This is a genomic window from Anaerobacillus sp. 63XJN7_4_ISO-PGPR-S23-413, from assembly GCF_056173725.1.
Window position 1 is genome coordinate 2,587,187 of sequence record NZ_CM149688.1, and the last position, 115,343, is coordinate 2,702,529.

A 115,343-nucleotide genomic window follows, 5' to 3' on the forward strand; every position below is an offset into this window, starting at 1 on the left:
ATCTCAATTGTTAGAAGGTATATTAGCTTATATGATAACCCCCCAAAATTTTCAGCTATTCTATTGGATATCCAACAACTTTCATTAACTTACTGTTAACAAAAAACACCCTTCTCCTTTGGAAGGGTGTTACAGATAACACTTATTTCGCTTTAAGTATTTCCTCATTTTTCTTTCCTAACTTCATTTCCAATTCTTCTCTCAGAAGCGCCATTCCTTCTGGACTAAGAACAATGTTTCCATTTCCAAATGTTTGATTTTCGTCTAATATCTCTCCAGTAACCATACATGCCATATCTGCCTGATACTTTTGTAAGACCACCCTGTTTTCACTTGTGAAGATTTCAATTGGATCTTTCACGTTAATATCTAAAGTTCGTCGGAGTTCTTTTGGAATGACAATTCGGCCTAGTTCATCAATTTTTCTAACAACACCAGTACTCTTCATTCTCATTCCTCCCTTTCGTTTTAGCGAACAAGCGATGGTTTCTTTAATCATAATACCACCGATCGTATTATGCAATACATATTGTGCCAAAATTCTGCAAATTTACATTTTATTTTATCATTTGGTAGATTTCTCGTGTATTGAAAAAGAAAATCAGTGAACAGAAACAGAATTTCAACATACCCTACTGCTCTTATTGAAAGTTATTTAAAATGAGACCTATTCTTCCGCTCCACCTTATCGTTAACTTAAAACGTTATTTTGAAATACTCCCTTTCACTGACCTTCACACTTCATGCGTATTAAATAGTTGCAAAAATCATAGTTTAGAGGGTAAACTAATAATGTTTAGAGGGTAAACTAGTGGAGGAATGGTAAATGAATAAGAAGTTATGTGAAGCCGTTGAGCTTTTCGAAGAAGTAATCATGTATGGAACAGAACGAATTATTCGTTCTTTTGAGCATCAACTATTTGAAGAATATTCTTCAGAGCAGCTTCAGATGCTTCAAATTATTTCTAAATCAGGTCGTATTTCACCTGGGAAGCTCGCTTCTTTACAAGGCGTTCACAAAAGCGCTATTTCAAACCGTTATAAAAAACTTGAGATGAAAGGACTTGTGGTCACAGTTGATTCCGAAGAGGACCTAAGAGGGAAATCGATTACGCTTACTGAAAAAGGAAATGACGTAGTCGACTTATTTGATAAAGTGATCTATGAACATGTCGAGAATATTGTTTTAAACGATTTTCATGAAGAGGAAATCGACGAATTCCTTCGTATTTTCCGCAAGTTAAGTTCAATTTTAAAAGCAGAAGGAGATGCAAAATGAGACAAATTTTAAAATTCAAATGGCCAATTGCCATTGCACTTATTGCTCTAACAGCCGTACTATTTGTTTTATCCCCTAACCTTACGAAACAAGCTGAAGATGCTGGAACCTTTCAATTACCTGAAAATGCAGATTCAAAAATAGCCGCAGACATTCTTGAGGAAGCTGGTGCGGGCGATGAAACCATTTCACTTGTCTTTACCTTCGATGAACCAGTAAATGAGGACTCTAAAGAAAAAGTTTCTTCAATTGCAAAAGAAATTGCTGAAGAAGGTTCACTCATAAAAGAAGTACTTGATCCATTTGAAAGTGAAGAGATGTCTGATCAACTTGTTTCAGATGACGAACAAACCATTCTTCTTCCCATTACAGTCGATGGAACAGACGATGAAGTGAATGAACTCGCCAATCATATTCGTCAGGATCTAATTCCAGACAATACGACCGCTTACCTTACAGGTGAATCCATTATTAATCACGATGTGAATGAAAGTGCTCAAAAAGGACTTGAACGTACTGAAATCATTACTGTTGTGTTGATTTTCGTTCTACTATTGGCCGTTTTTCGTTCGATTACAACCCCTTTCATTCCTTTACTTGCAGTAGGGGTTACGTATCTCTTAAGTCAATCAATCGTAGCCTTTTTAATTGATTGGATCGGCTTTCCTGTATCCAACTATACTCAGATTTTTCTCGTTGCCGTCCTGTTCGGGATTGGAACAGACTATTGTATCCTCCTCTTAAGCAGGTATAAAGAAGAATTAACTGAAGGGCATTCTGTAGAAGATGCGATTGTGAATACGTACAAAACAGCAGGCCGTACCTTATTAATTAGTGGATTAGCTGTATTCATCGGTTTCGCAGCGATTGGCTTTGCAGACTTCCCGATATTTAAATCAGCTGTTGGGGTTGCTGTAGGAATCGCGATTCTTATGCTCGTCCTCTTTACGCTTGTGCCATTCTTTATGGCCTTATTAAAAGATAAGTTGTTCTGGCCTTCAAAGAAATCAGCGTCCCACAAAGATAGTAAACTGTGGACTTCGTTCGGTCGTTTCTCTATTAACAAGCCCATTTGGTCTATGCTCGTTGTCGCTGTTATTATGGTTCCACTACTTTTCACTTACGACGATCAACTGTCGTTTAATACAGTAAACGAGATTGGTAGTGACTATGAATCTGTTAAAGGACTAGATGCAATTGAGGAAGGGTTCGGCCAAGGTGATTCACTTCCGGTTAAAGTGATCATTCAGCAGGATCAAGATATTGTTACAGAAGATTATCTTCCTTATATCGAAACAATTAGTAAAGAAATTGAGAAAAATGATAACGTTGATTCCGTTAGGTCCATTACAAGACCAGCAGGAGATGTGATTGATGATCTTTATGTTGATTCACAACTTGCACAAGTTGGGGATGGGCTCAACGAAGCAACGAATGGCATCGATGATGTTCAAAACGGCCTAACCGAAGTTCAAAATGGATTGGATAGTATTAGTAACCAAATTCCTTCTAGCAGTAATGCTGGTGGACTTGAAGAAGCCGTAAATGGACTGGGGCAAATTAACGATCAACTTGGCTCTATTTCCGCAGGGCTTCAACAATCGCAAAATGTTGCTGCTGCTTCCGAACAGCTTGGGCAGGTGCAACAACAGCTCGGACAAATCCAACAGGGCCTCGCTGGCGCCTCTTCGGATCTACAAGGTCAGGCTGGTCAGGCGTCTGAGCTAAGCGGTGGCATTACTGAACTATCTAAAGGTGTGGGTTCATCCATTGATGGTCTTGATGAAATAAAAAACGGCTTACAAGATGCTGCAGACATCGTGACCGATATGGGTAATTCGAAAGCTCTTCGGGATACAGGTGTATTTATTCCAGATGGAACCCTTGAAGACGAAGAATTTGAGCCTGCCATCGATCGCTATGCCTTCGATGAACAAAAGGCGGTAACACTTGAAGTTATTTTAAAGAAAGATCCTTATTCTACGGAAGCTATTGATACTGTAAGAGAAATTAAAGAAACAGTATCACGAACGATTGACGGTACGCCGCTTGAAGATGCAACTGTCGCTTATAACGGCGTAGCAAGTATTAACAGTGACCTATCTGACATTTCAACAAGTGATTTTACTAGAACAGTCATTATCATGCTTGTCGGTTTGTTTATTATTCTAACAATCCTTTTCCGCTCCATGATCATGCCACTTGTTATGATTGGTTCGCTGTTACTCACATACTTTACGTCAATGGCGATATCGGAGTTAATCTTTATTAACCTACTAGGCTATGATGGCATCACATGGGCAGTTCCATTCTTTGGATTTGTAATGTTAATTGCACTAGGTGTCGACTACTCCATCTTCCTACTCGACCGTTTTAACGAAGAAGCTTCCATTGGGATTAGGGAAGCAATGCATCGCTCTATGGCAAAAATGGGTACGGTAGTCATCACGGCCGCTATTATCCTAGCCGGTACATTCGGGGCCATGATGCCTTCAGGCGTTCTTAGCTTAATGCAAATTGCGACCATTGTCATTACTGGCTTACTTCTTTACGGTCTAATCGTTCTACCACTTCTAATTCCTGCTGTTGTTGTCTCATTCGGTAAAGGAATTTGGTGGCCTTTTAAACCTAAAAAATAATCATTTACATTTTCATCGATCGAAAAGGCTCAGAGCGTATCGCTCTGAGCCTTTTTAAATAGAAGCAACATTGTGTATCACTACTTAATCTACATAACACCCTATTCCAATTCCGTAATATTCAAAATATAGTCTCTCAAAAATAGAAATCATCCTATAAAAACAGCTATTATAACTCATGCCTTCGACTGTCCACACTGTCGCTAGTACGGCATGACAATATCCCCACAAAAACAATCGCTCTAGATTCAGGTTCAGTTCATTTGTTAAAATTTCTATCCGCTTTTTCGTTACTTCATAAACCCCTTTATCAGGAAGACGATTTAAAAGAAATTGGATCAAATCATACTCTACTTCACCGATTAATCCCTTTGGATCAATCGCAACCCAATCTCCCTGTTCTGAAGCCAGTACATTATAATGATGAAAGTCTCCATGAAGCAACTTATACTGAGCGATTGTTTTATTCAGCTTAGCAAAAATGCTTAGTGCATTTACGAGCAAATGTTGGGAAAGCGGACCGTATCCTTTCTCATTACGATTGACCGTATCTCGAAGCTCTTCTTCCCTTGCTCTCGTCGTTTGAATTCGAGTGTTTCTTGGAGCAGGAAAGGATAGCCTTCTAACAACTTGCGCTGCTAAATAACAGGCTGTTTCGTCATCCTCTATTTCAGCTAACGTATATCCAGGTGACAATTTCTCTAAAATGATAATTCCCTTTTCTATTTCATAGTCAAGGACATTCACTATCCCCTGATGTTTAAATAAACGTAGTGATTCTAGCTCATTAAGAAAGTCAGCTCCTGGTATACAAATTTTCACCACTATTTCTTTTCCGTTCCTAAGCTTAGCAGGGGCAACATAATTAATAGAGAGACGGTAAGGTTTTTCCATTTTCATTGACCATTTCCGTTCACAATAATGGATGATTCCAGGTAACTCCTGTAGCCATGCTTCTCCTTCTTCCTTAAAATAAAGACGAACCGATTGCACAAACTGCTTTTGAAACTTCACCTTGCACCTCCTATTCTTCACAATGATTCTAGTAAAGAAATAAAGTGAGATAAGCGATCAAAACGCCAATAAAGCCACACATCAAACTATATGGGATGTTTTTTAAGACGATTTTATATGGATTCATTTTTAATCCAACTGAAGTGAGTGTAACAATAAGCCCATAAGGAGCCGAAGGAACGGTAGCAATCGCGCTACTTGCAAGCAGGAGCGTTAACGTCACAGAAGGAAAAGTGTTTAATAATAGTTCACTTACCCCACCAAAGATTCCCATTGTTGCAATGGGATGGACACCTAATAGTGTCATGATAAGAAAAGTTGCCTGAATGAAAAGCATGATAAAAACTTGATGCCCTTCTAATGCCACAAGAGGGTCCTGTAAATACCGTAAGTACGGAGAACCATTTAACGTTTCTGTAAAAAAAGAGAGTGTTAGTAGTAAGACAATAAAATTATGTAAATGATTGGTTTGTCTTTTCCAAGTTGGCCAGCCAATTTTAAGGAAGCTTCTTTTTCGTTTCAGGAGTACCGCCCAAATGTAAGCAAACGGGAACAGAGCGATCGTTACAGCAAACAAAAAGTTAAACTGAACAACATTGGTTAAAAATACAACAACGACTAAGAACAGTACAAGCGCCAGAATAAATTGAATTAACTTCTTCCGACTCCCTCTTCTCAAATTCGTAGAAGCCCCAGTTTCTTCAACGACTTCGTTTCGAAAGATGATTTTTCCAATACTCGAATCGATCGCAAAACCAAGAAAAGCAATAAGTAACATCCATGGTAATACTTCTAAATAATTGGCATTCGTAATGAAAATCGAAGTAGCTAACAATATTTCTAACGGACTCCATAACAGAGCAAGTGAGTATCCTCTCAAAGTAGACCTTGCTATAAAGCTATTTCTAACGTTTGTGTTAGCATTCTTCAACTGTTTTTTTAATAGGTCTTGAGAAATGGTAGCGGACGATAGATTTAAAAATGCAGCGAGAGAAACCATAGTCGCTTCTCCACGCACATATAATTCTCCCATCCCTTTCACATTGCCACCAAGTAACGTTTGTAGTAGCTTATTATATCTCCCCGCTTTAACAACGGTATTCATCCATGGAAGCATCGATATAAGAAAAAGCAATCCTATATTCCCCGCAAAAAAGGAGGGGATTTTTGTGATAGACTCATTGCTAGATAAGTAGAAAACTGCCCCCGCGGATAGAAGGATGATGCCAAGTATTTTAAATACACGATCGGCTTCCTTAAAATTAATGACAATCATTACAATTGCAAACAAGCCAATTACGGTATAAAGGGAAGAATTAGACCAGAAAAGGTAAATCACATCCAATAGAAAAACAAATAAATAAAATACATACAAATACTGAGTAAAATTACGGTTCCACATGATATTCTCCTATCCAATAGCGAACGGCAAAAGGTTAAGTTCGTCTACTTCCCTGTTGTTTGGTTGCTGTTCTTATCCTATCGATAACAGCTGGAATTTTCAAGAATTTAGAAGGTTTCAACCGCTAAGAGTTTTATGTCTCATCATTTACATCTCCATTTGAGAGAGATTTACACTCACTCTCTTTCAAGCACTCTTAGCAAAAAAAAGTACCGCCCGATTTAACGGACGGTACAAAAGGGGGAAAATTATGTTAGTTTGAATTTACCCCTTCTCCAAATACCTAAACCTCTTTTTTAAAAAATCCTTACTATTATTTTTTTCGTTCGAAGTTAGCCTGTTTAATGAACTCCTGTGTTTCAGGGTGCTTAAGCATGAGCAATAACTCTTTTTCACCAACAAAACGTAACTGATCAATTTCCTTATCAAGCGGACTAAGATCCTGTTCATCCCCCCTCGTACTCATAGTGAAACATGGTGGTAACCTGGTTGTGATAGCCAATTTTATTTTGAACCTCAGCTGGAAATTCAAATGTGATCGATTCATCAAACTTTTTCATCAGCTTGTATTTTATTGATCCCGTTTCCTCTAGCAATTCTCTTCTAATCGAAGCTTCAACGTCTCTATCCTCGTCTTCTACTCCACCTTTAACGAAATCCCACGTTTCACCCTGAGACTCTTGTCCCGCTTTGGTATTCAGCTTTGTTTTATGAACGATCAAAAAACGGTGCTTATACGTTACGATAGCCCCCACAGCCTGTCTTGTTCTCATAACCACATCACTCCAAGCTAGTTTGTCGCATATTCACTCTCATCTGGCCTATGACCATTCTTTAACTCTCGCATTGTGAAACCAAAATCCATTTGAAGATGAGGGTAATCTTTGAAGCTACTCCAATCGCCTCCCCATTCAAAACCAAGGTCTTTCGCCATAGCAACAACCTCCATCCAATCTGACTTCCCGTTGCCATTATCGTCTCGCTCCATATCCCAAACGACGTCACCATCATCTAACTTTAATGCAAAATCAATTGCTAGTCCGTAGTTATGATAGGAACCGCCGCCCGCTACGTTCGTCACCACCTGGCCCCCAGTAGAACGTCCCTTTTCATAAAGAGCATCCTGTTCTTCTTTCGTTCGATGCCCAGCAGTTATCACAATTTCTATTCCAGCTTCAGCAGCTCGATTCATCAACGCCTTTTTTGCTTCATTAACCTTTGGGTGAAGATCAGTTGGTAAGGGCACATCCTTCTTTATGAATTGTCTTTCAAGATCATCACTTATATAGATACAAAAGATACCGACTCCTATTATAAAAAGGAAGGTTATAAGTTTTTTCGATCGTCGTTTCATAACAAAACCTCCCACATTACTAATCTTGTCATTTGATCATAACATAGCAATCTGACATAGGTTAATACGGACGTTCGCTTCATGAAGCGACTTGTCTGTAATACCTGCGCCACAAGGAAGATTTTCTTTAACAAGCTGTTTTGCTAAAGAAATAATGGTTTGGAAGCTGCTCAACTTTTTTCCTTCTTCACATTTTTTTGGGTTTTCGATCCATTCGATAAACAAATGTCCTCTTCTGCTCTTCATCATTTTTTAGGCCTGTTTGCTTACGTTAATTTTTGGTAAACTTTAGTAGTGTATAATAATGGAAGGAGCGAGGATATGAACCGAATTATGGTAATGGGATCTTCCGGCGGGGCGGGTAAATCCACCTTCGCCCGTCGGCTTGGTGAAATTCTAGATCTGAAAGTTTTTCATCTTGATACCCTTTTCTGGAAGCCCAATTGGGTGGAAACTAGTCTTGACGAATTCCGTGATACCCAGGAAAAGATTGCTATGACTGAAAAATGGATCATGGAAGGGAATTATAGCAATTCTTACGATATTCGGGTTGCACGAGCTGATACGATTATTTACTTAGATGTTCCGAGATTGCTTTGCATTTACAGGGTGCTAAAACGATGGGTCACTCATATCGGTCAAACTCGTCCTGATATGGGCAATGGGTGTAAAGAGAAAGTGGATTGGTCTTTTTTAACTTTCATTTGGACGACCTATTATCCTCGTAAAGAGAAAATGAGAAGTAGATTCGAACAATTAGAACAAACTTCCCCCGATAAATCCATAATACATTTAAAAAACAAAGCAGATATCGCTAATTTTCTTCATGAACTTCATTCAAAGCATACAATTTTGTCATAAGCCATGATAAGATAAGGTGCAGTATGTTTGAATTGGAAGTTTCCTGTTCAAAATGAATATAGAAAGACTATTGAAGCACATGGAGGCATTATGCTAACTTTTGAAGAAAAATTAGAAATTATTGAATCATCTTTTCCTGAACTGACACGAAAAGACGTTTCTCTTGGACGTGTGAATTTTCACTATGAAGAAGCGGTTATTGATAAGAAAAATGTTGTTTATCATCTTCACCCTAATGGCAACGGCTATGTATTTGGTGACCTTATTGAAGGGTATCCATTAGATGAAAGAGGAATGGTTAATATCCGTGATTTCTCAAGCAACGAGCTTCGTAAAATCATAGGCGAATCCATTCAATCACTTTCTGTTCTTCCTGGTTCAGATATTGAGATCCAAGTTTGGGTAAACGATGAAGATCAAACTCTGGAATTAATGTATGAGCCTGAGCTCGAACTATGGAATGTTTATGCTGGAGATATCCTTGATGGTACATTCCCTTCTCGTAACGAAGCGATCCAATATCTTGATGAAGAAGGATTTACTAGAAAGTAAACCTTAAGCGCCTGCCACCTTTTAAAGGTGGCAGGCTTTTCCTATTATCAATCTATCGGTTTATAAAACCCCGTGGATTTCCCTGTAAACCCACACGCTTCATAAAAAAGGTGTGCAGACTTCCTTTCATCCCGATTCCCACTATTTAAGACGATGGTTGAGGCACCCTTTTCACGAGCTAGATTTTCTGCTTCCAAAAGCAGAGTCTTCCCAACTCCCTGCTGCCGGTAATCTTTTGCCGTTACCATTGTAATAATTCTTGCAACAAGAATATTAGCAACATAAGATCGTTCATAATGCATTCCAAGCAGTCCAATCAAAGACTCCTGTTTTTCACTTACAAGCGTGACGTACAAAGGATCTGACAAAATTGGTTTTAGACGCTCCGTCACTTCGCAGACAGAGGTCTCATACCCCATTTCTGAAAGCAAATAAGTAAGCCATTCCTCATCACCTTTTCTAGCCCTTCTAATGTTCATCGTGCTTTCTCTCCTCGTAAGTCTTCATAATGATATCTTTTTGAAACCTGTTTTTGTGAAAATAATAATAAAAGCGGCACAATTAAAATAAGTAAGCTCACTACCCCTATCCATCCCAAACCGTCCCATAGGATACCAACGCCCGAACTACCTGCTGCTACTCCGGCATAGTAACTAATCAAATAAAAACTAGATGCCCCACTCTTATGATGCTCTGCCGTCTTTGCAACAGAAGCTGATGCCATCGAATGAGAAATAAAAAACCCTGCACAAATAACGCAAAGCCCAATCATTACCACAATCAGTTCTTGATATAGTGTAATGGCAACTCCTAACGTTAATAATAAGAGGCCCGTTACCATCGTGCGCCGTAAGCCAATACGAGATGAAATTCGTCCTGCAATTGGTGGTGAAACTACTCCGAGAATATACGCAAAATAAGCAAGGGAGATCCATTTTAACGAAAGAGAAAATGGATCTTGTTTAAGGAAGAAAGGCAAATATGTCCACACGCCCGTAAAGATCACTTGAATGAGAAAGCCAAGCGTAAATAGCGATAAGAGCCGACGATCTCTTAAATGTACAAACATTCCTTTCATATCCTTTATAACACTGCTATTCCCCCCCTTAAAAAAGCGAGAGGGCGGCAGGAGCCAATAAAAGCAAATGATCGCTATAATAGCAAACCCTGCAAGGATGATAAAACTTACTTGCCAACTATATAAGTCAGTCAAATATCCTGTTGCGACTCGTCCACTAAGTCCCCCCATTGCATTGCTCGCAATAAAAATGCTCGTAGCAAGTCCTACGTTACTTGGAGCTACTTCATCTGCAAGATAAGCCATCGCCGATGCCGGTATACCTGCAAGAAAGAATCCCTCAATACACCGAATAATAAGCAGAAGAAGGAATGAATTCATAAACGGCATTATTAGTAATGAACTAAGGACAAAAAGGAGCGATATTTTCATCACTACTGTTCGCCCATAGCGGTCTGAAACAAAGCCAAGTATAAGAAGTCCTGGTATCATCGTGATGACGGGCATGGACATAAGTAAGCTTGACGTTGTTGCCGTTAAATGAAATTCACTCACAAATATTGGAAGCAACGGTTGAAAAGCATAAAGTGCCGAAAAGACTAATAATGCTCCACATCCAAGACTAACCGCCGCTCGCCAGAAACCCGCATCTTTTGATGTATATGGCTGATTGTTATTTAGAACAACTGACACTTGATCATCACCTTCAATTTTCTATCTTACTTTTATTTTAACTGATTGGGAATTTGAGTGAGATCAATTCCCCACACCACTGGCATATAAAAATAAATCGCCAGTGTAATAATGACGACAGATGTTAGGTTTAGCCAGAAACCTGCTCTCGCCATATCTGGGATTTTTAAATAGCCTGACCCGAATACAACGGCGTTCGGAGGGGTTGCAACCGGAAGCATAAAAGCACAGCTTGACGCAATTCCTGCCCCAATCATTAGAGCATAAGGATGAACTCCGATCGCGGATGATAGAGACGCCATGATTGGAAACATCATTGTCGCCGTCGCCGTATTTGATGTAATCTCCGTTAAGAAAATAACAAGCGATGTGACAAGTAGTAAAATGACGAACAGATGGATGCCTTCAAGAACCGTTAATTGCTCCCCAATCCAATTCGCAAGTCCTGATTCCTGAAAGCCAGAAGCAATGGCGAGTCCGGCTCCAAATAATAGAAGAATTCCCCATGGTAATCCTTTTGCTGTATCCCAATCTAAAAGAAAGGCACCTTTTTTCGAAGGGGCAGGTATAAGAAAAAGTAATAGCGCTGCAGTCATCGCGATGACAGTGTCATTTATATTCGGATTAAGCTCACTTAAAACAAAGGAACGGCTAATCCAGGCAACCGCAGTGAAAGAAAAAACTACCATAATGACCTTTTCTTCCATAGACATTTTCCCAAGATCCGCTTTCTCCTTATTAATCACCTCTTTCCCGCCTGGCAGCTCTTTAACATTCATCGGAAATGCCATTTTCACAAGGTAATACCAGCAGCCAAATAAAAGAAGAACAGTTAAAGGTACGCCAAACATCATCCAGCGGGCAAATGAAATCTCGATGCCATATAGCTCATTGACCACCGCTGCAAAGATGGTATTAGGAGGTGTTCCAATCAATGTTGCTAAACCACCAATTGAGGCACTGTACGCGATGCCAAGCATAATGGCTTTTCCAAAATTAAATTGCGGAATCCCTTCTTGCTTCATATCAAGCTGCTCGGATACTTGATAAATCACCGCCAGCCCAATTGGCACCATCATCATAGCCGTTGCCGTGTTTGAGATCCACATTGATAAAAAGCCTGTTGCAATCATAAAGCCAAGTACAATTCTCTCTGTACTTGTTCCTATTGCTGATATAATGAAAAGAGCAATTCGTTTATGTAAATGCCACTTCTGCATTGTAAGCGCGATCAAAAAACCACCCATAAAGAGAAAAATGGTGTTATCGCCATAAGCTGATGCTGTTAAATCACCTTTTAGTCCGCCCGTTAGTGGAAATAAAATTAATGGTAAAAGAGACGTCGCCGGTATCGGAATGGCTTCTGTAATCCACCACGTTGCAATCCACGCCGTACTTGCTAAGATGGCCAAACCTGCTTCTGAAAGACCATTTGGATTAAAAAACAACATTATGCTAAGAAAAAGGACCGGTCCGAGGATCAACCCCGTCAGTTTCCTTTTATCATAAGCAGGATCTGGTCCAGATGCATAACCTGGATTTTTTTGAGAACTTTTTGAAGGGATTTCCGGCGTGTGTGAAGAAGCGAATGTTAAGAGATCTTTTGCTCGATCATGTTCTTTCCATAATTGGTTCCAAAGGTGTTGTTCCATAGTCATACCTCCTATCGTTCATTAAACTATAGTGTAGAATTCGCTCGCCACATCTGTCAATAAATTCACAATTTTGGTACTTTATTACTCTCTTTCAAGAAAGGACTTTTGATTCGTTTTTCCATTTCCATACAAGTAATTCATTTCAACCCCCTTAAATTTCCATTTGGGGCGAAAATTATAAGTTGATGATATGTTTTTTATAATTCAAAATAAATAAACTCAATGATTAAATGTAAGTATAGATACACAATCCACAACAAGTTGCTCAAAATCGATCCAGGGGGTATATGATGAGAAAGATACAACAGACTACTATTAATTCGGTTGTGAAATACGGACAAACAAAGCTTCCAAAATCAGCTAATACAGAATGTCCAGAATGCGGAAGCGATGCTTCATTTCAACTGAAGTTCGATTATCAAATTAATCAGGCTGTGTTCTCCACGCTTTCTCGCTGCTCTATTTGTAAAGAAGCTGTGCTTTTCATACTCATTAAAACGTCCCATAATGATCGCGGAGAAGAAGTTGAGCTATTCGTGCATCAAACCTCTTTTACACGAGAGCCGCTCGGCAGACTGACTAGCACAGCTAGATTACCCGATGACCTTGAGCGTGTTTATCGCTCAGCAGTGAATGTACATAACATGAAGGATTGGACCGCAACGGCTGTAATGGCTAATCGTGTTCTTGAGAGCATTACAGGTAGTTTTCTATCTGAAAATGAGCTAGGACAGCCACTTTCTAAACAGCTAGAAACACTTGCTAAACAGATTGATTTAGAAGAACCAATTGTAAAACTAGGACACCTACTAGGCAAAGGTAGTAATTTAAATAACCTCCTTTGTCTTGAGAAAGCTACAAGCGAAGAAACGGCCAACTTAATTATCGACTTACTAGATTCACTTATTGAATACTTGTACATTCTTCCTCAACGAATTGTGCATCTTCAAAAACAAATCGAAGGATAATAAAAAAAAGCAGGTAGCTCAAATTGAGCTACCTGCTTTTTAAATGCTCATATCAAATTTTAATGGCTCTATAATATTTGTTGGGGTTTAAGAAAATGAAGCACAAAAATACACGCAAGCTCCTATATCTTTTACACTTGAATTGACGAGAAACAAGAAAAAGATTGGAGTTGCGTGTACGTGCATTTTAACATGAATTTACCCGGATTAGAAGAAGTGATGGTATCGAAAATGGAAGCCATTAATGGCCAGTATCATGTTCATATTGAAGTGCCAAAGAAGGCGCACCAGTGCCCCCAATGTGAAGAATGGACTGTACGTGTTCATGATTATCGGACTCAGAAAGTACAACACCTTAAAGTATTTGAGCGAACGGCTTTTTTGTTTTATCGCAAGCGCCGTTATGTGTGTGCTTGTGGGAAACGATTCGCTGAAAGGAATTCGATCGTCAATCGCTATCAGCGTCACTCAAAGGAATGGAATCAGGCCCTGGGATTACGCGTGGTACAGGGGAAGAATTTCAAGGATACCGCAGCCCAATTTCGTACGTCGCATTCAACTGCGATAAGGCGGTTTGATGAAGTCGCCGCACCAACGCTTCAAGAAGTGAGTGATCTTCCTCGTGTCATCGCTATTGATGAATATAAAGGAGATACCGATGAAGGAAAATATCAAGTTGTCATTGCGGATGGAGATACAAAGCAGCCTTTGGATATCCTTCCTAATCGCTCCATTGAGACCGTAAAGGACTATCTTCGCAAGAAGGGGTCGCGAGTTGAAGTGGTGATCATGGACATGAGCTATGCCTTCAAGTCAGCTGTTCAAAAGGCACTAGGAAAGCCAATCATCGTGGCTGATCGCTTTCATTTTTGTCGCTACATCTATTGGGCATTAGAGCGTGTACGAAGAAGAGTTCAACAGAATTTCCATGATTATGACCGTAAAAAGTGCAAGCGAATGAAGCATGTTTTTTACAAGCGATATGAGGAGTTGAGTGAGAAACAAAAGTGGTATCTGGACCGTTACCTTGGATTATCCGAGGAATTACGAAAGGCTTACGAGTTAAAAGAAGCGTTTCGAAGCTGGTTTGAGGAAGCGAAACGAATCGGTCAAGAGAATCCTAACCAAGTTAAACAGTCTCTGTATAATTACTACAAAACGGTTGAAGCAGCGAATATGAAGGAGTTCAGACAAGCCGTTCAAACACTTAAGAACTGGCAACCAGAAGTCCTGAATAGTTTTGCCTTGAACTATAATAATGGTTTTATCGAGGGTTTAAACAATCAAACGAAGGTCATTAAGCGAAATGCCTTTGGTTTTAAGCGATATGACCGCTTACGAAGAAAGATCCTTTTACATCATCAGTACAAAAAAATTCGTCATTTTCAACTAGGATAAGGAGTAGGAGATGAATCTCCTACCCCAACATTTGATTTAGAACCATTTTAATTCAAGATTCTGTTTACTATCACTTTAGCCCTTTTTCGAAATAGAGGGATAGTTGATGAAAATCGCAATAATTCCTGCAATAGCAATGAGGATTGGATAAATTGAATACGGTAGTAGAGCGAGTGGCGAAATCGACGCAAGACCTGCTACTGCAAGCACCTGTGCCCCATATGGGAGCATGCCCTGTATACTACCTGAGAAAATATCAAGAATACTAGCAGACTTTCGTGGGTCTACCCCATATTCTTCGGAAATGTTTTTCGCAAGTGGCCCCCCCATTATGATCGAAATGGTGTTGTTAGCTGTTGATAAATCAAGCACGCTTGCGAGACCGGCGATACCAAACTCTGCTCCTCTACGAGAAGTTACTTTGCTCAGGATTTTGTCCAATACGTATTGTATTCCTCCGTTATGCTTAATGACTTCAATCATCCCTCCGATGACGAGTGCAATCATGGCAAGGTCTTCCATCCCTTTTATGCCCTCTGTAACCGTGGAGATCAGTCCACTCATTCCAAATGTTCCGTTATATAAACCTACAATCCCAGCAAATAAGGTACCACTTACAAGTACAATAAGAACATTAACACCAGCGATCGCTGCGATCAGTACACCTAAATAAGGGATAATTGTAACGAAATCAAATGCGTGATCTCCTCCAACCGTTGCTTGCTCTCCCATCGTTAAAGCACCATAAATAATGGCTGTTACGATAGCAGCTGGCAAGACTATAAAAAAGTTTACTTTGAATTTATCTTTCATTTGCGTATTTTGTGTGCGTACTGCCGCAATCGTAGTATCTGAAATCATAGAAAGATTGTCACCAAACATTGCCCCACCTATGACCGCTGATAAAGCCAGTGCCGGGGCAACTCCGGTTTGCTCTGCAATTCCAATTCCAATGGGAGCAAGTGCTACAATCGTTCCCATCGATGTACCCATCGAAATAGAAATAAAACAGCCAATGACAAACAAACCTACGATTAAAAGATTAGCCGGTAGAATTGATATACCTAAATTAACAATCGAATCTACTGCTCCAATTTTTTCAGCTGTTCCGGCAAACGCCCCAGCCAGTAAAAAGACCAAAATCATTAATATGATATTCGTATTACCTGCTCCACGACAAAACACTTCCACTTTTTTCATAAAGCTTTCTTTTCGATTCATCGAAAGAGCTACGCCCGCCGCAACTAGAGAAGCGAGAATAACAGGCATACTATAAAAGTCCTTTGTTATGATAGCTGTACCAATAAAAAGCACAATAAATATTCCAAGGGGAAGTAAAGCCAGGCCGTTCCCCTTTATTTCTTTCTCCATTATTCATGTCTCCTTCATCTTTTATTCTGTCTCAATAAAAAAAGCCCACTTCAAGAGAAGAAGGCTTTTGCACTTATCTCTCAAGATTTCTCTTGCTGGAAGCAGCACCTTTCTGATGATCAGAGGTTGCTGAAGCTTCTTTGGGCCAGGTCCCTCCACTTCTCTTAATAAGAAATATACAATTATTAATGAGCGCATGCTTCATTTTACTTTTTCATAACGAGCTTTACTTTATCACGCATTATTCTGATGAGTCAACTTTGATTAACTGCATCAAAATAAACTCCTCATCCTTTAAGGAGTTTACCTGATTAACTAGTCTGGTTCAAGCTTTGTATGACTACCAATTTTTGCAATAGATCAATCTTTATTTTCCTAAAAACCACTCAATATCCTTCATAATCGATTCCGGTTTTTCTTCTGGTAGAAGGTGACCGGTTTTTTCATAGATGATCAGTTTAGCATTTGGGAGATCCTTACTGAGACGCTTCCCAATTTTCAACGGCACAACTCTGTCATTTTCTCCCCATATTAGTAGGCTAGGTGTATGAATTTGATTTAGTTCAACTTCTGACAAATCTCCTTCGCGATCTCGAATCATCCTAACTAATGACCGAAAGATACCCTCATTGAAGAAAGGTTGGATATATCCATCCATCATTTCTTCATCGATAAGGGAAGGATCATAAACACAATTAAGCAAATTTCCTCTAACACCTTTTCGATAAAGCCACCTTTTCAAGTATACCGAGAAAAAAGGTAAGTACGATGTATACACTAGACTCTGTTTAGCCTTTTCAAGATATCCTGAACTGCACAGTAAAATATTCTTACTAACGAGATCATCTTTCATAGCCGAGACTCTCATTGCTACTTGCCCACCCATAGAATGGCCGATCATAACAGTATGATCAATTGAAAGCCTTTCTAAAAGTTCAACCACCACTTCCGCATAATTATGATAAGAGTGGACAAAACGATTAGACTTTTCACTTTTTCCGAACGGAGGAAGATCAATGGCAACAACAGTATATGCCTTTGTTAATAATGGTATCAATCTTCTGAAGCTGAAGCTCGACGATAGAAAACCGTGAAGAAGCGTTAATACTGGCCGATCGACGGCTGTGTCATTTCTATAGTATTCATAGTGAATATCAATTCCTTTGATCTTTTCCGTATTTTGTTTAAGATTTTGAGCTAATAGCATCTTTCATCTCACTCCGGATTTTGAATTCATCTGATCTGATTCACCCTTCGTTTCTAACCAGACAGGATGGTCTCACTTATTCAGGTTTGACTTTATACTTATTTTACCCCAATCCTGAAATGAAAAACTTTTTTTACATCTGAGAGGATACTCCATTTTTTTCATTCTAACTCTACGTGCACAAGGTCCAGCAGCTTTATCGTTGTCCTTTTTTCATTATGGTCAATAATACGCAGTTCTTTCGTAAGTGGATCTACATAGTGCACATATCCAAAGAGAGTTTTCGTTTCTCCCCCACTAAAGTGTTGAAAACAAAGCGAGTTGTGATTGGCCATTGCTTCACATATTGTTTCATTCATTTCCGCCATTCTTTGTTCATCAAGTACCGGCTTTTCACTTTTTTTCTCTTCGGTTTTCCAATCTCTTAGCTCTTTCACATGCTCAGGTAACATCATTGACGTCCATTTTATATTTCCGCGATCACGAATCACGCTTCTTCCCCCTTCTATGCTTTATGACCACCCACAAGTTTACTTCTATGCAGTGCCGTACCGGCCTTTGTGTATGAAACGGCACGAAGCAGCGCATCTGAGCCATATTTCTCACGGATCGAATCCATCACATATCCGAGATCCCGCTGCTTTGGGCGTGACGCGTTAAATAAGTCCAACTGCACTTCTTCATCATTGCAAATATTTGAAAGGGTAATGGAAATCTTACGAACCGTTTTTCTTTCAAAGAACTCCTCAAATAACTGAAGACATACATTGTATATTTCGAGCGTAATAGCAGTCGGGCTGTGGATACTCCTTGAACGGTGAAAGCCACCCCCGCCTTCTTCTTTACTATAACCAATCCCAAGGCTAATCGTACGCCCTGCCTTCCGGGCTTTTCTCGCACGTCTTGCAACTTCTTCACTCATCTCAAGAATGACGTGTTGAATGTCTTTTTCGTCATGGTAATCTCGCAACAAAATTTGGCTTTTCCCATAGCTAATCTGTCCCTGCATAATCGGCGCACCCATTTCAGAAAGATCGATGCCCCACGCATGATGATAGAGCTGATTTCCCATAATACCGAATTTTTCTTCTAGTAGATGTAGCGGGTAATGCGCAAGCTGCTTTACATTCATAATCCCCATTCGATTTAACGTTCGCTCGACACGCGATCCGATACCCCACATTTGACTTAGCGGGGAAAGCGGCCAGAGTTTTTTAGGAATATCTTCATAAGTCCATTCTGCAATCCCTTTTTCTTTCGCTTCCAGATCGAGACAAAGCTTTGCCATTAAAAGATTTGGGCCAATCCCTATGGCACATGGTAATCCGAATGTCTCTCTTATTTCATTTCTGATCTTGTGAGCTACTTCAAATTTGTTCCCCCAAAGTCGTTCTGTCCCATCAACCTGCAAAAACGATTCATCAACGCTATACGTATGGATACATTCTGATGGTACATAACGATGAAAAAGCCTCGTTATTTCCATTGATTGTTTTAAATATAAAGACATTCTCGCATTAACGATATGAATGTTTTTATTATTTGGAATTTCAAATAGTCTGCTCCCTGTTCGTATTCCAAATTCCTTTTTTAGTGCCGGAGACGCTGCTAGCACAACACTTCCCTGTCGCTCGGTATCACCAACAACCGCGAGATAGCATGTAAGTGGATCAAGCCCCATCTCTACTGCTGAACAACTTGCATAAAAACTTTTCATATCAATACATAGGATTGTTTTCTTTGGAAATTTAGAATAATCCATTTGTATCCCCCCTTCTCCTAATCAAAAAGAACGTTTGTTCCCTTTATATATACCCGTATTTTAACCGAATATACGTTCTCTTTACAATAAGCACTTTCTTCCAATCATAAAACGATTCACTTAGCATCACCCTTTTTTCTAAAGTAACGAAAAGTACCGGAAGAAGAGTAACAATGAACTTAACGATATTCACTCGAAAGTTAGTCATCAGAGCACATACGTATTGGAGATCCTACACTTGTTCCATTAACAGATAGGGAAGTAGAAATACTCGCGCATCAATCTCTAAACGCACAGAAAAAGAACCAGGATATGCCGTTTCATATGGTCATTAACGCCCTTATTTATTAGCACACCACCTCCTGAGTCTAAAGAACCAATACCTTTTTTTAAATAACAGGTATATCTCCCTATAACTCTATCCAAAAGGATAGGTCTTAAATATCAAAATAGTTTAAATAGTTTGAATACTAAATCTTTTATGGTAATGTTAGCTCATCTTAATCACGAGGGGGATATAGAATGGGAAAGAAAAAAAATTTACTTTCAATCGGGTTATCAGTGGGGCTCGTTAGTACCATGCTCGCACCATCCTCAACATTTGCAGCAGCAGATACGAATATGAATAAAGAAACAGGAACACCTTCTTTTGTTTCAGGAAAACTAACAAAAGTAAGCTCTCAAAATGCCAATCAAGTACTATTTGATTACTTGAACGAACAGAAAAACCTGTACAAGTTTAGTGGATCTTCCGCTAAGGATTCCTTTAAAATCCTATCAAAAGAAAAGGACGATCTTGGTTTTACGGTTTTTCGATTACAACAACTTCATGAAGGAACACCTGTTTATGGTTCAACTCAAACGGCTCATGTTGATGAAAGTGGTATTTTAACAGCCGTATCAGGTACAGTTATTCCAGACCTTGGGTCGAAGAAAGAGCTTAAAAAAACAACAAAATTCAAGAAACAGGACGCCGTTAAAAAAGCAGAAGAAGATCTCGGTTTTTCACCAGCCTATGAACAAAAACCCGAATCCAACCTTGTCGTCTATACTGAAGGAGAGTCTGCAACGTATGCTTACCATGTGACCTTGAACTTCCTCTCGCCTGAACCGGGTAACTGGCAATACATAATTGATGCAACAAGTGGTGAAGTTCTAACAAGCTTCAACGCTCTACACGAAGCAAAAAAAGAAGGAGTCGGCAAGCCAGGTGGTGGTGACAATGTTACCGGAACAATTAAGACGGCAAGTGGAACTGGTGTACTTGGTGATCAAAAAACGTTCAATACGCTACTTTCCTCTTCAACTTATTACTTGAAAGACACTACGCGAGGTGGCGGAATCTTAACATATGATGCGGCAAATCGCACAAAACTGCCAGGCTCTTTATGGGCAGATTCAGATAACTCCTTTAACGCAAGCTATGACGCGGCTGCAGTCGACGCTCACTACTATGCAGGAGCGACGTATGATTATTATAAAGATGTCTTCAACCGAGATAGTTATGACGGAAACGGTTCACCACTAAAGTCCACCGTACATTACGGACGCAACTACAATAATGCGTTCTGGAACGGAAGCCAGATGGTCTATGGTGATGGAGATGGCTCAACTTTTGTATCCCTTTCAGGTGGTGAAGATGTTGTTGCTCATGAATTGACACACGCTGTCACTGATACAACAGCTGACTTAATTTATCAAAATGAATCAGGAGCACTGAATGAATCCATGTCTGATGTATTCGGAACGCTTGTAGAATACTACGACAGCAATAACCCTGACTGGTTAATCGGAGAAGATATTTATACACCAGGTACATCCGGGGATGCTCTTCGTTCAATGTCAGACCCATCCCAATTCGGAGACCCTGATCATTACTCTGTCCGCTATACTGGTTCTCAAGATAATGGCGGCGTTCATATCAACAGCGGCATCATGAACAAAGCAGCTTATCTGCTGAGTGAAGGCGGTACATTCTATGGGGTAACCGTATCAGGAATTGGAAAAGACAAACTCGGCGCTATTTACTACCGCACCCTTACGCAATACTTAACCGCTTCTTCAAACTTTAGTCAGATGAGATCAGCAGCAGTACAAGCTGCCACTGATCTTTATGGAAGCGGAAGCTCAGAAGTTCAATCTGTAAAACAGGCTTTTAATGCAGTTGGAGTTCAATAGAAAGAAGTTAGGCAGGCAGCCAATGGCTACCTGTCTTTTCGTTATGTCAGGGTTTTATAAGTATTCAAACGGGTAAAAGGGTGCTAGACCTTAAAAGGAGGAAGGACAAATGGGAATTTTCAAAGAGGATACGCTTAAGCATGAACATGTTCTCATTACCGGAGCCACGGGTGGTATTGGATATGAAACCGCAAAGGCCGCCGTAAAAGCCGGTGCTACGATTACGATAACCGGAAGAAATAAAGATAAATTAACTCAGCTGAAGCAGGAGTGCGAAGAGTTAGTAACGGAAGCAACGGTTGCTGTTCTTCCTGCTGATTTAAACAATGAGAAAGATCGTTCTACTCTTATCGAAAGTGCTATTAAATATAACGGAAGCATCACAGGGTTAGTTAACTCAGCAGGAATTGGCGGCGGCGATACGCTTGATCAATTAGAAGAAGAAGATCTTCGCAAAGTAATGGAGCTAAATTATACCTCGACTGTTTTACTGACTCAACTTGTGTATAAGCGAATGCGTGAGGATAAGAAGAAAGGGGCGATTGTAAACCTCTCTTCTCTCTCAGGTCTTAGAGGAACTTTTGGTAACACGGCCTATAGCGCTTCAAAGTTTGCTATAACTGGCTTCACGCAGTCGTTTGCCCACGAGGCTATCCGTGATGGAATTAGAGTTAACGCAGTATGTCCCGGCTTCGTTGATACAGAAATGGGCCGAAACAGTATTGCTTCTAAAGGGGAGAGACAGAATAAAAGCTTTGAGGAAGAATTAAAGGCTGTAGAAGCAGCAATGCCATCTGGAAGAATTACGCAGCCTGAAGAAGTCGCCAATAGCATCATTTACCTTCTCTCAAATGCGTCAGAAAACATTATTGGCGAATCGCTCAAAATTTCAGGTGGAAGCGTTATGCGCTAGGTGCTTTGGAGAAATTACCTACAAATCAAAAATGACTCATGCTTGAAGAAAGCATGAGTCATTTTTGATTGGAGCATTCACAAAGCCATTAAGTAATACTCGCGTAGATACAAGTATCTGTTATCTGTGTTCCGTCGATCGACATATCTTCGTTTTTGAGAGTTCCTTCGAAATCATAGTCCAATCGTTCTGGAATCGCACGACTTCGCTCGTTTTCTCGATCGCATCTAATCTCGACCCTTCTGCACTTCAAGTCCTGATGCGCATATTCAGTAAGTTTCTGAACGGCCTCAGTCATATAGCCATGACCACTTTGCTTAGTAGCCACCCAATACCCAATTTCAAGCTTTGGAACATCCCATTCAATGTTATGAAACCCAGTGGATCCAACAAACTCATTTGTTTCTTTCAAAAACACCAGGAACCTTAAACTTTCACGCTTTAGGAATTTAATATGCGCCTCTCGTGTATTAATCTCTGTATCCTCAGGAGTCGGCGTTTCTCTAGCAAAGCCAAGCCAGGGCCTCAGTTCACTTATAGAAGATTGAATGGCTTGATTAACTATTTTACCATCCCCGTATTCAGGCATTCTTAACATTAATCGTTCTGTTTCAAGTACTGTTTCAATTTCCATTAAGATTGGATTCATTTCTATCCCTCCGACGTAAGTAAAGACATTCCCTCAAAAAAGAAGGAAATTTACAAATAAGCTGGAACAAGCGATTAACTTTTCACCTTCAACTAGAATTTGAACCGCCAATCAAGGAGATTAGCGGTTCAAATGAGAGCAGAATAATGGAAATTGAGCTAACTATACTACTTTAGGATTTTTCCCAAAACGGTTTTCTTCCACATCACTATCTAAGCAAGTGAAGACCAGAATGACAATACTACCAATTAGAGGAATAAGTCCAATGAGCACCCACCAACCGCTTCTTCCAGTGTCATGCAATCTACGCACAGTTACAGCTAGCGAAGGTAAAATAATGAACAATGAATAAATACTTGTCAAAAATGGGGAAATATCAGCTAGAGACTCTACTATCGTTAAGACAATAGAAAAAATAACATTAAAAAGAGTAAACATCCAATATTCTTTACGCCTTGCTCTTCCTTGGAAATTCACATAATTCTTTAATACTTTCAAATACCAGTTCATACTGCTTCTCCTTTAGCGAATAAGTTTAGTAGATTAGTACCTTTTTCATACAAAACAGTATAACATAAAGGCTAACAATATTAGGTAAACAAATCAATAATTGGATATAAAATCTGCTAATTAACTTCTCTTCTCAAAATACTCATTCTAACCCGGTCGACATACTTTCCTTCTCTATACCGATCCTCGCGCAATATCCCTTCTTCAACAAAGCCACACTGCTTGTAAGACTTAATTGCTTTATCATTATCCACTTCTACTCTTAGCCAGATCTTATTTAAACTAAGCTCCGTAAACCCTAAATGAAGCATAGCTTTTAAGGCGCTCATCCCATAGCCTTTCCCCCAATAGCGTTTATCACCTATGGCAATACCTAGCTCTGCATGACCGTTTAACTGATCAATATTCTTTAAGTCTACCCAGCCAATATGTTGACCTTCACCAGTTACAATAGCTCTTTGCTCATACCCGTTCTTTCGAGTGATGCACATTTGAATCCAGTTCATTGTTTCTTCTCGTGTAAAAGGAGGATATTTCGCCGGCATATTCAGATGCTTCGTTACGTCTCGATCCAGGCACCATTGATAGCGATCTTCCACATCTAATAGAGATAGTTCTCTAATCGTAACAAAAGGTAAGGTTTTTGTTTTCATATTCTGCTCTCCTACTTGATCGATTTTAGTGGTGCATTTCTCCCGTTGCAGAAACTTTAATCTTTACTCCCAATAACAAGCCTGAAGGTAGGGAAAACAAGTTACCATTGGCTCGGCTGGACCATACTTTATGAAGAACCAAAGAATGAAGTAATAAGACAGCATTACCCGATTCTTTTTAGAGACCCCTTTTACCTCCTCAGATTATCTTCACTCTGTGTGAAGTTTTTTTCTATCTCCTTCACAACCGATTGATAATAAGAGACTTCATGTGGCACAAAATGAAGTTTATTGATTTTTTCATTCACGTTTATTCTCTCTTCATCGTCATTCAAGCAAAATCCTTTTACATCCACTTCATCCCGCTCTCCCAACCAAAGGTCATAAAATTGATCAAAATCAGCTTGTACGATTCCAGAAACTTCTTCTTTTTGAAGTTTAAACTTCTCCAATGGCTGATTACACTCATAGAGGAAGATATTCGCGATTTCATTATCAAAAAAGTGGTCTTTTTTAATCGAAGCTTTTATGACCTTTAGTGGGGTCAATTCATTATAGGAAACACCAATTCCGAGCTCTTCCTCGACTTCCCTCACTCCGTCTTCAACAGACTCATCAGCCATTAAGTGACCAGCCGCTGTGATGTCATACAGCCCTGGAAAATCCTTTTTCCGATCACTTCGAAGCTGAAAGTAAATCTTTCTAACACCATTTTCGATCCGCACAAACCAGCATTGAAAAACCTCATGCCAGTAACCTTCTCTATGTACCTCTTCTCGAGATGCGTTGCCGATCGCTTCTCTATTCTCATTAAATATCCTCACTAGTTCACTTTTCATTTTACACCCTCGCTTTTTATCTTTAGCTGGATAGATAAACTTCTATTCCAGTAAAATCCTCTTCCTTATTTTAGCATTATTACTATTGACTACAATTATTATTTCATCAACGTTTCCATTCACATATCTAATAAGCTAGATTATTCCGAAACTTCTCTACTGTATTAATCGTATAAATGGAGGAGGGGGTGATGATTAGTATGAATCAATTATTTTTTTCGGATAACTTTTTTTCGGCAGGAAGAACAGACATCTACAATAGCGATCGCGAGACGGTAGGGGCACTTAACCTTAGAAGCGCGTTCTCTTCTAAAGTCGAAATAGAAGACGTCAATGGAGACGTTACTATGGAGGGAGCCTTTACGTTTTTCGCTAACAAATGGATAGTTAGAAGAAAAAATGGCGATGAACTCGGTTACGTGAAAATGTCTTTTACTTTTCTATCAAAGAAATTCCATTATTTCAAAGACGGTAAGAAATTCACTATAACGTCACCTGCATTTTCAAAAGCATACAGCATAACCGATGACTCCAATCGTGAGATAGCTACTTTTCAAAGAACAAATAGCTATTTTGAATCAGCGAATTATGAACTTAAGAATATGTCAAGTAACCTTTTAGCAGAAGAGTTGATTTCAATTATTATGGGCGTGAACGCCTTTCAAAAAAATGTTAGTGCAGCCGGAGCAGCTACTTAGCCAATAGGAAGTAAAGAAAGGGGAAATCACGATAGTCAGCTAAAATCCAAATAATCATCACTGTAGCAGGCATATTGTTTCTCTCTACGAAAGAAAGAGTGGCTCTTTCTAATGAAAACACCACTAGTGCCTATATTTTCATCATACTCGATCCACTTAACCTTAGGCAGGGGCAAATGAACGAACGGCTTCTAGAAAAGAAAACCTAAAAAAGAAGAGCACTTTAAAAGCGCTCTTCAAACAACTCATTATTTTTGATCAAAAAACTTACCCGCCACTTTTTCAACCACGCCTGGAGCAGTATGATAAAGTTTTGCTCCTACGTTCATCCAGCCTGGGAGATTGACTTCTCGTCGACCTTTTTCAATAGCTGCTATGATTTCCTTTGATACCTTCTCTGAAGATAACATCATTTTTTCAACATTTTTAATATAAGTCCCACTACTATCGGCTGTCTCAAAAAAGCTTGTATTAATTGGACCTGGGTTAACTGTAGTAACAAAGATGTTATGTTCCTTCATTTCCATTCTTAAACTATTCGAAAAGCCAAGCACAGCATGCTTGGAAGCAGAATAACCGGAGGATTTTGGAGTAGCAAGTTTACCTGCCTGTGATGCTACGTTAACAATGTGTCCCTGTCTTTTTGCAATCATCCGAGGCAGCACATGAGATGTAAAGCGCATCAGTCCCAATACGTTCACATCAAACATTGCTTCAATATCTTTCATATCTGCATCTACAAAAGCATCGAATTTCCCAAATCCCGCATTATTAATTAATACATCTATAGGTGGCATTTCCTTCAGCAAAGAAGGCAATAGTTGATCAACCCGCTTACGGTCACCTACATCCAGGCTCCATACAGCTGGAGGGTATGCTCCACTTTCTTCGATTTGCTTCTTAACGTCCATTAATTTATCTTCGGAACGAGCAACGAGGATGAGTTTAGCGCCTTTTCTAGCTAAATCAACAGCCAGCTGTCGTCCTATACCGCTTGACGCTCCGGTGATCAAGATTACTTTGTTTTTTAATTTCTTCATTAGTTCCTCCTCTTACAGCTTATACCGATAATAAGTTTGTTCTTTATCCTTTATTTTGACGATGACATTTTCCGACTCTAAATAATCTAAGTGACCAATTGTCTCTGAAAGTGTCAGGCCCACTTGCTTCTTATAAACACCTGGAAATAATTCCTTACATACTTCGAAAGCAGTTAGCGGCTGTTTTTGCAAGAGCAACGCTACTTTATCAGAGCGTTCTTCTTGCTTCCTTAGGCGCTCCTTAATTAAATCATCCGGATTTAAAATAGGCTCTCCATGTCCCGTATATACATATTGCAAATGAGCATCTAACGTTTTCCGATAAGAATTACGCTGCTGAATGAGTGGTTTTGGACGCTCTGTTCCTTTTACATAGGGCGGTTCAAGAAGCGGATTAGATGAGATTTTCTTAATAAGATGATCGCCAGCGATCATCGTTCCTGTTTCCTTATGCCATAGAGAAATATGACTTTGTGCATGACCAGGAGTTTCCATGACCGTCCATTCTGAACATCCAGGGACGCCATCCCCTTCTGATAGATGGATATCGCACTTCGCTCGATCTGTAAAAGCAAGATAATCACGCGTGTCGCGAGCATGATCAAAATACTGATCAGCCACGCCCGCTTCTCGATAGATACTTGTCATAAATGTATCATTTTCTTTCAAAAAAGAATCGCTCATTTGAAGCCAGCGATCATTTTTCCAATGTCCAAGCACGCGTACTCCTCTTTCCATCATACCCCCAACCAGTCCAATGTGATCTGGATGATGATGAGTTAGTACTACTTGTTCAATATCCTCGAACGCATAACCATTATTTACCAACTGCTCATTGAGTTCTCGCTGTGCCTCAGGTGTTCGCGGACCTGTATCTACAAGCGTCAGCACATCTCCTTTTATTAAAAAACAATTAACAGGGCCAACTGCAAATGGTGTTGGTACCGTCATTGAAAGAACGTCAGCTTTCGTTATATTCAAATTACCCGCCACCTCTACTTTTCTTTCGTTGCATGAACTAACTCTATTCTACCGCTCTTCCCTCTATTTGTCATTATAGCAAGATAATTAAATTTGAATTTTCCGACAATAACTATTGACAATTATCCCTGTTCGTTGCATACTATGTAAAATTAGATTGAACGTATTGGCTTTGAACGGGACTAGTAAAAGACTAGATAAGTGTCAGAGAGAGGAATTCACCGGCTGAAAAATTCCTTCACTTCGCCTACTTTGAACCTGCCCCGGAGCCTGCTGTGAAAACACAGCCGCTTCCCACGTTACAGGGTACTTGAGGATATCGCTATGATATCAAATGAAGGTGGTACCACGGATAACGCCCATTCGTCCTTTAAATAAAGACGAATGGGCGTTTTTATATGGAAGGATGAGTAAGATGAAGAAACACACCATCGCATTCATAGGTGCCGGATCGATCACAGAAGCCATCATCGAAGGTATGATCAAAGAAAAATTTATTCATGCAAATCAAATTGTTGTGATGAACCGCTCAAACTTGGATCGCCTTGAAGAACTTAAAGACAAATACAATGTGCAAACTACACAGAACATAGAGCAGCTATTAAAGAACAATAAAGTAATCATCCTCGCCATGAAGCCTGCTGACGCAGAAACTGCCTTAAAAAATATTCAACCATATATTAATGAGAGCCATCTTATTATCTCTGTACTCGCCGGAATCACAACCTCTTATGTTGAGGAGGCTATTGGAACGTGCACACCTATCGTTCGAGCTATGCCTAACACATCAGCTATGATTGGATTATCCGCAACAGCGATTTCTCCAGGTCATTTCGCTAAGAAAGAGGACCTGTTATTTGCAGAAAACTTATTCCTTACAATCGGAAGTGTTGTACAGGTTACAGAAGATAAAATGAACGCTGTAACAGGGTTATCTGGTAGTGGCCCAGCTTATTTTTACTATATGGTTGAATGCATGGAAAAAGCTGCGATTCAAAATGGCCTAGACCCGGATACAGCACGCGAGCTGCTGCTTCAAACAATGAATGGAGCCGCAAACATGCTCCGTCGCACTAATCAATCTCCAACTTTATTAAGAGAAAAAATTACAAGTTCAGGAGGAACAACACAAGCTGGAATAACTTCTTTAAAGGAATATCAATTCGAAAGAGCAATATTGTCTTGTATTACGGACGCAACTAAAAAAGCAGAAGAGCTAGGAAAAGCGTTTGAGAAACAAAAATAACTAGCTTAACTAACCCGGACATTCGTACAATGTCCGGGCAAACAAAAATAGAGCGCCATTTTAATTACTTTAAAAGCCCCCTTTTTCTATTTAAACACTCTTCTTCTGAACAACTTCACACCTCTTTTTCAAGTGATATAAAGCCTCTTCACTGTCGAGTCCATTTGCAATAATTTTCATTGGCCCAAAATGAGTTGTTAACCGTCCCATACTTAATATACTTTTAGCATTTAATCGTCTTCCTTCAACTTCAACAATAATATAACTACTAAACTCATTCGCACTTTTGACAAAATCCATTAAAAAGGTCATCGTCACTTTACCTGTGATCAAAACGGTTTCTTTATATACCATTGCAACATCCTCCTTAATAATATATACAACCGTTTGCACATTTCTATATTGACACCCTCTTTGGGTATCCGCAAGTCTTATGGCACCTTTCCTTACACACTCATTGCGAACAATACATAACATACGTTAGGTATTCTAACATGTAATACATTTTCTTTTAACGCTTATGCTATAATCAAAGTAGATTGCCAGTTTAGAAGACTTCAATAGTATATGTAGCGGTAGCTGCATTATGAATATATCCACAGGGAGTGACTGGAGATGTCATATAAAGATAAAAAAGTTCTGCCAATCGGTTCAGTTAGTGAACTAACGGGACTATCTTTACGAAAAATCCGCTACTACGAAGAAAGAGGACTAATCTTGCCAGAACGATCTGGTGGCGGAACTCGAAAATTTTCATTTACGGATGTAGAGAAATTAATGGATATCGCCAATCAAATTGAAGATGGCATGCAAACATTTGAAATCAAAAAGCTATATAAAAAAGAAAAGCAGAAAGACAAAGATAAAATCAGAGATGAAATGATTCGTGGTCAATTAAATGCCGCTTTCAAAATGACGAAATAAACAAAACAGGCGACAATCGCCTGTTTTTTTCATATGAACTCGTTTAAAATATACGATGCCGGGTATACCAATAAAGCATAACGATATTTATTTTAAGGGGTTGTTCTAAATGAGTTTTCATTACACAGTTGAAACATCCAAAACAGTCGAACAGGCAGTCTCTGATTTAAGTACGGAACTTCAAACAGAAAAATTCGGTGTATTATGGGATTTCGATCTATCTGCTAAGTTACAAGAAAAAGGAATGGACTTTCATACACCTTATCGTGTTCTAGAAGTTTGCAATCCTAAAGAGGCTGAGCGCGTTCTAAATGAAGACAAATTAGTTGGGTACTTTCTCCCATGTAAAATTGTTGTATATGAAGAAGATGGTCAAACTAAAATCGGAATGCCCAAGCCAACAACATTATTAAATTTAACGGGTGATGACAACTTAAGCGATATTGGCTCTGACATTGAAAAGCGCCTTGTTTCATGTATTGATAAAAGCAAATAGAATTACTGAACAAGAAGGTGTATCTCTAACGAGATACACCTTCTTGTTTTATTAACCATTGTCTCGCAGAGCTGGCTCATAGCGATAGACAGTTAAATCAACTTTTGAATTAGGTAGAAAGACAATCCCTTCTCCTTCGAGCAACATTGTCTGATCAATAGAGCCTTCTTCCGTTTTGATACCAATTTCCCCTTTTGCGTTGATCACACGATGCCATGGGAGTTTATACTTCTGACTCATTGAATGGAGAATTCTAACCACTTGTCTTGCTCCTCTTGGACTTCCCGCACACTTTGCGATTTGTCCATATGTCATCACTTTACCAGATGGGATTTTACTAATAATCGAAACGACTTTCTCAGTAAATGACTCCAAATACTTCACCCTCTAATGTAACTTTCTATCCACTTATTATAACAAAACCGAAGTAATTCCAAAAAATAAAAAGCGTTGTATAAAAAAATGTTCGTGCTAGAAACTAAGCTTAATCCGCTATTGCAAAGGAGCTTAAATGTAATGGATAAGCGAATAATTGATTGGCCTACCTTTCTGGGTGCTTTAAGTTTATTACTGCTCGTTACCGTCCCACTTACTCTTTTTCCCGAGAGTGGAAAGGAATTCGTCAATAAAGCAAATGAGTTTGTTACAACCCAATTTGGTGTCCTTTATTTAATTGTCGGTCTCGGTATTTTTTTCTTTTTAATCTATGTGGCATTCAGTGATAATGGACGTGTGCGATTAGGTGAAGAAGGAGAACGTCCTGAATTCAATAATTTTTCTTGGGCAGGAATGCTATTCTGCGCAGGAATAGGATCAAGTATTTTATATTGGGGAACGATCGAATGGGCCTATTATTATCAAGGACCACCGTTTGGATTGGAGCCTGGAACAGAAGAAGCTATCCTTTGGGCAAGTACATACGGCATCTTCCACTGGGGACCAATCGCATGGGCGATCTACACCCTTCCTGCTCTTCCTATGGCTTATTTCTACTATGTTCGTAAAAAACCCGTTCTCAAAATAAGTGAAGCGACAAGACCGTTAATTGGAAACCTTGTTGATGGGCCTTTAGGGACTATTATTGATGTTCTATTCATGTTTGGACTTCTTGGCGGAGCAGGTACAACGCTTGCCCTTGGAACTCCTATGATCGCTGAGGGAATCGATGCTCTGACAGGTATTGGAGTAACAATGGGCTTAAAGACGATGATTCTTATTCTGGTCACAGCCATTTTTGCCATTAGTGCCTACTCAGGTTTAAAGAAAGGAATTAAGGTGCTATCAGATATCAACTTAGTTCTCTCGATTTTTCTGCTTCTCTTTGTTTTAATAGTAGGTCCGACGCGGTTTCTCGTTGAAACGGCAACGAACAGTGTCGGCTTATTGTTAGATAACTTCTTTCATATGAGTACATGGACAGAGCCATTCAATGCTCTTGGTCCATATGATAAAACTGGATTTCCAGAGAGTTGGACCGTCTTCTACTGGGCATGGTGGCTTGTTTACGCACCTTTTGTTGGGCTATTCGTTGCCAAGATTTCAAGAGGTCGTTCTATTAAACAAATGATCCTTGGAACCATTAGTTACGGAACACTGGGAAGTTTATTATTCTTTGGTATTCTTGGGAATTATGGACTTCATATGCAGTTAACAGGTGAATTCGACGTCATTAAAGTACTCAATGATCAAGGAGCACCAAGAGCGATAATTGAAACAATTGCTCAGCTTCCCCTTTCATGGTTTATGATTCTCGTTTTTGTTGTGTTAGCGATCATCTTTCTTGCGACGACGTTTGATTCTAGCTCCTATATTCTCGCTTCCGTTGTCCAAAAAGAGGTGAAAGATGAACCCCTCCGTTGGAATCGACTCTTCTGGGCATTTGCTCTTTGCTTAATGCCACTGGTGCTGATGTTTGTTGGAGGACTTGGAACTCTCCAAACCGCAAGTATTGTCGGTGGGTTTCCCCTTCTATTTATCATGATTATGCTAGGTTGGTCGTTTATGCGTGCTTCAACAGCCGATATTAAAGCTTCAGAACACTATGAGCCTAAGACTTTTTCATTAAATTACAAAAAGATTTTACAGACAATTCGCCGTAAGAAAAATAAGCAGCAAAAAGGACCAGTTGATGCGCATTTTGAAGACGATAAAAAAGACAACTAACTTTTCGGCACCTGATTCAAACTAAAAACATGTTCTTGATTATTTTTCCATATCGAAATTCATATTGACACTTTCAGTTGGTCATGATAAAAATTGAATAACTCTATAATAATTGAACTGCTTTGAAGGAAATTAAGTAGCCACCTTTTCCCTATTGAAGAGAGCCGATGGTTGGTGAGAATCGGTATATAAAAGGACGTGAATTTCATTTCTGGAGCTTCTTTTGCAATCTCAAAAGACGGTGAAGATCGTTACACTATGAAGTGGTGAGTTCATCTCACAACCAGGGTGGTACCGCGATAACAATCGTCCCTACGGATAACGTAGGGACGATTTTTTTTGTGGCATAACGTGATCAGCATTCAATAAAAATTGAAAGGAGAAACAGCATGAGTCAAAACGAACAGTGGTCATCAAGACTTGGATTTATCCTAGCTGCAGCAGGTTCTGCCATCGGGCTTGGCGCAATTTGGAAATTCCCTTATACAGCAGGTCAGAACGGAGGCGGGGCTTTCTTTCTGATCTTCATCCTATTCACCTTAATTCTCGGTCTCCCTCTTTTGCTTGCAGAGTTCTCTATTGGAAGAACTGCTCAAAGTAATGCGGTAGATTCTTATAAAACCATTTCTCCTGAATCAAAATGGTATCGTGTAGGAATTTTGGGCATGATTACATCCTTCATCTTGTTATCCTTTTACAGTGTTATTGGGGGGTGGATTATTGCCTACCTGTATAAAGCAGTGACAGGAGAGCTAAATGGACTATCTTCAGATGAATACGCTCAGGTTTTTGGGACGACCATTTCGAATTCATTTATTAGCATATTCGCACAATTTATTTTTATTATATTAACAATTCTTGTTGTAGCAAGAGGTGTTGAAAAAGGAATTGAACAAGCAAGTAAAATTATGATGCCTGCATTATTTCTTCTCTTTATTATTCTTGTCATTCGTGCGGTAACGTTAGAAGGTTCGATGGACGGAATCTTATTCTTGCTTCAACCCGATTTCTCAAAAGTTACATCACAAACCATACTTGAAGCAATGGGGCAATCTTTCTTTACATTAAGTGTTGGTGTATCCGTTATGGTTACTTACAGTTCTTATTTACCAAAGACGCAAAGCTTACCACGCTCAGCGATCTCGATTGTCGCAATGAACATTTTCATTGTATTGCTTGCTGGTCTTGCGATCTTTCCTGCTGTATTTGCTTTCGATCTTGAAGCAGGCGCTGGTCCCGTTCTATTGTTCAATGTCCTTCCGACAGTCTTTGGGCAATTACCGTTCGGCATGCTCTTTTTCATTGCATTCTTAGTTCTTTTCTTATTTGCAGCATTAACCTCCGCCTTCTCTATGCTTGAAATCATTGTATCGGTGATATCAAAAGGCGATCTTAAGAAACGAAAAAAATGGGCATGGATTATCGGACTTGCGATCTTTGTTGTTGGAATTCCATCTGCCCTATCATACGGCGTTTTAAGCGACGCGACATTATTTAATAAAACGATTTTTGATTTAGCTGATTATGCAGTAAGTAACGTTTTGTTACCAATAGGAGCTTTGTTAATTTCACTATTTGTTCCATTAAAAATGAAGAAGTCAGCACTCTATGAGGAATTAAAACGTGGAAGTGGCTTGAAAAAAGGATTGTTTGAAACGTGGTATTTTCTTATTCGCTTCGTTGCACCTCTTCTTATTTTGTTCGTCATGTTAGATGTCCTTGGTATCTGGTAGTATGAGTAAAAGCCTCACCAATCTGGTGAGGCTTTCTTGTTATATCATACTCTGTTATTCAGCATCTTCCTCTTCACCAGGAGAAGCTGGTTTTGGTTCGTCTTTAAGATCAAAATAAGCTTCAAATAATCGTCTAGCTATGTCTTTATTTACTGATTCATTTCGATCACTACTTAAGCTAGGGACTACAACGGCTAAAGCAATTTCAGGGTCCTCATAAGGAGCATAGCCAACAAAGGTTAAATTAAAACCCTTAACCTGATTATCATTACCGAATGACACCTGAGCAGTCCCTGTTTTACCCGCATGAGTGAAATCTACTCCCTTAAAATACTTTGTCGCTGTACCATTGCTAGCATTCGTCACTCGCCATAAACCATTTTGCACTCGATTTATATCACTTTGACTCATTTGAATACGATTCATTACGTTTGTATCGAACTGATCCACGATAATATTGGATAACCCATCGACATTTGAAGCTTCATGAACTTCTTTTAAAAAGTGTGGTTGAATTCTTTTCCCATCATTTGCAATCGTTGAAATATACTGAGCCATCTGCAAGGGGGTATACGTATCAAACTGACCAATCATTAAATCCATTAAGTTACCAATTTGCTGAATGCCTCCATTGATTCCTGTTGTTTCAATTGGCATATCAATTCCCGTCTTATTACCTAATCCAAATTGATTGAAGTGATAACGAACAGCATTATAGCCATCTCGATTCCAAGGAATCCCGCTTGTGTCTGGAACATAATCAAACCCTGCTATCATCATAGCGATTCGGTACATATACACGTTGGAGGATCTCTCTAATGCTTCCACATCATTTACCCACCCTAAGTTTGCATATGACGCTTTCTTGGGGGTAGAAGGAATAGATATTGGAGTATCGAATAGAGTTGTCCCATGGCTAATCACACCCGTTTCATAACCCGTTAGGACGGACGCCCCTTTCACCGCTGATCCCATTTCATATGATTCTGAAAGGGTCCCATAGGAATACTCGATATACTCATTTTCTTTCGAGCTATATTTTGTTCCACCAAAGGCTAATACTTCACCCGTTTCTGGGTCCATTCCAATCGCATACGCACGATCAGCGTATGGGTTCCCACGCGCTCTAGCCTTTCTTAATTCCTCTTCAAGAATTGTTTCAAGCTTCTGCTGAAGATCTATATCTACTGTAAGAACGAGATCATTCCCTCTTTTTCCTGGAGTCACCTCAGGTTCACCTATTGGTTTGCCTGATTTATCCGTTACGTACTTCTTCATCGCTTTCTGCCCTCTTAATAAATCCTCATACTGCTTCTCAAGATAGCTGATGCCTACAAGATCATTATTGTCGTAGCCTTTCATTGTATAGGCATCTAAAGATTCTTTAGGGATTTGTCCTAGATTACCAAACATCGTCTCCATCGTTTCATCGTATGGATAGACACGTTCGGCATCTGGTGAGATATCAACTCCAGGAAGCTCTTCTAGGTTCTCGCTCACTTTTGCGATTTCTTCTCTCGTTAATCCTTTTTTAATTGCCTGAGAAGAAAGCGCATACCCAGTATCCATTTGTCTTTTAATTGCAGCTATTTTTAATTCCTCTTGATCACTCGTTATCTCTTTAAGATCTTCTTCTTTAATCCGATCAATTTGCAATTGATATGCTTTTTTAGAATCAAGATCATTCCTTTCTTCTTCCGATAACTTCTCCTTTGCCTTTTCTGGTCTCGTGATAATCCAAAAATCCTTTAAATCTCGTTCAGTCACTTTATCTGTATCCATTTCAATAAATGCTGCTAACTTACGAGCTACATCAAGTCTTTCCTGCTGTTTCGTCTTCTGATTTCGGATATACGTTAATGTAAACGTTGGTTCGTTATCAACAAGTACTCTTCCATACCGATCATACATCTTCCCTCTTGGCGCCGATGATTTCGCTGTCACATTTTCTGTTTGCTCTGAGATTCGCTCAAAATCTTCCCCTTGCACAATTTGAATCACACCAAGCCGTAAGATTAAAACAGAAAACAATAAAAAAACAAAAAGAAATAAGATATTCAGCCGAAATGGCACATGTGTTTTCTTCATTTTTTCTTTAATCATAAAGGCCCCCCACGACATTTCCTTATCTTCCCAACTATCATAACATAGGTTTATTAGGACTTTTTTCCTTATTAGAAAATAAATACAATTTCTTAACACCAAAATAAACGCTTACTCTCTCTATAGTTAGACGATTCAATACGTTTGAATGGTTCAATTTAAAGTGTAAAAGTAGCTATGTGTGATCGATTCAGACCTTTTTACGCTTGTTTCTCCGTAAAGACATAACAAAAGGAGCGTGTTTCGTTAACACACTCCTTTACGTATTTCTATTAAGATCTTATAGTATTGGCGAAAGCAAGCGTGAAATTGATTCTTTAAAACGTATCCAAAGCGAACGTTCAAGATATTCCACTTCTGTTAGTTCCTCACTCTTCTTCATATCATTTATGAAAATATTCTCCAGTTTCTTAGAGATTTCCTCATCATAAATAAAGGCATTCACTTCGAAATTAAGTCGAAAGCTACGAACATCAATATTTGCTGTTCCTACCGAAGATATTTCGCTGTCAACCGCTATAGTTTTAGCGTGTATAAACCCGTTCTGGTAAATGTAAATTCTAGCTCCCGCTTTCAGTAATTCTCCCACATAAGAATAGGTTGCCCAGTAGACAAACAAATGGTCAGGTTTGTTGGGAATCATTAACCTCACATCAACCCCGCTAAGAGCCGCTATACGTAAAGCATCTAACAGACTTGCATCTGGTATAAAGTAAGGGGTTTGAATGAATATGGTGCGCTTTGCTGATGTAATAAGCTTAATGTACCCATTCTTAATCTGTTCCCATTCTGAATCTGGTCCACTACTGACGACCTGCACACCTGCTTTTCCAATCGATTCGATAATAGGAAAATAACAAGATTTATACCCTACTTTGTTCCGAGCAGCATGATTCCAATCTAAGAGGAACCGTGTTTGCATAGCGAGCGTTGCACTTCCTTCTATTCGTAGATGTGTATCACGCCAATACCCAAACTTCGGATTTAAACCTAAGTACTCATCACCAACATTAAACCCACCAACATAGCCAAGTTTCCCATCAATAATAACGAGCTTGCGGTGATTTCGGTAATTCAAGCGAGTATTGACATATGGAATTCGAGAAGGGAAAAACACCTCCACTTCTCCTCCCGCTGCAATTAAATCTCGGAAGAATCGCTTCCTTGTTTTTCTTGAACCCATTTCATCATAAAGAACACGTACCTTCACACCTTCTTGTGCCTTTCGAGTCAACTTTTCTACCAGTTTTCTACCAAGATCATCTTTTTGAAAAATATAGTATTGAAAGTGAATATGATCACTCGCACGACCAATATCCTCAATTAGTGCGTTGAATTTTTCTTCTCCATCTGTAAAAACGCTTATTGCATTATCCTGAGTAAGTACTGCGTCATCATTTACAAGATGCATATAAATAAGATCTTTATGTCTGGCAATTTCTTCATGTCTAAATGGATAAATCCCACTTTTAATCTCACTAACTTGTTCCTCAATTAAATCCTCGATTCCTACTTTTTTAATATTATCCCAATCAAATAATCTTCTTCGACTAAGGTTTTGTCCAAAAACTAAATACATTACAAAACCAAGGAGCGGAATAAAAAGAAGGACCATTAGCCAGGCCCATGTGGCACCAGCATCCTTCCGTTCCAGGAAAATAACGAGCGCAGCAAAACCAAGATTTAGAACGAATAATATTCCTAATAAAATCGATATAATGTGCATAAATCATAACTCCTTTATTAACCACAATGACAAATTTTACTCTCTAATCCCTTAAGTTTACCTTATTTCTAAACTGTTATTAAGATTAATTGTGAAACAAGTGAATCCTTTCCATATTTCATCTCATTATTAAGTGATTTTATCCATTTTCTCTTGTTAGTTGAAACAAAAAATATTGAATTTTATTACATAAAAGCTATTCCACTTCTTCTTTTTTCCAAGTAAAATAGAAGCAACAAATACAAGGAGGAGTTTAAATGAATGGTAAACCAATTCATTTCGATGGAAGCTCTGTTCCCTCTGTAACTTCAGCTAAGAATCAACCTCTTAAAATCACTGATGACGTTCGAAAATGTATCAGCTGCAATCCATTTCAACTGCCACCAACTAAATAATTCTTCATAAAAGCCTTGCTCATTTAGCAAGGCTTTTATGACTTTAACATTGATTTAATTACTATGAGGCAAATTCCTTGAATCAATCTTACGTCTGTTTTATAGTTTGTCTTGAATTAAGAATAACTCAATTCGAGATAATCGGAACGAATAGGAAAGGAATGAATCTGTAATGGCAAAAGTTTTATACATCACTGCTCATCCACACGATGATACTCAATCTTATAGTATGGCAGTAGGTAAAGCATTTATAGAGACGTATAAGCAAGAAAATGAAAACGATGAGGTAGTTCATATTGATCTTTATAGTGAGCATATTCCTCAAATCGATGCTGATGTGTTCAGCGGCTGGGGAAAATTGCAGTCAGGAAAAGGGTTTGAAGAACTATCAGCAAGTGAGCAAGAAAAAGTACAGCGTCTTAATGAATTAAGTGAAGAATTTATTGAAGCAGATAAATATGTATTCGTTACTCCACTCTGGAATTTCTCTTTCCCTCCAGTAATGAAAGCCTATTTTGACTCTGTATCTGTGGCTGGTAAAGCCTTTAAATATACTGAAAATGGCCCTGTAGGTCTTTTAACAGATAAAAAAGCCATTCATATCCAGGCACGTGGTGGCGTGTATTCTGAAGGTCCCGCTGCTGAAATGGAAATGGGTCATCGTTATTTCACAACGATGATGCAATTCTACGGTGTTCCAGAATACGAAGGACTCTTTGTAGAAGGTCATAATGCTATGCCAGATAAAGCAGAAGAAATTAAACAGGAAGCTATTGCTCGTGCAAAAGACACTGCACATACATTCTAATCTCGATATATATTCACGAAAACCAGCTGAAGAATTAATTTCAGCTGGTTTTTTATACCTTCACATCATACCCCTGCTTTTCCACTACTTTCTGTATATCTGAGGTAGACACTTCATTTTTATCATAGGTTACTTTAGCATTTCCTTCCTTGAGATGAACTTCTACAGCCAAAACTCCATTCAATTCTAGTAAAGCAGTCCGAACGATCACCATACAATTTTCTCCAGTCATTCCTTTAATCTTCAAAGTTGTTTTTTCCACTCCTTGTTCACCCCTCCAGTTGTTAAGTTGACTCTATTCTTCCCCTATTCTTGTTAAAGTACTATGTCCAAAAATTCAAAGCTAGAACTTTCAATTATAGCAAAAGACAGCAGGGGAAATTCCCTAACTGTCTTTTTGAGCTGCGGCCCAGAATACCCACCAGATCAATAATGGTTGGAAAAGTAATCTCACCCATAATAATACTTGATTTGCTTCATCTTGCCCTGGAGCAGGTACGCCAGCAATTGCTGCATAAATATTTGCTGGAAAAATGGCGATTAAATATATGACCGTCCACAATCTAGCCTGTTTTCGTGTGGAAGGAACAAGTAGAAGAATCGCTAATACGATTTCTATGATTCCAGTTAAATAAATGAGGCCGAGTTTAAACGGAACCCAATCGGGTACCATTGCGGCAAAACCTTCACCCTGAAGAAAATGAGCAAATCCTGCAAAAATAAAGAAGAAAGCAAATAAGACGAGCGCTATCATCCGAATCGTTTTTTTCATAAATTATCTCCTTTTCACTTCGATTCTTTCATGATAGCAAACTCACCTTCATTTGTTGAAGGAAAACGCTTAGCGAAGCAGCTCCTTAATTGTATAAGGAAGCATTTCATGAAGCGTTTCAAAAGAATAGGTGAGTTCAAGGCGTTCTGTCCATTTATGCGCATCTTTACCCTTAGGGCCAAGGTTCATGACGGGAACTTTTAGCTGCTCTAAAGCTTCTAGAGGCAATTCGTATGATTGACCATATAACGGCATGTTGCTCATTAATGGTTGGATTGTTTCTTTCGTTCTTTCAAGCCCTACGAAGCTTAAATCAGAAAGTCCTGGAAAATAATGTTGAGGTTTCAGCGTCACCTTATGTTTAGTTGAACTATAAGCGACCACTCGCTGAATGGTTTCCTGAATAAAAGAATCATGCCTGGAAGATACAGCCGGATAAAATGGCGGATTATAAAAAAGGATAATCATCGGACCATCATCTTTACAAAGTGCGGCTAAATCAAAAACCATTCTTGTTGAAAGATCTCGATCGCCTAGATCTTTAAAATTGGCAGATATATAATCTTGCCGACGTTTAATTTCTGCCTCCCCAAACAGCATAACAGCACGTTGGTGCAGCTGCTCATAAGTCAGAACGTTAACCTTGAATGGTTCAGGGACATAGTTTTGGAGCATGGAGAACGCTGTAGCTTTCTCCAAATAGTGATTTTCAATGCGTTTGGCAGCAACTTTGACTGCCTCCATTAATTGATTTGTAATATGCTGAATGCTCCTCTCCATACCAAGAACATTGAAAAGAGTTACACCCACATGCGGAATCTGTACGGAGTATCCTTCTTTTAAATCCTTTTGCATTAAGTTAGTTGGCGGAGGTGTTACCTCCCCATCGACAACTTCACAAAAATCAGCGTTAAGCTCAAGCTCTCTTGTTACTTCAGCAGCCATGTAGTTAGCGTTCAATCCTGAGAACGGCTCACCAACGTGCGTTTCTTGACCGTAACAGAAAAAGCCAGGTAATAGCTTTCCAATTGATCCTGAATAAACATACAAGTTCTGGTCGCCAGGATAATTTGTAAAAACAGGTTCTGAATTTAAGCAGGCAGTATAAATTAAATCATGCTGTTTAGCCATTTCGACAAGTACAGGAACAGCTTCGATCATGCCAAGTGAATTCGCTTCTTCATCAGGAACGGTAAGGAATAAAATATTCCCATCAAATTCACCAAAATTTGCTTTTTCAAGCATACTCATTTGAAGGGCAATCCCAGCTTTCATATCCATGACACCACGCCCAAACATCCACTCGCCACTTGTAAGGTCGTTTTGAACTTCAACCGGCATTTTATCAATATTTTTGTATATTTCTTCTGTAAGATCATATGGACTAAAAGCTAGATTTTTGAATTGTCCGTAGTCTTCTATGTCTACCACATCAAAATGGCTAATTAAAATAACTGTTTTCTTAGACCGTCCTTTTTTAATAAGTCCTGTAACGAAAGAGCGACCATCACTTGTTGGATGAAGAGCGAGCATTTTAGGATTGTCTTTGAAATAGTCCAAATCCTGAAGCTGAAGGTGAATATATTCAGCAAGTGCTACCTCCGGATATGATCCCGTTACACTCTGATGTTCAACTAGCCTGGATAGTAAGTACATCAAGGTTTCTTTCGTTTGCCATTTCCCCATCTCATCGCCCCCTCATATGTCTGTTATTTTTGCAAATTCAACCTGTTTTTGGTAGGTTTAATGGGAATAGACGGACTTTTATGAACTCTTTTTCCGTTTATCATATTTTATACATACTAAACCCGAAAAGACCAGCAGAAATGAGGGGAACAATGACAATTATATTCGCTCACAGAGGCGCAAGTAGACAATGCCCCGAGAACACAATAAGTGCTTATCAACGCGCTGTTCATCTTGGAGCAGGCGGAATTGAAATTGATATTCAGCTTTCAAAAGATGGGATCCCTGTCGTCATTCATGATCGAACGCTGAAAAGGACAACATCCGGAAAGGGGATTGTGACACAAACCACTCTCTCTGACCTCAAAAAACTTGATGCGGGAAGTTGGTTTTCTCCCGATTTTAAACATGAAAAAATCCCTTCGTTAGAAGAGGTTTTGTTATGGGCAGCAGACTACCCAGACGTTTGGTTAAACATTGAATTAAAATACTATCGAGAAGACGACGAACAGCTTGCCAAAGTGGCGATTCCACTCATTAAGAAATATCGCTCTGAGAAGAATACAATGATTTCTAGCTTTGAACACCATCGGCTGATAGATGTGCATAAGTTATGGCCAAAATTAGAAACAGCACCTCTTTATAAGGGGAATTTACATGAGCCATGGCATTATGCTAAGAAATTAAAAGCAAAAGCGATCCATCCGCAATTCAAATCAATCCATGCATCACTCGTAAAAGCAGTGCATTCACATGGCATTAAAATACGTCCTTACACGGTCAATGACGAAAAAGGACTCAGACAATTCCTCGATTGGGAAGTGGATGGAATTATGACAGACGTCCCAGACCTGGCGCTTAATATCATGCATAATAAACAAATTCCTCAACAAAAGAAATCATGGTGGAAAACTGTCTGGAGTGTAGTAACAAAGTAGATCAAGATTTGCGACATCTATTTTAAGACATGCTATACTTTTGGGGTCACGAAAGAAGTAATAAAGGAGCGATTGCATGTCTTCAGCATTATTTACACCATATACTATTAAAAATGTCACCTTCCCTAACCGGATTGTGATGAGTCCCATGTGCATGTATTCATGTGAAGCACAGGATGGTAAAGCCACAAACTTCCACTATATTCACTACACTTCCAGAGCTGTAGGAGGAACAGGCTTGATTTTCACAGAAGCAGCAGCCGTCACAGAACAAGGTCGTATTTCTCCACAAGATCTTGGAATCTGGAGTGATGACCATATCGAAGGATTAAAAAAAATTGTTCATCTTTCTCAAGAACAGGGATCAAAAGTTGGCATTCAACTTGCGCACGCAGGTCGAAAAGCCGTTCTGGATGGACCGATTATTGCACCATCTTCCATTCCTTTCAATGAGGAGATGAAAACACCAGAAGAAATGACGGTCGAACAAATTAAGGAAACCATCGTTGCTTTTAGAAAAGGAGCGGAACGAGCGAAGGAAGCAGGATTCGATGTGATTGAACTACACGGCGCTCACGGATATTTAATCAATGAATTTCTATCCCCACTCACTAACAAACGTAAAGATGAATATGGCGGTTCAAAAGAAAGCCGTTATCGTTTCTTAAAAGAAACCATTAATGAAGTAAACAAAGTTTGGGACGGACCTCTATTCGTTCGAATTTCTGCTGAGGAATACCATGAAGAAGGTAATACAATGGAGGATTTCATTTATTTTTCTGACGAAATGAAAAAGCAAGGCGTCGATCTTGTTGATTGCAGTACTGGTGGAGTTGTTCCTGCGCGTATTCAAGCCTACCCAGGTTATCAAGTAAAGCATGCCGAACAAATCCGAAAGGAATCTAACATTGCGACTGGAGCCGTTGGATTAATTACCCATCCTCTTCAAGCAGAAGAGATCATTCAAAATGAACGCGCGGATCTTGTTTTACTCGCTAGAGAAATGTTAAGAGATCCTTATTGGGCTAGAACTGCCGCAGCTGAACTTGGAGGAGATTTAAAAGCTCCTAAACAATATGAACGTGGTTGGAACTAATGTGTTGAAATAAATATAGATAAAGCGAGCTCAAGTTGAGCTCGCTTTTCTTAATGGAATATGTACCGTTGTCTGGTCCTCCATTAAATCGGTATTTTCAAAGAGATTTCTCGCTTCTTCCACCAGTCCGACAACATCAGATTCCTGGTAGCGAGAACTAATATGATTTAACAACAGTTTCTCCACCCGAGCATCCTTTGCAATTCGAGCTGCTTGCACTGTAGTGGAATGATAATACTCATACGCTAGTCTAGTGTTTGCCTCAGAAAAAGTAGATTCATGAATCAAAACGTCGGCATTTCTGGCAAAATCAATGGTCTTTTCTGTAAATCTTGTATCGCCACAAACGACAATGTGCCTACCTTTAATGGTTGGTCCTGTCACGTCACACGCATGAATCGTTTGCCCATTCTCCAGTTTAATTGAACTACCGCTTTTCAACTTTTGATAGATCGGTCCAGGCTGTACGCCGAGAGCCTTTAATTTTTCAACATTTAACGTACCTGCTTTATCCCTTTCTTCAATACGATAACCAAAGCTATCGATTCCGTGCTCCAAAAGAGCAACCTTAATGGAAAAATGAGATTCATTCACTTGAATCCCGTCCTCTACTTCTACAATACGCAGCGGATAACGTAGGTAGGTGCCACTAATCCGAATCGCTGTATTAATAAAATCAGCTAATCCTTTGGGACCGTATACAATCACCTCTGATTCTCCTCCCTGAAAGGAGCGACTTCCAAGGATGCCTGGTAATCCAAAAATGTGGTCTCCGTGCAAATGAGTAATAAAAATTTTTGTCATTTTACTAAGAGTAATGGATGAAATAAGAATTTGATGTTGTGTCGCTTCTCCACAATCAAACAACCATACTTCTCCAGAATCCAATCGCAGGGCTGCGGAACTGACGTTGCGTTTTGTGGAAGGAACACCGGCACCTGTCCCAAGAAATGTGATTTCCATCTTAATTCTCCTTTTCATCGTCTCTTTGTCGCAAACATTTCAATGATCAGCTACACTGTATGTATGAATCCTATATAGGAGCTGAATCTCATGTCTTCGAAATATAGATTAATAATTGCATTGTTCCTATCTCATATCCTTTTATTCTTGTCTTTCTTTTTGTTAAATGACATCTTCTGGCCGCTCTTTACCGTATCTCTTCTCTTACTCGGTAGTTTTTCATTCCGTCATGTTAAATGGAGGAAACCTTCTTTCGCTCAACTCATAATCGGAATTGGAAGTGGTGGCTTGCTGTATCTTATTTTTTATGTGGGTAAAGTGATGATGCTCTACATACTCCCTCAATCGATCACTCAGGTTGAAGCACTCTATCAACTTGTAGCGCCTGATCAAACCTGGCATTATTACAGCCTAATTCTTATCATTATTCCGGGAGAAGAACTGTTTTGGAGAGGATTTGTACAAACACAGCTAAGAACGATTCACATCAAGTATCCAATCTTACTAGCTGCTCTGCTTTATATGAGTGCACACATATACGCAGGCGCTTTTCTATTGCTAATAGCTGCTGTTTTAGCAGGAATTGTATGGGGATACCTGTATAACCGCACAGAAAATATGATCGTTCCGCTGCTTTCACACCTTGTTTTCGACTTATTTCTTCTAGTTTTCTTTCCGCTTCTCTAGTTTATACGAAAACTTTACTTCATGAAGGAGGTTCTTCACATGCTTTTTATACAGAAGAGCCTCTTTGTGATCTGGATGTTTCTCTCCATAGCGAACCTTCTCGTAAATTTTAACAATAAACTCTTTGTTTTCACGACTACCAGGAATCCTTCGCAACCATTCACTTAACGTTTCATCTTTTTGGCGACCATTACGATATTTGAAAGCTTTTATTTCAAGATCATAGAGCTGTTTTCTTATTTGATCAGAAGGTGGCTTTAATTGCTTCATTTGCTTACCTTTTTGTGAATACAATGTTTCACTTGTCGAAGTTGCAAACGATTTGACTTGAAAACGAGTAAGAGCCAACCTTTTCTTATACAAAACGATCACAACAATAACGAAGCAAATGAAAAGTAATGTATAGAAAATCATCTCTATCGGAATATCCATCCCTTGATTCAGAATTTTTTTATCGTTCATGATTTCTTGAGTCTCACTACTCGAGCTCGTCTGTAATAATTCCTGACCATCTTCAGTAAAGCGACCTTCAAGAAACGATGTTAACCAGTAAATCGGTAGACCAATAACATAACCTAGTCCGCTTATCGAATAAGAGATTGCTTTTACTATCGGTTCTTTCACCCAAATCAGGATACTAAACAGAACACTTGAAGCAGATAACAAAATGAAGATAAAGCTTATCGCCCACCTTGCCTGCTTCTTCCCTCCTGTTTTTCTAACTTCTACAGCGGCTCTACAAATAAGAAGCATCACAAACTGCACAAGAGGCAACAAAAAAATAACCTGTCGAAGCTCAGATGAATTACTAAATAAAAAGAATAGAAACGCCCCAATTAAACTCAAGAAAAATATGAGCGCATCATTACTTCGCTCGATTTCCCACATGTTTATATAACTCCGCCAGGCAATGACTATTGAAAGAAGAACCGTATATAGGAACGGAAAACCTAGCACTGCTACTCCCGCAAGAGTCGTCAAAACCATTAGCAGCAACATCAATGTAAACGAAATGTATGCTCGGTTTCGGGCGTAGACACCGAAAAATACTAAGCCTCCCCCTATAACCATGGTCAGAAAGGGAAATATCGGTGGAAAGGTTTTTTCATACAAATAAAAAAACGAAATGATAAGATACACAAACAACATGTCATAAACGTAATAAAGAATATGAGGGAGTTCCTTTCGTAAACTCATGACTCCTTCTTCCTCTCTAAATGGCTAAGATATGCGTCATCACCTGACATTTTCACTTCATAGCATTTATGTCCTTTCCTTTCTAATAGATGGTAAAACGCTGCTTCTTTGCTCTCTTGGATCGGTTCTCCTAATCGAATGATAACAGAACGATCTGTTATTCGCTTCCGCAGCCATGCACTCATTCGCTCAAAAGATAACAAAGGTCTCGTTTCGTCAATTCGAGCTAGCATTTCAAGCGCATTACTCAACTGAGCATTTCCCTCACCTGCTTCCAGTGTCATACATGGGGACGGTCCCTCTGGATCTAAATTGATATGTAATTCGAATGACACTCCTCTTTTGGTAGCAAGCTTGCAGAGAAAAGCAAGTTGACTAATATACGTCTCGATGTCTTTAGAGACCTGCCCAGGACTATTTTTCTTTTTAACAGATAAATCAAGAACAAATATCCACCTCAAATCAATCGAACGTTCGTATACTTTTGTTTTCAATTCTGAGGTTCTAGCTGTGGCTTTCCAATGAATGCGATTGAATGGGTCCGAACTTTCGTATTCCCTGGCACCTGCTGGAGATGAGAGGTTTTCATATAGCGAATGTTCATATGAATGGCTTCCCAATTCGAACATCGAAAGTTGCTCTACACCTTTCACCTCTAAAAGTTCGGGATATATCAGAATTTCTGTCTGAAATAAACTTTCAAGAATGGATAACTGTTTCCCCCATCCAAAGAGATCTTTAATCAAAAGCTCTACTTTTCTTATCCGAGTCACTCCTCTTTTATCTGCATAAATCGGAAAGGAAATGGTTTTCCTTTCCTTTTTACCAAGATAAAAAGGTATGGAATAAAATTGAAGGTATTTGGTATTTTGGACTAGATCAACGTTTGAAACATGCAGAATAGGCTCTAGAGAAAAATGGAGCTGACCATTCCATATCGGCAATTTCCCTGTATTGTTTAGTGTAAAAGAGAGGGTTTCCTGCTCCCCTTTGAAAAGCTTAATCGTTCGACGGTTATTTTCTAACTCAACTTGCTCACCTGCCTTTTTCAAGTACAGACGAGTAAAAAAGGTTAATAACAATAGCGCAATGGTGATTAAGAAAAGTTCAAAAGATTGAAAATAAAATGAGGAAAGAAGCACAATCCAGCTCAGGGCAAAAAATGAAGTTAGAAACAATGAAAGCCTAGTTGACGATCTCCACCTCATGTTGCTGATGTCCCTAACACTTCCACAGGCACTTCAATTTGAGTGAGAATTTCATTAAATACTTTTTGTTTCGTCATCCGCATGGATCCTTCCATCGTAAGTACAAGACGGTGACTAAGAACATAAGGAGCCACGAACTGGAGATCATCAGGAGTGACATATCGTCTCCCTTCTAAATACGCTTTTCCCTGTGCGGCTTTCATAAAGGCAATTGTGCCCCTTGGACTAACGCCAACACTTATGTACTCTGAATTTCTTGTGGCTTCCACAATATTAAGTAAATAATCTTCAATCACATCAGAAAGTTCAACTCGTTTTACTTCCTCTTGAAATGATTCAATCTCACCTTCTTCAAAAAGACACGTCAAATCATCAAATGGATTATGTAATCTCATCATTTGAATCATCTGTTTTTCTTCTTTCATGGTTGGGTATCCACTTTTCATTTGCATAAAGAAGCGATCCATTTGTGCTTCAGGTAATGAGAAGGTGCCCTGTGATTCTAATGGGTTCTGTGTCGCCATGACGATAAAAGGAGTAGGGAGCTTTAACGTTGTTCCTTCAATGGTTACTTGCTTCTCTTCCATAACTTCCAATAAACTCGACTGGGTTCTTGGAGTAGCTCGATTTATCTCATCTGCGAGTAATACATTCGTCATAACGGGTCCGGGTCGTAATTCAAAATCTTGTTTCTTAGGATTGAAAAATTGAATACCTGTGACGTCACCTGGAAGAACATCAGGAGTAAATTGTATTCTCTTAAATTCCCCTCCTAGTAAAACGGCCATTGACCGGGCAAGAAGTGTTTTCCCGGTACCTGGAACATCTTCTAATAAAACATTCCCATTATTCAACAATGAAATCACTACAAGTTCAATCGTTTTTTCTTTGCCGATCAGCACCTTTTGCATTTCTTGTTGAACAATCTTCATTTTTTCTACAATTTTCATTTTGTCAGCTCCCTTTCAGACCAGATGAAAAATAGGCTATTCTTTTTCTTTTTTATAATTCCAAAGAAAATCACGATCTAGACTCGTCCCACGTCTTTTCTCGTCTCGCAGTTTATGGCTTCCATCTTCGCCAAGCTGGTTCCCTTTTAGAAGAGCACTATCTCCGTATTTTGATCGGATAGATCCAATGGTTTTCTGTAAGCTATCTCTTCTTGAATCAGCTTCAAAAGAAAATAAATCAAGCTGAACAGTGGCTTCGTTTCGATCTACTAATTGCTGTCCAGTTATTCCGAGTAATCGAATTGGCTGCCCGGACCAGTTCTTTTCAAATAGTCGCTGAGCTGCATCTAAAATATCAGCAGATTGAGAAATCGGGTTTTGAAGCTTCTTGCTTCTGGTTACAGTTGTGCGATCATTGTAGCGAATCGTCAGCTGAATATTAAAGCTCAAAACATTTTTCTTACTCATACGCTTCGCGACCGAATCTGATAAATTAGTCAGCGCAGTATTAATACGATGATGATCAATGAGGTCCTCTGGAAAAGTGGTTGAATTCCCAACGCTTTTAAACTCATCTATGGCGTCAGGATCAACCGGACGGTCGTCCCTCCCATTTGCGCGGTCATGTAACCTTCTTCCGTTAATACCAAGCTTCATTTCAAGCTGCAGAGGATTCGCATGAGCAAGATCGTGAATGGTTTTAATATTGAGTTCATGCAATTTTCCCTTCGTTTTCTTGCCTACGCCATGCATTTCACCAACATCTAGCGGCCAGAGTAATTTATCTAGCTCTCTTTTACGAAGAATCGTTATACCTAAAGGCTTCTTCATATCAGAAGCCATTTTAGCCAAGAATTTATTAGGGGCAATTCCGATACTACAAGGAATACCAATTTCAGAATGAATCCGCTGTTGAATTTCCTTTGCAATAGCAACAGGACTTTTCTCACCACAATCTTCCGTAATATCTAAGTAACCTTCATCAATCGATACTGGCTGAACGAGTGGCGTGTAGGTTTCTAACAATTCGAATATTTGGAGGGAGGTTTGGCGATAAAGGGGAAAGTTAGGCGGCATGATGAGAAGTTCTGGACAGTACTTTTTCGCTTCCCATACCGGCATTGTTGTTTTCACACCTTTCTTTCTCGCTTCATAGCTACTCGTCACCACAATGCCTCGCCTTTCCTCAACATTCCCGGCAATCGCAAGAGGTTTTCCGCGAAGCTCAGGATTATGAGCAGCTTCAACTGACGCATAAAAACTGTTCATATCCACATGAAAAATAATTCTCCCTCTTCCCTTTGCACTCCTATCCATTCCACACATCTCCTTAAACCTAAATCGACTCCGTTCGAGTCTATTCGGGCGGTGCCTGTCACTAGTAACTAACAAAAAGACAGGAGTGGCCCCCTGTCTTACGTCGTTTTAACTTGTTGTCTTTCAACCCATTTCACAAATTCATTTCCGTGAAAATGCTTATTGAACTCCAACTGAAATTGATACATTGCTTCAAGAAATTCAGCGTTTTCTTCTGATTTGGAGCGATATTCTTCAAGGTATTTCATAACGGAGTATGAATACTGGTCACTCGCTTCTACTTTCGTTAGTCCTTCTTCAGTCAAAGTAACGTATGATACGCGTCGATCATCCGTTTTCTTTTCAAGTTTAACGAACATTTTGTTTTTCAACCGCTTTAATACCTGCATAACGGTGGAGACATCCCATAAACCGATTTCCGATATTTTGGTTATCGTTACCTCTTCCTCAAAGTAAACAATCCACATGACATGTTGTTCAGCCTGAGTTAATCCAATCTCTCTTGCATTTTTTTGCCATTCATTTTCGAGAACTTTATATGTTCCGCGCATATAGTTCATTAGTTTATGAGTTTGAATAGAGTCCATCTTAACACCGCTTCCACTTCTTAAATTGTAATCATACGAATCTATTTTAACATAATATAGGAATCCTGCCACGAAGATGAGAACAACAAAAAAAGAACATTGTCTAAATTCGACAATGTTCTAAACAATGCTTTACTTACTATGCATTTGCAACTTCTTTAATAATAGATACAACGGCTTCAGAAACTTTCACTAATTCTTTAACCGGCATCCGTTCATTTGTCGTATGAATTTCTTCATAACCTACCGCAAGGTTAATTGTAGGGATACCGTGTCCAGCTATAACGTTTGCGTCACTTCCACCGCCACTAGTTAATAATTCTGGGGAACGACCAATCTTTTCCATAGCTTTTTTCGCTATTTCTACAACGTAATCACCATCGTTGAACTTAAATCCAGGGTACATGACCTTTATATCAAGATCAACGGAGCCTCCCATATCTGAAGCTGTTGTCTCAAATGCTTTCTTCATTTTTTCTACTTGAGCTTCCATTTTCTCTGGAACGAGCGAGCGTGCTTCTGCAAGAACTTCCACATAGTCGCATACAATGTTTGTTTGTGAGCCACCTTGAAAACGACCAATATTCGCTGTCGTTTCATTATCCAAACGTCCAAGAGGCATCTTAGCAATAGATTTTGCTGCCATCGTGATTGCAGAAACTCCCTTTTCAGGTGCTACTCCTGCATGAGCCGTTTTTCCATAAATAGTTGCCTTGATTTTTGCTTGAGTAGGAGCCGCTGTGATAATTTTACCAACTTCACCATCACTATCGAGAGCGTAGCCAAATTTGGCAATTAGCTTCTCTGGATCAAGAACTTTTGCACCTTGTAGCCCAGACTCTTCTCCAACAGTTATAATAAATTGGATCGTTCCATGCTCGATATTCTGTTCTTTTAATACACGAATAGCTTCAAACATCGCAGCTAGTCCAGTTTTGTCATCGGCACCAAGAATCGTTGTTCCATCCGATACAACATAACCATCTTTAATTGAAGGCTTAACTCCTTTTCCTGGGACAACTGTATCCATATGCGAAGTGAAGTAGATCGGATCTGCACTTTCGACGTTGCCTTTTAGTGTACAAATTAGGTTACCGGCTTCATGTTCCGTTTTTTCTGCTGCATCATCTTCTTCTACTTCCACACCAAGTGATGTGAACTTTTCTTTTAAAATGGCAGCTATTTTCTTTTCGTTTTTTGTTTCAGAATCAATTTGAACGAGTTCTAAAAACTCATCCACAAGTCTTTGTTCATTAATCATGATGTCGTGCCTCCTGTAATTCATTTTATAGCGGAATGTTACCATGCTTTTTCTTTGGACGTTCTTCTCGCTTATTTCTCATTAATTCCAGTGCTTCAATCAATTTCATTCTAGTCTCTCTCGGATCAATGACATCATCAACCATCCCGCGTGATGCGGCTATGTATGGATTAGCAAATTTCTCCCGATACTCTTCAATCTTTGAAGCGCGCGTTTCTTCGGGATTATCGCTCCCATTAATTTCTCTCGCAAAAATGACGTTTGCGGCTCCCTCTGGACCCATTACAGCTATCTCTGCATTCGGCCATGCATATACAAGGTCAGCTCCAATGGATTTCGAGTTTAGGGCAACATATGCTCCACCATAAGCTTTTCTTAAAATAACTGTAATTTTGGGAACCGTTGCTTCAGAATATGAATAAAGAATTTTTGCTCCGTGACGAATAATGCCACCATGTTCTTGCTTGATCCCAGGGAAAAATCCTGTAACATCCTCAAACGTGATCAATGGTATATTAAATGAATCACAGAATCGGATAAACCTTGAAAGCTTATCAGAAGAATCAATATCAAGTCCTCCTGCCATTACCTTAGGCTGATTGCAAATCATTCCAACTGTTTCTCCCTTGATTCTTGCAAAACCGATGACGATATTCTTCGCAAAATACTTTTGTACTTCTAAGAAAGAATCTTTATCAACCACTGAATCAATTACGGCTCTAACGTCATATGGCCTCGTGGAGTCAAATGGGACAATATCGGCAAGATCTGAACAAAAATCATCTCGTTCCGGACTTGCCACGATTGGCGTCTTCTCCTCGTTATTGGATGGTAAGTAAGTGATCAAATCGCGAACGTTTGCGAGAACTTCTTCCTCAGTTTTTCCTGTGAAGTGCGCATTTCCACTTTTAGAACGGTGAACTTTCGCACCGCCAAGATCTTCAGCAGAAATTTTCTCACGCGTAACCGTTTCGATTACTTTCGGACCAGTAATAAACATCTGACTCGTATCTTCTACCATAAAAACAAAATCAGTAATTGCTGGTGAATAAACAGCCCCACCTGCACATGGACCCATAATCACAGAAATTTGTGGGATCACTCCGGAATAGATCGAATTTCGATAGAAGATATGTCCGTACCCGTCCAATGATACCACACCTTCTTGAATTCTCGCACCTCCAGAGTCATTCAAACCAATGATTGGAGCACCATTACGAGCAGCAAGATCCATAACATGGGTTATTTTTTTGGCGTGCATTTCCCCTAATGCGCCACCAAACACAGTGAAATCTTGGGCAAAAACATAAATGGGACGACCATCTACTTTTCCATAACCTGTCACAACACCTTCTCCAGGTGCTTTTAAATCTCCCATTCCGAAGTCTTGAGAACGATGTTCAATGAACGAGTTCAACTCAACAAAGGTACCTGAGTCAACCAGCAAGTCAATTCGTTCCCTGGCGGTTAATTTACCTTTCTCGTGCTGCTTGTTAATCCGTTCATCACCACCGCCCATTTCAACTTCTCTTCTGCGATCATACAGTTCATTAATTTTATCGTACATGTCCATTATTCTGCCTCCTTCGTTCCCTTTTCACAAAGTTCGTATAGTACTCCTCCTGCTGATTTAGGATGCAGAAATGCAATGTTCGCTCCACCAGCTCCTTTAACAGGTGTTTCATGAATCAGCTTAACACCGTTTGAAGAAAGCTCTTTCAATCGTTCTTCAATCCTGTCATCAGCTAGAGCAATATGGTGAATACCCTCGCCTCTCTTCTTAATGAATATGGCCACTGGACTAGACTCACTCATTGGTTCGAGAAGTTCGATTCTCGACTCACCGATTTTCATAAAAGCGACTTTCACACCTTCAGAAGCGACTTCCTCAATCGCTTCAAGCTTCAAGTGAAGCTGATTCACATAAAAAGGTAGTGCTTCTTCAAGAGAAGAAACGGCAATCCCAATATGATCAATTTTCTTTGGTGGTTCTTTAACTGTTTGGTCAATTCCATCACGCTCATATACTGCTTTTTCAATAAAAATGGCTGTATCTTTTGTAGGTGTTCCAGGCGTGAAAACTTTTTGAATCCCTTTTGATTCAAGAAACGGAATGTCTTCCCATGGAATTACGCCCCCTCCCACTACAATAATATCCCCTGCACTGCGCTCTTCTAATAATGAAACAATCTCAGGGAATAATTCATTATGGGCCCCAGATAAACAAGATAGGCCAATTGCATCTACATCTTCTTGTACAGCAGCTGCAACGATTTGCTGTGGCGTCTGTCTTAACCCTGTGTAGATCACTTCCATTCCATAGTCTCGAAGGGCCTGCGCAATAACAAGAGCACCTCTATCGTGTCCGTCAAGACCTGGCTTCGCAATCAATACTCGAATCTTCTTCATATCGTTCAACTCCCAGTTTGTTTAGATTCCTGTGTACTCACCAAATTCTTCCCGAAGTACCCCGCAGATTTCCCCAACCGTGCAATAGTCTCTAACACAGTTAATAATAAGAGGCATTAAATTGCTAGTTCCTTTAGCTCCCATTCTCAATTCTTCCAACCGAGCGCTCACTCGATTCGGTTCTCTCGTTGAGCGCAGCGATTCAAGTTTCTCGATTTGTTTGCGCTGAAGCTCCGGATCAATACGATGTAATTCAGGCTTTGGTTCATCTTCTAGAGTATATTGATTCATTCCAACAACGACTTCTTCGCCGCTTTCGATTTTCTTTTGAGTTTCATAAGAAGCTTGATGAATTTCCCGCTGCATATAACCTTGCTCAACAGCTGAGACTGCACCACCCATATCATCAATCTTGCGAATATATTTAAACACATACTCTTCTAACTGATTAGTTAGTTTCTCAATAAAGAAAGAACCTCCTAGCGGATCAACCGTATCCGTAACACCACTTTCATTCGCGATAATTTGCTGCGTTCGAAGAGCAATCCGTGCTGAATCTTCTGTTGGTAACGCTAATGCTTCATCCTTTGCATTCGTATGCAAACTCTGGGTACCACCTAATACTGCTGCAAGCGCCTGAATGGTAACTCGAACGATATTGTTATCCGGTTGTTGGGCTGTTAGCGTTGATCCTGCTACTTGAGTGTGAAAACGTAGCTGAAGGCTTTTCGCTTTTTTAGCTCCATACCGTTCCTTCATAATCTTTGCCCAAATTCTTCTCGCAGCTCTGAACTTCGCAATTTCTTCAAGGAACTGATTGTGTCCGTTAAAGAAGAAGGCCAATCTTGGTGCAAAGTCATCGACCTTTAACCCAGTTTCAATGGCTGCGTCAACATAAGCGATTCCGTTAGCAATTGTAAAAGCTAGCTCTTGGGCCGCTGTCGATCCCGCTTCTCTTATGTGATAGCCTGATATACTAATCGTATTCCATCGCGGTACATGCTCAGCACAATAAGCGAAAATGTCTGTGATAAGTCTCATAGATGGTTTTGGTGGAAAAATATACGTGCCCCTGGCGATGTATTCTTTTAAAATATCATTTTGGATCGTTCCAGAAATTTGTGCCTGTGACACTCCCTGTTTTTCTGCAACGACAATATACATAGCAAGCAATACAGATGCTGGAGCATTAATGGTCATGGAAGTACTGACTTTATCAAGAGGGATATCTCGTAAAAGCGCTTCCATATCATTGAGTGAATCAATAGCAACACCCACTTTACCAACTTCACCTTTGGCCATCATATCGTCTGAATCATAGCCGATCTGTGTAGGAAGATCGAAGGCTACTGATAATCCAGTTTGACCTTGATCAAGTAAATATCTAAAGCGACGGTTGGTTTCCTCAGCTGATCCAAACCCCGCATACTGTCTCATTGTCCATGTTCTACCTCGGTACATCGTTGGTTGAATACCTCTTGTATATGGATATTGGCCTGGTAAGCCCAATTTCTCCATGTAGTTCTTATCCAAAGTTTCTGGATGTCCCAAACGGTCTATATCAATTCCAGAGCTCGTCTTAAACGCTTCTTTCTTCTCCGGAAACTTCTCAATTAGTTTTTCAGTTAGTTCTTTCCATTCCTTAAATTGAGTTTGAAAATCTTTGTTCTCTGTCTCCATCCCCATTCCTCCCTAGTTGTCTTGCTATAAAATTAATTCGAAATTTAGATGTCTAACTTATATCTAATTCTTCATTAAGTAAGCGTTTTCCTTCTAGAACTACAAAATTTGTCGATACTCGCTACCGTTTCATGAAGGATTGTCTTGTCCAACATAAGAAATCCATGTAAAATGACAATAGAATGTTTATTTTGGGAGGGACTCTCATGCCTCGTAAAGCCACAAAGATTGTTGTATATATTATGATTATCTCGATGCTTCTTAGTTTGTTTGCTGGAGCAACTGCGATGTTGTTTTAATAACGAATTGTTTTTAGCAAAAAAATCATTCTCAAATAAAGAAATAGTTTTTATTCTATACAAAGAAGAGGCTGTCAGCTGACAGCCTCTTCTTTGTATAAGCAATCTCTTTTAGTATCTATCATTATTCATAGCTATGAACGAAGTTAATTTTGGGCTCCTTTATGATCTAAAATAGCTTTATCCTTAGATAGGGCTCCAGATTCAACCCCAAGCTTATAAAAATCATTCTCACTCGTAGTAATCATGATTTTCGTTCCAATTGGAACGACCTCAAAAAGCGACTCAACCTCTTTATTTAAAAGACGTATGCAACCCGCCGTTATATATTCACCAATTGAATATGGACGATTAGTACCATGGACACCGTAAATCCGACCATTTGTGCCTTTTGCATCAAACCCAATCCATCTTGTACCAAGTGGATTGTCTTTCGCACCACCCTTTATGTTTTTCTTTCTGTAATAAGGGTCTTCGGCTTTTATAATGATTGTAAAAAGCCCTTCTGGTGTATCTTCTATACTTCGACCGGTCGCTACTGGTAAAACACGTTGAATTTCATTGTCATTAATGAAAGCAAGCTCATTTGTCATCTTATTGACGATAAGAAACGGATCTCCGGCGTTAGGCTGATTACCGAATGGGAAAAGAATGGACACAGAGAGATATATCGATAGTAAGAAAGAAGTCATAGTCTAACACCCCTTTTAGTATCTATCATGCATCTATTTATTCAATTCATTCGGATTTTGAGAAAGCTCCCGGTTTAAAGTATCGTTTTAATAGCAAATATTGTTCGATTTCATTTAGAAAATATAGAAGAGCTGACCGCGTTTCAAATTCGTCTCGAGCAACAGGTAACGGCGAATTCCTAAATTCTTCTCTCATGGATTCAAGCTCTTCTAGAAAAAGATTCGCAGTATTTTGGGGTTTAACAGCTTCACTAAGCTTTTCCATAAAATCGGCAATTTTACGACCGTGAATATATGTTTGATCGAGTGAAGAAATAATCGGCAACACTCTCTCTAATATCGTAAATTGTTTTTCTCGCATTTTGAAATAAACATAGTACTTATCATCATCGCGAATCATATGATTTTCGATATCTTTAAGAGCTAAGTTCTTCGCATACTGAAGCAAATCACCTACTTCAATGATTTCTTTACCGTCCCAGCTGCTTTCACCTTCTCGAAGATAAACCGCGTATTCCATTAAGATCACAGAAAACTTCTCTTCAATTTGTTTTCTAATATTCAATAAATCTTTCTCAAGACTTGGCATATAGAGGTTAAATAGAAGAGCAACACCTATACCAATAACAATAATAGCTACTTCGTTCCATACAATGTCCCAGCTTACTTGATTAAAATTATAAATATGGAGAATGATAACTGAGCTTGTAATAACGCCTTCGGTTGCCTTGATGGCGACAACGGCTGGTATAAAGAAAAGCAACAATAGTGAGATGCTAAACGGTGTATATCCGATTCCTTCAAAAAATACAGCGCTAAACACAATTCCGAGTAAACAAGCTAGAAATCGTTCCCATGAACTTCGAAAAGACCGTTTAGTCGTCGGTTTTATACAAAGAATGGTAAGTATGCCAGCAGAAACGTAGTTATCAAGAGAAAACAATTGGGCGATTGTTATCGCAACACCAGTACCTATTGCCGTTTTTACCGTTCTATAACCAATTTTCACTTTCAATAAAGATACTTCCTTCCAAATATGACTTACTACTTTAATATCCTTCAATTATCAGAGTCTAAACCATTTTCGAATCGTTGAACAGCAAATTCTCTTTAAATAGCGCTTTCAAAAAAATATTTTCACAATAAAACCTTACATTCTATAGTTGTGATAGTCCGATTATATATCCAATTCAGACGCTTTATCTTATACTCAACAAAAAAAGTGAGCCATAGGCTCACTTCATAACACTTTTTCTAAGAATGCTTTTGCTCGATCTGTTTTTGGTTCATTGAAGAATACTGCAGGTTCACTTTCTTCCACAAGCTTTCCTCCATCAAGAAAAAGGATACGATCAGCTGCTTCTCTTGCAAAAGCCATTTCATGTGTAACAATCACCATAGTCATCCCTGATTGACCAAGATCCTTCATTACATCAAGAACTTCTTTTACCATTTCAGGATCGAGTGCAGAAGTCGGTTCATCAAACAACATATACTCAGGTTCCATAGCTAGGGCTCTAGCTATGGCTACACGTTGCTTTTGACCTCCAGAAAGCCGTTTCGGATATTCATTCGCCTTCATTGAAAGCCCAACTTGCAATAGGAGCTCATGTGCTTTTTTCTCAGCAGCCTCTCGCTTTAATCCTTTTACTTTCATTGGGGCATAAATAAGATTTTCCAATACTGTTTTATGAGGAAAAAGGTGAAAATGCTGGAACACCATCCCAATAGACTGACGTAACTCCATGACGTTTGTAGTGGGATCTGTTAATTTTTTATCATCTACCCAGATTGTTCCGGAGGTTGCATTTTCTAATTGATTCATACATCGAAGAAGAGTTGATTTACCAGATCCAGAAGGTCCAATAATTGCAACTACTTCTTCTTTTTGAATCGTTGTTTGAATATCAGTTAATACTTCAAGAGTTCCAAACTTCTTGTGTAAATTGTCTATTTTAATCACTCCGGCTCATTCTCCTTTCCACCATTTTTCCAACTAGAGTTAATATCATAACGAGTAAGTAATAAATGATCCCCGCAATAAGTAACGGCTCAAAATACTTGAACTTCTCTGCAGCCACTATTTGACTTCTTCTCATAATATCAAACACACCAATAACAGATACAATCGCTGATTCCTTCGTTAATGTAATAAATTCATTCATGAGTGCAGGTAAAATGTTTTTCATAGCCTGTGGTAGAATGATATCCTTCATCATCGGACGATAAGGTATACCTAATGCAGCAGCCGCTTCATTCTGTCCGCTGTCTACTGCACGAATTCCAGCCCGAATAATTTCGGAAATATATGCAGCTGAATTTAGACCAAATGAAAGGACACCGGCTTCAAAAGCTGAAATATCATAACCCGTTAGCTGAGGAGTTGCATGATAGAATAATAGTAGCTGTAAAATAAGTGGCGTTCCCCGGAAAACGGAAGTATAGGCATCAGCTATCCAAGTTAGAACCTTTACTCTACCAATTTTAAATAATGCGAGAACCGTACCAAGCACAAATCCTACTATTGCAGATACACTTACAAACTTTAACGTGACCAATATTCCTTGCAGGATGTAGGGAATATTAGGCACGAATTGGCTGAAATCCAAATCCATGCCTGATCATCCTTTCTTCTAAGGTGTTATTCTACAGTGTCTTGACCAAACCATTTTTCAATAAGCTCGTCCATCTTGCCATTTTCTTTCATTTCTTTAATTACTTCGTCAAATTCTTCAGTCAGTTCACTATCTTTTGGAAAAGCGACAGCTGACCCTGCTTCCTCGGTATTAGGAAGGTTCTCACCAGTTAAATCTTCATTACTTTCTAAGTAGCCCTTCGCTACCGTATCTTCAATAATAATGGCATCGTAACGTCCTGACTTAAGTTCTTGAATCAGTTCTGGAATTCGATTTAATGTGATAATCTCCATATTTATTCCACTGTCTTTTAGCTCATTCGCTTTATCTTCTTGAATCGATCCAAGCTGAACACCAACTTTTGCTCCGTTAAGGTCTTCTGGCTTTGACATTTTATTATCTGATAAAGAAACAACCATGTGATTAGCTGAATAATAAATTTCTGAGAAATCGACATTTTCCTTACGTTCATCTGTAGGCGTCATTCCTGCAAGAACGAAATCAACACGTTCACTACTTAGTGCTGTAATTAATCCGCTAAAATCCATATCTTTAATTTCCACATTATATCCCAACTCATCAGCGATGTAGTTTGCAATATCGACGTCAAAACCAATAATATCTTCTCCTTTTGCAGAATCAATGTATTCAAACGGCGGATAATCAGCTGAAGTTCCCATAATGAGCGTTTCTTCAGATGAACCTCCACTTTCTTCTTCGTTCGAATTTTCATTTGAAGATCCGCATGCAACTAGTGCCATCACCATGAATAATCCAACCATAACCATTAGCCAATTTTTCTTCATTTTAATTCCCCCTGATCAATGTATAATAATTCGTTTTTTTGTATATTGATTACTATAGCAGATAATAATTTAGATTTCTACATATTTATTCATATTATTTCATATAAATTAAAGTTGTTAAATTCGGTTTATTCTGTATTATTAAACAAAAAACCCTCTTGTTCCTTCTTAATTAAAGAAGCAGAAACTAATATTATATGCAAAAAAGCACCAGGCAAGTTTGCCTGGTGCTTTTGAGTAAATGAGTTCAATTTAACAATATTTATTAAATAAGTATTGTAGCATTCCAGATACTTCTTCAGGATCGCTACCTTCGATTTCATGACGTTCAACCATATTAATAATTTCTCCGTCTTTTAATATAGCAAACGATGGAGAAGATGGTGCAAAACCTTTGAAGTATGAACGTGCTGTTGCTGTAGCCTCTTTATCTTGACCTGCAAACACAGTTACAAGTTGATCTGGCACCTTCTCGTTTGTAATAGCCATTTTTGCAGCCGGTCGCGCAACCCCTCCTGCACATCCACATACAGAGTTTACCATCACAAGCGTTGTTCCTTTACTTGTCACAACCTCTTCTACTTCTTCAGAAGTTGTTAATTCTTTATATCCTGCTGCTTTGATTTCTTCACGAGCTGTTGCAACAACGTCGTTCATAAATAAATTAAAGTCCATAGACATTTTATATTCCTCCCTTTATCATGAAAGCTTCTCTCTTATTGTATCGCGAATCCCTATACTTTTCCAAGAAACGCTTTCAAACTTTATCAAAAAAAACAGCCATCCGAGTAGGGACGGCTGTATTTCTTAATAAACGGAAGTATTGTCTTTTGAAATCGTCTCTAGATTTTCTTTTACCCGAGCAAGAAACTTACCGCAAATCATGCCATCTAGAACTCTATGGTCAAGAGAAAGGCAAAGGTTAACCATATCACGAACAGCAATCATACCGTTGTTCATAACTACAGGACGCTTCACAATACTCTCAACTTGAAGAATGGCTGCTTGAGGATAGTTTATAATCCCCATGGATTGAACAGAGCCGAAAGACCCAGTGTTATTCACAGTGAATGTTCCACCCTGCATTTCTTCACCCTTCAATTTACCCGTTTTGGCTTTTTGAGCAAGCTCTTTCACTTCGCGAGCAATGCCTTTAATTGATTTTTCGTCTGCATTTTTAATAACAGGGACGAAAAGAGATTCATCTGTTCCTACAGCAATGGAAATATTAATATCTTTTTTCTGAACGATCTTATCGCCAGCCCACATTGAATTCATTTGAGGGAATTCTTTCAGAGCTTCTACGACAGCTTTAACAAAGAACGCAAAGAACGTTAAGCCATATCCTTCCTTCTTCTTAAAGTCATCTTTTATCCCATTTCGATATTCAACGAGATTCGTTACGTCAACTTCAATCATCGTCCATGCATGTGGCGCTTCATGCTTACTGCGAAGCATATTGTTGGCAATCGCACGACGAACACCAGTAACAGGAATTTCAATATCCCCTTCTGCTACAGGAACATCTGCTCCTTTTCCTTCAGAAGTTTCTTTCACTGGAGCTTTTGGAGCTTCTTTCTTCTCTTCCTTCTTGCTAACAGCTTTAGGTTCTTCTTTAGGTGCTGGCATTTCACCTGACTCAATCACCTTCTGGATATCTTTACGGGTAATACGCCCACCTTTACCAGAACCGCTTATTTGTTCAAGATCAAGATTGTTTTCCTGAGCCATACGGAGAACAGCTGGTGAATAACGACGTTTCATCGGCTGATCTACTTCTTCTTGATCTTTTTTATCTTCAGATATATTCTCTATCGCTTTTTGACCAGTAGATTCTTCTTGCTTTTCTTCTGATGCTCCACCTTCAATATCGATATAGCAAACCAGTTCGCCTACTTCAATCGTATCGCCTTCTGCAGCTACAAGCTCTTTAATTACGCCTGTATAAGATGATGGAACTTCCGCATTCACTTTATCAGTATTTACTTCCGCAATTGGATCGTACTTATTAACAGTATCGCCAACTTCAACTAGCCATTTCTCAATTGTACCTTCTGTGACACTCTCGCCCAACTGGGGCATGAGTATTTTTTCAACTGCCACTCTAATCCCTCCTATTCATCCCACGGTTTAAAATTCAGCTAATTCACGCATCGCTTTCTCGACTTTATCAGGATTTAACATGAAATATTTCTCCATCGGAGGAGAATACGGCATTGATGGGACATCAGGTCCTGCAAGGCGTTGAATTGGAGCGTCAAGATCAAAAAGACACTCTTCCGCAATAATCGCTGAAACTTCACTAATAATGCTTCCTTCTTTATTATCCTCTGTAACAAGAAGAACCTTTCCTGTCTTCTTCGCCGCTTCTACAATCGCTTCACGATCAAGCGGGTATACTGTTCGAAGATCAAGAACATGAGCAGAAATACCGTCTTTCTCAAGCTTCTCGGCTGCTTGAAGGGCAAAGTGAACGCTTAGACCGTATGTAATAACCGTGATATCGTCACCCTCACGCTTCACATCCGCTTTTCCTATGGGAAGCGTATACTCTTCTTCAGGCACCTGTCCTTTAATTAAACGATAAGCTCGTTTATGCTCAAAGAAAAGAACTGGATCGTCATCACGAATCGCTGCTTTTAGTAATCCTTTTGCATCGTAAGGAGTTGATGGCATAACAATTTTAAGTCCCGGTACATTAGCAAAAAGCGCTTCGACAGATTGCGAATGATAAAGAGCACCATGCACTCCACCACCATAAGGAGCACGAATGGTAATTGGACAGCTCCAATCATTGTTAGAACGATAACGAATTTTTGCCGCTTCTGATACGATTTGATTGACCGCAGGCATGATGAAATCAGCAAACTGCATTTCAGCTACAGGACGCATCCCATACATTGCAGCACCGATACCAACGCCCGCGATAGCAGACTCTGCAAGTGGAGTATCAATCACTCGTTGTTCTCCAAACTCATCATACAAACCATCAGTAGCGCGGAAAACTCCACCTCGTACCCCAACATCTTCACCTAATACAAAGACTTTCTTATCACGCTGCATTTCTTCTCTTAGGGCCTGGGTTATCGATTGAATATATGAAATAACTGGCATAATGGTTCCCCCTTACTCTGCGTATACATGCTTCATTGCATCTTCGGCAGGTGCATAATCCGCATTTTCTGCGTATTCTGTTGCTTCATCGACCTCTTTTTGAACACGGTCGTGAATTTCTTTTTCAATCTCATCTGTTAGAACGCCAACCTCTTTTAAATAAGCTGCAAAGGTAATGATCGCATCCTTTTTCTTAGCTTCTTCTACTTCCTCACGCGTACGATAGGCGCGATCGTCGTCATCACTTGAGTGAGGCGTTAAACGATAAGAAACTGTCTCAATCAATGTTGGACCATCACCGCGACGTCCTCTTTCAACTGCTTCTTTTGATGCTTCATATACAGCAAGTGGATCATTTCCATCAACAGTTACTCCTGGCATACCATAACCGATCGCACGGTCTGATACTTTCTCACAAGCTAACTGCTTAGAAACTGGTACTGAAATCGCATATTTATTGTTTTCACATACGAATAGAACTGGTAACTTATGAACACCAGCAAAGTTTGCTGCTTCATGGAAATCACCCTGGTTCGATGAACCTTCACCGAATGAGCAGAATGTGACAAGATCTTTCCCTTCCATACGCCCCGCAAGAGCAAATCCTACCGCATGTGGTACTTGCGTTGTTACTGGAGAAGACCCAGTAATGATATTATTCTTCTTCTGTCCGAAATGCCCAGGCATTTGACGACCTGCAGAGTTTGGATCTTCTGCTTTCGCAAATCCAGATAGCATAAGGTCTTTTGCAGTCATACCGAACGCAAGGACAACTCCCATATCACGATAATAAGGAGCGACAAAATCTTTTTCTGGATCCATTGCAAAGGCAGAGCCTACCTGTGCTGCCTCCTGCCCTTGACAAGAGATTACAAATGGAATTTTCCCAGCTCGGTTAAGTAACCACATGCGTTCATCAATTTTACGAGCCATTAACATTGTTTCAAACATTTCGAGCACTCTTTCATCAGAGAGACCTAATGCTTCATGACGATTTTCAGCCATAATGTTTTACCTCCTTATATAACCTTTATTAAGAATGAATTGCTTTTCCATCCACTGCAAGCGCAGCTTCACCAATTGCCTCGGATAATGTAGGGTGAGGATGGATTGTATGTGCCACTTCCCATGATGCAGCATCTAGTACTTTTGCAAGACCAGCTTCAGAAATCATATCTGTTACATGAGGACCAATCATATGTACGCCAAGGAGATCCTCGTTATCAGCATCAGCTACAATTTTCACAAAACCATCAGACTCCCCAAAAACAAGCGCCTTGCCAATCGCTTTAAAAGGGAATTTCCCAACCTTAACATTATGACCTTGTTCTTTTGCCTGATTTTCTGTCAAGCCTACACTTGCCATTTCTGGACTGCTGTAAATGCAGCTAGAAACCATTGTGTAATCAATTGGTTCAGGATTTTGATCCGCTAAATGTTCAACGGCGGTAATCCCTTCATGAGAAGCCACGTGAGCTAGCTGCATTCCTCCAATAACATCACCAATCGCATAAATATGAGATTCTTTCGTTTGGTAATATTCATTGGTCTGGATGACACCCTTGTCTACCTCGATCGTCGTGTTCTCAAGTCCAATGTTTTTCACATTTGCCTCACGCCCAACTGATACAAGCATTTTGTCAGCAGTAAATGTTTTGGTTTCCCCTTCATGCTCAGCATCAATGGAGACACCATTATCTATTGTAAGAGAATCACCCATCACCTTTGCTCCAGTGAAAAGCTTGATTCCTTTTTTCTTCATAAGCTTATGCGCTTCTTTAGAGATATCCTTGTCTTCTGTTGGTACGATCCGATCCGCATATTCTACAACCGTAACGTCTACACCAAAATCAACAAGCATTGAAGCCCATTCAATCCCGATTACGCCTCCGCCGACAATGATGATCGAAGATGGTAGACTTTCCATACGAAGCGCTTCATCAGAAGTCATAACATATTCGCCATCTATTTCAAGGCCTGGAAGCGTACGCGGTTTAGAACCAGTTGCAACAATAACGTTTTTGGGAATTAGCATTGCATTTTCTTCTCCGTTATTCATCTCGACTGAGACCGTACCAGGCATTGGAGAAAAGATAGATGGTCCAAGAATTCTACCAAAGCCCTCAAATACATCAATCTTCCCCTGCTTCATTAGGTGTTGAACACCTTTATGAAGTTGGTCAACGATACCTTGTTTACGTTCTTGAACTTTCTTAAAGTCTAGGGCAATTTCTTTAGCCATAACGCCAAACTCTTCACCGTGCTTAGCAGTAGCATACACTTCAGCACTTCGAAGCAATGCTTTACTAGGAATACATCCACGATGCAAACATGTTCCACCAAGTTCACGTTTTTCAACAATTGCCGTTTTGAGACCAAGTTGTGAAGCCCGTATAGCGGCTACATAGCCACCAGTACCTCCACCCATAATGACGAGATCATATTCTTCAGCCATTCAAATTCTCCTTTATAGAACAATTTATTCCCTTTTACAGTTAAGGTCGTAACAATCATATGAAAAAGTTAATAACCATTACATGACAGTCGATTCTACGGAAGAAACAGGGTATACTTTTGCCTTTTCTTCTTTTCTCAACACCCGTAATCCACCTTCAGCTAAAGCCTGGAGCTCATTTTCTCCAGGATGGACAATAACGTCAGCGATCCACTTAATCTGATCTGTTATTTGAGATACAAACTGCTTACCATATGCTAGTCCACCCGTTAATACAATCGCATCGACCTCTCCAGCAAGAACAGCGCTAGCAGCACCGATCTCTTTTGCTACTTGATATGCCATTGCGTCAAAAACGAGCTTTGCTCTCTCATCACCTTCACTGATTCGCCGCTCTACTTTCACAGCATCATTCGTCCCCAGATAACCAACGTAACCAGCTTGTCCAACGACCTTTTTCATAATTTCATCTGCATAGTATTCTCCGGAGAAGCACATAGATACTAATTCTCCTACCGGAACTGTACCGGCACGTTCAGGTGAGAAAGGACCTTCCCCATGCAAACCATTATTCACATCAATAACTTTCCCTTTATGATGCGCGCCTACCGTAATCCCCCCACCCATATGAGTTACGATAAGGTTCAACTCTTCGTATTTACTATTCAGTTGGGATGCAACTCTTCTAGCAACAGCCTTTTGGTTTAAGGCATGAAATATACTTTTGCGCTCTATTTCAGGCACTCCCGAAAGACGGGCCACATCTTGAAGCTCATCCACAACAACCGGATCTACAATAAAAGAAGGAATATTTAGCTGTTCAGCAATTTCAAAGGCAATAATTCCACCTAAATTTGAAGCGTGTTCACCTGAGAAACCGTTTCGAAGATCTTCGAGCATCATGTCATTGACTGAATACGTCCCCCCTTCAATGGGACGTAATAAACCACCACGGCCTACTACTGCCGATAACCTCGAAATGTTAATATCTTCTTCATCTAACGCTTCAAGAATAGTGTTTTTTCTGAATTCATACTGATCGATGATGGTTTTGAATTGATTAATCTCATCCGTATCGTGCCGTAATGATTTCTCAAATACGGCACGTTCATTATCAAAAACACCTATTTTAGTCGATGTTGATCCCGGGTTGATTACCAGAAGTCGATATTCTTTATCTGTCACTCGAAACCCTCCGTTTATCTGCGATGACCTAGAATGTGCTGAGAATTCATTAAGAATTGGCTTCTTGATTGCTTCATTTGCTCAATTCTTTCTTCAGCAAGGCGGTCAGCTGCTGCATAAGTAGGAATACCATCGCGTTTAGAGATTTCAATGACTTTCGCAATGGTGTCATAAATGCCATCAACACGTTTCATAGCGCGATCGCGATTATAACCATAAAGCTCATCAGCAACGTTAATAACGCCACCTGCGTTAATTACATAGTCCGGTGCATATACGATACCCATTTCGTGAATCTGATCACCATGAGACGTTTCGCGAAGCTGGTTGTTAGCCGCTCCTGCAATAACTTTTGCTTTAATTTTCCCTATAGTCTCGTCATTAATAATGGCACCAAGTGCACAAGGAGCGAAAATGTCGCACTCTACTTCGTAAATATCGTCCGGATCGACTGCTTTCGCTCCAAAATCAGCAACTGCACGATCAACAGATTCTTTGTTAATGTCAGTGACTACAAGTGAAGCTCCTTCTTCGTGAAGATGTTTGCAAAGGTTATATGCAACATTCCCAACTCCCTGAACTGCTACTGTTTTACCTTCTAACGAATCGGTACCGAATGCTTCTTTTGCAGCTGCCTTCATTCCAACATAAACACCGTATGCTGTTACAGGAGAAGGGTTACCAGAAGAACCAAATGCCGGTGAAATACCCGTTACATACTCTGTCTCTTCGTGGATCATATCCATATCTTGAACTGTTGTACCTACGTCTTCCGCAGTAATATAACGACCATTTAGACCCTGAATGTAACGACCGAACGCACGGAACATTGCTTCGTTTTTGTCTTTGCGAGGGTCACCAATAATAACAGTTTTTCCCCCTCCAAGATTCAAGCCAGCCGCAGCATTTTTGTAAGTCATCCCTTTTGCAAGACGAAGAGCATCTTCAAACGCCGCTTCTTCGGAAGCATATGTCCACATTCTTGTACCACCAAGAGCTGGTCCTAGTGTTGTATCATGAATGGCGATAATCGCTTTTAACCCTGAAGCTTTATCCTGACAAACTACCACTTGTTCGTAATCATATTTCTCCATATAAGTAAAAAGTTCCATTTAAATCTCCCTCTCTGTTTTCCTAAAAATTTATTTAGCTGAACTAACCGCAAGCGCGATACTATAAACTTTACTTTGTGCACTATCTGCTCGAGAAGTTAAAACAATTGGCGCCTTTGCACCTGCAATAACTCCACCAACTTTTGCATTTGCAAAATAAACGAGTGATTTATATAGTGCATTCCCCACTTCAATTGAAGGGACAAGAAGAATATCTGCTTTACCTGCAACTTCACTCTTTATCCCTTTATGCTCAGCTGCCTCGACAGAAATAGCATTATCTAGTGCAAGTGGTCCATCAATGATACAATCAGCAATTTGACCTCTATTATTCATTTGTGTAAGTGCTGATGCATCAAGCGTCGCCTGCATAGCAGGATTGACCACTTCTACTGCAGCAAGCGGTACAACTTTAGGTAATGTAACACCAATGCTTTTCGCAATATATACAGCGTTTTTAACAATTTCAACCTTTTGCGTTAAATCCGGGGCAATATTCATACCTGAGTCTGTCACGAAGATCAGGCGTTCGTATCCCTGAACGTCAAACGCAGCTATGTGAGAAAGTACTTTTCCTTTTCGTAACCCATATTCTTTATTTAAAACTTCTTTTAAAATAACCGAAGTGGAGACCATTCCTTTCATTAACACATCAGCTTCTCCATTTCTAACCGCCATAACAGCAGCTCTCGAAGCCTCCTGGTCTGATCGAGCCTGGACAACCTTGATAAATGTTGATTGAGATAATCCGTGATTATCTAGCATTTGCTCGATTTTGTTCTGATCTCCGTAAAGGATGAATGAAGCAAGTTGTTTGTCAATGGCTTTATGAACTGCTTCAATCACTTCTTGATCTGCCGCGGAGGCAAGCGCAACTGTTTTAGTCGGCTGTTCCGCTACCTTCTTCACAAGTTGATCTAGATTCATTGATGTCCCTCCTTTTACGCCATCATACTATTATGCAAGTTCCATGCCAATTCTCACTTGTTGACGCAACAAGGATTCGCGGTTATTGAACTATGCAATAATTCGCAACCCATGCAAATTATTGCATGCTAGATTTTTCAATTTCGTGTTTCTCCATTTTATAATACAAATTTCGAAGTGACACTCCTAACGCCTTTGCCGTGGCAGTTTTATTCCCACCGTAATGCTCAAGAGTTTGCTGAATCGTTTTCCTCTCAAATTCATCAACTAACTGGGATAGCATTTTGTCAGGGGTACGTTCTACCGACAATAAATCAGCGTCTTTCTTTTCGCTTAATAAGGACGGAAGATGTTCAAGGTCAATCATGCTTTCAGATGTATCCATATGAATAACAATTCTACCAAGTACATTTTCAAATTCTCTAACGTTTCCAGGCCAATCATAGCTTTTTAAATAATCAATAGCTGATGACGTAATCCCCTCAACGTTTCTTCCATAATCTTGGTTGATTTTTGTAAGAAGATGCTCAGCAAGTGAAGCAATATCTTCTTTGCGTTGCCTTAGTGGAGGGATTTGGATCGGTAAACGATTTAATCGATAGTATAAATCTTCCCTAAATGAACCATCGATTATTCTTTTTTCAAGTTTTGCATTGGTGGCTGCAATAATTCTTACATTGATGGAAACCGGCTTCGCTCCACCCACTCGAACAATTTCACGTTCCTGAAGAACGCGAAGAAGCTTCGCCTGTGTACCTAATGACACCTCTCCAATTTCATCAAGAAAAATACTTCCGCCATTCGCTTCTTCAAAAAGTCCTCGTTTCCCCCCTTGACGGGCACCTGAAAACGCACCGTCCTCATAGCCAAAAAGTTCACTTTCAAATAGTGATTCTGAAATAGCCGCACAGTTCACTCTAACAAACTTGTTGTACTTACGATCACTGGCATTATGTATGGCATGTGCAAATAGTTCTTTCCCAGTCCCGGATTCTCCACGGAGGAGCACGGTTGCTGGTGTAGAGGCTGCAAGCTTTGCTTGCTGGACAGAAAACGTCATTTCTTCTGATTTCCCTATAATATCTTCAAATGAATATTTCGCTTCAAGCGTTCGAATAATTTGTCTTGCTCTCTGCAGTTGACTATTCAATGAATGAAGTTCTGAAATATCGTGAATGACGCCTACACTGCCCTTCAATCTGCCATCGACAATAACCGGAGAAACATTAACAACAACTTCTCTCTTACTCGGTCCAACCTTCATCTGAACACCACGCACAGGCTTCCTGGTCCTTAATACACGCATATGCATGCTTTCACCTTCAGATATGTCTGTACTCGCCGGCTTGCCAATAACTTGGTCATGTTCAAGACCCGTTAACCTCGTATAAGCCGGATTGATCATTAGACCTTTCCCTTGTTCATCAACAACAGAAATCGCTTCATCAGATGATTGAATAATGGCTTCAAGCATTGACTGCACGCTTTTTAAATTAGTAACTTCTTGTGCCATTTGCTCAATAGCTGTCATGTCTTTAAAAACCGCTAATGCGCCAATTCGTCTGCCTTCATCATCAAACATCGGGATTCGTGTCGTAATAATTTTTTTCCCATTTGGAAGAAGCTGCTCTTGATTAATTTCCGGCTGGCCGGAAGATAAAACCCGAGGCAACATGCTAGAGGCCATGAGAGACCCAATTATTTTTCCACCAGCATGTGTTTTGGAAATTCCGGTAATTTTCTCAGCACTCCGATTAAATAACGTCACTTCTTCATTTATATTGACCGCAATCATACCGTCATGAGTAGAATCAAGAATAATTTCCTGCTGTTTTGATTGATGGCGCAAAGTGTCAATTAAATCTTCTTTTTCTTCAATTAACTTAAGGACGATGTTAGCAACTGAACCTGGAATCAATACAGTATGCTTCTCTCGCATGTCTCTAATCTCTTCAAAAACACTCTCATTTCCAGTAGCTTCAACAATGACATCGATTTCAAAACGCTTTAGTGCAACTTTCCAATTGTCAAAAACAGCAATGCCGCTTTGACGAGCTTTAAGAATACCAGGCGCATCTAAATTACAATCAACCATTGCAATAACATTCATCATTTCAGTCTCTTGTAAGATATCCAAAAGTGCTACCCCGCCTTTTCCGGCACCTACAATCATACATGTTCGCAAATATTCATCACCTGCATCCTATACATGCAATATATTTCATACCTATCATACATCTCTTTTCTTATTTTGACAAATCATGCATGGTTCACTTTTTTGACTATGTTAACTTATCGTGTTGATTATCCATTTAGTATTTCTCAATGCCGTTGTAACAAAATCCGGTACAAACACGCATAGACACTTTATTCAGAGTTCGCTACAATAACACTAGTGATGTCTAGAAAGGGTGCGCGGGTAATGAGGTTAATCGCTTTACTTATCGTATTAATTCCAGGGATTTTAGGAGTAATCGGTATTAAATTAATGAGAGACGTTCTTTTCGGTGTACTTAACCCACCGTTCAATTCTCTTATTGTTCAATTCATTCTCGGTCTAGTCTTTCTTATAGCCGGTCTTTCTTTTGTCGGTGGGTTTATTTTCTATCGTGATCGTAAGCGAAATAAAGTGCAGCAGAAATTTTCTTCAAAGAAACAATAACAAAAAAACAAAGCCCTTTTGATTTCGGGCTTTGTTTTTCGTTAAAAATTATTTAATAGTGCACTTTACCTGCTATGAGAATAATTATCCATATTGTGCTCAATGCGAAGCTTATCGGCAACCATCGCAATGAATTCACTATTTGTTGGTTTTGCTTTTGACATGCTTACTGTATAACCAAACAGATTGGAAATAGACTCCACATTCCCTCGACTCCATGCTACTTCGATTGCATGACGGATAGCCCGCTCAACTCTTGAAGAGGTTGTATTGAATTTCTTTGCGATATCTGGATACAAGACCTTCGTAATAGATCCAAGTAGTTCAATATCATTGTAAACCATCGTGATCGCTTCTCTCAAATACATGTAACCTTTAATATGTGCAGGAACTCCAATTTCATGAATAATACTAGTGATACTTGCATCAAGGTTTCTTGGTCTGTTTTCTCGTTGCGGGCGTTTGTATGATCCGCCATTTGTGGTAAACGTTGTTTTCTTACCACTTACCTGCCTCACATGGCTTGCCAAATTATCCATATCAAACGGCTTCAAAATAAAGTAGGATGCTCCAAGGTCCACAGCTTTTTTGGTTACATCCTCTTGTCCGAACGCAGTAAGCATAATAACGCTACAAGTGTAATTCATTTCACGTAAGCGTTCCAGAACTGCTAGGCCATCGAGATGAGGCATGATAATATCTAGAACAAGTACATCAGGCTCGTGATCTTCAAGCACTTCCAAGCACTCCTGACCATTGGAAGCGGTTCCGACTACCTCCATATCCTCCTGTCGTGACATATATTCCTCAATCAAATTAACTAATTCGCGATTATCATCAGCTAAACATACTTTTATTTTTTGCACGGTTCCGTCTCTCCTTCCACAAGTTTGGTTACCGTAGTATAGACATTCAACGGATTTGGTAAATTTCCTCTAAAATTTCTAAAAACTTTTAAAAACAATATTTATTCCACATAATTCTTAGCTATTCTTCAATTTACTACACGTTACTACTTTTTCTGAATACTCTTTCAATTTTGTCGAATTTTCTTCATCCACAGTATATCATGGTTGAAAAACGAAAGAAAGCGAACAGTGAGCTTTTTTTAGCTCGCTGTTCGCTTCTCATGACGACTTTCTTCATAAATATTAATCCCAGCCTCTTCAAGCATCCATTCAATGTGAACACCATAGCCTGAAGTGGAATCATTGACGAACACATGCGTGACTGCACCGATTACTTTTCCCTCTTGAATAATCGGACTTCCACTCATTCCCTGTACAATTCCACCTGTTTCTTTTAATAGTTCAGAATCCGTTACCTTAATAACCATTCCTTTTGTAGCTGGAAACTTCTGTGGTATTGAACTGATCACTTCTACATCGTATTCTTTTACTTCACTACCTTTAACCACTGTTAATATTTTGGCAGGACCTTCCTTCACTTGGTGAGAAAGTGCAATAGGCATTGGTTGGTCATACATGCCTTTTTTGACTTCATTATTCATTTCTCCAAAGATTCCAAATGGACTGTTGCGCGTAATCGTTCCAAGCTTTTGGGCCGTATTAGAAAATCTAGCCAGCTTCTCACCTGGATGTCCATTGCTCCCTTTCTCAATAGAAGTGACAGATGATGGATAAATTTCTCCATGGTTCACTACAATTGGCTTTTTTGTATCCATATCAGATATAACGTGTCCGAGTGCACCATACTTCTTTGTATTAGGATGGTAAAATGTTAATGTTCCAACTCCAGCTGCAGAATCACGTATATATAATCCAATCCGGTATGATTCATTTTGTTTATCTTTCACCGGAATCAGCTTCTTACTTAATTCTTCATTTTCTCTCACGATTGTAACTTTTAGTGCATTACCGTCGCTACCGGCTTTCTTAACAATTGTTCCAATATCACTCATTTTCTTAACGGTCTGACCATTGATCTTAGTAATAATATCGCCAACTTGTATATCTGCTATTTCTCCCGGAGAACGATCTCCCTCATTTGTATGAATTAAATGGTGGCCAACTACTAACACCCCACGTGTGTTTAATTTAACACCTATAGACTGTCCTCCAGGTATAACCTTAAAATCAGGAAGAACTTTCACGCCAACTTTTTTGACCGGGAAATCGCCTACCGTTAAATCCAGAATATCAGAACCGCTTTTTTTGCCGTTTATCGTAAGGTTGCTTTGCTGCTGATCTAGGCTTGCCACTTCTGTACTTCCTAGCGAAGCAACAGCGGGTATTACAGATGAGATCCTAGTTTGATCTCCTTCGAACATGATAATCTCGTCTGGGATAGTTAAAAATAATTGTACTGGCTTTGAAAAACCAAGTGCAATTAAAAAACCAAGGAGAACTACGCCTAACAATTTACGAAACATCTCTATCTTCAATCCTTCACTCTCCTCGCTCTTGCTCACACCTCCAACATGGCTGTATCTATAATTTTGCCTTGAGTCGCGGTTATTATAACCTCTAAAAATGAAAATGCTACCCTGAGTTGGATAGCATTTCAAATCATGATTTTATTTGGTTCGCTTGATGCAATAATTCTCTCGCATGTTTCTTTGTTAGCTCTGTCATTTCAGCGCCAGATATCATTCTTCCAAGTTCTTCAATTTGTTCTTCATCACTTAAATTACCAACACTTGTCTTTGTTCGCCCTTCACCCGTTTCTTCTTTAGAAATATAAAGGTGATGGTCAGCCATTGCGGCAACCTGAGGAAGATGTGTAATAACAAGAACTTGTGAACCAGAAGAAAGGCGCTGAATCTTCTCAGCCATCGCTTGAGCAACTCTTCCACTAACACCTGTATCAACCTCATCAAAAATAATAGAGGTTATTCCCTGGTGTTTTGAAAAGATGGATTTTAACGCTAGCATTATACGTGATAATTCTCCGCCAGATGCTGTTTTTGAAAGCTCTTTAAGCGGCTCACCTGGATTTGTAGAGATCATGAAATCAATATCATCTTGTCCTGATCTGTGAAACGATTCTTTTTTATTATTTAAGTCGTTAAAATGAATAGCAAATTCTGTCTTTCCCATATATAAATCTCTAAGTTCATGATGAATCGCCTCTACAAGATCACTGGCGACCTTTTTACGAAGTCTTGTAAGGTTTTCCGCTTCTACGGTCAGGTCCGCTTTAATACCTTTTAAATTGGATTCAAGCTCTTCTACGCGGTCTTCTCTATTTACAAGTTCATCGACTTCATCTTCAATAGAAGCAGCATATTCCAAAATTTCTTCTACCGATTCACCGTATTTCCTTTTGAGCACCTGTATTTCATTAAGACGCTCTTCTACAAAATCTAGACGAGCAGGATCAAATTCAAGTTGATCTCGATATGTATTTAACTTTCCAGCCGTTTCTTCAAGCAGATAAAATTGATTAGCTACTTCTTCGTGGTATCCTTGTAATTCCTCATCAAGATCAGTTACTGATTCAAGTTGCGCCATCGCAAGTCCTACCCAGTCTAATCCTTTATTATCTCCATGCAGAGAATGATAGACATCTTGAAGAGCAGAAAATAATTTCTCAAAATTGCCAAGACGTAGCTTCTCTTCCATTAATTCTTCATCTTCATTTGGAGATAATTCTGCTTTTGAAATTTCTTCAAGTTGGTATTGAATTAAATCTAATCTATGTGCCATTTGTTGTTCGTTTTCTGTCAGATTCTTCATCTGCTGCTGAATTTTCTTGTATCTTTGAAAAATGTCTCGATATTCCACTAACGCCGGACTAATAGCACGGTCACCAAATTGATCGAGCAACGTTAAATGTTTGTCTGATTGCATCAAATCTTGGTGTTCATGCTGCCCATGTATATCAATAAGTGTTTGACCAATTTCCCTTAAAATCCCGAGTGTGACTAACTTTCCATTGACTCGACAAATGCTCTTACCAGTATTTGAGATATCACGTCGCAATACAACCATTTCATCAGTAAACTCAATCCCAACGTCCTCAAGTTTTTGAACTGTTGGATGCTCAGGTTCAATGTGAAACAACCCTTCGATTTCTGCTTTTTTTGTTCCATAACGAACGAATTCAGCAGAACCTCTCCCACCAACTAAAAGTCCAATGGCATCTATGATAATGGATTTACCTGCGCCCGTTTCTCCAGTAAGGACTGTTAATCCACGATCAAATGAAACGGTGATCGCTTCTATGATCGCAAAATTACGAATGGATAGTTCCGCTAACATATTCTCCCACCTTCAAAAGATCCTCTTTCATTTTCCTAAAGCATGTCAATAAAGCGTTGTGATAACATAGGTGCAGCATCAGCACTTTTGCAAATGATTAATATAGTATCATCTCCGCTAATGTTTCCCATGATTTCTTCCCAGTCTAAATTATCTATTAGCGCACCAATCGCATTCGCATTACCAGGAAGCGTTTTCATAACGATAAGATGATCCGCATGATCTATGCTAATAAATGCATCTGTTAATGTTCTCTTCAATTTCTGAAGTGGATTAAAGCGCTGATCTGCAGGAAGACTGTATTTGTATCTACCATCAATTGTTGGCACTTTAACAAGATGAAGTTCTTTAATATCCCGTGAAACAGTGGCTTGAGTTACATTAAAGCCAGCGCTCTTCAGGCAATACACAAGTTCATCTTGTGTTTCAACATCTTGATTGGCAATCATTTCACGAATTTTGATATGACGTTGTCCTTTATTCATTGTATAACCTCCAGAAGTTCCGGTAAGTAAAATCTGACAGCCTTATTATATAGCCACGCTTCTCTTTTGTATAGACCCTCATAAATATTCACTCGTAAAAAGATATTTTCTGGACTAAATACGAATAAACTTCTCTGGTACAGTGACGAACGAGAAAAAGGACACACAGCGTGTATCCTCTATAACTTTTGATGCGCTTCTTCTACAACTTCTTCAGGCGTAGGAATTGTTTCGTTAACCATATCCTGCTGCCAGCCCAAGTATAATAAAAATTCGATATTTCCTTCACCACCGGTTATTGGAGAAAAAGAGATGCCTTTGATCTGATAGCCTTCTTTAGTCGCGAAGTCCATCATTTCTTTTAGTACACGTAAGTGAATTTTTTTATCACGTACGATTCCTTTTTTCCCAACTTCTCCTCTTCCAGCTTCGAATTGAGGTTTTACAAGTGCAATCACTTCTCCATTTTCTTTTAAGATCTGCTTAAGAACTGGCAAAATCAATTTTAAGGAAATAAAGGAGACATCTATGGTGGCAAGATCTGGCAACCCCTGTTCAAAGTCTGCTTTCTCTGCATATCTAAAATTTGTTCTTTCTTTAACAACTACTCGGTCATCTACACGTAATTTCCAAGCTAATTGATTATAACCAACATCAAGTGCATACACGAGTGAAGCACCATTTTGCAGCGCGCAATCCGTAAACCCACCTGTAGATGAGCCGATATCCAATACAACTTTGTTTTCGGTGAGAAGAGAGAAGACGTTAATCGCCTTCTCAAGTTTTAAACCACCGCGTCCAACATAACGAAGCGTATCACCTTTTATTTGTAAACTAATGTCTTCTGCTACTTTCACACCCGGCTTGTCCATTCTTTCTGTTTCCGAAAATACAAGGCCAGCCATGATCGCTCTTTTTGCTTTTTCTCTTGTATCGATTAGTCCACGATTAACAAGGATTACATCAAGTCTTTCCTTCTTAGCCATTCTCTTTTATGCCCTCTTTTGTTTTGCTGGAATTATTTTCTTCGCTTTCGCAACAATATCATCTGGAGTTAAGCCGATTTCTTTTAATAGTTCATTGACACTGCCGTGTTCAATATATGCATCTGGTATGCCCATTCTTTGAATTGTACCGTGTTGATAACCGCTGTCGTTCACATACTCAAGTACAGCACTACCAAATCCACCTTGAAGAATCGCTTCCTCCACTGTTAACATCGGAATTCCTTCTTGCATAAGTTCAGCCATCATTTTCTCATCAAGAGGCTTAATAAAACGAGCATTAATTATTCGAGCTGAGATGCCTTCTTGTTCAAGTTTCTCTGCAGCTTTCAAAAGGTCTTGAAGCGTAGGACCAAAAGAAAGGAGTGCGACATCTGTTCCTTCGCGAATGACTTCCCAAGTGCCAATTGGAATTTCTTTTAAGTCTTCATCCATCTTCGCACCGATGCCATTTCCTCGCGGATACCGAACTGCAATCGGGCCTTGATTATACTTCATTCCAGTATTCACCATATGTTGCAATTCATTCTCATCTTTAGCCATCATTAAGACCATGTTCGGTAAATGACGAAGGAACGAGATATCGAATACTCCCTGATGTGTTTCCCCGTCTGCTCCTACAAGACCAGAACGATCAACTGCAAGAAATACGTTTAGGTTCTGCCTGCACACGTCGTGGACAAGCTGATCATAGGCTCTTTGAAGAAACGTGGAGTAGATAGATAAGACAGGCTTCAGGTTTTGTGTTGCAAGTCCTGCTGCCATCGTTGTAGCATGCTGTTCTGCAATTCCTACATCAAAAAGTCTTTCTGGAAATTGCTTTTCGAACGCTTCCCATTTTGAACCAACTGTCATAGCTGGTGTAATAACAGAAATGCGATCATCTTTTTCAGCGAGCTTCCGTACCGTTTCACTTACTACCTTGCTATAGCCTGGGGCAGCAACTTTCGGTTTAATCTGTTCCCCAGCTTCGATTTTATAAGGACTCACACCGTGCCATACACCGATTTGATCGCTTTCAGCCGGTTGATAACCTTTTCCTTTTTTTGTTAACACATGTATAAGGACGGGCCCTTTTGTTTTCTTAGCGTACTTAATATTATCCATTAGAGCTTCAACGTCATGCCCATCTACTGGTCCAAGGTAGGTGAATCCAAGTTCCTCAAAGAAAATACCAGACACCAATAGATATTTCAGAGCATCTTTAACACGCTCAGCAGTCGATGCAAGCGCACCGCCGAAAGCAGGGATTTTCTTAAGCAAATATTCAAGCTCTTCTTTCGCTTTATGATATTTACCTGCTGTACGAAGTTTTCCTAGAATATTATGAAGTGCTCCAACGTTAGGAGCAATCGACATTTCGTTATCATTTAAGATCACTAGCATATCTTTCTGCTCATGACCAATATGATTAAGCGCTTCTAAGGCCATTCCACCTGTTAATGCGCCATCCCCAATGATCGCGACAACACTCTCGTCGCTTCCTTTCATATCACGAGCAGCAGCCATACCCATCGCAGCAGATAATGATGTAGAACTATGACCAGTTTCCCAAACGTCATGCTCACTCTCATTTCGCTTAGGGAATCCACAAAGACCTTTGTATTTTCGCAAAGTATCAAATCTAGAAGCTCGTCCTGTCAGAATTTTATGAACGTATGCTTGGTGTCCTACATCCCAGATGAATTTATCTTTTGGACTATCATAAATTTTATGAAGAACGATTGTCAGTTCAACCACACCAAGGTTAGGACCAAGATGTCCACCAGTTTCAGATAATTTATTAATTAAAAAACTTCTAACTTCTTCTGCAAGCTCGGTCATTTCATTGATATCATAATTTTTGAGAAACTTAGGATTCTCAATCTTTTCTAAATCCATGGGAATGTCCTCCCCTTCTTATTTCGATTTACGGTTTCCCTTTTTCTTTTTGGATTGGTTGCCTACCATTCTAATTTTAAATGTTTTTTCCACATAATATAAGAACCGCCCTACTTGGAAAATGATTCCAGTAGAAAAATGGATCGCAAACGTTTTTCCGAGCGCTTTTCCTCCGACCGTCAACGCAGCTATGACGCTGGTAAATACTACTGATACTATATATTGAAACAAAGATCCATCGCTATGTCCAAGTTGAAGTGTTAATTGTACGACAACGGTTGCGGAGGCTGTACCACTTATAATACCCGAAATATCACCAATTACATCATTACAGAAGCTTGCTACGCGATCTGCGTTACGTGTAACAAAAATTGCATGCTTCGCCCCGGTTAGGCGTTCAGCAGCCATAGCGTGGAAGGGTACCTCATTTGCTGCTGTTGAAGCAACCCCAATTGTATCAAAGAAAATACCAATTAGAACGATTAATAATACTACAATCATACCAATTGCCCAAGATACACCACTTAATACTGCCGTCGATATAATTGAAAAAATAGCCGCTAACACAAGTGTGATAACGGCAATAGCTAAACTCCAGTTTATGGATTTTGATACGGAAGCTTTCATATCTACTCCTTGTCCATTATATAATCACATAAAAATAGGTATCCATCTGGCAGGAATTCATGGGGTCAGTTCGTTTCCCCCTGTTCCCTGTCAGTTGAACACCCCTTTACTCATATGTATTGAAGAGTGGTCACTTAAAGAGTAAAGACTGCGGCTTAGGTCCAGTAGGTTTTCCCAGATAGATACCTGAACGTCGCCATTCAGGCGGTTTCCCTTTATATCTATCTTAGCGTAGTCACCATGCGCTAGACTGGATTACCACTTAGTCCGCACTATAATCCCCTTTAAGTGTCACTCGGAACAGTCTAGGAGTTTTCCTCAACAGTTCCACACATTTCCTAGCCTCTTTTGCAGAGCAGATTTCATATGGGTGGTAGGAAAAAAGCGGCCGGCCGAGCTGCAAATTTCCAATAATCCATAATCCCCTCTAGCTCCACTCAAGGCAGGCTACGCTGTTCAACTGCGTTCCCATGCAGCTGCAACAGGTTCATACCCCAATTCATAGCAGGCAGCGTTAACCGCTCTACTACAAGAATGGGCCTCCGCGGAAGCAGGGTCAACGCCCACATGCCTTTGTGGATCGCCCTGCGACCTTAACTCCCAGCATCGACCCAAGTCTGGGCGACTCAAGCCAACACCAGGAACTTCATCGATGTGCCCTATGGCGGATTTTTAGGCCCGCCTTCAGAAATGGCGAACTGACTAGAATACTGCACCACTCAATCTTAACTTATTATACCACAGGTTATGATTATGCTCAATTATATGTTAATGATCACGCTCTACAATAAACTTTGCAATCGACCTTAATCTATTTTCCTTTATGTTAGCGGCAGAAAGGTGAGATAATCCCTCATCAAAATGATGCTTTAATTTTTCTTTAGCGCCCTTTAAGGACAGAAGCTTAGGATATGTGCTTTTCTCGTTATTCTCATCACTTCCTGGTTGTTTACCAATCTTGCCTTCATCTCCTTCAACATCAAGGATATCATCACTTATTTGGAAAGATAACCCGATGTGCTCACCGAATGCTTGGAGATGTTCCCGTTGAAGTGGCGAAGCATTTGCAATAATCGCCCCTGCCATAATGGAAAACATAAGAAGCTTCCCAGTCTTATGATGATGAATATACTCAAGTTGTTCTAACGTTAATGCTTGTTTTTCACCATCCAAATCTGCCATTTGCCCCCCAACCATACCCGAAGGTCCAGCAGCATGAGACAATAACTTAATAAGCTCTACTTTTTGCTCGCTCGTTAAGTTGGAGTCTGCAATAAGTTCAAAACTTTGGGTTAAAAGGGCATCACCAGCTAGAATAGCCGCCGCTTCGCCGAAAACGATGTGGTTTGTAGGTTTTCCTCGACGCAAATCATCATTGTCCATAGCCGGCAAATCATCATGAATTAGCGAATACGTATGAATCATTTCTACAGCACAGGCAATGGGAATTGCTTGATCAATCGATTCGCCAAATGCTTCTACAGTAGCAAGCATTAATATCGGGCGGATCCGCTTCCCTCCCGCATGAATCGAATACAACATCGCTTCTTTTAATGATTCTGGCATTTCAAGATGATTAATATATGAAGGCAGTTCTTGATCAAGCAGTTTTTTACACTCATTCATATAAGAGCTAAGATCTTGGATCACGCTTCATCCTCCTGCACAGAAAAACGCTTGATTTCACCGTTTTCCTCAACAATTTGATCCATTTTTCCTTCAACGGATTGCAGTTTTTCATGACAGATGTTTGATAAGTTCATCCCCTCTTGAAAGAGTGAAATAGCTTTTTCAAGAGGAACATTTCCCTCTTCTAAGGCCCCTACGATTTGTTCTAACTTTTCCATTGCTTCTTCAAATGTGACGTTCTCATTTTTCTCCATTCGAATCACTCTCCTCTAATCCCCATACATGGCAATCAATTTTTCCATCTGTCATTTCAAGTTTAAGAACATCTCCAGGTTGGACCTGACTAACAGACTTAATGAGTTCTTCTTCTTTATATGCAAGGCTATACCCCCGCTCCATTACTTTCAATGGACTTAATGCATTCAATTTCCCAGCAGCAAGTGAGAAATCACGTTGTTTTCCAACTAAAACACGTTGCATTTCCTTATTCAAAGAATTCTTGAGCTCTACAAGCTCTTGACTCGCTTCTTTTAGAAGTTTTTGGGGGTGCTGCTTTTTTAATTGCTTATGGTTTCGATCGACTTGTTCTTTTGTATACGACAATAACCGCTTCATATTTCTCTGCAATCGCTCTACTTGCAAATCAAGCTCTTGTTCCTTTTGCTTCAATAGTTGATCTGGATAGCGAAAAGCATAAGACTTTTGGAGGTTTGACAGCCGATCTCGATCGGAGACAAGTTTTTCTTGCATTACTCTCATGAGTCTATGTACTCTTTGATCAACTCGCTCTTTCAATTCCACTACACTAGGGACTGCTAATTCAGCAGCACCAGTTGGTGTCGGCGCTCTTAAGTCAGCAACGAAATCCGCAATCGTAAAGTCCGTTTCATGGCCTACCGCAGAAATAATCGGTACGTGCGACCTAGCAATACTTCTTGCGACTTCTTCTTCATTAAATGCCCATAGTTCTTCAATAGATCCACCGCCACGCCCCACAATCAGCACATCAATCATTTTCATCGCATTCGCCATCTCTATGGCTTGAACAATCGATCCCTTAGCACGATTTCCCTGCACGAGAACGGGAAAAACCGTAATTCGCGCAGCTGGATACCGTCTTTTAATTGTCGTGAAAATATCTCGAATGGCCGCTCCAGTAGGGGAAGTAATAACGCCAATTTCTGTAGGATAGCGTGGAATTTGCTGTTTGAGGTTATCAGAAAACAATCCTTCAAATTCGAGTTTTCGTTTCAGCTCTTCGTAAGCTAAATAAAGATTACCAATTCCATCAGGCTGCATTTCTTTTGCGTAGAGCTGATATTGGCCATATGGCTCAAACACAGATATTTCTCCACGGATCAGTACTTTCATTCCGCTTTCGGGTTTGAATTTCATATGCCGATTATTTCCTGCAAACATGACAGCCTGAACACGTGATTTATCATCTTTAACTGTAAAGTAAAGATGTCCTCGATTGTGAAGCTTCACATTGGATAATTCGCCACGCAACCAGACATCTTGCAGTGCAGGTTCATTATCAATCATTCGCTTAACATGTCTCGTAAGCGCCGTTACCGAAATATAGCGATCCGCTTTCACAACTATCCCCTCCTACTTAAATTAGCTTTTTTGGATGATCTTAGAGAGGACACCATTCACAAAACGCCCTGATTCTTCTCCACCGAATAACTTCGCAAGTTCAACGGCTTCATTTAAACTAACGTTAACGGGTATATCATCTCTGACTACCATTTCATAAGAAGCCATGCGTAGTACTGAACGGTCAACATTTCCGATCCGATTAAATGTCCAGTTCACAAGATTTTCTTTAATGACTTCATCAATTTTTTCGAGGTTCTCAAGCGTTCCGAAGACAAGCTCAGATAGAAACTCGTCACCTTCTTCTTCATTTAAAACGTGTTGAAGAGCCTCACGTGGATCGGTGTCTGTTACATCTATTTGAAACAATACCTGGATGGCTTTTTCTCTTGCATGTCTTCTTTTCATTGCTATACTCCCTTTACGCTAATATTGCTATACCAATAAATAATAGCATACTGTAGAGGACAAATACAGGTTTTGCAATGTCCAATTGTTTTCACAAACAAAAAAGCAGGGGGACAATCCCCGCTGCTTATTCTTCGTTCTCTGGTTCTTTTTTATCAAATGTAATGCCTACAACACTCACGTTGACGGCACTGATTTCTAGAGCAGTCATTGTAAGAAGGGCCTGACGGATATTTTCCTGAACCTTCTCACATACTTCCGGAATGGATAAACCATAGCTTACCACCACATAGGCATCTAAGATGATCCCATCTTCATCAAGTTCCACCTTGACGCCTTTTCGATGATCCTTTCGCCCAAAGCGTTCTACAACACCAGAGGCGAAATTCCCTCTCATCTCTGCTACACCATCAACTTCAGAAGCTGCAATACTTCCAATGACTTCGATAACTTCAGGTGAAATCTCTACTTTTCCAAGACCAGTATCGTGCTCTTCCATTTCAAATGATTGAAGTTCATTCATTCTGAACACCTCACTTAGAATTCATTGATTGCTCTGTTAAATCATATTTCTCAAGAAACTTTGTATTGAAATCGCCGCTTACAAATTTCTCATGATTCATAAGGCGCATATGGAACGGAATAGTTGTTTTAACACCTTCAACGACAAACTCTCCTAGTGCTCGCTTCATTCTAGCGATAGCTTCTTCTCGAGTATCAGCATAAGTAATCAGCTTTGCAACCATTGAATCATAAAAAGGTAAAATATCATACCCTGGATAAACAGCTGAATCAACTCGAACTCCAAATCCACCCGGCGGCAGGTACATTTCAACCTTACCAGGGGACGGCATAAACTTTTTGTCAGGATCTTCTGCGTTGATACGGCACTCAATCGCCCATCCTTTAAACGTCACATCTTCTTGTTTGTATCGAAGTTCTTCATCAGAAGCTGCTCGGATTTGTTCCTTAATTAAGTCAATACCCGTTACCATCTCAGTCACAGGGTGCTCAACTTGAATGCGCGTATTCATTTCCATAAAATAAAAATTCCCTGTTGGCTCAAAAATAAACTCCACAGTTCCTGCACCAGAATATTGAACGGCTTGAGCAGCTCGCACTGCCGCATCTCCCATTTTCTTTCTAATTGTTGCGTCAAGAGCTGGAGAAGGGGTTTCTTCCACTAGCTTTTGTAAACGCCTTTGGATAGAACAATCACGCTCACCTAGATGGATCGCATTCCCATGATTATCTGCAAGGACTTGGATCTCTACATGTCGGAAGTCTTCAATAAACTTTTCAATGTAAACCCCAGGGTTTCCAAATGCGGTAGAGGCTTCTTGTTGCGTAATATTGATTCCTTTTACTAATTCATTCTCATCCTTAGCAATACGGATTCCTTTACCGCCACCGCCAGCAGTCGCTTTAATAATGACGGGGTAACCCATTTCGTTCGCAAGAGCTACTGCCTCGTCAGCATCTTTAATAATTCCTTCAGAGCCAGGTACAATCGGAACTCCAGCTTCCTTCATTGTCGTTCTAGCAACGTCTTTCGTGCCCATGCGATTAATGGCTTCAGGACTAGGACCAACAAACGTCACATTGCATTCTCTACAAAGTTCAGCAAAATCGGCATTTTCAGCTAGAAAACCATATCCGGGATGAATGGCGTCAACCCCTGTCACAGTAGCAATACTCATGATATTTGTAAAATTTAAATAGCTGTCTTTTGCTGCTGTGGGTCCGATACAATAAGCTTCATCAGCAAGTCTAACATGAAGCGCATCTTTATCTGCCTGGGAATATACGGCTACTGTTTCTATTCCGAGCTCTTCACAAGCTCGTATGATTCTTACTGCTATCTCTCCGCGGTTAGCTACAAGTAATTTCTTAATCTCCATCCTATCATCACCTATGCTTTCACTAAAAACAGAGGCTGTCCGTATTCAACCAGCTGACCATCTTCAACTAGCATTTCTACGATTTCTCCATTTACCTCTGCTTCTATTTCATTAAAAAGCTTCATTGCTTCAATGATGCAGACTACGCTATCTTCCGAAACTTTTTCTCCTGTTTTCACATAAAGATCTGACTCTGGATTTGGACGAGCATAGAACGTTCCCACCATTGGGGATTCTATCTTATGTAATGATTCATCCTGTTTCTCTTCTTTTGGTTCTTCAGTAGCTTGCTCTTTTGAAGAAGACGCCACTTGCTTCACTGGCTCAGGTGCCTGTTGTGCAACGGGCTGCTGTACAGGCTGCTGTACAGGTGCCTCAGCATATTGTACGTCGTTTTTCTTTAAAACAATTTTAGACCCATCATTTTCGTATTCGAATTCATCAATGCTTGATTGATCAATAAGTTTGATCAATTCGCGAATTTCTTGAACTTTTAACAAGACTTCCACTCCCTGTCATCTTTTTTCAAATTTAGTATTTAGGAGGTTTTTCTGTGCAGAAGACACGCTCCAACTTATAGCAATTATAGCATAATAAAGATGTGTATTAGTATCTCCAGCATTCCATCTAACAAATCAAACCTCAGAATTAAGACCATTATATAAAAGCAGGTCCTAAGCCTATTAATCATATCATATCTTCAGTTTACTTGGTAGAAGGCATCTTTGCACACCGCCCTATTATAAGGGTAACAAACACAGAAAACGTTTTCACCTATAAAATATTATGTGGATTATCTATGTACGCTTACTTTAAAAATTGGTGCTTTATCTACTTTTGTTTATTTGGCAATAACCCTTCATTCTGAACGAAACTTTTTTCACAATATTTTCAGAGCATAAATGGGTCAAAACAAAAAAGATGGAGTGAACTCCATCTTTACTTTGCTGCAGCCTGAAATTCAACCGCTATTCTATGGCCTTCTCCTAGCTGTTCTTCTGCTAGTACCATAATGTTGTTGGCCTCTTCATTCGAGAGTTGATCTGCTTTAACAATAACTCTTACTTTATCATCATCTAGCGTATAAACTACCGCATCGCTATACCCTTCTGACTTTATCACATTTTCCAATACAGATTCTTTTTGAGATAATGCCATCAATTCTTGACGTTGCTCATGTGCCTCATTTCTAAGGTCAGCAGATGCTTCGCTTGCAATAACTGCCGTATAGTCTTCAATCGCTGCATCTCGTTGTTCTTGAATCTCAAGTCTTATGGATGCAAAACCTTCCTCACTTGAAACACTTGAAGAAACAGCATCTCCTTCTTCTGCGTTCGTTTCTTTTGCCTCTTCTCTCTTACTTTCCTCACCACTCTGCTCTTGATCCTGATCCCCTACAAACGCTACATTATCAGTTCCAGGAGTCATAATATAATATGCTGATAAAACAATGATTAAACTTAACATCGTTAGTAACCACACTGTTTGCTTTTTCAAAACCATTTAGGATTCCCCCTTTAATTTTTTCGGAAGCACCATGACACGGTGACTCTTGACGTCTAGCAGTCTTGTTACTGCATCCACGATCATTTTCTTTACTTCCATATTCTCTGCTCCAACCGCTACCACTACAACTCCTCGTACGACAGGCTTCTTTGTACTAACAATGATAGGCTCCTGTCCGTTGTCATTTTGAATGACGACAACTTGTTCTTCACTTGACTGTTCTTCAATCTTTCTTGAACCTCCATCATTTGGAGATTCGTCCGTATATTTATCAGTAGAAGTGCTGTTTTTCTCAACGATTTTTTCTTCTGTAGAATCTAAATTTACAATAACTGTGGCATCAGAAACTCCTGCCACTTCATCTAAAGCTTCTTTCAGCTGTGTTTCGTATACATTCTCGTATTCAGCCATAGACGACGGATTGGACTTCTTTTGACTAAAGGTAGGTTCACTATCCTTTGAGCTCGCCTGCTCTGAAAACACTTCCTGGACTTGTTCAGGTGACTGGAAAAAGCTTCCGGAAAACATGAAGATAACGCCAATCCCCGCAGCAATAATCAAATATAATAACGGGATTCCCTTTTTCTTTTTAGGCTTCTTCAATTGATCAAGCCAGCTAGTTGGTTTTTCATCCACGTTCCCTACTCTCCTCCTTTCACCTGAACTCCGACTTGTTTTGGATACAGCTCCCACTCATCTGCAAGAAAGTATGCAACCTTACGAGAGAGAGTATCCGTTGCTTCAACCTCTTCCTCCTGAATATCAATTGATACGGATACAGCATCCACTTCCTGAACAGATTTTTCTGCTCCTGCTTCATTTACTGTTACTGCAATTTGATCAATATCCTTTTCCCCATCAAGATTCTTTAACTGAAGACTAACGCTTGTGATCTCGAGGTTAAACTGGTCCCTCAACTCCTTTTCTACCTGGCTTTTCATTTGGACAGCCATTTGTTCTTCAATATATGCAGCATTGGATGCTTGTATTTCACTTTTCTTTGATTCTATCTGATTTTCCATATTTGCATTTTGAGTTGAGTCAGTGAGCGTTACTGTTCGGAGCATGGCATCAAAGTCTTTAGTGAAAATCGTGAGTATAGGAGATAAAATAACCGCCATTAACATTAAACCTATAACCATCTTTACATAACGCTGCATATTTGAATTTGGCAACAATAGTTCTAGAACTGTTGCTAGAAGGATTAACACAATAATATTTGTAATCCAGCCTGTAATAATATCCACACGACACCTCCTAACGCACCATTAACGTAATATTGCCAGATGCTATAATAATCGTTACAGCAAGAAAGAACATCAATGAAACAATAGCAAGGGCCGCAAATATGAACAAAATGCTTTTTGATATAACATTTAGGGATTGAATAATTGGACCACCGCCCAATGGTTGAATCACCGCTGCAGCAATATTATAGATTAGTACTAGTGATAATACTTTTAGCGCCGGAAAAGCGCAGATCATTAAGAGAATGACAACCCCAGCTAAGCCCACCGTGTTTTTTAATAGAACAGAGGCGCTTAACACCGTGTCGGTGGCATCTGTAAACATCCGACCAACGACTGGGATAAAGTTACCCGTTACAAATTTCGCAGCTCTTATCGTAACGCCATCCGCTACCGCAGTTGTCGCACCTTGTACTGAAATAACCCCTAAAAAAACCGCAAAGAAAACGCCAAGAGTTCCTATCGCTACATTTCGTAATAAATTAGAAAGCTGGGTAACCTTGTACTGCTCACTGATAGTACTTACAATAGCGAGGACCGCTGATAGAAAGAGCATTGGAAGTACAAACTTCTGAATAAGTAATCCACCAGTATTTACAAGAAATAAGACGATCGGATGAAAGAAAGCAACAGAAGCTACTCCACCCACAGATGCCATTAAAGCTAAAAGCAATGGAATTAATGCAAGTAAGAATCCCATCATGTTAGCTATAGCATCTTCTGTATACTGAATCGCAACATGAAAGCTATTTAGTGCCAGGATAATTAAAACCATATAAATAATGCCATACGCTACTGTACTAACTGCTTTATGTTCAAATGCATTTTGCATGTTCTGCAGAAGGATACTAAAGATTGTAAGAAGGATCAGACTCCCAAGAAGCTTTCCATGCACAAGCAGTTCATGGAAGAGAAACTTTAGTAGGCCAATAAAATACGCTTTTAAAGATATCTGCTTTTCTCCTTTAATGAATTCCATAAAGGAGCCTTTCTGACTTTCAGGTAAAAAACCCCCGTATTCTTCAATGACTTCATCCCAATAATCTTGTATTTCTTGTAAACCAAGCGTATTTAACTGCTTGTCTACAAATTGACTTGAAAGAGGCTCCTCTTCCCCTTTTGCCGCTACGGAAGATTCAAAAAACATAAGAGAAAAGCAGAGGAATAGCAGCATCAACAGCATTTTTTTCATGTGAGGCATGTCCCTCTCCCCCTCTTATGATGGTAATAATTTCAATACTGTTTCTATGATTAACGTTAAGATTGGAATTGCCATAGCAAGAATCAATAATTTACCAGCAAGTTCAATTTTCGATGCAATTGCGCCTTGACCCGCATCTCTTACAATTTGCGCACCGAATTCTGCTATATAAGCGATCCCGATAATTTTTAAAACCGTTTCCACATAAACGATTTCAACATTCGCTTTTGCTGCAAGACTCTCAAGCATACGAATAATGTGTTGAATTTCTCCTATTAAGTAGAGAAAAATTAAAGCGCCTGTGAAAACCGTAATCGTGAAGGCAAACACAGGCTTTTGCTCTTTGACCACAATAACTAGGAAGGTAGCGATTAATCCTAAGCCGACTATTTGTAAAATATCAATCGCAGTCACCCCCTACCCTTGAAAAAGGAAGACTCCTCGTATTTTCTGAAAAAGATCATCTATAATTGTAATGACCATATAAAGGACAACAATAAATCCTATTAAAGTGACCCAGTGCGCGTATTCCTCTTTTCCCATTTGCTTTAAGATTGTATGAAGCATGGCAACGATAATACCAATACCAGCTATTTGAAAAATCGTATTTACATCATGATTCATCTACGCTTCCTCCCAATGACTAAATCAAAAGTATGACAAGAAGAATACCGCCAAGTACACCAAGGCTTTTAAACATTCTTTCATATTTCATCTGATTATCTCTCGCTTCACTTTCTTCTCTCTCTAAGTGAATTAATGCCAGCTTCAGTTGCTTTTGCTCATGTTCTCGATCATGCTGACCAATGGTAGCGCCTAATTGCTTCATCACTTCTTTTTCCTCATTTTTAAAGGCAGTGTATTTCCAAACTTCCTCCATACTTTCAATCCATGCTTCATACGCAGTAGCATGGCCTGCCTCAAGCTTCCTCCTAAATGAATCAAAAAACCACGATACAGGATGACCAACCTGTCTACATATATGACTACAAGCAACGCTTAAAGGTGTCATTCCGTAAACAATCTCTGCTTCTAGTGACTGTAATGCCGCCTTCAACTGACGTAATTGGCGTGACCGTTCACTAACTGTCCTGGACCATTCCACACCTGCCCATGTGCTTGCCATAATGATGAGCACTGCACCTAGTAACTTCATGCTAGATCACCTTTTTACGTCGAATTTCCTTACCGGTTTTATCTTTAATCGCACTAATTGTTCCTGGACCATCTTCTCGCGACAGTTCGACGATACGATCAAAGCACCCCGACTTTAATAACCCCTGCATACTTGGCCTACGGTTTAAATCATCCAATTTCGTCCCATGGACTGTCACTACGAGGTTAATCCCAGCATTTATTGCTTCGATAATCGCTTCACTGTCTTCTTTTCGTCCAATTTCATCTACAATAAGTATTTCTGGACTCATGGAGCGAATCATCATCATCATTCCTTCCGCTTTTGGACAAGCGTCGAGTACATCAACACGATCTCCCAGTCGATGTTGAGGGATCCCCTGTACACATCCAGCTATTTCTGATCGCTCATCGACAACGCCTACCTTTGCTGATGGAATCCTTCTTAATTCATCACCTTCAGCCATAAGTCGAGTTAAATCACGAAGCATTGTCGTTTTACCAGACTGAGGGGGCCCTAATATAATCGTATTCATCCATCTCCCAGCATATAGATATGATACTAGTGGTATAGCTATTCCAAGCTTTTGCTTCGCAATTCTCACATTAAATGAAGCAATATCTCTAATGGCTTTGACATGTCCATTTAGTGTAATAACCTTCCCTGCGAGGCCTACACGATGCCCTCCCTCAATCGTTACAAAACCTTTTTTAAGTTCTTCTTCCAGAGCGTAGAGAGAGTAGTGACTTAGCTTATTTATCATTTGTAGACCATCTTCTTTTGAAATAAAATAGCCATGGCCATTTAAGAGAGGAAAATCCGGCTTCCCGTTAATCATGATCTCAAGTGGACGGTTAATACGCATTCGAATTTCTTCAATCGTCGATCTTTCAACAATTGAATACTGATTCAAGATTTTTTGTACATTTTCCGGAAGCACGCGAAGAACTTCTTCCAAGAATGTCCCCCCTCTCTAAGCTTGTTTCTCCCTACACTACTATTCCTGTCTTGCTTAAATTATGTCTCTACTAAATCTATGAAAGGGTTCCAATTAAAATAAAAGCAACCCCTATCATGATAAAAATAATTTTCATAATTGATAGATCACCTGCTAGACCAATCAACCCCACTGACATGGTAACTACTAAAATAATTGGACCAACTATAGCGAGAATGGCATTAATCATCATGGCTATTCTTAGATCCTGAATAAAAAGAATGAGAATCGCTGCTGTAAGCTCGATCACACCAGAAAGTATTCGAAGCACTCCCATGACAAGAACGGAATGAATCATCTCTAGCCTCCCACAAATTGTTTGTACAACTTATGATGAATTTATGATTTTCAGAAGAAATTCGTAAATCATATAACTCATTTCATTATTGAGAAATCAGCTTCATAAAACACCGGAAGCAAATAGTTTGTTAGCTAAATTGTTACATTTAAAATATTGAACTTATTGGAGGAAAACAAAAAAACCACCCAGCGAAGGCTGGATGGTCATTTTGCTTTTAAACCATTTAATATAAATTGAACTGTCAGTTCGATCTCCTGCTCATCATCCCACTCACTCTCCGGCACCATAATGTATCGTGCAAGAAAAAAACCGAGAACGGCTGTTATCGAAAGTCTGATCGCTGAGGAAGGCGGAATTTGGATTAATTCGCCTTTCTGTTGGAAGTGGAGAATCACTTTTTCAAACCGATCAAACAAATCCTTCGCTACATGCTCGATAAATTGAGTACGAAGTTCCTCATGAAAAGGAATCTCCTGCATCAAAATCTTAACAATTGGTAAGTGCTTGTGTATGAACACCTGTCTATTTTTTACAACAGCTCTCAAAAAATCCTCATAGTGCTCATAGTTTGGTTTTAATACTTTGTCTAAATCTTTCACGATGAAAGGGGCGACCAGATGGCTCATAACAGGTGTAACAATAGCAAGCAGCAAGTCTTTCTTCGTATTATAATGGCGAAATATTGTTCCTTCCGCTACGCCTGCACGTCTCGCAATTTGACTTGTTGAGGAAGCGGAGAATCCTTTTTCCTGGAACATTTCAACTGCCGCTTTAACGATGCGTTTTTGTTTCTCAGTTAAATCTCCGGACTCGCTTACCTCTTCATCAAATAGCCATTCCATGCTGTCTTCTATCTTTTTCATAAGCTCCCCCTGACTCTAAATGCGTCGGTGTTTTTTTAGTGCGTATATATTTAAAATCATAAAAGCGATTGAGAATCCAAATAAAATAAGTAAATCAATCCATATTTCTGTTATTCCCTGTCCTTTAATCATAACATTTCTAAGAGCTTCAGCTCCATAATACAAAGGAGTTAACGGACCAATCCAGCTTAAATAATTTGAAATCGTATCAAGATTAAATAACCCAGAAAAAAAGAGTTGCGGTACAACAACAAGTGGTATAAACTGAATCATTTGTAATTCATTCTTTGCAAATGATGAAAGTAAAGTTCCTAAAGTTAGGGCACTTAATGCTAGCATGAGTGTTATAAGTAGTACATAAAAGAAAGCGCCTTCCATTTTTAAATCAATCACATAAATACTATATAGGGCAATGATCGCTGATTGAAACATAGTAAATAATCCAAAGCCGATCACGTATCCAATTACAAGTTCCCACCTTTTAATAGGACTAGCTAAAACTCGTTCGAGCGTCCCCTGGGTTCTCTCTCTCAAGAAAGAAACTCCAGCAATTAAAAACACAAAAAAGAAAATAAAGAAACCAACTAGTACAGGACCAAAGTGATCAAATGAAGTCATGTCACTCGAGCCAAAAAGATAAGATACATCTAAATCCACTTCTTCGTTGTTTACCATAGAATTACTTCTAACAAGATTAATTACTGCTTGATTAATGGAGGGATCACTGCCCTCTAGATGTAGTTTCTTTTCCCCATTGCTGAAGTCAATGACTGCATCATAATCTTCTTTCAGTAGTGACTCAATGGTATCTTTTGACGTAACTTTTTTAACAATAGCATGCTCTTCTATTCTTTCGACGAGTTGCTCAGGTATATTTAGTGTGCCCACTTTCAACTCCAGGTCTTCCCCGTTAAACACTAGCGATAACATGGTTAAAATGATAATTGGTGCCACAATCATTAGGCCCATCGTTCGCTTATCATGAATGAACTGCCTCAATATACGTTTTACAACGGCTGTAATTCTCATTCCTTAACACCCCCATATGAAAGAAAAGCTTGCTCAATTGTCGTCGAATCTGTTTGCTTTTTCAATTCTTCTGGGGTTCCAACAGCAATCAACCGACCATCTCGAATCATCCCAAGCCTTGAACATCTATCAGCTTCATCCATTACATGAGTCGTAACGAGAATAAGCACGCCCTTTTGTCTCAGATTTTCAAACGTATCCCATATCTTTTGTCGCAAGGACGGATCTATGCCAACAGTCGGTTCATCAAGCAACAGAACTTCAGGGTCGTGCAATAAAGCGATAGCAAGTGATAAGCGACGCTTCATTCCTCCTGAGAAGTCTTCCACTCTTTTCTGAAGTTCTTTTTCTAAATCTACTAGCCTCATAGCAGATAAGATACGATCTTTTCGATCACGACGACTCACACCGCTAAGCGTTGCAAAGAATTCTAAATTCTCATAAGCGGATAGTTCACCATACAAAGCATCCGCTTGTGCCATATAGCCGATCCGCTTCATTATCTTTAAATCAGGCATTCGTTCACCTAATACTGTTACCTTTCCTTCTGAAGCCTCTTCAATACCACAGAGCAGTTTGACAAATGTCGTTTTTCCAGATCCTGATGGTCCTAGCAGACCGAAGATCTCACCTTCCTTAAGTGAAATGCTAATATTATCTAAGATCGTAGTCGTGCCAAATCGTTTTGTAACACTTGCTTGGATAGCATCTTTTTGCATATGATCCCTCCTAAAATGAGTGATTACTCACTTTATTATACCATCCATCCCTTTGTTGTAAAGTGAGTAATCACTCATTTTTATTTTTAAAAAAAAACCGCTCAAACAGAGCGGTTTAAAAATGTTTATCCTCTTGATACATACTCCCCTTTAGAAGTATCGATAATTAAAACATCTCCCTGATTAACGAAGAAAGGCACTTGAACAGTTAAACCTGTTTCAACAGTTGCAGGCTTAGTTCCACCGGAAGCTGTGTCCCCTTTAATACCAGGCTCAGTTTCAGTAACAACGAGTTCCACCGTATTCGGCAATTCAACTCCGATCGTTTCTTCACCATAAGTACGAATTGAAATTTCCATGTTTTCTTTTAGAAATTTAAGTTCATAACTAATTTGCTCTGCAGGAAGTTCAACTTGCTCATAAGTAGTAGTATCCATAAACGTATGCATGTCGGCACTTGCATAAAGATACTGCATTTTACGATTTTCAATATGAGCTTTTGCTACTTTTTCTCCTGCTCGGAAGGTTTTCTCTTGAATTCCACCAGTACGAAGGTTACGTAGCTTCGTTCTTACGAAAGCTGCTCCCTTACCAGGCTTCACATGCTGGAAGTCCATTACCGTCCAGATGCCATTATCCACTTCAATTGTAAGTCCAGTTTTTAAATCGTTAACAGAAATCATTAATAGTCCCTCACTTTCATTATTCGCCGAGGATCAGCAATTCCTTAGTAGAATGAGATAACGTCTCATTGCCAGTTTCAGTAATTACTGTATCATCTTCAATTCTTACTCCGCCTTTACCAGATAGGTAAATACCTGGTTCAACGGTTACTACCATACCTGGCTCTAATACTGTATCAGATTTGGTTGAAAGACTAGGTCCCTCATGTACTTCAAGACCAACCCCATGGCCTAGTGAGTGCCCAAAGTATTCTCCAAAGCCTTTAGAAGTAATTAAGTCACGTGATAGAGCATCTGCTTCTTTCCCGCTCATTCCAGGCTTAATTTGTTCCATCGCCTTTAATTGAGCTTCTAGGACAGTATGATAAACACCTTTAAGCTCTTCTCCAGGATCCCCAACAGCCACAGTACGTGTAATATCAGAACAGTACCCTTTATAATAAGCACCAAAATCAAGTGTTATCAGTTCGTTCTTTCCAATGATTTTATCACTTGCGACGCCGTGCGGAAGAGCTGAACGTATACCCGACGCAACTATAATATCAAATGAAGACGAGGTTGCGCCATTTTTTCTCATGAAAAACTCTAGTTCATTAGAAACGTCCAATTCAGTTAGACCCGTACGAATGTATGATGTAATATGTTGGAAAGCAGCGTCTGCTATTTCGGTTGCTTCTTTAAGAACCTTTAATTCACTCGAATCTTTAATCATACGATGTTTCTCAAGAATACCATTAATCGGTACAAGTGTACCGTCTACTTTATTCTCATATGCTTTAAAAACTTGATATGTAACCTGCGTTTCTTCAAAGCCAAGTTTTTTAACTCCTAGTTCATTCGCAAGCTTTGCTACTTCTCCAACAATCGGGCCTTTATGCTGCACAATATCAAACCCTTGTGCTTGCTCTCGTGCCTGATCCATATAGCGGAAATCTGTTACAAACTTCGCTTCTTTCTCAGTAATGAGAACAACACCTGAGCTACCTGTAAACTGGGAAATATATCTACGATTGCTTGCTGAAGTAATTAACATCGCATCTATATCATACTCTGTAAATGACTGACGTAGTTTCTCAATACGTTCCACTGTTTCGTCCCCCTTTAAAATGATGGCTATGTTAATGAACGTTGTTTATTATTGGCTCATATACGCTCTGTGACGACCAACCGTCTGAACAAATTTATTTGCTCGAAGCGATTGATCGTCACAGAGCGACCTTTCAATAGAGCTGAAAGGCAAGTGAAATGAAGATTTCACTCGAGTGAGCCAAAAATCGAGAATCAACAGTATAAGCTAACATAGCTAACTAAAATTATAGAAATGACCGCAATGCCAGTTCGTACCCATTCAAACCAAATCCTACCACTTGCCCTTCCGTTACTGGTGAAATAACAGATGTATGGCGAAAAGGTTCTCGCTTATGTACATTCGAGATGTGTACTTCCACAACCGGTACAGGAACACTTGCGATAGCATCTCGTATGGCGTAACTATAGTGAGTAAAAGCACCAGGATTTAAAATGATACCTGAAGCACTTTCTGCTTCGTGAATCCAGTCAATGATATCTCCCTCATGGTTTGATTGACGAAAAACAACAGCAGCGTCATTCTCACTAGCAAATTGTGTTAACCGTTGTTCAAGCGTCTCTAACGTGTCATTACCATAGATGCCGGGTTCACGCTTGCCAAGTCGATTTAAGTTAGGTCCATTTATTACGTAGAATGTTTTCATCCCGGTCTCCTTCATCACGATCTGACTTCTATATTAAATAGAAAAAAAAGAGAATGTTCCATGAACATTCTACCATAGCTTCATTTATTTGAATAGGAAGCGCCCTTCTGCTGGTTTTCATGATATTCAAAAGAAATCGAATACCCGATAAAGACGCCGTAAAGAAGATAAAGGCATATCGTAGTAATGACTGTGTTACGATCAAGTTTCGTGATCGTTGGCAGATCGATGAACATTGGATTGAGTAAATAAAATACAATTATCCATAATACAATCCCATAAGCAAGTCCTGCAAGCATGTTATTTATTTTCACGAGCGTTACTTTGTACAAAAAAGCCACAAGTATGGATACAAGCCCAAGGGCAAGAATTCCAATCCACTGCCCTAGCTGTTCATTTTTCCATTCGCCAAGTGCCCATGGTGACAAAATGAGAGAGGGTGGTATCTTAGTAAATTTAAATAAGTATGTGAGATAACCAATTACACCCCAAAAAAGCCCTCCAGCAATCCCGATTGTAATAACTTTTGATGTAAAAGATAAAGGTTGCTCCTGCTTATTTTGTTCAAGTTGCTCATTCTCTTTACCATCTTTCTGCTTCTCTTTATCCATAACACTCACCTCCCCCTTAAGCATTCCCTGTTGATGATGGAATTATTTATTAGAAGAATTGTCTATTGAAAAGATTAAAATTGCCGGTGTTGGGGAAAATGATTATTACAATCTATTACCTAGAGGTTTTTGCCTATTTCTTGTAGAATGGTATAAAGTACAATTTGTTAGAGTTTGATCGCTTCAAAACATTCTACTTCATACAATAGGTTGGTGAGAGATATTGTCAGATACAAATAAGCCTGCTTATGGCGGGCAAGCGGTTGTTGAAGGTGTTATGTTTCAAGGGAAACATACGTCTGTAACCGCCATTCGGCGCAAGGATGATTCAATTGATTATTTAGAAGTTCCGAAGCAGCCGAAGCCTATCCGAACAAAGCTTAAGAAAATCCCATTCATACGTGGTGTTGTTGCGATTATCGACGCCAGTGGCAATGGAACTAAACATTTGAATTTTTCAAGTGAACGCTATGATGTGGACCCTTCGGAAGATGAGGAAGTGTTAGGTAAGGAAGAGCCTTCCAAAATAACGCTTTTATTAGGTGCAGCAGCCATAGGCGTTATCTCGTTTGCATTCGTAAAAACGATTTTCACTATATTACCCGCCTTAGCCGCAGCCTCACTTGAGTTTATATTTCCAGGGCACGTTGTACAGAACTTGATTGAGGGTTTCATTAAGCTCATTCTATTGCTTGGGTATATTTATTTTATTTCGTTAACCCCAATTGTAAAAAGAGTCTTTCAATATCATGGCGCTGAACATAAAGTCATCAACGCTTATGAAGCAGGACTTCCTATTACAATAGAGAATGTTCAAAAGCAATCGCGTCTTCATTATCGATGCGGAAGTAGCTTCATCCTTTTCACAGTAGTCATTGGGGTATTTATTTATCTTCTTGTTCCTACTGATCCATTATGGGTAAGGTTACTCTATCGTGTTGCATTAATTCCGGTAGTTCTTGGAGTTTCATTCGAAGTTCTCCAATTAACGAATAAAGTTAGAGAAGTTCCTGTATTAAAAGTGCTTGGCTATCCTGGGTTATGGGTTCAGCTACTAACAACCAAAAACCCAGATGATAAACAAGTTGATGTTGCAATCCACTCATTTAATGAACTACTTTCTCGAGATAAACAACGAGAGGAAGACGATTCAAGCACAAAAGTTGTGTAAAGATGAACAGGAGGTGAATCATTTGTCGCGCCGTGTTGTTCAACCTCTAATTTATTTATTAATTGGCCTAGCAGCTATTGGTTTTGTTTGGAAAATGGTCACAGACCCTCAAGGACTTTTCATGCAACTTCTAATCACTGCTGCGATTGCTGCAATCATGATCTTCGTTGTCAGAAAGTTAATGGCTAGAAGAATGGGTCAACAATCAACTTCTTATCAAAAGGCCGTTAAACAATCAACCAAAATGAAAAAGAAAAAAGCTACACCAAGAAGAAATGCACCTCACCTTCGTGTCATTCCATCTAAACGTCTTTCTCCTAGAAAGCGCTCTTTACAGGAGGATCGAAAACAAAATCCTTTTACCGTAATCGAAGGACGTAAAGGAAAAAAGAAAAACAGAGCTCTCTTTTAACATGGTTCACTTGTTTTACCGATAAGATTGGGCGACTTAATAAAAAGTCATTGTCCTGAATGGAAAACTCCTTCTATTTGGAAGTAACTAAACTAACATAAATATGAAAAGGTGGCTGATGAAATCAGCCACCTTTTCATGTAATATTGTCAGGCAATTTTCTCCACGTATTGAGAAATTGAGAGGTTCGCTCTTCTCCTAACAAGATTAGTTTCTTTTGACTTTGTCTCTCTAGTTTAAAAGCTGTCGTCAGATCATGATCCACAGGTATAAACACAATGTTCTTGGCTTTTTGTTCTTCAATATATCGAGCATCATGAGCCTGCTTCATTGTTTCAAATAATGCCTGATACATATCAACAGCATTTGTAATTTTATTTTCAGGAACGTGGTTAAAGTTTGCACTCAATTGAAAGCCTAATACCGGTCTTTGTGGTTTTTTATTTTCAGGAGGTTGGAATATCCATAAAGGGAAGTTACTTAAAATTCCGCCATCTACCATATAGTGCTTTTTACCATCAATGGAGTAGAGCGGTTGAGGTTTAAAGAAAAATGGTAAACTCGCACTCATCCTAACAGCTTTCGCGACAGAGAACCGCTCTGGTACGAAGCCGTACTGTGCTAAGTCATCAGGTATAACGACAAGCCTACCTTTCGATATATCGGATACAATAATCTTCAGTGATCCCTCGGGTAAATCACCGAATGTTTCAATGCCTTTGTTTTTTAATAAATCCCCAACCCATAATTCTAGGTCCTTTCCAGAATAGAGTCCAAGATTCCAATACAACATCAACCACCGTATCAACGGGAATGTATAACCCGAGTTTTTTTCGAGTAGTGTCGTTAGATCCGTATCGAGCAAGATCTTTTCTAACTCATTTCCCTTATAACCTGAAATAATTAAAGATGCAATTATAGCTCCAGCACTCGTGCCCGCTGTACGTTTAAATTCGAGGCCTTTTTTCTCAACGGCTTGAAGTGCTCCCACTAGCGCTATCCCTTTAACTCCGCCACCTGAAAAGACGCCATCAATGTACACTCTCAAACCTCCTTCCCACCTTATTAAAGCCTAAGCTTTAACGGGGGAATTTAGTACAAAAAAAAGAAACAACCCGATTAAACTTCGGATTGTTCCTCGTGTGCTTCTTCATTTTTACGTTGCACTTCTCTAAGTTCATCCACTCGTACATTTGTCTCTTCAAAGTACTGGACAAGATCACCAATGCGATCGATAGCGTCCCAGCTTAGATGATGTTCAATACCCTCAACATCTTCATATATATTCTCTTCGTTAACCCCGATAACACCTAGAAATTGTTCAAGCAAAGCATGGCGATCAACGAGTCGCTTTCCTAGCTTTTTCCCTTTAGGAGTAAGCATAAAGCCGCGATATTTTTCGTATACGACATATTTACCTTTATCTAATTTTTGAATCATTTTGGTTACCGAGGAGGGATGTACCTCTAATGCTTCCGCGATATCTGATACGCGAGCATACCCTTTTCCGTCTATAAGTGCATAAATACGTTCAATATAATCTTCCATACTGGGAGTAGTGGCCATTGGATTCCCTCCATCTTTTATTCCATTTAAGCCAGTTAATAAAAGCATACACCATAGTATGGGCGGATACAAGGAAAGGTTCCATAAGCTTCTATTAACTGCATTAACTCAGTTCTAATACTCTTATGTAGAGCAGATATTATATCATATTTCATTTAATCGGTTTTGTAAATTAGTGGATAAAATACAAAGTCACTTGAACACCCCAACAGCACTTGCGAAAAATGTCCCTAATCTACGCACAAAAAGATGAAGGATAAACGTTTCCGTCTATCCTTCCCTTACATCAGTTAGCTATTAAAGTCCGCACTTCAGCTGTGCACCACAATTATCACAAGTATTGCAACCACCCATTTCCTTTACCTGACCCTTTCGACAAACAGGGCACGTATTACCTACTTCAGACCCGATTGTAACGTCTGTAGAGCGTAGATCTGTAATCGTGTCAACTAGTACTACTTGCTTCTTTTCTTGCATGCCATCTTCAAACTCAAGCTGTTCAAATGAATTTTCTTCTGCTTTAAGAGTTAGAACCTGAGAATCACGGCTACCATCTACATAAACGGTACCGCCTTTGGCTCCTCCATTATATAGACGCTCATAAACTGCTTCCACTTGTTTCACTGAATACCCTTTTGGAGCATTAACAGTTTTTGAAATCGAGCTATCAACCCAGCGTTGAATAACGCACTGAGTGTCAGCATGATCTTCTGGTGCGAGCTCCATTGCTGAAACGAACCATTCCGGAAGGTTTTCTGTATCAGCTTCTGGGTTTCTTTCAAAGTACTCTGCAAGAATATCTGCTTTTACTTCGATAAATTTACCAAGTCGTCCACTACGGTAATAAGAGAAAGAGAAGTAAGGCTCAAGACCGGTAGAAACCCCTACCATCGTGCCAGTGCTACCAGTAGGCGCAACTGTTAGAAGATGTGAATTACGTATACCATAGTCCATAATGCTGTCGCGTAGGTCATTTGGCATTTGTTGCATATAACCTGTGTTAACAAATGCTTCACGTAATCTATTTGTTTCCGCAACTGTTTCACCCTCAAGGAAAGGGAAGCTTCCCTTTTCTTTAGCAAGATCCACAGAAGCACGATAAGCTGTTGTAGCAATTGTTTCAAAAATCTGATCTGTTAAATTATTCCCTTCTTCTGATCCATATATTGTTTCACAGTATATAAGAAGGTCATGTAGCCCCATTACTCCTAGTCCTACTCGACGTTCGCCAAGAGCTTGCTTCTCATTCTCTTCTAAGAAGTAAGGTGTGGCATCAATAACGTTATCTTGCATGCGTACGCCAACTTCAACCGTTTCTCTCAGCTTATCGAAATCAACAGTCTTTGTCTCCTTATTAGCCATCTCAGCAAGGTTCACTGCTGCTAGGTTACATACAGAGTAAGGTGCTAATGGTTGCTCACCACATGGGTTAGTAGCGACAACTTTTTGACCGTAAGAAGTTGCGTTTGTTTTTTCATTTGCATTATCAATAAAGAAGATACCTGGCTCTGCAGAGTAAGTAGCACAAATATTAATTAAATCCCACAGCTCTTTTGCCTGAACCTTACGATAAGTTCTTACTGGAAAGCCTTGCTTCTCCCAGTCACGTACATCCCCTGATTCATGCCAGTTCTCATTATAAAGTGCCATTTGTTCTTTCGTATAGTTCTCTACATCCGGGAATCGAAGTTCATATTCAGAATCATTTTCAACCGCGTCCATAAAGTCTTTAGTTAAACAAATCGAGATGTTTGCACCAGTCAAGAAGTCAGGATTGTGGACAGAATACGTTCCACCCGTTGCAAGCTTATCCTGCGCATCCTGCATCACTTTTTCTTCAAAGCCACCTGTTCCGGGAATACTACGGTAGTTTAAGATACTTTGGTACATAGATCTTTCCGACTCTGAGAGCGGTGTGAATTTCAACTTATCTTCTGCAAGTTTCTTAATTTGTTCATCCTTTGTATTCTCCATAAGGAAACGAAGAATGCGTGGATTCTGCATTTTTGAAATGATAAATTCAATAATATCAGGATGCCAGTCAGCGAGCATAATCATTTGGGCCCCACGTCTTGAGCCACCTTGCTCCACTAGATGCGTCAGCTTTGCAATATCATCCAGCCATGAAACCGAACCTGATGATTTACCATTCACACCCCTAGCAAGCGTGTTTCTAGGACGAAGTGTAGATCCGTTCGTTCCTACTCCACCACCTCGACTCATAATCTCCATTACTTGTTTACGGTGTTCAGAAATACCTTCTCTTGAATCCTGTGGAAACGGCATAACGTAACAGTTAAAGTACGTCACTTCCGTATCAGCTCCAGCTCCGTAAAGCACACGTCCTGCAGGAACAAAGTTCATTGATGAAAGTTCTTTATAGAAACGATCTTCCCAATATGTCTTTTCCCCATCTGTTTTCTCTACATCAGCAAGACCACGTGCATTACGACGAGCAATTTGCTCATAATATACTTCCAAGGGCTTTTCTATGACATCCAACGAACGGACAATAATACCTGATTCTCTTTCTTCTTCTGTGTCTAAAACGCCAACGTAATCCTCATGAACAGCTACAGTTGCTTTCTTAGATTGAAGATCGAATTCTTCAATATACCCAAGACCTCTTGCTGGAAATTTTGGATCTTCTTTAATCGTTAAGACAACAAAATCACCTTTTTGTAATGTCTTTTTCTCTGTATCTTTAAATGCATAGCGGTCAAGCATCACAAGACGACTAACACCTTTGTGAGTTAGATGCATATCCTCTGTAATCGGATGAACCTGCGCAAACATTTCAATATCCTTATTCAACTGCTCAATGTTAATAGATCTTCTTTTTTCATTGGTTTGTATTGTCATATAAACCCCTCCGTTTCGACATTTATACACTTAAGAGCATCTCTAGATGTATGTAGCTATGATAAATCGTCTTGATTAATAGTAGCACATGTACACGAACCAGACAATCATTTTTAACCATATATAGTGTTCAGAATTCTTCAATCAATACTACATATAGTAAAAGAGCGAATACTTTAGCGATTTGTCAACTTTCAAATCCAGTGAAAATGAAAGGTTTTCCTCGATAAATAAAGGTTAGATTAGAAGAATAGAGAAAAAAGAGGAATTTTGTCTATTGCACATTTTTCCACACTCTGCCTTTTTAACATAGGAGACAAAAATTAATTAGTTAACAGACCATGATTAAGATTAGAACATTTGTTCTTGTTAAGTCAATAGGAAAAAGCACCCAACGAAGGTGCTTATTTGCTAAAATTCCATTCCTTGCTAGCGTATTTCTCCTCTGCTATTTGAACAACAAAGGACTCTTGTTCATCCGTTAGTTGATATGGAACCAATTCAATATCAAGCCCCTGTTGAAAACCATCATAAAAAGCTTTAACCGCTTCTGATATCGATACAGGAGTTTCACGGAGTGCATTAATAGCTACAGCCTTTTTTCTAAAACCTCGCTGCATCCGCTCACGTATCCGTTCATTTTTAAATTTGAAACAATCAAACAATTGGTCCTCATCAATGTCAAGAAGAATCGATCCATGCTGGAGAATGACACCTTTTTGACGGGTTTGAGCGCTCCCAGCGACTTTTCGCCCTTCTACAACAAGTTCATAATAGGATGGAGAGTCAAAACATACACCCGATCTTGGTGCACGTAGCTCTTCTTTCTCTGCATCCGTTTCAGGAACAGCGAAATAAGCATTCAATCCAAGTTTTCTGAAACCAATCAATAACCCTTCTGAAATAACCCGGTACGCTTCTGTTACGGTTGAGGGCATGTCTGGATAATCTTCAGAGACAATAACGCTATAAGTCACTTCCTGATCATGAAGGACAGCTCTTCCACCAGTAGGGCGTCTCACAAACCCTAGACCATTTTTTTCTACAGCATCCATATTAATATCACGTTCGATACGCTGGAAATAACCAATTGAAAGTGTTGGGGGATTCCACCCGTAAAATCGAATAACAGGGGGGATAGTCCCATCACTATGCCATTTCAATAATGCTTCATCAAGTGCCATGTTATAAGCTGGAGAACGTTCTCCCGAATCAATAAATGCCCATTGCTTCATTTTCGGAACTCCTTTATCACTGTCAGTTTTCTAACACCTTCCCTATTCTAGCAGAGGAGAAAATGGATGACCAATGAACACTCTCAATTATTTTAGCTATGTCTTGAACATTATTGGTTTTTCGATCTTTCGAGTATAGGCGAATCTCCTCTATCCCAACTAATTTAGAACAAATTTGATTTAATTACTGAATACTACCTATTCTTTTTATAGTTATTCCTTTTTTCTTTTGCGGAAAGCCGAAAAGACGTGTAAACTTAAAGTTGTCGATTTTACTTGAAAGGGTGTAACAAAGTTTATGGAATGGATTATCGCAATACTCGTCGCGATCATTGTGTATGTTGTCATTACTCGATACATGCAAAAGAGGAATTTGAAAACGTTAACGGAGGAAGAATTCCGTGCCGGCTATCGTAAAGCCCAACTGATTGATGTTCGTGAACCAAACGAATTTGATAATGGCCATATTCTAGGGGCAAGAAACATCCCTGTTAGTCAGCTAAAAATGCGAATTAAAGAAATCCGCAAAGATCAGCCAGTTTATATGTACGACTACAACGGAATTATTGTAGCTCGTGCTGCAAGCATTCTTAGAAAACATGGCATTAAAGATCTTTATCAATTAAAAGGCGGCTTCAAAAAATGGGGCGGCAAAGTAAAGAAAAAATAAAAAGCAGCTGCCTTTGCAGCTGCTTTTTTTGATTGCTATTCAGCAACTCAAAATGGCTTTGTTGATTTTGCATCATTGATTTATCCATGTTAAACGTATCTCTCATTTGAATGAGCCATAATCGAGTAGTGAACAATATAAATTAACAGGGCCTATCAATAAGCATTAGGCTTTTTGATAACGTAAAACAGGCTTTCTGGCAGCCGTGGTTTCATCAAGGCGACCAATAACTGTTGTATGTGGGGCTTCCTGAACAATTTCCGGATTTTCCTCTGCTTCTTTTGCAATTTGAAGCAGTACATCACAGAACTCATCAAGTGTTTCTTTTGATTCTGTCTCCGTAGGTTCAATCATCATACATTCCTCAACGTTAATTGGGAAATAGATCGTTGGCGGGTGGTAACCAAAGTCTAGCAGTCGCTTTGCCATATCAAGCGTTCTGACACCAAGTTTCTTTTGTTTTTTTCCTGAAATCACGAATTCATGCTTGCAGTGCTGTTCATAAGGTAACACAAAGGCATCTTGTAAGCGTCTCATCATATAGTTAGCATTTAATACCGCATTTTCCGATACTTGCTTTAAGCCTTCTGGCCCCATAGTACGAATATACGTATATGCTCGAACATTGATACCGAAGTTACCATAGTAAGGCTTTACACGACCAATGGACTGAGGACGGTCATACTCGAAACGATAGGCATTATTCTCCTTCACGAGTACCGGCTTAGGAAGATAAGGAATTAAATCAGATTTAACACCAACCGGTCCAGATCCAGGTCCACCACCACCATGAGGTCCAGTGAAAGTTTTGTGTAGATTTAAGTGCACAACATCAAAACCCATATCTCCAGGACGAGCAGCCCCCATAATAGCATTCATATTTGCACCATCGTAATATAGCTTTCCACCTGCGTTATGAATAATTGACGCCATCTCTGTAATCTGTTCTTCAAATAGTCCAAGTGTATTTGGATTTGTCAGCATCAGCGCAGCCGTATCTTCATCTACTACACGTTTTAAATCTTCAAGATCAACTAGACCTTTTTCATTTGATTTCACTGTCACTGCCTCAAAACCAGCAACTGTTGCAGAAGCAGGGTTTGTACCGTGAGCTGAATCTGGAACAATGACCTTTGTGCGATTGAAATCACCGTTCGCTTCATGATAAGCACGGATCATCATTAATCCTGTCCACTCTCCGTGAGCACCTGCTGCAGGTTGAAGCGTTACTTCATCCATACCTGTTACAGCCACGAGGTTTTCCTGAAGATTGTACATCATTTCTAGCGCACCTTGAACGCCCTCCTCTTCTTGAAGCGGATGTATGAAGGCAAAGCCAGGATACCTTGCTACATCTTCGTTAATTTTTGGATTGTACTTCATCGTACAAGACCCAAGTGGATAGAATCCAGAATCCACTCCATGGTTACGCTTAGACAAGGCTGTATAATGACGCATCAATTGTAATTCTGACACTTCTGGTAACTCTGGTTCTGTTTTACGATTAAACTCTTCTGGCAACCACTGATCTAAATCCATATCAGGAACATCAAGTTCAGGTAGACTATAAGAAATACGCCCCGGTTCACTTAGTTCAAATATTAATGCCTGATCTTTACTCATTGTGCTCCCCCCACTTCTTTTACGAATGCATTAATTTCTTCTTTCGTCCGATTCTCTGTAACAGCTATAAGCATGTGATCCTTCAGTTCTGGATAATCTCTTCCAAGATCATATCCACCAATAATCCCTTTTTCTAATAACATTCGATTAAGATCTTTAACCGAACCGTTTAATTTAATCACGAATTCATTGAAGTACACTCCATCAAAAACGGTTTCAACTCCCGCCTGTTTCAGCTGACTATTTGCATAATAAGCTTTCTTCATATTTTGCTCTGCCATATGTCGAACGCCTTCTTTACCAAGAGCACTCATAGCAACTGAAGAGGCAAGAGCATTCAACGCCTGATTGGAACAAATATTAGAAGTCGCTTTATCCCTTCGAATATGTTGCTCGCGTGCTTGTAAGGTTAGAACGAAACCGCGCTGTCCATTATCATCAGTTGTTTGCCCAATCAAACGACCTGGTACTTTTCGCATCAGTTTTTTTGTCACTGCGAAATAACCACAATGCGGTCCACCAAATTGTGCCGGAATTCCAAACGGTTGACAATCTCCAACAACGATATCTGCCCCCATCTCTCCTGGAGGAGTTAAACGACCAAGGGCAAGCGGGTTACTTGAAACAACAAACATCGCTTTTTGCTCATGAACAAGCTTTTCAATTTCTTGTAAGGGCTCTAACTGACCAAAAAAGTTCGGGTACTGAACCATAACACATGCAGTATCTTCGTCGATTTCATTTTTCAATTTATTAAGATCTGTACACCCATTCATCGTATCTACTTCAACCACTGAAAGACGCTGTCCACGCGCATATGTGTCAATGACAGCACGGGCTTCAGGATGTACGCTCTTTGAAACAATGATCTTTTTCTTTTTTGTTTGTCCAGCACTGAGCAGTCCAGCTTCGGCAAGAGCAGTTGGACCATCATACATCGAGGAATTCGCAACATCCATTCCAGTAAGTTCACTTATCATTGTCTGAAATTCAAAAATGGCCTGCAATTCCCCCTGTGAAATTTCAGGTTGATATGGAGTATAAGCTGTATAAAACTCTGATCGACGAATTACATGATCTACAACAGAAGGAATAGCGTGATCATAAACACCAGCACCAAGAAAAGATACATTCTCCTGTGTATTCGCATTCTTAGAAGCCAGTTTTGACATATATCGAATCAGTTCAGGTTCAAATAACTGTTTCTCTACTTTAAGATCTCCCTTAAAACGAATAGCCTCCGGAATATCTTCAAAAAGAGCTTGGACTGAGTCCACTCCAATTGTTTCAAGCATTTCCTTTCGATCTTGATCAGTTGTCGGCAAGTAGCGATGTTTCATATGTTTTTCTCCTCCTCTATTTCCCTTTATTTCTGTCGTTTATAAAATGGTGATGGAACAACTTTAGCTCCCACACGTTTGTTACGAATTTCAACATCTAGCTCAGTACCCATTTCTGTAAACTCTTTCTTTATTAATACAAGACCAACATTTTTCTTCAAAGTTGGAGATTGTGTCCCAGTAGTAACTTCGCCAATCAATTGTTCCCCTTTGTAAACAGGATAGTGGGTCCGCGGAATCCCGCGCCCAGTCATTTCAATCCCAACTAACTTTCGCTCAAGACCATTTTCACGCTGACTTAGTAGAACAGATTTTCCGATGAAATCAGCTTCTTTACTAGTTTTAACAGCAAAACCTATTCCCGCTTCTAGCGGAGAAATATCTTTCGTTAACTCCTGCCCATAAAGAGCTAGCTTTGCCTCAAAGCGAAGCGTATCGCGAGCCCCAAGGCCACAAGGTAGAATATTTTCTGGCTCCCCCGCAGCAAGAATCGCCTTCCACAGTGAAGGGGCATCCTCCCAAGAAGTATACAGTTCAAAACCATCTTCACCCGTATAGCCGGTTCTAGACACTAACGTATTAATGCCCTCAATCACGACTTCATTCTGAAATTTAAAGAAACCGATAGTTGAAAGATTCACCTCCGTTAGACGTTGGAGAATCATCTCTGCTTGTGGACCCTGAATAGCAAGTTGGGCCATCTGACTTGATATGTTCTGAATAGAAACTCCTTCGATAAGGTGTTTTTCAAGCCAGTCAAAATCTTTCTCAGTGTTAGCAGCATTAACTACCAATAAATAATGGTGTTCTGAGTGCTTATACACAAGAAGGTCATCCACAGTTCCGCCATCTTCATAGCACATTGCTGTATATTGAGCACCGTTGACCTTTAGTTTGCTTATATCATTTGTCATCATCTTTTGAAGGTAATGAAGCGACTGTTCACCACTAACATCAATTTCTCCCATATGAGAAACATCGAATAAACCTGCTCTCGTTCTAACGGCCTCATGCTCTTCTTTAATACTTGAAAACTGAACCGGAAGAGCCCATCCTCCAAAATCAATTGTTTTAGCGCCCATAGCTTTATAGGTTTCAAATAATGGTGTTTTTAATAGTTCACTCATCTTATTCCCTCCTAAAATCATTCATCTTAAAAAGCTTATACCGAAGCATAAAAAAGGACAGAGAAAACCGCTTTAAGTAGCGCGGTTTCTCTGTCCCGTTGACCTGAAAGTTTCTCCTCACATTACGCGAGAATTACATCTTTGGCGGCTATAAAAGCTCTCTCCAGAGGTGCGTCTAGCAAGAGTCTTTTTGCCTGAGAGATTCACAAATTTGTTTGCTCCTTCGGCGCTGCATATAGCAGTCTCTCCTCTTGCTTTCATTCGCCTATTTTCAGTTTTAAGGTATTGGATTCTACTGATTGATTCATACTAATAGTGCTTTCGATTTCAATCCTACCACTACCATAGTGGCATTGGCAACAATCTTTTTAATAATGAAAGTATTTTAACTAATATATTAAACACGAACATTATTATACATTAATCATGTATCATTCGTAAATAACCTTTACCGAGAAAGGGTTTTCATTTTGAGAACAGAGTTGAAATTTGATCAAGAGTGGACAAACAACTTTCTGAAACAAATTGATGAAGACGGCCCCTGGGCTAACTGGGACCTTTTTAAACTGGCTATCGAAGCTGAGCATCATACAACCATCCCCACTTTCGCAGGCTTACAGGCGCCATCACATCTCCCTCATTTAACACCACATCCTTACCAGCTTGAAGCAGCTCGGCGAGTTGTAGAGGAAATGAACGGAAAAGCGATTCTAGCAGATGAAGTTGGCCTAGGAAAAACCATTGAAGCTGGTTTGATTATTAAAGAATATATGATTCGGGGTCTTGTCAAAAAAGTCCTGATCCTTGTTCCGGCATCATTAGTATCACAATGGGCTATTGAATTAAATCAAAAATTCTACATTCCAGCTGTAGTCCAGAGGAAAAGCTATGTATGGGATCAATGTGACGTTGTGGTTTCATCGATAGATACAGCTAAACGAGAGCCTCATCGCTCAATAGTTTATGAGCAGAACTACGACATGGTTATTATCGATGAAGCACATCGTCTAAAGAATAGTCGTACAAAAAATTATGAATTTGTACAGCACTTACCTAAAAAGTTCTGTCTGCTATTAACGGCTACCCCTGTTCAAAATCGTCTTGATGAAGTTTTTAACCTTGTATCTTTATTAAAACCAGGACATCTAGGAAGCTTGGAAAATTTCGAAAAAGACTACAATGGTAAAGAAAAAAAGGTCGAAGACGAAGAAAGACTTCGCGCTCTCATTCAAAAAGTGATGGTCAGAAACCGGCGTGAAGATACCGGAATGGACTGGCCAGAACGTATTGTTCAAACAGTACCTATTACTTTCTCACCTGAAGAAGATGAGCTTTATCGTTCAGTCGAAGCGCTAAAGAAACAGCCCATGGCTACGAGAAGTCAATTCTCGATCATCACTTTACTAAGAGAAATCTGTTCAAGCCGCGAAGCAGCATATATGACATTAAAAAAAATGCTTGATAAAGAACACCTTGACGACTCTTCTCAAACTCTCATTCAAATGTTAATTAAAAAAATTGAAGGAGTGCCAACGAATTCAAAAGCAGAAAAAGCCCTTGAATTGGTTCAATCAATCGAAGGTAAGGTCATTATTTTCACAGAATATCGAGCGACTCAGTTATATTTACAGTGGTTTTTAAAAGAACATGGAATTACTTCTGTCCCATTTAGGGGTGGATTTAAACGAGGGAAAAAAGACTGGATGAGAGAACTCTTCAAAAATCACGCAAAAGTCCTCATTGCAACAGAAGCAGGGGGAGAAGGAATCAATCTTCAATTCTGTCAGCACGTTATTAACTACGATCTACCTTGGAACCCAATGAGAATTGAGCAGCGCATCGGTAGAATACATCGGCTTGGGCAAGAAAGCGATGTGCACATTTATAATTTTGCTACGAAGCATACAGTTGAAGAGCATATCCTTACCCTCTTATATGAAAAAATTCAACTATTTGAAAGTGTTATTGGACAATTAGATGAGATTTTGACACGACTTGGTATGCGCGATATTGAAAAGCATATTTCTGATATACTTCTACACTCTGAAAGCGAAGGAGAAATCCGAATTAAGATGGAGAATATTAAAGAGCTTATCAATTATCAGAAGGAGGAGACAGATGCAACAAGAAAATATTCATAATTATCTGCGCTCGTATTTTCTAGCCAATGACTGCCAGATTCGAGAAGAAAAATCCGGCTATCTTGACGTCCAATTAACGATTGATCTTGATAAAGAACTAATGAACCGCCCTTTTTATTGGCACTATCTTGAGAAGACTGGTGGTACTCCTCGACCAATGACACTCACCCTAATTACAAACCAATCAAGCGATGAAAAAGGGGAGTTCGTTCACTTTGGTGCACCAAGACTACATCAAATTTTCTCATCTACTAAAAAGCTTGCGTCCTCTATCCGACTTTTTGAGGATGTGCAAACAAATTATCAACAACAATATTCTCTTCATCCATGGCTCTGCCTTAATATTAAAATATCTTATCAGTGTGATCGAAAGAAACACCGTCTCCTCTCCCTCGGTCTACACCTTGTAAGCGGAGCGGTTGTTGATGACTTTCACCAATTATTACTAACAAAGAAACTCACTCCTAAAATTCCAGATTATGCTTTTACAATAACGCCAATTATTAAACCCTCAAGCGGCTTGAAGAGACTTGAAGATGTGGTAGAAATGCTTATTTCACAGGAGGATTTAGAATGGGCAGAAGAAGCAAAAATGAGATGGGCCACTGATTTAAACCTTCTTGATCAATTTTATAACGGAAAAACCAATGATCAGAGCTATCAAGTTGAAAGAGATGCTCTTCGAAAACAATATGAGCCAACAATTACGGCAGAAATAATTAACGGGGGCATCTTTCATTTAGCACCAGGTATTGAGTCACATCCTTCCTAAACGAAGAATGTTAAAATTAGCGAATCCATACAAAAAAGCTCAGACGAGTCAGTCCGAGCTTTCATGTTTCTTTTTTTTAACAAACATTGAAATCGACATAGGGATAATGCCAAACCATCGAAACAAAAATGGTTGCTTTTTGGCTTTTTTGACAGCACGCTGTTGCTGCCTTTCCTCTTTTGGTTGATCAATATAAGACACAACTTGCTGAGTCATATATTTCACAAGATCATTTGATGACATCCTGATCACCCTTTAATAGTTGTCTTCTATTTTAAGGATGCCCATTTATTCTTTGTTTAACCAAGCAGGTTACATATTTCCTTTACAATTCCCCCTACTGAACGTTTCGTTGTGTCAATTTCATATTCAGCTTCACGATAGAGTGATAATCGCTCTTTGAATATCGTATGAACCTTATGTTCTAGATCCGCTCCAGCAAGTAAAGGCCTTGATGTATCACCTTCAAGTCGCTTTATGATTTCTTCTGGTTCACAATGTAAGTAAATCACCGTTCCATTTTGCTTCATAAATGTTCGATTTTCTTCTTTTAAAACAATCCCACCGCCTGTACTAATGATCACGTTTTCAGTTGGTAGATCTTTTAGAGAGGCTGATTCATACGTTCTAAAAGCAAATTCTCCTTCCTCTTCAAAAATGGCAGGAATGGTCTTGCCTTGCATTTTCGTAAGATGCTCATCTGTATCAACCGATTTCAGCGATAACGCTTGAGATAATTCCTCACCTATAGTTGTTTTGCCAGAGCCCATAAATCCTGTTAAATAGACCGCTCTCATGTTGAACCTTCACTCCATTCTACGACTTGCTTCATCATTTGATTGTATTGAAAAGACGCAGCTACGCGTATTCCATTATCCGTCGTTCCACTCAACGTAATTTGCAATACATCAGAAGAAGAATTAATCACAGCGCGAACTGTACCTTCATTGTACGTAAACGTTCTCTCCGCACTAGATCCCCCTGTTTTCTGTATATATGAAATTGTATCTTTCATACTAAGGACTAGCAAGGTCTGCTTCTTAATTTCTTCCTCTTCACGATCAAGAAAAACTCGCTCATTTTGTGTCACATTCCATAAATGAAAAACAAAACCAAGAAGCAGCGTACTAATCATCATCATCATAGCCGTCATATAACCTCTTTCATTAAGGTTTATGAGACATTTGAAATATAGCGCGCTTTTCTTTCTGTCCATCAGCAAGTTCCACCTCAACAATCACTCTTCCATCAGTTACTTCAAGAAATAACTCCCGAATGTTCTGTAATACAATTTCATGCCCAGCATTGTTTACTCTACGCCGAATAGACGATCCGTAGCGTTCGTATCGTATAGTTGTTCCGTTCTTCGACAACATCTCAATTCCGCCATTATGGATCTGAATTCGAGAAGATTCACGAACTTCTTTAGAAAACAAATGAAAGAACAATTGTGCTTCCTCATGCTGAAAATCTGCATTCACTTCTTGTAAAGAAGCGTTCATTATCAAAGGAAGCACACATACAATCGCAATGAGAATGGTCACAGTTAACATCAATTCTAGTAATGTGATTCCTTTTTCATTCATTATCTTGCGGTAAGCTTTTACATATCATTGATTCAGTTTTTACTCCGCTATCAAAAGAAACACACACTTTATCAACTATTACTAAAAAGGAAAATTTGGAGCCTTCAACGGTTTCGCTTGCAGGTAGAATTCTCCCCTCCAAGACCATTCCCCTCCAGTATTGATCAAGCAATATCACTGCAGTTTTTCGCACATGTATCACCTCTCGCTCTTCATAAAGATGGGAATAAATCGGTAATACACTTGAAGATAAGATCGTTAAGATAGAGAGACCCGTTAATGCATCAAGCAAAGAATATCCTTTACAACTTCTTAATATAGAAACGACCAGCTCCCACCTGCACCACAAGTTTATACTCCTCCTTGCCATCCTTTATATAAAGTGTTCCTGCTTTTTGAACGTTTCCATTCCCCCCAAACACAATTTGATACCCCATTGTTCCTTCATCAATCGTAATATGTTCTGGAATTTCATTCGACTTCACTACCGTAGATGCGGTGCCCTGTATACTATACGACCCTTTACTAGGTGAAATGGAAAATCGATACGAGGATTTATTTACATATGCAAGCTCCTGGGTATACCTTAGATCTGATTGGATGTCGTCTAGAAAATGTCGTGTGGAAGAAGCATTTTGTGTAGGGGAAATGTGTAGAAAGATCAGACATAGAAGAATTGATAAAACGGAGAGAACAATCATCATTTCTAGCATGGTGTAGCCAAAAGAATTTCTGAATTGCACACGAAAAAACATTAGTTAGCTAGCTTTACCTTCCCATCGGCGACGGTTAACTCTTCACCTCCAGGACAAGTTACTTCATCCATGTCTAGGTATTCTTCTGAAACAAGATCATTGATTGAAGTTGGATAGGATCCAAAATTCGCTTTATACGCCGCTACCTGTGTTTGGGCAACTTTTATTGTGGCCTCGCAGCTTTTCGCCTCAACAACCTCATTGTTTTTAGTTAATCCTGGCACCGCAATTAAAAGCAATATTGAAATGATCATAATAACAATCATCATTTCGATTAGCGTAAACCCTTTCTCATCTTTAATAAAACCTAACCATTTCCTTATTTTCATTTACAATCTCCCCTTTAAATATTTTGCAAATAATAAAACATGGGTAAAAGAATAGACATAAACATCAACATAACAACAAGACCAACACCGACAAAACTAACTGGT

121 protein-coding genes, 2 riboswitches and 1 other annotated feature (1 of these 124 cut by a window edge) are annotated in these 115,343 nt (G+C 39.5%); of the genes, 26 read left to right on the plus strand and 95 right to left on the minus strand.

Annotated features, from left to right (window positions below):
• Positions 1–142: 142 nt before the first annotated feature.
• Positions 143–448 (minus strand): AbrB/MazE/SpoVT family DNA-binding domain-containing protein, encoded by a 306-nt coding sequence (locus AC0VYO_RS13695; protein ID WP_194222036.1) that lies wholly within the window; start codon positions 446–448, stop codon positions 143–145.
• A 378-nt stretch (positions 449–826) separates the two neighbouring features.
• On the opposite strand from AC0VYO_RS13695, the gene AC0VYO_RS13700 reads away from it, so the two are divergent.
• The gene (locus tag AC0VYO_RS13700) at positions 827–1,279 is read left to right on the plus strand and encodes a MarR family winged helix-turn-helix transcriptional regulator (protein ID WP_430246046.1); all 453 of its coding nucleotides are present in this window, start codon (positions 827–829) and stop codon (positions 1,277–1,279) included.
• The gene (locus AC0VYO_RS13705; protein ID WP_475367700.1) at positions 1,276–3,918 is read left to right on the plus strand and encodes an MMPL family transporter; all 2,643 of its coding nucleotides are present in this window, start codon (positions 1,276–1,278) and stop codon (positions 3,916–3,918) included. Before AC0VYO_RS13700 ends, AC0VYO_RS13705 begins: the two co-directional genes overlap by 4 nt.
• Positions 3,919–4,002: 84 nt before the next feature.
• Here AC0VYO_RS13705 and AC0VYO_RS13710 read toward each other — a convergent pair whose 3' ends face one another.
• From AC0VYO_RS13710 to AC0VYO_RS13735, 6 genes are all read right to left on the minus strand, one after another.
• A complete protein-coding gene (locus AC0VYO_RS13710) occupies positions 4,003–4,932 on the minus strand; it encodes an aminoglycoside phosphotransferase family protein (protein WP_475367701.1) in 930 nt (309 codons plus the stop codon).
• A gap of 28 nt (positions 4,933–4,960) precedes the next feature.
• Complete coding sequence (locus AC0VYO_RS13715) at positions 4,961–6,334, minus strand: hypothetical protein (protein ID WP_475365425.1); 1,374 nt, start codon at positions 6,332–6,334, stop codon at positions 4,961–4,963.
• A gap of 313 nt (positions 6,335–6,647) precedes the next feature.
• The gene (locus AC0VYO_RS13720) at positions 6,648–6,800 is read right to left on the minus strand and encodes a hypothetical protein (protein WP_475367702.1); all 153 of its coding nucleotides are present in this window, start codon (positions 6,798–6,800) and stop codon (positions 6,648–6,650) included.
• Positions 6,781–7,107 (minus strand): NUDIX hydrolase, encoded by a 327-nt coding sequence (locus AC0VYO_RS13725; RefSeq protein ID WP_475367703.1) that lies wholly within the window; start codon positions 7,105–7,107, stop codon positions 6,781–6,783. Before AC0VYO_RS13725 ends, AC0VYO_RS13720 begins: the two co-directional genes overlap by 20 nt.
• A gap of 17 nt (positions 7,108–7,124) precedes the next feature.
• Positions 7,125–7,688 carry a M15 family metallopeptidase gene (locus tag AC0VYO_RS13730; protein ID WP_475365427.1) on the minus strand — a complete coding sequence of 188 codons (564 nt, stop codon included), beginning with the start codon at positions 7,686–7,688 and terminating at the stop codon, positions 7,125–7,127.
• Between the two features lie 36 nt (positions 7,689–7,724).
• Positions 7,725–7,934 carry a hypothetical protein gene (locus tag AC0VYO_RS13735; RefSeq protein WP_475367704.1) on the minus strand — a complete coding sequence of 70 codons (210 nt, stop codon included), beginning with the start codon at positions 7,932–7,934 and terminating at the stop codon, positions 7,725–7,727.
• 75 nt (positions 7,935–8,009) lie between these two features.
• Between AC0VYO_RS13735 and AC0VYO_RS13740 the strand changes: the two genes are divergently transcribed.
• Together AC0VYO_RS13740 and AC0VYO_RS13745 are read left to right on the plus strand one after the other, a co-directional pair.
• Positions 8,010–8,549: a P-loop NTPase family protein gene (locus AC0VYO_RS13740; protein WP_475365429.1), complete on the plus strand. Its 540-nt coding sequence runs from the start codon at positions 8,010–8,012 to the stop codon at positions 8,547–8,549.
• A gap of 90 nt (positions 8,550–8,639) precedes the next feature.
• Positions 8,640–9,101 carry a hypothetical protein gene (locus AC0VYO_RS13745; RefSeq protein ID WP_226615440.1) on the plus strand — a complete coding sequence of 154 codons (462 nt, stop codon included), beginning with the start codon at positions 8,640–8,642 and terminating at the stop codon, positions 9,099–9,101.
• A 47-nt stretch (positions 9,102–9,148) separates the two neighbouring features.
• Here the strand turns inward: AC0VYO_RS13745 and AC0VYO_RS13750 are convergent, their stop codons facing one another.
• From AC0VYO_RS13750 to AC0VYO_RS13760, 3 genes are read right to left on the minus strand one after another with little or no spacing between them, the layout of a single operon-like run.
• Complete coding sequence (locus tag AC0VYO_RS13750; RefSeq protein ID WP_430246024.1) at positions 9,149–9,580, minus strand: GNAT family N-acetyltransferase; 432 nt, start codon at positions 9,578–9,580, stop codon at positions 9,149–9,151.
• A complete protein-coding gene (locus AC0VYO_RS13755; RefSeq protein ID WP_430246022.1) occupies positions 9,577–10,812 on the minus strand; it encodes an MFS transporter in 1,236 nt (411 codons plus the stop codon). Before AC0VYO_RS13755 ends, AC0VYO_RS13750 begins: the two co-directional genes overlap by 4 nt.
• Before the next feature lie 32 nt (positions 10,813–10,844).
• Positions 10,845–12,464: an SLC13 family permease gene (locus AC0VYO_RS13760; protein WP_430246020.1), complete on the minus strand. Its 1,620-nt coding sequence runs from the start codon at positions 12,462–12,464 to the stop codon at positions 10,845–10,847.
• Between the two features lie 293 nt (positions 12,465–12,757).
• Here AC0VYO_RS13760 and AC0VYO_RS13765 point away from each other — a divergent pair, with 293 nt between their 5' ends.
• Positions 12,758–13,435, plus strand: coding sequence for a hypothetical protein (locus AC0VYO_RS13765; protein ID WP_430246017.1), 678 nt, complete (start codon positions 12,758–12,760; stop codon positions 13,433–13,435).
• 174 nt (positions 13,436–13,609) lie between these two features.
• Positions 13,610–14,833, plus strand: coding sequence for an ISL3 family transposase (locus AC0VYO_RS13770; RefSeq protein WP_475367705.1), 1,224 nt, complete (start codon positions 13,610–13,612; stop codon positions 14,831–14,833).
• A 75-nt stretch (positions 14,834–14,908) separates the two neighbouring features.
• Here AC0VYO_RS13770 and AC0VYO_RS13775 read toward each other — a convergent pair whose 3' ends face one another.
• The 4 genes from AC0VYO_RS13775 to AC0VYO_RS13790 all read right to left on the minus strand — a co-directional run bounded on the left by AC0VYO_RS13775 (position 14,909) and on the right by AC0VYO_RS13790 (position 19,173).
• Positions 14,909–16,204, minus strand: a complete 1,296-nt coding sequence (locus AC0VYO_RS13775) for a Na+/H+ antiporter NhaC family protein (protein ID WP_475367706.1) — start codon at positions 16,202–16,204, stop codon at positions 14,909–14,911.
• Positions 16,205–16,274: 70 nt separating this feature from the next.
• Positions 16,275–16,378: riboswitch (SAM riboswitch) on the minus strand.
• Positions 16,379–16,571: 193 nt separating this feature from the next.
• Positions 16,572–17,411 carry an alpha/beta fold hydrolase gene (locus tag AC0VYO_RS13780; protein WP_475367707.1) on the minus strand — a complete coding sequence of 280 codons (840 nt, stop codon included), beginning with the start codon at positions 17,409–17,411 and terminating at the stop codon, positions 16,572–16,574.
• A gap of 161 nt (positions 17,412–17,572) precedes the next feature.
• Entirely contained in the window at positions 17,573–17,902 is a 330-nt protein-coding gene (locus tag AC0VYO_RS13785; RefSeq protein ID WP_475367708.1) for a YolD-like family protein, read from the minus strand.
• A 14-nt stretch (positions 17,903–17,916) separates the two neighbouring features.
• Positions 17,917–19,173: a Y-family DNA polymerase gene (locus AC0VYO_RS13790; protein WP_475367709.1), complete on the minus strand. Its 1,257-nt coding sequence runs from the start codon at positions 19,171–19,173 to the stop codon at positions 17,917–17,919.
• A gap of 522 nt (positions 19,174–19,695) precedes the next feature.
• Between AC0VYO_RS13790 and AC0VYO_RS13795 the strand changes: the two genes are divergently transcribed.
• Both AC0VYO_RS13795 and AC0VYO_RS13800 read left to right on the plus strand, forming a co-directional pair.
• Positions 19,696–21,351, plus strand: coding sequence for a M4 family metallopeptidase (locus AC0VYO_RS13795; RefSeq protein WP_475367710.1), 1,656 nt, complete (start codon positions 19,696–19,698; stop codon positions 21,349–21,351).
• A 109-nt stretch (positions 21,352–21,460) separates the two neighbouring features.
• The gene (locus AC0VYO_RS13800) at positions 21,461–22,264 is read left to right on the plus strand and encodes an SDR family NAD(P)-dependent oxidoreductase (protein WP_475367711.1); all 804 of its coding nucleotides are present in this window, start codon (positions 21,461–21,463) and stop codon (positions 22,262–22,264) included.
• Positions 22,265–22,352: 88 nt separating this feature from the next.
• Here AC0VYO_RS13800 and AC0VYO_RS13805 read toward each other — a convergent pair whose 3' ends face one another.
• From AC0VYO_RS13805 to AC0VYO_RS13820, 4 genes are all read right to left on the minus strand, one after another.
• On the minus strand, positions 22,353–22,913 hold the full coding sequence (locus tag AC0VYO_RS13805) for a GNAT family N-acetyltransferase (RefSeq protein WP_430247158.1): 561 nt from the start codon (positions 22,911–22,913) through the stop codon (positions 22,353–22,355).
• Between the two features lie 162 nt (positions 22,914–23,075).
• On the minus strand, positions 23,076–23,423 hold the full coding sequence (locus AC0VYO_RS13810) for a DUF805 domain-containing protein (protein ID WP_430247157.1): 348 nt from the start codon (positions 23,421–23,423) through the stop codon (positions 23,076–23,078).
• 116 nt (positions 23,424–23,539) lie between these two features.
• The gene (locus AC0VYO_RS13815; protein ID WP_475367712.1) at positions 23,540–24,076 is read right to left on the minus strand and encodes a GNAT family N-acetyltransferase; all 537 of its coding nucleotides are present in this window, start codon (positions 24,074–24,076) and stop codon (positions 23,540–23,542) included.
• Positions 24,077–24,267: 191 nt separating this feature from the next.
• On the minus strand, positions 24,268–24,915 hold the full coding sequence (locus AC0VYO_RS13820; RefSeq protein ID WP_430247155.1) for an NUDIX hydrolase: 648 nt from the start codon (positions 24,913–24,915) through the stop codon (positions 24,268–24,270).
• 200 nt (positions 24,916–25,115) lie between these two features.
• Here AC0VYO_RS13820 and AC0VYO_RS13825 point away from each other — a divergent pair, with 200 nt between their 5' ends.
• On the plus strand, positions 25,116–25,613 hold the full coding sequence (locus AC0VYO_RS13825) for an LURP-one-related family protein (protein WP_475367713.1): 498 nt from the start codon (positions 25,116–25,118) through the stop codon (positions 25,611–25,613).
• Positions 25,614–25,861: 248 nt separating this feature from the next.
• Here AC0VYO_RS13825 and AC0VYO_RS13830 read toward each other — a convergent pair whose 3' ends face one another.
• Both AC0VYO_RS13830 and AC0VYO_RS13835 read right to left on the minus strand, forming a co-directional pair.
• Positions 25,862–26,653, minus strand: a complete 792-nt coding sequence (locus AC0VYO_RS13830; RefSeq protein ID WP_475365435.1) for an SDR family NAD(P)-dependent oxidoreductase — start codon at positions 26,651–26,653, stop codon at positions 25,862–25,864.
• Positions 26,654–26,665: 12 nt separating this feature from the next.
• Positions 26,666–27,634, minus strand: a complete 969-nt coding sequence (locus AC0VYO_RS13835) for an MBL fold metallo-hydrolase (RefSeq protein ID WP_475367714.1) — start codon at positions 27,632–27,634, stop codon at positions 26,666–26,668.
• Positions 27,635–28,049: 415 nt separating this feature from the next.
• Between AC0VYO_RS13835 and proC the strand changes: the two genes are divergently transcribed.
• A complete protein-coding gene (gene proC / locus AC0VYO_RS13840) occupies positions 28,050–28,880 on the plus strand; it encodes a pyrroline-5-carboxylate reductase (RefSeq protein ID WP_475365437.1) in 831 nt (276 codons plus the stop codon).
• Between the two features lie 90 nt (positions 28,881–28,970).
• Here proC and AC0VYO_RS13845 read toward each other — a convergent pair whose 3' ends face one another.
• Positions 28,971–29,234: an HPr family phosphocarrier protein gene (locus AC0VYO_RS13845; protein ID WP_194222062.1), complete on the minus strand. Its 264-nt coding sequence runs from the start codon at positions 29,232–29,234 to the stop codon at positions 28,971–28,973.
• Positions 29,235–29,495: 261 nt separating this feature from the next.
• On the opposite strand from AC0VYO_RS13845, the gene AC0VYO_RS13850 reads away from it, so the two are divergent.
• A complete protein-coding gene (locus AC0VYO_RS13850; RefSeq protein ID WP_194222063.1) occupies positions 29,496–29,804 on the plus strand; it encodes a MerR family transcriptional regulator in 309 nt (102 codons plus the stop codon).
• Between the two features lie 109 nt (positions 29,805–29,913).
• On the plus strand, positions 29,914–30,300 hold the full coding sequence (locus AC0VYO_RS13855) for a DUF302 domain-containing protein (protein WP_194222064.1): 387 nt from the start codon (positions 29,914–29,916) through the stop codon (positions 30,298–30,300).
• A 51-nt stretch (positions 30,301–30,351) separates the two neighbouring features.
• Here AC0VYO_RS13855 and AC0VYO_RS13860 read toward each other — a convergent pair whose 3' ends face one another.
• On the minus strand, positions 30,352–30,675 hold the full coding sequence (locus AC0VYO_RS13860) for an MGMT family protein (protein ID WP_430246939.1): 324 nt from the start codon (positions 30,673–30,675) through the stop codon (positions 30,352–30,354).
• Positions 30,676–30,816: 141 nt separating this feature from the next.
• Between AC0VYO_RS13860 and AC0VYO_RS13865 the strand changes: the two genes are divergently transcribed.
• Positions 30,817–32,463 carry a BCCT family transporter gene (locus AC0VYO_RS13865; protein ID WP_475367715.1) on the plus strand — a complete coding sequence of 549 codons (1,647 nt, stop codon included), beginning with the start codon at positions 30,817–30,819 and terminating at the stop codon, positions 32,461–32,463.
• 113 nt (positions 32,464–32,576) lie between these two features.
• Positions 32,577–32,780, plus strand: a binding site (T-box leader).
• 72 nt (positions 32,781–32,852) lie between these two features.
• A complete protein-coding gene (locus tag AC0VYO_RS13870; RefSeq protein ID WP_475367716.1) occupies positions 32,853–34,196 on the plus strand; it encodes a sodium-dependent transporter in 1,344 nt (447 codons plus the stop codon).
• A 54-nt stretch (positions 34,197–34,250) separates the two neighbouring features.
• Here the strand turns inward: AC0VYO_RS13870 and AC0VYO_RS13875 are convergent, their stop codons facing one another.
• Both AC0VYO_RS13875 and cls read right to left on the minus strand, forming a co-directional pair.
• A complete protein-coding gene (locus AC0VYO_RS13875; protein ID WP_475367717.1) occupies positions 34,251–36,299 on the minus strand; it encodes a peptidoglycan D,D-transpeptidase FtsI family protein in 2,049 nt (682 codons plus the stop codon).
• Positions 36,300–36,579: 280 nt separating this feature from the next.
• Complete coding sequence (cls, locus tag AC0VYO_RS13880) at positions 36,580–38,025, minus strand: cardiolipin synthase (protein WP_475367718.1); 1,446 nt, start codon at positions 38,023–38,025, stop codon at positions 36,580–36,582.
• Between the two features lie 257 nt (positions 38,026–38,282).
• Here cls and AC0VYO_RS13885 point away from each other — a divergent pair, with 257 nt between their 5' ends.
• Both AC0VYO_RS13885 and AC0VYO_RS13890 read left to right on the plus strand, forming a co-directional pair.
• Positions 38,283–38,420: a hypothetical protein gene (locus AC0VYO_RS13885; RefSeq protein WP_194222070.1), complete on the plus strand. Its 138-nt coding sequence runs from the start codon at positions 38,283–38,285 to the stop codon at positions 38,418–38,420.
• A gap of 172 nt (positions 38,421–38,592) precedes the next feature.
• Positions 38,593–39,228, plus strand: a complete 636-nt coding sequence (locus AC0VYO_RS13890) for an FMN-dependent NADH-azoreductase (RefSeq protein ID WP_475367719.1) — start codon at positions 38,593–38,595, stop codon at positions 39,226–39,228.
• A 52-nt stretch (positions 39,229–39,280) separates the two neighbouring features.
• Here AC0VYO_RS13890 and AC0VYO_RS13895 read toward each other — a convergent pair whose 3' ends face one another.
• The 3 genes from AC0VYO_RS13895 to AC0VYO_RS13905 form a co-directional block, all read right to left on the minus strand.
• Positions 39,281–39,490: a cation transporter gene (locus AC0VYO_RS13895; protein ID WP_430246947.1), complete on the minus strand. Its 210-nt coding sequence runs from the start codon at positions 39,488–39,490 to the stop codon at positions 39,281–39,283.
• A 123-nt stretch (positions 39,491–39,613) separates the two neighbouring features.
• A complete protein-coding gene (locus tag AC0VYO_RS13900) occupies positions 39,614–40,000 on the minus strand; it encodes a DoxX family protein (RefSeq protein ID WP_303530762.1) in 387 nt (128 codons plus the stop codon).
• 69 nt (positions 40,001–40,069) lie between these two features.
• Complete coding sequence (locus AC0VYO_RS13905; protein ID WP_475367720.1) at positions 40,070–41,686, minus strand: M20/M25/M40 family metallo-hydrolase; 1,617 nt, start codon at positions 41,684–41,686, stop codon at positions 40,070–40,072.
• A 152-nt stretch (positions 41,687–41,838) separates the two neighbouring features.
• On the opposite strand from AC0VYO_RS13905, the gene AC0VYO_RS13910 reads away from it, so the two are divergent.
• Complete coding sequence (locus AC0VYO_RS13910) at positions 41,839–42,624, plus strand: glycerophosphodiester phosphodiesterase (RefSeq protein ID WP_430246950.1); 786 nt, start codon at positions 41,839–41,841, stop codon at positions 42,622–42,624.
• Between the two features lie 76 nt (positions 42,625–42,700).
• Complete coding sequence (gene namA / locus AC0VYO_RS13915; RefSeq protein ID WP_475367721.1) at positions 42,701–43,720, plus strand: NADPH dehydrogenase NamA; 1,020 nt, start codon at positions 42,701–42,703, stop codon at positions 43,718–43,720.
• A 30-nt stretch (positions 43,721–43,750) separates the two neighbouring features.
• Here namA and rnz read toward each other — a convergent pair whose 3' ends face one another.
• A complete protein-coding gene (gene rnz / locus AC0VYO_RS13920) occupies positions 43,751–44,683 on the minus strand; it encodes a ribonuclease Z (RefSeq protein WP_475367722.1) in 933 nt (310 codons plus the stop codon).
• A 90-nt stretch (positions 44,684–44,773) separates the two neighbouring features.
• On the opposite strand from rnz, the gene AC0VYO_RS13925 reads away from it, so the two are divergent.
• Positions 44,774–45,370, plus strand: a complete 597-nt coding sequence (locus AC0VYO_RS13925) for a lysostaphin resistance A-like protein (RefSeq protein WP_475367723.1) — start codon at positions 44,774–44,776, stop codon at positions 45,368–45,370.
• On the opposite strand, the gene AC0VYO_RS13930 is transcribed toward AC0VYO_RS13925, so the two are convergent.
• From AC0VYO_RS13930 to AC0VYO_RS13970, 9 genes are all read right to left on the minus strand, one after another.
• The gene (locus AC0VYO_RS13930; protein WP_475367724.1) at positions 45,347–46,567 is read right to left on the minus strand and encodes a hypothetical protein; all 1,221 of its coding nucleotides are present in this window, start codon (positions 46,565–46,567) and stop codon (positions 45,347–45,349) included. The genes AC0VYO_RS13925 and AC0VYO_RS13930 overlap by 24 nt on opposite strands.
• Entirely contained in the window at positions 46,564–47,745 is a 1,182-nt protein-coding gene (locus AC0VYO_RS13935; protein WP_475367725.1) for a DUF58 domain-containing protein, read from the minus strand. The genes AC0VYO_RS13930 and AC0VYO_RS13935 overlap by 4 nt, the downstream gene beginning before the upstream one ends.
• Positions 47,746–47,771: 26 nt before the next feature.
• Entirely contained in the window at positions 47,772–48,725 is a 954-nt protein-coding gene (locus AC0VYO_RS13940; RefSeq protein WP_430246957.1) for an AAA family ATPase, read from the minus strand.
• A gap of 36 nt (positions 48,726–48,761) precedes the next feature.
• Positions 48,762–50,042, minus strand: coding sequence for a DNA polymerase IV (locus AC0VYO_RS13945; protein ID WP_194222081.1), 1,281 nt, complete (start codon positions 50,040–50,042; stop codon positions 48,762–48,764).
• A 98-nt stretch (positions 50,043–50,140) separates the two neighbouring features.
• Entirely contained in the window at positions 50,141–50,602 is a 462-nt protein-coding gene (locus AC0VYO_RS13950; protein WP_475367726.1) for a transcriptional regulator, SarA/Rot family, read from the minus strand.
• Positions 50,603–50,768: 166 nt separating this feature from the next.
• On the minus strand, positions 50,769–51,890 hold the full coding sequence (locus tag AC0VYO_RS13955; protein WP_430246959.1) for a M20/M25/M40 family metallo-hydrolase: 1,122 nt from the start codon (positions 51,888–51,890) through the stop codon (positions 50,769–50,771).
• A 25-nt stretch (positions 51,891–51,915) separates the two neighbouring features.
• Positions 51,916–53,466: an acyl-CoA carboxylase subunit beta gene (locus AC0VYO_RS13960; RefSeq protein WP_303531129.1), complete on the minus strand. Its 1,551-nt coding sequence runs from the start codon at positions 53,464–53,466 to the stop codon at positions 51,916–51,918.
• On the minus strand, positions 53,463–54,299 hold the full coding sequence (gene mce, locus AC0VYO_RS13965; RefSeq protein ID WP_430246960.1) for a methylmalonyl-CoA epimerase: 837 nt from the start codon (positions 54,297–54,299) through the stop codon (positions 53,463–53,465). The genes AC0VYO_RS13960 and mce overlap by 4 nt, the downstream gene beginning before the upstream one ends.
• 21 nt (positions 54,300–54,320) lie before the next feature.
• A complete protein-coding gene (locus tag AC0VYO_RS13970; protein WP_430246961.1) occupies positions 54,321–55,979 on the minus strand; it encodes an acyl-CoA mutase large subunit family protein in 1,659 nt (552 codons plus the stop codon).
• A 206-nt stretch (positions 55,980–56,185) separates the two neighbouring features.
• Here AC0VYO_RS13970 and prli42 point away from each other — a divergent pair, with 206 nt between their 5' ends.
• Complete coding sequence (prli42, locus tag AC0VYO_RS13975; protein WP_142329569.1) at positions 56,186–56,278, plus strand: stressosome-associated protein Prli42; 93 nt, start codon at positions 56,186–56,188, stop codon at positions 56,276–56,278.
• Positions 56,279–56,424: 146 nt separating this feature from the next.
• Here prli42 and AC0VYO_RS13980 read toward each other — a convergent pair whose 3' ends face one another.
• The 14 genes from AC0VYO_RS13980 to AC0VYO_RS14045 all read right to left on the minus strand — a co-directional run bounded on the left by AC0VYO_RS13980 (position 56,425) and on the right by AC0VYO_RS14045 (position 71,390).
• A complete protein-coding gene (locus AC0VYO_RS13980; protein ID WP_430246962.1) occupies positions 56,425–56,970 on the minus strand; it encodes a L,D-transpeptidase in 546 nt (181 codons plus the stop codon).
• Between the two features lie 46 nt (positions 56,971–57,016).
• Complete coding sequence (locus AC0VYO_RS13985; RefSeq protein WP_430246963.1) at positions 57,017–57,985, minus strand: aromatic acid exporter family protein; 969 nt, start codon at positions 57,983–57,985, stop codon at positions 57,017–57,019.
• A gap of 225 nt (positions 57,986–58,210) precedes the next feature.
• Entirely contained in the window at positions 58,211–58,933 is a 723-nt protein-coding gene (locus AC0VYO_RS13990) for an amino acid ABC transporter ATP-binding protein (protein ID WP_430246964.1), read from the minus strand.
• Entirely contained in the window at positions 58,926–59,585 is a 660-nt protein-coding gene (locus AC0VYO_RS13995; RefSeq protein WP_194222088.1) for an amino acid ABC transporter permease, read from the minus strand. Before AC0VYO_RS13995 ends, AC0VYO_RS13990 begins: the two co-directional genes overlap by 8 nt.
• 26 nt (positions 59,586–59,611) lie before the next feature.
• On the minus strand, positions 59,612–60,412 hold the full coding sequence (locus tag AC0VYO_RS14000; protein WP_475365455.1) for a transporter substrate-binding domain-containing protein: 801 nt from the start codon (positions 60,410–60,412) through the stop codon (positions 59,612–59,614).
• A 252-nt stretch (positions 60,413–60,664) separates the two neighbouring features.
• A complete protein-coding gene (locus AC0VYO_RS14005; RefSeq protein WP_226614125.1) occupies positions 60,665–61,093 on the minus strand; it encodes a BrxA/BrxB family bacilliredoxin in 429 nt (142 codons plus the stop codon).
• Positions 61,094–61,219: 126 nt separating this feature from the next.
• Entirely contained in the window at positions 61,220–62,515 is a 1,296-nt protein-coding gene (locus tag AC0VYO_RS14010; RefSeq protein ID WP_430246966.1) for a dihydrolipoamide acetyltransferase family protein, read from the minus strand.
• 27 nt (positions 62,516–62,542) lie between these two features.
• Positions 62,543–63,526 carry an alpha-ketoacid dehydrogenase subunit beta gene (locus AC0VYO_RS14015; RefSeq protein WP_475365456.1) on the minus strand — a complete coding sequence of 328 codons (984 nt, stop codon included), beginning with the start codon at positions 63,524–63,526 and terminating at the stop codon, positions 62,543–62,545.
• A gap of 12 nt (positions 63,527–63,538) precedes the next feature.
• Positions 63,539–64,531 (minus strand): thiamine pyrophosphate-dependent dehydrogenase E1 component subunit alpha, encoded by a 993-nt coding sequence (locus AC0VYO_RS14020; protein ID WP_194222093.1) that lies wholly within the window; start codon positions 64,529–64,531, stop codon positions 63,539–63,541.
• A gap of 28 nt (positions 64,532–64,559) precedes the next feature.
• A complete protein-coding gene (lpdA, locus tag AC0VYO_RS14025; RefSeq protein WP_475365458.1) occupies positions 64,560–65,981 on the minus strand; it encodes a dihydrolipoyl dehydrogenase in 1,422 nt (473 codons plus the stop codon).
• A gap of 78 nt (positions 65,982–66,059) precedes the next feature.
• The gene (buk, locus tag AC0VYO_RS14030; RefSeq protein ID WP_475367727.1) at positions 66,060–67,166 is read right to left on the minus strand and encodes a butyrate kinase; all 1,107 of its coding nucleotides are present in this window, start codon (positions 67,164–67,166) and stop codon (positions 66,060–66,062) included.
• 14 nt (positions 67,167–67,180) lie between these two features.
• Positions 67,181–68,278, minus strand: coding sequence for a branched-chain amino acid dehydrogenase (bcd, locus tag AC0VYO_RS14035; RefSeq protein ID WP_194222096.1), 1,098 nt, complete (start codon positions 68,276–68,278; stop codon positions 67,181–67,183).
• Between the two features lie 30 nt (positions 68,279–68,308).
• Complete coding sequence (yqiS, locus tag AC0VYO_RS14040) at positions 68,309–69,205, minus strand: phosphate butyryltransferase (protein ID WP_475367728.1); 897 nt, start codon at positions 69,203–69,205, stop codon at positions 68,309–68,311.
• Positions 69,206–69,323: 118 nt separating this feature from the next.
• Complete coding sequence (locus AC0VYO_RS14045) at positions 69,324–71,390, minus strand: sigma 54-interacting transcriptional regulator (RefSeq protein ID WP_475365461.1); 2,067 nt, start codon at positions 71,388–71,390, stop codon at positions 69,324–69,326.
• A gap of 237 nt (positions 71,391–71,627) precedes the next feature.
• On the opposite strand from AC0VYO_RS14045, the gene AC0VYO_RS14050 reads away from it, so the two are divergent.
• Positions 71,628–71,867, plus strand: a complete 240-nt coding sequence (locus AC0VYO_RS14050) for a DUF2627 domain-containing protein (RefSeq protein ID WP_430244680.1) — start codon at positions 71,628–71,630, stop codon at positions 71,865–71,867.
• Positions 71,868–71,932: 65 nt separating this feature from the next.
• On the opposite strand, the gene spo0A is transcribed toward AC0VYO_RS14050, so the two are convergent.
• From spo0A to AC0VYO_RS14200, 30 genes are all read right to left on the minus strand, one after another.
• Positions 71,933–72,733, minus strand: coding sequence for a sporulation transcription factor Spo0A (spo0A, locus tag AC0VYO_RS14055; RefSeq protein WP_194222100.1), 801 nt, complete (start codon positions 72,731–72,733; stop codon positions 71,933–71,935).
• A gap of 242 nt (positions 72,734–72,975) precedes the next feature.
• A complete protein-coding gene (spoIVB, locus tag AC0VYO_RS14060; RefSeq protein WP_475367729.1) occupies positions 72,976–74,259 on the minus strand; it encodes a SpoIVB peptidase in 1,284 nt (427 codons plus the stop codon).
• Positions 74,260–74,395: 136 nt separating this feature from the next.
• Positions 74,396–76,090 carry a DNA repair protein RecN gene (gene recN / locus AC0VYO_RS14065; RefSeq protein ID WP_475367730.1) on the minus strand — a complete coding sequence of 565 codons (1,695 nt, stop codon included), beginning with the start codon at positions 76,088–76,090 and terminating at the stop codon, positions 74,396–74,398.
• A gap of 35 nt (positions 76,091–76,125) precedes the next feature.
• Positions 76,126–76,575, minus strand: a complete 450-nt coding sequence (gene ahrC, locus AC0VYO_RS14070) for a transcriptional regulator AhrC/ArgR (RefSeq protein ID WP_098444159.1) — start codon at positions 76,573–76,575, stop codon at positions 76,126–76,128.
• Positions 76,576–76,754: 179 nt separating this feature from the next.
• Positions 76,755–77,561 carry a TlyA family RNA methyltransferase gene (locus AC0VYO_RS14075; protein ID WP_194222102.1) on the minus strand — a complete coding sequence of 269 codons (807 nt, stop codon included), beginning with the start codon at positions 77,559–77,561 and terminating at the stop codon, positions 76,755–76,757.
• A 6-nt stretch (positions 77,562–77,567) separates the two neighbouring features.
• A complete protein-coding gene (gene dxs / locus AC0VYO_RS14080) occupies positions 77,568–79,460 on the minus strand; it encodes a 1-deoxy-D-xylulose-5-phosphate synthase (RefSeq protein ID WP_475367731.1) in 1,893 nt (630 codons plus the stop codon).
• A gap of 18 nt (positions 79,461–79,478) precedes the next feature.
• Positions 79,479–80,087, minus strand: a complete 609-nt coding sequence (locus tag AC0VYO_RS14085; RefSeq protein WP_475367732.1) for a hypothetical protein — start codon at positions 80,085–80,087, stop codon at positions 79,479–79,481.
• Between the two features lie 768 nt (positions 80,088–80,855).
• Complete coding sequence (locus AC0VYO_RS14090; protein ID WP_475367733.1) at positions 80,856–81,737, minus strand: polyprenyl synthetase family protein; 882 nt, start codon at positions 81,735–81,737, stop codon at positions 80,856–80,858.
• A complete protein-coding gene (locus AC0VYO_RS14095) occupies positions 81,734–81,970 on the minus strand; it encodes an exodeoxyribonuclease VII small subunit (RefSeq protein WP_194222105.1) in 237 nt (78 codons plus the stop codon). Before AC0VYO_RS14095 ends, AC0VYO_RS14090 begins: the two co-directional genes overlap by 4 nt.
• Positions 81,957–83,315 carry an exodeoxyribonuclease VII large subunit gene (xseA, locus tag AC0VYO_RS14100; RefSeq protein ID WP_194222106.1) on the minus strand — a complete coding sequence of 453 codons (1,359 nt, stop codon included), beginning with the start codon at positions 83,313–83,315 and terminating at the stop codon, positions 81,957–81,959. The genes AC0VYO_RS14095 and xseA overlap by 14 nt, the downstream gene beginning before the upstream one ends.
• A 21-nt stretch (positions 83,316–83,336) precedes the next feature.
• The gene (nusB, locus tag AC0VYO_RS14105; protein WP_475367734.1) at positions 83,337–83,723 is read right to left on the minus strand and encodes a transcription antitermination factor NusB; all 387 of its coding nucleotides are present in this window, start codon (positions 83,721–83,723) and stop codon (positions 83,337–83,339) included.
• A gap of 127 nt (positions 83,724–83,850) precedes the next feature.
• Positions 83,851–84,246: an Asp23/Gls24 family envelope stress response protein gene (locus AC0VYO_RS14110; RefSeq protein ID WP_194222108.1), complete on the minus strand. Its 396-nt coding sequence runs from the start codon at positions 84,244–84,246 to the stop codon at positions 83,851–83,853.
• A gap of 10 nt (positions 84,247–84,256) precedes the next feature.
• Positions 84,257–85,624 (minus strand): acetyl-CoA carboxylase biotin carboxylase subunit, encoded by a 1,368-nt coding sequence (accC, locus tag AC0VYO_RS14115; protein ID WP_194222109.1) that lies wholly within the window; start codon positions 85,622–85,624, stop codon positions 84,257–84,259.
• A gap of 11 nt (positions 85,625–85,635) precedes the next feature.
• The gene (gene accB / locus AC0VYO_RS14120; RefSeq protein WP_194222110.1) at positions 85,636–86,124 is read right to left on the minus strand and encodes an acetyl-CoA carboxylase biotin carboxyl carrier protein; all 489 of its coding nucleotides are present in this window, start codon (positions 86,122–86,124) and stop codon (positions 85,636–85,638) included.
• Positions 86,125–86,563: 439 nt separating this feature from the next.
• Complete coding sequence (locus AC0VYO_RS14125) at positions 86,564–87,127, minus strand: SpoIIIAH-like family protein (protein ID WP_475367735.1); 564 nt, start codon at positions 87,125–87,127, stop codon at positions 86,564–86,566.
• Complete coding sequence (gene spoIIIAG, locus AC0VYO_RS14130) at positions 87,128–87,766, minus strand: stage III sporulation protein AG (protein WP_430244693.1); 639 nt, start codon at positions 87,764–87,766, stop codon at positions 87,128–87,130.
• A 5-nt stretch (positions 87,767–87,771) separates the two neighbouring features.
• A complete protein-coding gene (gene spoIIIAF, locus AC0VYO_RS14135; protein ID WP_475367736.1) occupies positions 87,772–88,377 on the minus strand; it encodes a stage III sporulation protein AF in 606 nt (201 codons plus the stop codon).
• A 10-nt stretch (positions 88,378–88,387) separates the two neighbouring features.
• Complete coding sequence (gene spoIIIAE, locus AC0VYO_RS14140; protein WP_408962615.1) at positions 88,388–89,578, minus strand: stage III sporulation protein AE; 1,191 nt, start codon at positions 89,576–89,578, stop codon at positions 88,388–88,390.
• 15 nt (positions 89,579–89,593) lie between these two features.
• Positions 89,594–89,983 (minus strand): stage III sporulation protein AD, encoded by a 390-nt coding sequence (spoIIIAD, locus tag AC0VYO_RS14145; RefSeq protein WP_194222342.1) that lies wholly within the window; start codon positions 89,981–89,983, stop codon positions 89,594–89,596.
• 12 nt (positions 89,984–89,995) lie between these two features.
• A complete protein-coding gene (gene spoIIIAC, locus AC0VYO_RS14150; protein ID WP_048308951.1) occupies positions 89,996–90,202 on the minus strand; it encodes a stage III sporulation protein AC in 207 nt (68 codons plus the stop codon).
• Between the two features lie 19 nt (positions 90,203–90,221).
• Positions 90,222–90,734, minus strand: coding sequence for a stage III sporulation protein SpoIIIAB (spoIIIAB, locus tag AC0VYO_RS14155; protein WP_194222114.1), 513 nt, complete (start codon positions 90,732–90,734; stop codon positions 90,222–90,224).
• Between the two features lies 1 nt (position 90,735).
• The gene (gene spoIIIAA, locus AC0VYO_RS14160; protein ID WP_430244698.1) at positions 90,736–91,671 is read right to left on the minus strand and encodes a stage III sporulation protein AA; all 936 of its coding nucleotides are present in this window, start codon (positions 91,669–91,671) and stop codon (positions 90,736–90,738) included.
• Positions 91,672–91,747: 76 nt separating this feature from the next.
• Complete coding sequence (locus tag AC0VYO_RS14165) at positions 91,748–92,008, minus strand: DUF2619 domain-containing protein (RefSeq protein WP_475365465.1); 261 nt, start codon at positions 92,006–92,008, stop codon at positions 91,748–91,750.
• Between the two features lie 206 nt (positions 92,009–92,214).
• Complete coding sequence (locus AC0VYO_RS14170; protein ID WP_430244701.1) at positions 92,215–92,874, minus strand: TetR/AcrR family transcriptional regulator; 660 nt, start codon at positions 92,872–92,874, stop codon at positions 92,215–92,217.
• Between the two features lie 15 nt (positions 92,875–92,889).
• Positions 92,890–93,903 (minus strand): ABC transporter permease, encoded by a 1,014-nt coding sequence (locus tag AC0VYO_RS14175; protein ID WP_475365466.1) that lies wholly within the window; start codon positions 93,901–93,903, stop codon positions 92,890–92,892.
• Positions 93,900–94,622, minus strand: coding sequence for an ABC transporter ATP-binding protein (locus AC0VYO_RS14180; protein WP_194222119.1), 723 nt, complete (start codon positions 94,620–94,622; stop codon positions 93,900–93,902). The genes AC0VYO_RS14175 and AC0VYO_RS14180 overlap by 4 nt, the downstream gene beginning before the upstream one ends.
• A 125-nt stretch (positions 94,623–94,747) precedes the next feature.
• Entirely contained in the window at positions 94,748–95,305 is a 558-nt protein-coding gene (efp, locus tag AC0VYO_RS14185) for an elongation factor P (RefSeq protein ID WP_194222120.1), read from the minus strand.
• Between the two features lie 19 nt (positions 95,306–95,324).
• Positions 95,325–96,392, minus strand: coding sequence for a M24 family metallopeptidase (locus tag AC0VYO_RS14190; protein ID WP_194222121.1), 1,068 nt, complete (start codon positions 96,390–96,392; stop codon positions 95,325–95,327).
• Between the two features lie 226 nt (positions 96,393–96,618).
• Positions 96,619–97,038, minus strand: a complete 420-nt coding sequence (gene aroQ, locus AC0VYO_RS14195) for a type II 3-dehydroquinate dehydratase (protein ID WP_194222122.1) — start codon at positions 97,036–97,038, stop codon at positions 96,619–96,621.
• An 80-nt stretch (positions 97,039–97,118) separates the two neighbouring features.
• Positions 97,119–97,649, minus strand: coding sequence for a YqhR family membrane protein (locus AC0VYO_RS14200; protein ID WP_194222123.1), 531 nt, complete (start codon positions 97,647–97,649; stop codon positions 97,119–97,121).
• Positions 97,650–97,872: 223 nt separating this feature from the next.
• Here AC0VYO_RS14200 and AC0VYO_RS14205 point away from each other — a divergent pair, with 223 nt between their 5' ends.
• Both AC0VYO_RS14205 and AC0VYO_RS14210 read left to right on the plus strand, forming a co-directional pair.
• On the plus strand, positions 97,873–98,820 hold the full coding sequence (locus AC0VYO_RS14205) for a DUF1385 domain-containing protein (RefSeq protein ID WP_194222124.1): 948 nt from the start codon (positions 97,873–97,875) through the stop codon (positions 98,818–98,820).
• Positions 98,821–98,842: 22 nt separating this feature from the next.
• A complete protein-coding gene (locus tag AC0VYO_RS14210; RefSeq protein ID WP_430244717.1) occupies positions 98,843–99,232 on the plus strand; it encodes an SA1362 family protein in 390 nt (129 codons plus the stop codon).
• A 136-nt stretch (positions 99,233–99,368) separates the two neighbouring features.
• Here AC0VYO_RS14210 and AC0VYO_RS14215 read toward each other — a convergent pair whose 3' ends face one another.
• The 4 genes from AC0VYO_RS14215 to AC0VYO_RS14230 all read right to left on the minus strand — a co-directional run bounded on the left by AC0VYO_RS14215 (position 99,369) and on the right by AC0VYO_RS14230 (position 104,895).
• Entirely contained in the window at positions 99,369–100,274 is a 906-nt protein-coding gene (locus AC0VYO_RS14215) for a patatin-like phospholipase family protein (RefSeq protein WP_475365467.1), read from the minus strand.
• 77 nt (positions 100,275–100,351) lie between these two features.
• Positions 100,352–100,798, minus strand: a complete 447-nt coding sequence (gene mntR, locus AC0VYO_RS14220; RefSeq protein ID WP_194222127.1) for a transcriptional regulator MntR — start codon at positions 100,796–100,798, stop codon at positions 100,352–100,354.
• 297 nt (positions 100,799–101,095) lie between these two features.
• Positions 101,096–103,660: a vitamin B12-dependent ribonucleotide reductase gene (locus AC0VYO_RS14225; protein WP_475365468.1), complete on the minus strand. Its 2,565-nt coding sequence runs from the start codon at positions 103,658–103,660 to the stop codon at positions 101,096–101,098.
• 404 nt (positions 103,661–104,064) lie between these two features.
• A complete protein-coding gene (locus tag AC0VYO_RS14230; RefSeq protein WP_475367737.1) occupies positions 104,065–104,895 on the minus strand; it encodes a lipoate--protein ligase family protein in 831 nt (276 codons plus the stop codon).
• Positions 104,896–105,193: 298 nt separating this feature from the next.
• Between AC0VYO_RS14230 and AC0VYO_RS14235 the strand changes: the two genes are divergently transcribed.
• On the plus strand, positions 105,194–105,565 hold the full coding sequence (locus tag AC0VYO_RS14235) for a rhodanese-like domain-containing protein (RefSeq protein ID WP_194222130.1): 372 nt from the start codon (positions 105,194–105,196) through the stop codon (positions 105,563–105,565).
• Positions 105,566–105,730: 165 nt separating this feature from the next.
• Here AC0VYO_RS14235 and gcvPB read toward each other — a convergent pair whose 3' ends face one another.
• Genes gcvPB through gcvT form a run of 3 tightly spaced genes read right to left on the minus strand, consistent with a single transcriptional unit; the run spans position 105,731 to position 109,655 of the window.
• Positions 105,731–107,188 carry an aminomethyl-transferring glycine dehydrogenase subunit GcvPB gene (gcvPB, locus tag AC0VYO_RS14240; protein ID WP_194222131.1) on the minus strand — a complete coding sequence of 486 codons (1,458 nt, stop codon included), beginning with the start codon at positions 107,186–107,188 and terminating at the stop codon, positions 105,731–105,733.
• The gene (gene gcvPA / locus AC0VYO_RS14245; RefSeq protein ID WP_475367738.1) at positions 107,185–108,528 is read right to left on the minus strand and encodes an aminomethyl-transferring glycine dehydrogenase subunit GcvPA; all 1,344 of its coding nucleotides are present in this window, start codon (positions 108,526–108,528) and stop codon (positions 107,185–107,187) included. The genes gcvPB and gcvPA overlap by 4 nt, the downstream gene beginning before the upstream one ends.
• 26 nt (positions 108,529–108,554) lie before the next feature.
• On the minus strand, positions 108,555–109,655 hold the full coding sequence (gene gcvT / locus AC0VYO_RS14250) for a glycine cleavage system aminomethyltransferase GcvT (RefSeq protein ID WP_194222133.1): 1,101 nt from the start codon (positions 109,653–109,655) through the stop codon (positions 108,555–108,557).
• A gap of 172 nt (positions 109,656–109,827) precedes the next feature.
• Positions 109,828–109,916, minus strand: a riboswitch (glycine riboswitch).
• A gap of 209 nt (positions 109,917–110,125) precedes the next feature.
• On the opposite strand from gcvT, the gene AC0VYO_RS14255 reads away from it, so the two are divergent.
• Both AC0VYO_RS14255 and AC0VYO_RS14260 read left to right on the plus strand, forming a co-directional pair.
• Entirely contained in the window at positions 110,126–111,796 is a 1,671-nt protein-coding gene (locus AC0VYO_RS14255) for a DEAD/DEAH box helicase (protein ID WP_475367739.1), read from the plus strand.
• A complete protein-coding gene (locus AC0VYO_RS14260) occupies positions 111,774–112,568 on the plus strand; it encodes a YqhG family protein (RefSeq protein WP_194222135.1) in 795 nt (264 codons plus the stop codon). Before AC0VYO_RS14255 ends, AC0VYO_RS14260 begins: the two co-directional genes overlap by 23 nt.
• Before the next feature lie 48 nt (positions 112,569–112,616).
• Here the strand turns inward: AC0VYO_RS14260 and AC0VYO_RS14265 are convergent, their stop codons facing one another.
• The 7 genes from AC0VYO_RS14265 to comGB form a co-directional block, all read right to left on the minus strand.
• Entirely contained in the window at positions 112,617–112,811 is a 195-nt protein-coding gene (locus tag AC0VYO_RS14265) for a YqzE family protein (RefSeq protein ID WP_194222136.1), read from the minus strand.
• Positions 112,812–112,867: 56 nt separating this feature from the next.
• Positions 112,868–113,365 (minus strand): shikimate kinase, encoded by a 498-nt coding sequence (locus tag AC0VYO_RS14270; protein ID WP_194222137.1) that lies wholly within the window; start codon positions 113,363–113,365, stop codon positions 112,868–112,870.
• Entirely contained in the window at positions 113,362–113,784 is a 423-nt protein-coding gene (gene comGG, locus AC0VYO_RS14275; protein WP_475367740.1) for a competence type IV pilus minor pilin ComGG, read from the minus strand. The genes AC0VYO_RS14270 and comGG overlap by 4 nt, the downstream gene beginning before the upstream one ends.
• Positions 113,735–114,154 carry a ComGF family competence protein gene (locus tag AC0VYO_RS14280; RefSeq protein WP_194222139.1) on the minus strand — a complete coding sequence of 140 codons (420 nt, stop codon included), beginning with the start codon at positions 114,152–114,154 and terminating at the stop codon, positions 113,735–113,737. Before AC0VYO_RS14280 ends, comGG begins: the two co-directional genes overlap by 50 nt.
• 302 nt (positions 114,155–114,456) lie before the next feature.
• Positions 114,457–114,897 (minus strand): competence type IV pilus minor pilin ComGD, encoded by a 441-nt coding sequence (gene comGD, locus AC0VYO_RS14285; protein WP_475367741.1) that lies wholly within the window; start codon positions 114,895–114,897, stop codon positions 114,457–114,459.
• Between the two features lie 11 nt (positions 114,898–114,908).
• A complete protein-coding gene (gene comGC / locus AC0VYO_RS14290; RefSeq protein ID WP_194222141.1) occupies positions 114,909–115,238 on the minus strand; it encodes a competence type IV pilus major pilin ComGC in 330 nt (109 codons plus the stop codon).
• 14 nt (positions 115,239–115,252) lie between these two features.
• Positions 115,253–115,343 carry the 3' end of a competence type IV pilus assembly protein ComGB gene (gene comGB, locus AC0VYO_RS14295; RefSeq protein ID WP_475367742.1) on the minus strand. Its footprint extends 938 nt past the window's final position, so 91 of the gene's 1,029 nt are visible here — the last part of the coding sequence; its start codon lies beyond the right edge, outside the window; it ends in the stop codon at positions 115,253–115,255.

Coding starts and splice junctions, on each gene's coding strand:
- AC0VYO_RS13695 (WP_194222036.1), bottom strand. CDS start 448: ATGAAGAGTACTGGTGTTGTTAGAAAAATTGATGAACTAGGCCGAATT.
- AC0VYO_RS13700 (WP_430246046.1), top strand. CDS start 827: ATGAATAAGAAGTTATGTGAAGCCGTTGAGCTTTTCGAAGAAGTAATC.
- AC0VYO_RS13705 (WP_475367700.1), top strand. CDS start 1,276: ATGAGACAAATTTTAAAATTCAAATGGCCAATTGCCATTGCACTTATT.
- AC0VYO_RS13715 (WP_475365425.1), bottom strand. CDS start 6,334: ATGTGGAACCGTAATTTTACTCAGTATTTGTATGTATTTTATTTATTT.
- AC0VYO_RS13720 (WP_475367702.1), bottom strand. CDS start 6,800: ATGAGTACGAGGGGGGATGAACAGGATCTTAGTCCGCTTGATAAGGAA.
- AC0VYO_RS13725 (WP_475367703.1), bottom strand. CDS start 7,107: ATGAGAACAAGACAGGCTGTGGGGGCTATCGTAACGTATAAGCACCGT.
- AC0VYO_RS13730 (WP_475365427.1), bottom strand. CDS start 7,688: ATGAAACGACGATCGAAAAAACTTATAACCTTCCTTTTTATAATAGGA.
- AC0VYO_RS13735 (WP_475367704.1), bottom strand. CDS start 7,934: ATGAAGAGCAGAAGAGGACATTTGTTTATCGAATGGATCGAAAACCCA.
- AC0VYO_RS13740 (WP_475365429.1), top strand. CDS start 8,010: ATGAACCGAATTATGGTAATGGGATCTTCCGGCGGGGCGGGTAAATCC.
- AC0VYO_RS13745 (WP_226615440.1), top strand. CDS start 8,640: ATGCTAACTTTTGAAGAAAAATTAGAAATTATTGAATCATCTTTTCCT.
- AC0VYO_RS13750 (WP_430246024.1), bottom strand. CDS start 9,580: ATGAACATTAGAAGGGCTAGAAAAGGTGATGAGGAATGGCTTACTTAT.
- AC0VYO_RS13760 (WP_430246020.1), bottom strand. CDS start 12,464: ATGGAACAACACCTTTGGAACCAATTATGGAAAGAACATGATCGAGCA.
- AC0VYO_RS13765 (WP_430246017.1), top strand. CDS start 12,758: ATGAGAAAGATACAACAGACTACTATTAATTCGGTTGTGAAATACGGA.
- AC0VYO_RS13775 (WP_475367706.1), bottom strand. CDS start 16,204: ATGGAGAAAGAAATAAAGGGGAACGGCCTGGCTTTACTTCCCCTTGGA.
- AC0VYO_RS13780 (WP_475367707.1), bottom strand. CDS start 17,411: ATGCTATTAGCTCAAAATCTTAAACAAAATACGGAAAAGATCAAAGGA.
- AC0VYO_RS13790 (WP_475367709.1), bottom strand. CDS start 19,173: ATGGATTATTCTAAATTTCCAAAGAAAACAATCCTATGTATTGATATG.
- AC0VYO_RS13795 (WP_475367710.1), top strand. CDS start 19,696: ATGGGAAAGAAAAAAAATTTACTTTCAATCGGGTTATCAGTGGGGCTC.
- AC0VYO_RS13800 (WP_475367711.1), top strand. CDS start 21,461: ATGGGAATTTTCAAAGAGGATACGCTTAAGCATGAACATGTTCTCATT.
- AC0VYO_RS13805 (WP_430247158.1), bottom strand. CDS start 22,913: ATGAATCCAATCTTAATGGAAATTGAAACAGTACTTGAAACAGAACGA.
- AC0VYO_RS13810 (WP_430247157.1), bottom strand. CDS start 23,423: ATGAACTGGTATTTGAAAGTATTAAAGAATTATGTGAATTTCCAAGGA.
- AC0VYO_RS13815 (WP_475367712.1), bottom strand. CDS start 24,076: ATGAAAACAAAAACCTTACCTTTTGTTACGATTAGAGAACTATCTCTA.
- AC0VYO_RS13820 (WP_430247155.1), bottom strand. CDS start 24,915: ATGAAAAGTGAACTAGTGAGGATATTTAATGAGAATAGAGAAGCGATC.
- AC0VYO_RS13825 (WP_475367713.1), top strand. CDS start 25,116: ATGAATCAATTATTTTTTTCGGATAACTTTTTTTCGGCAGGAAGAACA.
- AC0VYO_RS13830 (WP_475365435.1), bottom strand. CDS start 26,653: ATGAAGAAATTAAAAAACAAAGTAATCTTGATCACCGGAGCGTCAAGC.
- proC (WP_475365437.1), top strand. CDS start 28,050: ATGAAGAAACACACCATCGCATTCATAGGTGCCGGATCGATCACAGAA.
- AC0VYO_RS13845 (WP_194222062.1), bottom strand. CDS start 29,234: ATGGTATATAAAGAAACCGTTTTGATCACAGGTAAAGTGACGATGACC.
- AC0VYO_RS13850 (WP_194222063.1), top strand. CDS start 29,496: ATGTCATATAAAGATAAAAAAGTTCTGCCAATCGGTTCAGTTAGTGAA.
- AC0VYO_RS13855 (WP_194222064.1), top strand. CDS start 29,914: ATGAGTTTTCATTACACAGTTGAAACATCCAAAACAGTCGAACAGGCA.
- AC0VYO_RS13865 (WP_475367715.1), top strand. CDS start 30,817: ATGGATAAGCGAATAATTGATTGGCCTACCTTTCTGGGTGCTTTAAGT.
- AC0VYO_RS13870 (WP_475367716.1), top strand. CDS start 32,853: ATGAGTCAAAACGAACAGTGGTCATCAAGACTTGGATTTATCCTAGCT.
- AC0VYO_RS13875 (WP_475367717.1), bottom strand. CDS start 36,299: ATGATTAAAGAAAAAATGAAGAAAACACATGTGCCATTTCGGCTGAAT.
- cls (WP_475367718.1), bottom strand. CDS start 38,025: ATGCACATTATATCGATTTTATTAGGAATATTATTCGTTCTAAATCTT.
- AC0VYO_RS13885 (WP_194222070.1), top strand. CDS start 38,283: ATGAATGGTAAACCAATTCATTTCGATGGAAGCTCTGTTCCCTCTGTA.
- AC0VYO_RS13890 (WP_475367719.1), top strand. CDS start 38,593: ATGGCAAAAGTTTTATACATCACTGCTCATCCACACGATGATACTCAA.
- AC0VYO_RS13900 (WP_303530762.1), bottom strand. CDS start 40,000: ATGAAAAAAACGATTCGGATGATAGCGCTCGTCTTATTTGCTTTCTTC.
- AC0VYO_RS13905 (WP_475367720.1), bottom strand. CDS start 41,686: ATGGGGAAATGGCAAACGAAAGAAACCTTGATGTACTTACTATCCAGG.
- AC0VYO_RS13910 (WP_430246950.1), top strand. CDS start 41,839: ATGACAATTATATTCGCTCACAGAGGCGCAAGTAGACAATGCCCCGAG.
- namA (WP_475367721.1), top strand. CDS start 42,701: ATGTCTTCAGCATTATTTACACCATATACTATTAAAAATGTCACCTTC.
- rnz (WP_475367722.1), bottom strand. CDS start 44,683: ATGGAAATCACATTTCTTGGGACAGGTGCCGGTGTTCCTTCCACAAAA.
- AC0VYO_RS13925 (WP_475367723.1), top strand. CDS start 44,774: ATGTCTTCGAAATATAGATTAATAATTGCATTGTTCCTATCTCATATC.
- AC0VYO_RS13930 (WP_475367724.1), bottom strand. CDS start 46,567: ATGAGTTTACGAAAGGAACTCCCTCATATTCTTTATTACGTTTATGAC.
- AC0VYO_RS13940 (WP_430246957.1), bottom strand. CDS start 48,725: ATGAAAATTGTAGAAAAAATGAAGATTGTTCAACAAGAAATGCAAAAG.
- AC0VYO_RS13945 (WP_194222081.1), bottom strand. CDS start 50,042: ATGGATAGGAGTGCAAAGGGAAGAGGGAGAATTATTTTTCATGTGGAT.
- AC0VYO_RS13950 (WP_475367726.1), bottom strand. CDS start 50,602: ATGAACTATATGCGCGGAACATATAAAGTTCTCGAAAATGAATGGCAA.
- AC0VYO_RS13955 (WP_430246959.1), bottom strand. CDS start 51,890: ATGATTAATGAACAAAGACTTGTGGATGAGTTTTTAGAACTCGTTCAA.
- mce (WP_430246960.1), bottom strand. CDS start 54,299: ATGAAGAAGATTCGAGTATTGATTGCGAAGCCAGGTCTTGACGGACAC.
- AC0VYO_RS13970 (WP_430246961.1), bottom strand. CDS start 55,979: ATGGAGACAGAGAACAAAGATTTTCAAACTCAATTTAAGGAATGGAAA.
- prli42 (WP_142329569.1), top strand. CDS start 56,186: ATGCCTCGTAAAGCCACAAAGATTGTTGTATATATTATGATTATCTCG.
- AC0VYO_RS13980 (WP_430246962.1), bottom strand. CDS start 56,970: ATGACTTCTTTCTTACTATCGATATATCTCTCTGTGTCCATTCTTTTC.
- AC0VYO_RS13995 (WP_194222088.1), bottom strand. CDS start 59,585: ATGGATTTGGATTTCAGCCAATTCGTGCCTAATATTCCCTACATCCTG.
- AC0VYO_RS14000 (WP_475365455.1), bottom strand. CDS start 60,412: ATGAAGAAAAATTGGCTAATGGTTATGGTTGGATTATTCATGGTGATG.
- AC0VYO_RS14005 (WP_226614125.1), bottom strand. CDS start 61,093: ATGTCTATGGACTTTAATTTATTTATGAACGACGTTGTTGCAACAGCT.
- AC0VYO_RS14015 (WP_475365456.1), bottom strand. CDS start 63,526: ATGCCAGTTATTTCATATATTCAATCGATAACCCAGGCCCTAAGAGAA.
- AC0VYO_RS14020 (WP_194222093.1), bottom strand. CDS start 64,531: ATGGCTGAAAATCGTCATGAAGCATTAGGTCTCTCTGATGAAAGAGTG.
- lpdA (WP_475365458.1), bottom strand. CDS start 65,981: ATGGCTGAAGAATATGATCTCGTCATTATGGGTGGAGGTACTGGTGGC.
- bcd (WP_194222096.1), bottom strand. CDS start 68,278: ATGGAACTTTTTACTTATATGGAGAAATATGATTACGAACAAGTGGTA.
- yqiS (WP_475367728.1), bottom strand. CDS start 69,205: ATGAATCTAGATCAACTTGTGAAGAAGGTAGCGGAACAGCCGACTAAA.
- AC0VYO_RS14050 (WP_430244680.1), top strand. CDS start 71,628: ATGAGGTTAATCGCTTTACTTATCGTATTAATTCCAGGGATTTTAGGA.
- spoIVB (WP_475367729.1), bottom strand. CDS start 74,259: ATGTTTCGTAAATTGTTAGGCGTAGTTCTCCTTGGTTTTTTAATTGCA.
- recN (WP_475367730.1), bottom strand. CDS start 76,090: ATGTTAGCGGAACTATCCATTCGTAATTTTGCGATCATAGAAGCGATC.
- ahrC (WP_098444159.1), bottom strand. CDS start 76,575: ATGAATAAAGGACAACGTCATATCAAAATTCGTGAAATGATTGCCAAT.
- AC0VYO_RS14075 (WP_194222102.1), bottom strand. CDS start 77,561: ATGGCTAAGAAGGAAAGACTTGATGTAATCCTTGTTAATCGTGGACTA.
- dxs (WP_475367731.1), bottom strand. CDS start 79,460: ATGGATTTAGAAAAGATTGAGAATCCTAAGTTTCTCAAAAATTATGAT.
- AC0VYO_RS14085 (WP_475367732.1), bottom strand. CDS start 80,087: ATGAAAGCTTCCGTATCAAAATCCATAAACTGGAGTTTAGCTATTGCC.
- AC0VYO_RS14095 (WP_194222105.1), bottom strand. CDS start 81,970: ATGGAGAAAAATGAGAACGTCACATTTGAAGAAGCAATGGAAAAGTTA.
- nusB (WP_475367734.1), bottom strand. CDS start 83,723: ATGAAAAGAAGACATGCAAGAGAAAAAGCCATCCAGGTATTGTTTCAA.
- AC0VYO_RS14110 (WP_194222108.1), bottom strand. CDS start 84,246: ATGAATGAACTTCAATCATTTGAAATGGAAGAGCACGATACTGGTCTT.
- accC (WP_194222109.1), bottom strand. CDS start 85,624: ATGGAGATTAAGAAATTACTTGTAGCTAACCGCGGAGAGATAGCAGTA.
- AC0VYO_RS14125 (WP_475367735.1), bottom strand. CDS start 87,127: ATGGTTTTGAAAAAGCAAACAGTGTGGTTACTAACGATGTTAAGTTTA.
- spoIIIAE (WP_408962615.1), bottom strand. CDS start 89,578: ATGCCTCACATGAAAAAAATGCTGTTGATGCTGCTATTCCTCTGCTTT.
- spoIIIAC (WP_048308951.1), bottom strand. CDS start 90,202: ATGAATCATGATGTAAATACGATTTTTCAAATAGCTGGTATTGGTATT.
- spoIIIAB (WP_194222114.1), bottom strand. CDS start 90,734: ATGAAGTTACTAGGTGCAGTGCTCATCATTATGGCAAGCACATGGGCA.
- AC0VYO_RS14165 (WP_475365465.1), bottom strand. CDS start 92,008: ATGATTCATTCCGTTCTTGTCATGGGAGTGCTTCGAATACTTTCTGGT.
- AC0VYO_RS14170 (WP_430244701.1), bottom strand. CDS start 92,874: ATGAAAAAGATAGAAGACAGCATGGAATGGCTATTTGATGAAGAGGTA.
- AC0VYO_RS14175 (WP_475365466.1), bottom strand. CDS start 93,903: ATGAGAATTACAGCCGTTGTAAAACGTATATTGAGGCAGTTCATTCAT.
- AC0VYO_RS14180 (WP_194222119.1), bottom strand. CDS start 94,622: ATGCAAAAAGATGCTATCCAAGCAAGTGTTACAAAACGATTTGGCACG.
- efp (WP_194222120.1), bottom strand. CDS start 95,305: ATGATTTCTGTTAACGATTTAAAAACTGGACTTACAATTGAAGTGGAT.
- aroQ (WP_194222122.1), bottom strand. CDS start 97,038: ATGAAAACATTCTACGTAATAAATGGACCTAACTTAAATCGACTTGGC.
- AC0VYO_RS14200 (WP_194222123.1), bottom strand. CDS start 97,649: ATGGATAAAGAGAAGCAGAAAGATGGTAAAGAGAATGAGCAACTTGAA.
- mntR (WP_194222127.1), bottom strand. CDS start 100,798: ATGGCCACTACTCCCAGTATGGAAGATTATATTGAACGTATTTATGCA.
- AC0VYO_RS14225 (WP_475365468.1), bottom strand. CDS start 103,660: ATGACAATACAAACCAATGAAAAAAGAAGATCTATTAACATTGAGCAG.
- AC0VYO_RS14230 (WP_475367737.1), bottom strand. CDS start 104,895: ATGAAGCAATGGGCATTTATTGATTCGGGAGAACGTTCTCCAGCTTAT.
- AC0VYO_RS14235 (WP_194222130.1), top strand. CDS start 105,194: ATGGAATGGATTATCGCAATACTCGTCGCGATCATTGTGTATGTTGTC.
- gcvPB (WP_194222131.1), bottom strand. CDS start 107,188: ATGAGTAAAGATCAGGCATTAATATTTGAACTAAGTGAACCGGGGCGT.
- gcvPA (WP_475367738.1), bottom strand. CDS start 108,528: ATGAAACATCGCTACTTGCCGACAACTGATCAAGATCGAAAGGAAATG.
- gcvT (WP_194222133.1), bottom strand. CDS start 109,655: ATGAGTGAACTATTAAAAACACCATTATTTGAAACCTATAAAGCTATG.
- AC0VYO_RS14260 (WP_194222135.1), top strand. CDS start 111,774: ATGCAACAAGAAAATATTCATAATTATCTGCGCTCGTATTTTCTAGCC.
- AC0VYO_RS14265 (WP_194222136.1), bottom strand. CDS start 112,811: ATGTCATCAAATGATCTTGTGAAATATATGACTCAGCAAGTTGTGTCT.
- AC0VYO_RS14270 (WP_194222137.1), bottom strand. CDS start 113,365: ATGAGAGCGGTCTATTTAACAGGATTTATGGGCTCTGGCAAAACAACT.
- comGG (WP_475367740.1), bottom strand. CDS start 113,784: ATGGACAGAAAGAAAAGCGCGCTATATTTCAAATGTCTCATAAACCTT.
- AC0VYO_RS14280 (WP_194222139.1), bottom strand. CDS start 114,154: ATGAATGAAAAAGGAATCACATTACTAGAATTGATGTTAACTGTGACC.
- comGC (WP_194222141.1), bottom strand. CDS start 115,238: ATGAAAATAAGGAAATGGTTAGGTTTTATTAAAGATGAGAAAGGGTTT.